Annotated in this window: 97 protein-coding genes and 4 tRNA genes (1 of these 101 only partly in view); 50 read left to right on the top strand and 51 right to left on the bottom strand. The window is 33.3% G+C overall.

The genetic code is table 11. The features are described 5' to 3' along the window. The 3 genes in view from lpxB to B3C18_RS21480 are tightly spaced (at most 45 nt apart) and all read left to right on the top strand, a layout consistent with a single transcriptional unit that may run on beyond the window. Positions 1 to 594, top strand: partial view of a lipid-A-disaccharide synthase gene (gene lpxB / locus B3C18_RS21490; protein ID WP_291151597.1) — the 3' portion only. The gene continues 522 nt to the left of window position 1, outside the view; the window shows 594 of its 1116 coding nt (coding positions 523-1116); its start codon lies off the left edge, out of view; its stop codon occupies positions 592 to 594. Between the two features lie 11 nt (positions 595 to 605). Then, on the top strand, positions 606 to 1091 hold the full coding sequence (locus B3C18_RS21485) for a C40 family peptidase (RefSeq protein ID WP_291151595.1): 486 nt from the start codon (positions 606 to 608) through the stop codon (positions 1089 to 1091). Positions 1092 to 1136: 45 nt separating this feature from the next. Further along, positions 1137 to 3173, top strand: a complete 2037-nt coding sequence (locus B3C18_RS21480) for a ComEC/Rec2 family competence protein (RefSeq protein ID WP_291151593.1) — start codon at positions 1137 to 1139, stop codon at positions 3171 to 3173. A gap of 6 nt (positions 3174 to 3179) precedes the next feature. On the opposite strand, the gene B3C18_RS21475 is transcribed toward B3C18_RS21480, so the two are convergent. The 6 genes from B3C18_RS21475 to B3C18_RS21450 form a co-directional block, all read right to left on the bottom strand. Beyond that, a complete protein-coding gene (locus B3C18_RS21475; RefSeq protein WP_291151591.1) occupies positions 3180 to 3629 on the bottom strand; it encodes a thioredoxin family protein in 450 nt (149 codons plus the stop codon). Positions 3630 to 3894: 265 nt separating this feature from the next. Beyond that, the gene (locus B3C18_RS21470; RefSeq protein ID WP_053470015.1) at positions 3895 to 4347 is read right to left on the bottom strand and encodes a hypothetical protein; all 453 of its coding nucleotides are present in this window, start codon (positions 4345 to 4347) and stop codon (positions 3895 to 3897) included. 228 nt (positions 4348 to 4575) lie between these two features. Further along, the gene (locus tag B3C18_RS21465; RefSeq protein ID WP_291151589.1) at positions 4576 to 5043 is read right to left on the bottom strand and encodes a thioredoxin family protein; all 468 of its coding nucleotides are present in this window, start codon (positions 5041 to 5043) and stop codon (positions 4576 to 4578) included. Positions 5044 to 5094: 51 nt separating this feature from the next. Continuing rightward, complete coding sequence (locus tag B3C18_RS21460) at positions 5095 to 6579, bottom strand: peptide MFS transporter (protein ID WP_291151587.1); 1485 nt, start codon at positions 6577 to 6579, stop codon at positions 5095 to 5097. 1 nt (position 6580) lies between these two features. Beyond that, positions 6581 to 8257 (bottom strand): peptide MFS transporter, encoded by a 1677-nt coding sequence (locus B3C18_RS21455; RefSeq protein ID WP_291151584.1) that lies wholly within the window; start codon positions 8255 to 8257, stop codon positions 6581 to 6583. Between the two features lie 35 nt (positions 8258 to 8292). Further along, positions 8293 to 10464 carry a S9 family peptidase gene (locus B3C18_RS21450; RefSeq protein ID WP_291151582.1) on the bottom strand — a complete coding sequence of 724 codons (2172 nt, stop codon included), beginning with the start codon at positions 10462 to 10464 and terminating at the stop codon, positions 8293 to 8295. Between the two features lie 180 nt (positions 10465 to 10644). Here B3C18_RS21450 and B3C18_RS21445 point away from each other — a divergent pair, with 180 nt between their 5' ends. After that, positions 10645 to 11961, top strand: coding sequence for a hydroxymethylglutaryl-CoA reductase, degradative (locus B3C18_RS21445; RefSeq protein WP_291151580.1), 1317 nt, complete (start codon positions 10645 to 10647; stop codon positions 11959 to 11961). A 99-nt stretch (positions 11962 to 12060) separates the two neighbouring features. Next, a complete protein-coding gene (locus B3C18_RS21440; RefSeq protein ID WP_291151578.1) occupies positions 12061 to 12975 on the top strand; it encodes a GYDIA family GHMP kinase in 915 nt (304 codons plus the stop codon). A gap of 21 nt (positions 12976 to 12996) precedes the next feature. Here the strand turns inward: B3C18_RS21440 and B3C18_RS21435 are convergent, their stop codons facing one another. The 7 genes from B3C18_RS21435 to B3C18_RS21405 form a co-directional block, all read right to left on the bottom strand. Next, the gene (locus tag B3C18_RS21435) at positions 12997 to 13431 is read right to left on the bottom strand and encodes a hypothetical protein (RefSeq protein ID WP_291151576.1); all 435 of its coding nucleotides are present in this window, start codon (positions 13429 to 13431) and stop codon (positions 12997 to 12999) included. A 288-nt stretch (positions 13432 to 13719) separates the two neighbouring features. Further along, a complete protein-coding gene (locus tag B3C18_RS21430) occupies positions 13720 to 15828 on the bottom strand; it encodes a peptidylprolyl isomerase (protein WP_291151574.1) in 2109 nt (702 codons plus the stop codon). 108 nt (positions 15829 to 15936) lie between these two features. After that, entirely contained in the window at positions 15937 to 17196 is a 1260-nt protein-coding gene (locus B3C18_RS21425; protein WP_291151571.1) for a hemolysin family protein, read from the bottom strand. Between the two features lie 2 nt (positions 17197 to 17198). Further along, on the bottom strand, positions 17199 to 17393 hold the full coding sequence (locus B3C18_RS21420) for a hypothetical protein (protein WP_291151569.1): 195 nt from the start codon (positions 17391 to 17393) through the stop codon (positions 17199 to 17201). A 3-nt stretch (positions 17394 to 17396) separates the two neighbouring features. Then, positions 17397 to 17957, bottom strand: coding sequence for an LPS export ABC transporter periplasmic protein LptC (gene lptC, locus B3C18_RS21415; RefSeq protein WP_073483481.1), 561 nt, complete (start codon positions 17955 to 17957; stop codon positions 17397 to 17399). Positions 17958 to 18009: 52 nt separating this feature from the next. Then, positions 18010 to 19236, bottom strand: coding sequence for a hypothetical protein (locus tag B3C18_RS21410; RefSeq protein ID WP_291151566.1), 1227 nt, complete (start codon positions 19234 to 19236; stop codon positions 18010 to 18012). Further along, a complete protein-coding gene (locus tag B3C18_RS21405; protein WP_291151564.1) occupies positions 19229 to 19963 on the bottom strand; it encodes a type III pantothenate kinase in 735 nt (244 codons plus the stop codon). Before B3C18_RS21405 ends, B3C18_RS21410 begins: the two co-directional genes overlap by 8 nt. 104 nt (positions 19964 to 20067) lie before the next feature. On the opposite strand from B3C18_RS21405, the gene B3C18_RS21400 reads away from it, so the two are divergent. From B3C18_RS21400 to B3C18_RS21390, 3 genes are all read left to right on the top strand, one after another. Then, a tRNA-Phe gene (locus B3C18_RS21400) sits at positions 20068 to 20143 on the top strand. 327 nt (positions 20144 to 20470) lie between these two features. Beyond that, positions 20471 to 21967, top strand: a complete 1497-nt coding sequence (locus B3C18_RS21395; RefSeq protein WP_291151561.1) for an MFS transporter — start codon at positions 20471 to 20473, stop codon at positions 21965 to 21967. A 12-nt stretch (positions 21968 to 21979) separates the two neighbouring features. Then, positions 21980 to 22207, top strand: coding sequence for a DUF6814 family protein (locus B3C18_RS21390; RefSeq protein ID WP_053470000.1), 228 nt, complete (start codon positions 21980 to 21982; stop codon positions 22205 to 22207). 116 nt (positions 22208 to 22323) lie between these two features. On the opposite strand, the gene B3C18_RS21385 is transcribed toward B3C18_RS21390, so the two are convergent. The 4 genes from B3C18_RS21385 to B3C18_RS21370 all read right to left on the bottom strand — a co-directional run bounded on the left by B3C18_RS21385 (position 22324) and on the right by B3C18_RS21370 (position 30640). Next, the gene (locus tag B3C18_RS21385; RefSeq protein WP_291151557.1) at positions 22324 to 25191 is read right to left on the bottom strand and encodes an alpha-amylase family glycosyl hydrolase; all 2868 of its coding nucleotides are present in this window, start codon (positions 25189 to 25191) and stop codon (positions 22324 to 22326) included. A gap of 67 nt (positions 25192 to 25258) precedes the next feature. After that, entirely contained in the window at positions 25259 to 26008 is a 750-nt protein-coding gene (locus B3C18_RS21380) for a SusE domain-containing protein (protein WP_291151554.1), read from the bottom strand. A gap of 24 nt (positions 26009 to 26032) precedes the next feature. Then, entirely contained in the window at positions 26033 to 27640 is a 1608-nt protein-coding gene (locus B3C18_RS21375; protein WP_291151551.1) for a RagB/SusD family nutrient uptake outer membrane protein, read from the bottom strand. 36 nt (positions 27641 to 27676) lie between these two features. After that, positions 27677 to 30640 carry a SusC/RagA family TonB-linked outer membrane protein gene (locus tag B3C18_RS21370; RefSeq protein ID WP_291151548.1) on the bottom strand — a complete coding sequence of 988 codons (2964 nt, stop codon included), beginning with the start codon at positions 30638 to 30640 and terminating at the stop codon, positions 27677 to 27679. A 235-nt stretch (positions 30641 to 30875) separates the two neighbouring features. Between B3C18_RS21370 and B3C18_RS21365 the strand changes: the two genes are divergently transcribed. From B3C18_RS21365 to B3C18_RS21315, 11 genes are all read left to right on the top strand, one after another. Continuing rightward, positions 30876 to 31907: a LacI family DNA-binding transcriptional regulator gene (locus B3C18_RS21365; RefSeq protein WP_053469995.1), complete on the top strand. Its 1032-nt coding sequence runs from the start codon at positions 30876 to 30878 to the stop codon at positions 31905 to 31907. A gap of 177 nt (positions 31908 to 32084) precedes the next feature. Then, a complete protein-coding gene (locus tag B3C18_RS21360) occupies positions 32085 to 33602 on the top strand; it encodes an MFS transporter (protein WP_291151543.1) in 1518 nt (505 codons plus the stop codon). Beyond that, positions 33595 to 34254, top strand: a complete 660-nt coding sequence (gene pgmB / locus B3C18_RS21355) for a beta-phosphoglucomutase (protein WP_291151540.1) — start codon at positions 33595 to 33597, stop codon at positions 34252 to 34254. Before B3C18_RS21360 ends, pgmB begins: the two co-directional genes overlap by 8 nt. A 45-nt stretch (positions 34255 to 34299) precedes the next feature. Then, entirely contained in the window at positions 34300 to 36603 is a 2304-nt protein-coding gene (locus B3C18_RS21350; RefSeq protein WP_291151537.1) for a glycoside hydrolase family 65 protein, read from the top strand. 28 nt (positions 36604 to 36631) lie between these two features. Then, a complete protein-coding gene (locus B3C18_RS21345) occupies positions 36632 to 38746 on the top strand; it encodes a glycoside hydrolase family 97 protein (protein WP_291151534.1) in 2115 nt (704 codons plus the stop codon). A gap of 174 nt (positions 38747 to 38920) precedes the next feature. Continuing rightward, positions 38921 to 40786, top strand: coding sequence for a glycoside hydrolase family 13 protein (locus B3C18_RS21340; protein WP_291151531.1), 1866 nt, complete (start codon positions 38921 to 38923; stop codon positions 40784 to 40786). A gap of 172 nt (positions 40787 to 40958) precedes the next feature. After that, on the top strand, positions 40959 to 42626 hold the full coding sequence (locus B3C18_RS21335; protein WP_291151528.1) for an alpha-amylase family glycosyl hydrolase: 1668 nt from the start codon (positions 40959 to 40961) through the stop codon (positions 42624 to 42626). Between the two features lie 162 nt (positions 42627 to 42788). Further along, the gene (locus B3C18_RS21330) at positions 42789 to 43466 is read left to right on the top strand and encodes a glycerophosphodiester phosphodiesterase (RefSeq protein ID WP_291151525.1); all 678 of its coding nucleotides are present in this window, start codon (positions 42789 to 42791) and stop codon (positions 43464 to 43466) included. 148 nt (positions 43467 to 43614) lie between these two features. Beyond that, the gene (locus tag B3C18_RS21325; RefSeq protein ID WP_291151522.1) at positions 43615 to 44823 is read left to right on the top strand and encodes an NAD(P)/FAD-dependent oxidoreductase; all 1209 of its coding nucleotides are present in this window, start codon (positions 43615 to 43617) and stop codon (positions 44821 to 44823) included. 5 nt (positions 44824 to 44828) lie between these two features. Next, the gene (locus B3C18_RS21320; protein ID WP_291151519.1) at positions 44829 to 45476 is read left to right on the top strand and encodes an HAD family hydrolase; all 648 of its coding nucleotides are present in this window, start codon (positions 44829 to 44831) and stop codon (positions 45474 to 45476) included. Positions 45477 to 45570: 94 nt separating this feature from the next. Further along, positions 45571 to 46290 carry a hypothetical protein gene (locus B3C18_RS21315; RefSeq protein ID WP_291151517.1) on the top strand — a complete coding sequence of 240 codons (720 nt, stop codon included), beginning with the start codon at positions 45571 to 45573 and terminating at the stop codon, positions 46288 to 46290. A 238-nt stretch (positions 46291 to 46528) separates the two neighbouring features. Here the strand turns inward: B3C18_RS21315 and B3C18_RS21310 are convergent, their stop codons facing one another. The 5 genes from B3C18_RS21310 to B3C18_RS21290 form a co-directional block, all read right to left on the bottom strand. Beyond that, a complete protein-coding gene (locus tag B3C18_RS21310) occupies positions 46529 to 48088 on the bottom strand; it encodes a RagB/SusD family nutrient uptake outer membrane protein (RefSeq protein ID WP_291151514.1) in 1560 nt (519 codons plus the stop codon). An 11-nt stretch (positions 48089 to 48099) separates the two neighbouring features. Beyond that, positions 48100 to 51141 (bottom strand): SusC/RagA family TonB-linked outer membrane protein, encoded by a 3042-nt coding sequence (locus tag B3C18_RS21305; protein WP_291151511.1) that lies wholly within the window; start codon positions 51139 to 51141, stop codon positions 48100 to 48102. A gap of 306 nt (positions 51142 to 51447) precedes the next feature. Further along, positions 51448 to 52305: an ROK family protein gene (locus B3C18_RS21300; RefSeq protein WP_291151508.1), complete on the bottom strand. Its 858-nt coding sequence runs from the start codon at positions 52303 to 52305 to the stop codon at positions 51448 to 51450. An 18-nt stretch (positions 52306 to 52323) separates the two neighbouring features. Beyond that, positions 52324 to 53583 carry an MFS transporter gene (locus B3C18_RS21295; protein WP_291151505.1) on the bottom strand — a complete coding sequence of 420 codons (1260 nt, stop codon included), beginning with the start codon at positions 53581 to 53583 and terminating at the stop codon, positions 52324 to 52326. A gap of 139 nt (positions 53584 to 53722) precedes the next feature. Then, positions 53723 to 56335, bottom strand: a complete 2613-nt coding sequence (locus tag B3C18_RS21290) for a glycosyl hydrolase 2 galactose-binding domain-containing protein (RefSeq protein ID WP_291151502.1) — start codon at positions 56333 to 56335, stop codon at positions 53723 to 53725. 385 nt (positions 56336 to 56720) lie between these two features. Here B3C18_RS21290 and B3C18_RS21285 point away from each other — a divergent pair, with 385 nt between their 5' ends. Beyond that, complete coding sequence (locus tag B3C18_RS21285) at positions 56721 to 57884, top strand: xylose operon transcription regulator XylR (RefSeq protein WP_291151499.1); 1164 nt, start codon at positions 56721 to 56723, stop codon at positions 57882 to 57884. A 16-nt stretch (positions 57885 to 57900) separates the two neighbouring features. Here the strand turns inward: B3C18_RS21285 and B3C18_RS21280 are convergent, their stop codons facing one another. Beyond that, a complete protein-coding gene (locus B3C18_RS21280) occupies positions 57901 to 58851 on the bottom strand; it encodes a tetratricopeptide repeat protein (protein ID WP_291151496.1) in 951 nt (316 codons plus the stop codon). A 60-nt stretch (positions 58852 to 58911) separates the two neighbouring features. Then, the gene (locus B3C18_RS21275; protein WP_291151493.1) at positions 58912 to 59388 is read right to left on the bottom strand and encodes a TspO/MBR family protein; all 477 of its coding nucleotides are present in this window, start codon (positions 59386 to 59388) and stop codon (positions 58912 to 58914) included. Positions 59389 to 59551: 163 nt separating this feature from the next. Between B3C18_RS21275 and B3C18_RS21270 the strand changes: the two genes are divergently transcribed. The 6 genes from B3C18_RS21270 to B3C18_RS21245 all read left to right on the top strand — a co-directional run bounded on the left by B3C18_RS21270 (position 59552) and on the right by B3C18_RS21245 (position 64863). Then, a complete protein-coding gene (locus tag B3C18_RS21270; protein ID WP_291151490.1) occupies positions 59552 to 60649 on the top strand; it encodes a diphosphomevalonate/mevalonate 3,5-bisphosphate decarboxylase family protein in 1098 nt (365 codons plus the stop codon). A 45-nt stretch (positions 60650 to 60694) separates the two neighbouring features. Next, positions 60695 to 60949, top strand: a complete 255-nt coding sequence (locus B3C18_RS21265) for a hypothetical protein (RefSeq protein WP_291151487.1) — start codon at positions 60695 to 60697, stop codon at positions 60947 to 60949. A gap of 50 nt (positions 60950 to 60999) precedes the next feature. Then, positions 61000 to 61938: a mevalonate kinase family protein gene (locus tag B3C18_RS21260; RefSeq protein ID WP_291151484.1), complete on the top strand. Its 939-nt coding sequence runs from the start codon at positions 61000 to 61002 to the stop codon at positions 61936 to 61938. 64 nt (positions 61939 to 62002) lie between these two features. Next, on the top strand, positions 62003 to 62593 hold the full coding sequence (locus tag B3C18_RS21255; RefSeq protein ID WP_291151480.1) for a DUF502 domain-containing protein: 591 nt from the start codon (positions 62003 to 62005) through the stop codon (positions 62591 to 62593). A gap of 61 nt (positions 62594 to 62654) precedes the next feature. Next, a complete protein-coding gene (locus tag B3C18_RS21250) occupies positions 62655 to 63611 on the top strand; it encodes a geranylgeranylglycerol-phosphate geranylgeranyltransferase (RefSeq protein WP_291151477.1) in 957 nt (318 codons plus the stop codon). 343 nt (positions 63612 to 63954) lie between these two features. After that, positions 63955 to 64863, top strand: a complete 909-nt coding sequence (locus tag B3C18_RS21245; RefSeq protein WP_291151474.1) for a pseudouridine synthase — start codon at positions 63955 to 63957, stop codon at positions 64861 to 64863. A gap of 73 nt (positions 64864 to 64936) precedes the next feature. On the opposite strand, the gene B3C18_RS21240 is transcribed toward B3C18_RS21245, so the two are convergent. Beyond that, complete coding sequence (locus tag B3C18_RS21240; protein WP_291151471.1) at positions 64937 to 65539, bottom strand: DUF937 domain-containing protein; 603 nt, start codon at positions 65537 to 65539, stop codon at positions 64937 to 64939. A 283-nt stretch (positions 65540 to 65822) separates the two neighbouring features. Next, on the bottom strand, positions 65823 to 66323 hold the full coding sequence (locus B3C18_RS21235) for a DUF456 domain-containing protein (protein ID WP_291151468.1): 501 nt from the start codon (positions 66321 to 66323) through the stop codon (positions 65823 to 65825). 194 nt (positions 66324 to 66517) lie between these two features. Between B3C18_RS21235 and B3C18_RS21230 the strand changes: the two genes are divergently transcribed. Together B3C18_RS21230 and B3C18_RS21225 are read left to right on the top strand one after the other, a co-directional pair. After that, on the top strand, positions 66518 to 66748 hold the full coding sequence (locus B3C18_RS21230; protein ID WP_291151465.1) for a hypothetical protein: 231 nt from the start codon (positions 66518 to 66520) through the stop codon (positions 66746 to 66748). Between the two features lie 48 nt (positions 66749 to 66796). Continuing rightward, positions 66797 to 67276 (top strand): hypothetical protein, encoded by a 480-nt coding sequence (locus B3C18_RS21225; RefSeq protein ID WP_291151462.1) that lies wholly within the window; start codon positions 66797 to 66799, stop codon positions 67274 to 67276. Between the two features lie 123 nt (positions 67277 to 67399). Here B3C18_RS21225 and B3C18_RS21220 read toward each other — a convergent pair whose 3' ends face one another. Together B3C18_RS21220 and B3C18_RS21215 are read right to left on the bottom strand one after the other, a co-directional pair. Then, entirely contained in the window at positions 67400 to 68503 is a 1104-nt protein-coding gene (locus B3C18_RS21220; protein WP_291151459.1) for a glycosyltransferase family 2 protein, read from the bottom strand. After that, positions 68500 to 69444 (bottom strand): lysylphosphatidylglycerol synthase domain-containing protein, encoded by a 945-nt coding sequence (locus B3C18_RS21215; RefSeq protein WP_291151458.1) that lies wholly within the window; start codon positions 69442 to 69444, stop codon positions 68500 to 68502. The genes B3C18_RS21220 and B3C18_RS21215 overlap by 4 nt, the downstream gene beginning before the upstream one ends. 138 nt (positions 69445 to 69582) lie before the next feature. Between B3C18_RS21215 and ruvC the strand changes: the two genes are divergently transcribed. From ruvC to B3C18_RS21170, 9 genes are all read left to right on the top strand, one after another. After that, positions 69583 to 70137 (top strand): crossover junction endodeoxyribonuclease RuvC, encoded by a 555-nt coding sequence (ruvC, locus tag B3C18_RS21210; protein WP_291151456.1) that lies wholly within the window; start codon positions 69583 to 69585, stop codon positions 70135 to 70137. Positions 70138 to 70176: 39 nt separating this feature from the next. After that, entirely contained in the window at positions 70177 to 71037 is an 861-nt protein-coding gene (locus tag B3C18_RS21205; protein WP_291151454.1) for a DUF6252 family protein, read from the top strand. A 70-nt stretch (positions 71038 to 71107) separates the two neighbouring features. Then, the gene (gene hemW / locus B3C18_RS21200) at positions 71108 to 72244 is read left to right on the top strand and encodes a radical SAM family heme chaperone HemW (protein ID WP_291151452.1); all 1137 of its coding nucleotides are present in this window, start codon (positions 71108 to 71110) and stop codon (positions 72242 to 72244) included. A gap of 110 nt (positions 72245 to 72354) precedes the next feature. Next, a complete protein-coding gene (locus B3C18_RS21195) occupies positions 72355 to 72732 on the top strand; it encodes a GxxExxY protein (RefSeq protein ID WP_291151450.1) in 378 nt (125 codons plus the stop codon). 51 nt (positions 72733 to 72783) lie between these two features. Beyond that, entirely contained in the window at positions 72784 to 73545 is a 762-nt protein-coding gene (locus B3C18_RS21190) for a cyclase family protein (protein ID WP_291151447.1), read from the top strand. 168 nt (positions 73546 to 73713) lie between these two features. After that, entirely contained in the window at positions 73714 to 74112 is a 399-nt protein-coding gene (locus B3C18_RS21185; protein WP_291151444.1) for a GNAT family N-acetyltransferase, read from the top strand. Next, positions 74112 to 74462, top strand: a complete 351-nt coding sequence (locus B3C18_RS21180; RefSeq protein ID WP_291151701.1) for a DUF4260 domain-containing protein — start codon at positions 74112 to 74114, stop codon at positions 74460 to 74462. The genes B3C18_RS21185 and B3C18_RS21180 overlap by 1 nt, the downstream gene beginning before the upstream one ends. Positions 74463 to 74470: 8 nt before the next feature. Then, positions 74471 to 74842, top strand: a complete 372-nt coding sequence (locus B3C18_RS21175; RefSeq protein ID WP_256636730.1) for an MmcQ/YjbR family DNA-binding protein — start codon at positions 74471 to 74473, stop codon at positions 74840 to 74842. Positions 74843 to 74901: 59 nt separating this feature from the next. Continuing rightward, the gene (locus B3C18_RS21170; RefSeq protein ID WP_291151437.1) at positions 74902 to 75609 is read left to right on the top strand and encodes a PH domain-containing protein; all 708 of its coding nucleotides are present in this window, start codon (positions 74902 to 74904) and stop codon (positions 75607 to 75609) included. Positions 75610 to 75751: 142 nt separating this feature from the next. Here B3C18_RS21170 and B3C18_RS21165 read toward each other — a convergent pair whose 3' ends face one another. Further along, a complete protein-coding gene (locus B3C18_RS21165; RefSeq protein ID WP_291151434.1) occupies positions 75752 to 76852 on the bottom strand; it encodes a DUF4407 domain-containing protein in 1101 nt (366 codons plus the stop codon). Between the two features lie 232 nt (positions 76853 to 77084). Between B3C18_RS21165 and B3C18_RS21160 the strand changes: the two genes are divergently transcribed. Further along, entirely contained in the window at positions 77085 to 79895 is a 2811-nt protein-coding gene (locus B3C18_RS21160) for a TonB-dependent receptor (RefSeq protein ID WP_291151430.1), read from the top strand. A 75-nt stretch (positions 79896 to 79970) separates the two neighbouring features. Further along, complete coding sequence (locus B3C18_RS21155) at positions 79971 to 81029, top strand: phytase (protein WP_291151426.1); 1059 nt, start codon at positions 79971 to 79973, stop codon at positions 81027 to 81029. Between the two features lie 210 nt (positions 81030 to 81239). Here the strand turns inward: B3C18_RS21155 and pckA are convergent, their stop codons facing one another. Continuing rightward, the gene (gene pckA / locus B3C18_RS21150) at positions 81240 to 82844 is read right to left on the bottom strand and encodes a phosphoenolpyruvate carboxykinase (ATP) (RefSeq protein WP_291151423.1); all 1605 of its coding nucleotides are present in this window, start codon (positions 82842 to 82844) and stop codon (positions 81240 to 81242) included. Between the two features lie 206 nt (positions 82845 to 83050). Beyond that, positions 83051 to 83437 carry a DUF423 domain-containing protein gene (locus B3C18_RS21145; RefSeq protein ID WP_291151420.1) on the bottom strand — a complete coding sequence of 129 codons (387 nt, stop codon included), beginning with the start codon at positions 83435 to 83437 and terminating at the stop codon, positions 83051 to 83053. A 186-nt stretch (positions 83438 to 83623) separates the two neighbouring features. Here B3C18_RS21145 and B3C18_RS21140 point away from each other — a divergent pair, with 186 nt between their 5' ends. Continuing rightward, positions 83624 to 84988: a saccharopine dehydrogenase family protein gene (locus B3C18_RS21140; protein ID WP_256636725.1), complete on the top strand. Its 1365-nt coding sequence runs from the start codon at positions 83624 to 83626 to the stop codon at positions 84986 to 84988. Between the two features lie 105 nt (positions 84989 to 85093). Here the strand turns inward: B3C18_RS21140 and B3C18_RS21135 are convergent, their stop codons facing one another. The 5 genes from B3C18_RS21135 to B3C18_RS21115 all read right to left on the bottom strand — a co-directional run bounded on the left by B3C18_RS21135 (position 85094) and on the right by B3C18_RS21115 (position 90978). Next, a complete protein-coding gene (locus B3C18_RS21135; protein WP_291151415.1) occupies positions 85094 to 86842 on the bottom strand; it encodes a M56 family metallopeptidase in 1749 nt (582 codons plus the stop codon). Positions 86843 to 86964: 122 nt separating this feature from the next. Beyond that, complete coding sequence (locus B3C18_RS21130) at positions 86965 to 88380, bottom strand: N-acetylmuramoyl-L-alanine amidase (protein WP_291151412.1); 1416 nt, start codon at positions 88378 to 88380, stop codon at positions 86965 to 86967. Next, a complete protein-coding gene (locus B3C18_RS21125) occupies positions 88377 to 88748 on the bottom strand; it encodes a BlaI/MecI/CopY family transcriptional regulator (protein WP_053469954.1) in 372 nt (123 codons plus the stop codon). The genes B3C18_RS21130 and B3C18_RS21125 overlap by 4 nt, the downstream gene beginning before the upstream one ends. A gap of 23 nt (positions 88749 to 88771) precedes the next feature. Then, complete coding sequence (locus B3C18_RS21120) at positions 88772 to 89194, bottom strand: hypothetical protein (RefSeq protein WP_291151409.1); 423 nt, start codon at positions 89192 to 89194, stop codon at positions 88772 to 88774. 395 nt (positions 89195 to 89589) lie between these two features. After that, positions 89590 to 90978 (bottom strand): dipeptidase, encoded by a 1389-nt coding sequence (locus B3C18_RS21115; RefSeq protein WP_053469953.1) that lies wholly within the window; start codon positions 90976 to 90978, stop codon positions 89590 to 89592. A 109-nt stretch (positions 90979 to 91087) separates the two neighbouring features. Here B3C18_RS21115 and B3C18_RS21110 point away from each other — a divergent pair. From B3C18_RS21110 to B3C18_RS21100, 3 genes are all read left to right on the top strand, one after another. After that, positions 91088 to 91169: transfer RNA gene (locus B3C18_RS21110), tRNA-Leu, on the top strand. Between the two features lie 85 nt (positions 91170 to 91254). Next, complete coding sequence (locus tag B3C18_RS21105; protein ID WP_291151404.1) at positions 91255 to 91731, top strand: hypothetical protein; 477 nt, start codon at positions 91255 to 91257, stop codon at positions 91729 to 91731. Positions 91732 to 91991: 260 nt separating this feature from the next. Further along, positions 91992 to 92744 (top strand): hypothetical protein, encoded by a 753-nt coding sequence (locus B3C18_RS21100; RefSeq protein WP_291151401.1) that lies wholly within the window; start codon positions 91992 to 91994, stop codon positions 92742 to 92744. Positions 92745 to 93111: 367 nt separating this feature from the next. Here B3C18_RS21100 and B3C18_RS21095 read toward each other — a convergent pair whose 3' ends face one another. After that, positions 93112 to 93345 (bottom strand): hypothetical protein, encoded by a 234-nt coding sequence (locus B3C18_RS21095; RefSeq protein WP_291151398.1) that lies wholly within the window; start codon positions 93343 to 93345, stop codon positions 93112 to 93114. Between the two features lie 135 nt (positions 93346 to 93480). On the opposite strand from B3C18_RS21095, the gene B3C18_RS21090 reads away from it, so the two are divergent. Then, a complete protein-coding gene (locus tag B3C18_RS21090) occupies positions 93481 to 93954 on the top strand; it encodes a YcxB family protein (protein ID WP_291151395.1) in 474 nt (157 codons plus the stop codon). 111 nt (positions 93955 to 94065) lie between these two features. Further along, positions 94066 to 94482 (top strand): hypothetical protein, encoded by a 417-nt coding sequence (locus tag B3C18_RS21085; protein WP_291151392.1) that lies wholly within the window; start codon positions 94066 to 94068, stop codon positions 94480 to 94482. Positions 94483 to 94553: 71 nt separating this feature from the next. On the opposite strand, the gene B3C18_RS21080 is transcribed toward B3C18_RS21085, so the two are convergent. The 12 genes from B3C18_RS21080 to B3C18_RS21025 form a co-directional block, all read right to left on the bottom strand. Continuing rightward, positions 94554 to 95219 carry an HAD family hydrolase gene (locus B3C18_RS21080; RefSeq protein WP_291151389.1) on the bottom strand — a complete coding sequence of 222 codons (666 nt, stop codon included), beginning with the start codon at positions 95217 to 95219 and terminating at the stop codon, positions 94554 to 94556. Positions 95220 to 95549: 330 nt separating this feature from the next. Next, positions 95550 to 97133 carry an MFS transporter gene (locus tag B3C18_RS21075; protein WP_291151386.1) on the bottom strand — a complete coding sequence of 528 codons (1584 nt, stop codon included), beginning with the start codon at positions 97131 to 97133 and terminating at the stop codon, positions 95550 to 95552. Between the two features lies 1 nt (position 97134). Then, complete coding sequence (locus B3C18_RS21070) at positions 97135 to 98184, bottom strand: HlyD family secretion protein (RefSeq protein ID WP_291151383.1); 1050 nt, start codon at positions 98182 to 98184, stop codon at positions 97135 to 97137. Positions 98185 to 98317: 133 nt separating this feature from the next. After that, positions 98318 to 99673: a TolC family protein gene (locus B3C18_RS21065; protein ID WP_291151380.1), complete on the bottom strand. Its 1356-nt coding sequence runs from the start codon at positions 99671 to 99673 to the stop codon at positions 98318 to 98320. Between the two features lie 264 nt (positions 99674 to 99937). Beyond that, positions 99938 to 100762, bottom strand: a complete 825-nt coding sequence (locus B3C18_RS21060; protein ID WP_291151377.1) for a helix-turn-helix transcriptional regulator — start codon at positions 100760 to 100762, stop codon at positions 99938 to 99940. Positions 100763 to 101018: 256 nt separating this feature from the next. Next, complete coding sequence (locus B3C18_RS21055; RefSeq protein WP_291151375.1) at positions 101019 to 101264, bottom strand: GIY-YIG nuclease family protein; 246 nt, start codon at positions 101262 to 101264, stop codon at positions 101019 to 101021. A gap of 62 nt (positions 101265 to 101326) precedes the next feature. Beyond that, a tRNA-Asp gene (locus B3C18_RS21050) sits at positions 101327 to 101400 on the bottom strand. Positions 101401 to 101825: 425 nt separating this feature from the next. Continuing rightward, a tRNA-Asp gene (locus B3C18_RS21045) sits at positions 101826 to 101899 on the bottom strand. Positions 101900 to 101985: 86 nt separating this feature from the next. Further along, positions 101986 to 102912, bottom strand: coding sequence for a DUF58 domain-containing protein (locus B3C18_RS21040; RefSeq protein WP_053469940.1), 927 nt, complete (start codon positions 102910 to 102912; stop codon positions 101986 to 101988). Beyond that, positions 102909 to 105482: a M1 family aminopeptidase gene (locus B3C18_RS21035; RefSeq protein WP_291151372.1), complete on the bottom strand. Its 2574-nt coding sequence runs from the start codon at positions 105480 to 105482 to the stop codon at positions 102909 to 102911. Before B3C18_RS21035 ends, B3C18_RS21040 begins: the two co-directional genes overlap by 4 nt. Positions 105483 to 105930: 448 nt before the next feature. Beyond that, positions 105931 to 106515: a hypothetical protein gene (locus B3C18_RS21030; protein ID WP_291151369.1), complete on the bottom strand. Its 585-nt coding sequence runs from the start codon at positions 106513 to 106515 to the stop codon at positions 105931 to 105933. 52 nt (positions 106516 to 106567) lie between these two features. Continuing rightward, entirely contained in the window at positions 106568 to 107113 is a 546-nt protein-coding gene (locus tag B3C18_RS21025; protein ID WP_291151366.1) for a hypothetical protein, read from the bottom strand. A 202-nt stretch (positions 107114 to 107315) separates the two neighbouring features. Between B3C18_RS21025 and B3C18_RS21020 the strand changes: the two genes are divergently transcribed. Further along, complete coding sequence (locus B3C18_RS21020; protein WP_291151363.1) at positions 107316 to 108020, top strand: LytR/AlgR family response regulator transcription factor; 705 nt, start codon at positions 107316 to 107318, stop codon at positions 108018 to 108020. Continuing rightward, positions 108021 to 110111, top strand: a complete 2091-nt coding sequence (locus B3C18_RS21015; RefSeq protein WP_291151360.1) for an ATP-binding protein — start codon at positions 108021 to 108023, stop codon at positions 110109 to 110111. It abuts the gene before it with no gap. Between the two features lie 134 nt (positions 110112 to 110245). Here the strand turns inward: B3C18_RS21015 and trxA are convergent, their stop codons facing one another. Further along, positions 110246 to 110563 (bottom strand): thioredoxin, encoded by a 318-nt coding sequence (gene trxA, locus B3C18_RS21010; RefSeq protein ID WP_008466289.1) that lies wholly within the window; start codon positions 110561 to 110563, stop codon positions 110246 to 110248. A 241-nt stretch (positions 110564 to 110804) separates the two neighbouring features. On the opposite strand from trxA, the gene B3C18_RS21005 reads away from it, so the two are divergent. Both B3C18_RS21005 and B3C18_RS21000 read left to right on the top strand, forming a co-directional pair. Then, positions 110805 to 113267 carry an AsmA family protein gene (locus tag B3C18_RS21005; protein WP_291151356.1) on the top strand — a complete coding sequence of 821 codons (2463 nt, stop codon included), beginning with the start codon at positions 110805 to 110807 and terminating at the stop codon, positions 113265 to 113267. 278 nt (positions 113268 to 113545) lie between these two features. Next, positions 113546 to 114316 (top strand): HNH endonuclease, encoded by a 771-nt coding sequence (locus tag B3C18_RS21000; protein ID WP_291151353.1) that lies wholly within the window; start codon positions 113546 to 113548, stop codon positions 114314 to 114316. Positions 114317 to 114424: 108 nt separating this feature from the next. On the opposite strand, the gene B3C18_RS20995 is transcribed toward B3C18_RS21000, so the two are convergent. Further along, complete coding sequence (locus tag B3C18_RS20995; protein WP_291151350.1) at positions 114425 to 114661, bottom strand: hypothetical protein; 237 nt, start codon at positions 114659 to 114661, stop codon at positions 114425 to 114427. Between the two features lie 342 nt (positions 114662 to 115003). On the opposite strand from B3C18_RS20995, the gene B3C18_RS20990 reads away from it, so the two are divergent. Continuing rightward, positions 115004 to 115318 carry an HPF/RaiA family ribosome-associated protein gene (locus B3C18_RS20990; protein WP_053469929.1) on the top strand — a complete coding sequence of 105 codons (315 nt, stop codon included), beginning with the start codon at positions 115004 to 115006 and terminating at the stop codon, positions 115316 to 115318. Positions 115319 to 115343 lie beyond the last annotated feature (25 nt).

The raw sequence follows: 115343 nt of genomic DNA, 5'->3' as shown, positions 1-115343 counted from the left end.
GAAACTGCTTTTAGAGAAGAGTATAAATTAGGCGAAAAACCAATTATTGCTGTTTTACCGGGAAGCCGTAAACAGGAAATTACCAAAATGCTAAGTGTTATGCTGAGCGTTGTAGATGATTTTCAGGATTATGAATTTGTTATTGCCGGAGCGCCAAGCCAGGATTATGAATTTTATCAGCAGTTTATTAAAAACAAAAATATTGCTTTTGTTTCGAATAAAACTTATGATTTGTTGCGTTCTTCAACTGCAGCGTTGGTTACCTCTGGAACCGCAACTTTAGAAACGGCTCTTTTAAAAGTTCCCGAAGTGGTTTGTTATAAAGGAAGTGCGATCTCGTATCAAATTGCCAAACGAATTATTACTTTAAAATATATTTCGCTTGTCAATTTAATTATGGATCAGGAAGTTGTAACGGAACTGATTCAAAGTGAATGTAATACAAAACGAATCAAAGAAGAACTGAACAAATTATTGGAGCCTTCTCACCGCGAAAAACTGCTGAAAAACTATGATATTTTAGAGCAAAAACTAGGCGGAGTTGGCGCAAGCAAAAAAACAGCTAAACTTATTGTTGCCGATTTAAAATCTTAACTATTTCTGTTTTGAAAAAAATACTCGTTTTCCTTCTTTTATCAATCGTATTGGTTTCTTGTAAATCGACTTCGACTGCTGTGAGCAAAAACGAACCGAAAAAAGAAAATAGATCTGTTGTAAAAAATTTAATTGAAACTGCGACTGATAATATTGGCGTTAAATACAAAGCGGGCGGAACTACAAAAAATGGTTTCGATTGTTCTGGCTTGGTTTACACCACTTTCGAATCTGAAAATATAAAACTGCCGAGAAGTTCTTTTGAACAGGCAAAAATTGGAAAAGTAATTCCCTTAAATGATGCGAAAAAAGGAGATTTGATTTTCTTTAAAACGAATAAAAGCAAGCAGATCAATCATGTTGGACTTATTACGGAAGTAAATTCAGATGAAATTAAATTTATACATTCTTCTACTTCAAAAGGTGTAATCATTTCTTCTACAAAAGAAGCTTATTACAAAAACTCGTTCGAACAAGTAAACCGCGTAATCGAATAAATAAAATATATTTATTTTCTTACAAATTTTTAATACTTTTAAGCCATGAAAGTATTAGATTTTCCTTTAGCTAAAATTACAATTAGCTTTCTTTTTGGCATTTTAGTTTCTTATTATTGTCTGCCTTCCTTTCAAATTTCATTTATTTCTCTTGGAATTTGTACTGCATTATTTTGCATTAGTTTTTTCCTTTCGAAGAAAAACAAAAAGACAAATCAATTCTTCGGAATCAGTAGTGCCCTTATTTCGTTTTGCACAGGAATCTACGTTTTGCTTATTCATACAGACACTTTTGATAAATCTAATTATACGCATTCTCAAACAGCTTTTGAAAAGCCTCAATTTATAACTTTTACATTACGGGAGAAACTTAAAAGCAACGATTACAACGATCGCTACATCGGTCTAATAAATGCCATTGACAACAAGATTTATTCAGGTAAAATTATTGTCAATATTCAAAAAGACAGTACTCAAAATTCCTTAATAATTGGAAATACAATTAAAGTCAAAACCGCTTTACAAAAAACAGCTTCAAGTAAAAATCCAAATCAATTTGACTATGCTAAATATTTAGCTGACAAACAGATTTATGCGCAGGTTTATTGCAAAAAATCAGAAATCAAAATCAGCCAAACCATCAAAAAAGATATTTGGTATTACTCCGGCCGACTGCACGCTACTATTCTAAAAAATTTGGAAAGTGCTCATTTTAACAAAGACGAAATGAATGTGGCACTTGCTCTTATTTTGGGACAACAGCAGGAAATTTCAGCTGATATTATAAAGGATTATCAGTATTCTGGAGCAACGCATGTTCTTTCGGTTTCAGGGCTGCATGTTGGCTTTATAATGCTTTTTATCATGTTTGTTTTAAAGCCAATTCCTAATACCCGAAAAGGTTCAGCCATTAAATTATTTTCTATTTTAATTTCGTTGGCAGGTTTTGCTGTTATATCGGGTTTATCTCCATCTGTTTTGCGTTCGGTTGTCATGTTTTCTTTTGTAGCCATTGGAAATCATCTTCGCCGAAGCGGAAATATTTATCATACTTTATTAGTTTCCATTTTATTGATATTACTTTTTGAGCCTTATTTCTTATTTGATGTTGGTTTTCAATTAAGTTATTTAGCGTTGTATTTTATAGTTTGGCTTCAGCCGATATTAAAGAAAATCTGGTCGCCAAAAAACAAAATCGTAATTTATATCTGGGATTCCTTAACGGTTTCATTTTCGGCACAAATTGGTACTCTACCTTTATGCCTTTATTATTTTCATCAATTTCCGGGATTGTTTTTTGTTACCAATATTATAATTCTTCCCGTTTTATCTTTTATCATGATTGCCGGAATAATTGTGATGCTTTTTGCAATCTTTAAAAGTCCGCCGGAAATTTTGGTTTACATTTTCGAAAAAAGCATTTTCATTTTAAACCAAATGATTCATTACGTCGCATCATTTGAATCATTTGTTATTCAGGATATCAGTTTTAATTTTTATTATTTGGTTACGCTTTACTTCGTAATAATTAGTGCAATAATCTGTTCAAAAAAACCTAGTTACACTAAACTCGCTTTTGTGTTTGTATCAGTAATTTTATTACAGCTTTCTTTCATTTATACTAAAAAAGAAACCGCAGATCAAAAAGAGCTAATTGTTTATAATGTCAAGAAGAACACCTTAATCTCAAAAAGATTTGGCAATAATATTACACTTTTTACGAGCGATACAACTAGAGACAAAAGCTCAAAAAACAATGCTTTCAATTCTTATTTAGTGGGCAATTTTAGTGTTTTAAATAAATCGCAGCGAATCGGGAATGTCTTGTTTTTTAATGGAAAAAAAATATCCATAATTGACAGCACCGGAATTTATGAAAATAAAAACCAGCCTGATATTGTGATTTTGACCCAATCTCCTAAAATAAATCTTGAAAGAGTTTTAACCGAATTACATCCTAAAATTATTATTGCGGACGGAACAAATGCCTACGCAATTCAAAAAATGTGGAAATTGAGCTGTGAGAAAAAAAATATCCCTTTTCATGCTACTGCCGAAAAGGGATTTTATAGATTAAACTAATCTTTTTTATTCTGGATTTAAAATCAAATTGGAGTCGGAAATAAAAGCTTTTACTCCATTTGAATTATAAGGAAGTCTCCCTAATAAATTAAAAGCAGTTTTACCATTTCTAATTGAACCGGTCGTATAACAAACCTCCGGAAGATTGGCAACGCCAAATGCATTTTTTAATTTAATGTTCTGCTCTTTGACTTCACTCGATACTGCGGCATCAGACAAATCGAGTTTTAATAAAATAACGTTCCTGCGGGACCATTTTTCAAATTCTAAAGTTTTAAAAACTTCATTTTGTAAATTCTCAGGAGCATTAGCAGCAGTAAAAAAAATCAATAGTGGTTTTCTTTCTTCATTACTTAAGGTAATGGCATCAACCACACTCGTTTTCCATTCTAAATTTTGCGATTCAGCAAAACATGTTATTAAAAAAAATAGCAGGATAAGTAGTTTTCGGGTCATAGTTTATTGGTTTTTGGCTGGTTAATAAAACTAAATTAACACAAAACCTATTGCCAACAATCTCCATTAAAACAAATAGTTACAAAAAAAGTGCATTAAAATGAATTTAATTATTTAAGATTCTTTATTTGAAAAAAATGAAAAATTTATGGTCTTAAAATATTAAATGTACAATTCACATTTTAACTTGTTTAAAAAAATATCCCTTTTCAACTATGTTGAAAAGGGATTCTACAAATTAAACTAAGAAACTTAATTTAAATTATTACTCACTCGGATGCAGAATATTATTTGATTCTGCAATCCATGCTTTTGCACCTCCCGGTTTGTATGCAATTTTACCAAGAGCGCTAAAAGTTGTTTTGTTTTTTCTTATCGAAGCCATTGCGTAGCATACTTGCGGTAAATCATCAACTCCAAAAGCATTTTTTAATTTAATGTTTTGTTCTTTATCTCCATCTGAAGCTGTAGCGTCTGATAAATCTAATTTTACAAGAATCACATTATCACGCGACCAAACTGCAAAGTCTGGGGTTTTAAATACTTCGTTCTGAAGATTTTCTGGTACACCTGAGGCAGTGAATAAAATTAACATGGGTTTTCTTTCTTCATTACTAATTGCAATTGCATCAGTCATGTTTGTTCGCCATGCAAGCGTTTGTGCGTGCATGAAAAATGAACCTAAAAAAAACAGTAGGATAAGTAATTTTTTAGTCATATTAGATATTGGTTTTGGTTAGTATAGCATGACGAAATTAACATAATATTTTAATTATCCAAATTATATTAAGCCAAAAATTACATTATATATTTTTTTCTTTATAAATAAATATTGAAATAATAATTCAGTCTTAACAAATGAAAATCTTTTCCTACTAAACAAAAAAACTCCTTACATTACTGTAAGGAGTTTTATATATAATCTTGATTTAAAAAATTAAGCTTTTTAAGACTTTTTAGGATGAACAATTCCGTCTGCAACTGTTAACCAAGCCGATGGACCTCCGGCAACATATCCTGTTCTACCAAGACCTGTAAAATTAACTTTTCCATCTTTTGTTTGTGCGCTTGTAAAAAATACAGTTGGAAATCCCTGGATTCCAAAAGCCTGCTGTAGTTCATTATTTTGATTTTTAAGCTCTGGCGTTTGAGGTACAGCTCTTGGATAATCCAATTCTACTAAAACAACATTATCTGCAGCCCATTTTTTAAATTCCGGAGTTTTTAAAACTTCATTTTGTAAACGAATACACCATCCGCACCAGTCGCTTCCTGTAAAGAACAACAACATCGGTTTTTGTTCCTTATTACTTACTGTGATTGCTTCTTTAACATCAGTATACCATTTTAGTTCCTGAGCCTGAGTTGCAAATGCTCCAACTATAAAAAAGGCTATTAGTAATATTCTTTTCATAACATGTTATTTTTTTGCAAATTTAAATAAAAAATGAATTGGAAAATCTATTTATTTTACTTCTTGCATTAACCTTCTAATTAACGGAGTCAAAACAATTAATGCAACACCCGCAATAAGAGAATACAATGCAAGTTGATAATATCCATCTGTATAAGCGATAAGCTTAGACATTAATGTTGTTCCTGTATTTGCATCAGACATTTCAGCTCCTAATTTTCCAGCAGCAAATTGTCCAAATGCGCTTGAAAGGAACCATAGTCCCATCATCATTCCAAATAATCGTTTAGGTGATAATTTCGTAATTACCGACATTCCGATTGGGCCAATACATAATTCTCCAAGAGTATATACAAGATATCCTAAAGCAAAGACATCCAGAGAACTTAATCCGTCTGCAGCTAGAAAAAATCTGGCACAGTAAAAAATAAAGAATCCTGCAGCCAGCAAAACAAATGACAAACCAAACTTAATAACAGTATTTGGTTCAATTCTTCGCTTGGCCATAAACATCCATAAAAACCCTAGCAATGGACTAAAAATAACAACATACAATGAGTTGATACTATTATTTACGACATTTGGATCAATATGAAAAAACAACATCTTGTTAGATAAATTATCTTTTGCGAACAAAGACAAAGATCCTCCTGATTGCTCAGAGATTGCCATAAACATAAAATATCCAAAAATAAATACAAATGCAGCTAAAAGTTTTCGCTGTTGCTTTCCATCCTTTAACATTATCAACTCATATGCAAAATATCCTAATGCAACTATTCCCATAGTGTACATAAAATACTCTGTAAAGTCAGAGTTGATAACCATTATATATACTAATGGAATAACAACAAAAGAACCAACATAAACCGCAATTTCGTATAAATTACGTTTTTTAGGCGCGTGATTTTCTAATGGAGAATTTCCAATTGGTGCTAAATGCTTTTTCGTTAAAAGAAAAGTAATTACACCAATAATCATAACAATTGCCGCAGAAAGAAAACAAAGGCTCCATGAATAGTTCTTTCCTAAGTAAATAGGAATTGCACCACCAAGCATTCCGCCAATATTAATTCCCGCGTAAAACAACCCGTAACCTGCATCACGGCGTCCATCATTTTCATGATACAACTCACCAACCATCGAAGAAACGTTTGGCTTAAAGAAACCTGTCCCGATAATAGAAAGTGTTATTCCGTAATAAAAGAAATCATGCGGAGAAGCTGCAATCAGCAAATTCCCCAAAATCATTACGATTCCTCCAAAAAGAAGTGATTTTTTAAATCCTAAAATTTTATCTGCAAAAATACCTCCAATAAAAGTAAATGCATAGACAAAAGCCTGAATGGCTCCGTATTGTAAATTTGCTTTTCCTTCAAGTAAACCTAATTGGTCAACCATAAAAAAAGCTAAAACTCCTCTCATTCCGTAGAAACAAAAACGTTCCCACATTTCAACTAAAAACAAGTACCACAATTGTTTTGGGTACTTGCCTTTAAAATTTTGAATTTCCTCTAAAGTGATTTTATGTTCCATACTATCTTACTCCGTGCATCATTTTTTTCAACAATGGAGTCAAAGCAAATAATACAATTGCCGCGATACCCGTAAGAACAACAAATACCATAAAGAACTCATATAGGTTGTGAATTTCAAATCCTGCGAAAATAGGATTGTGATCACTAATTTGATGTTTATCTAATAAAGCTAATTGCTCTGCAGTTGGTGTAATTTTTTTGTCAAGGACAGCTTGAAGATCAATTCCTAATTCTTTTGCTTTTGCAAATTTATCACCAGTTGCAGGAAGGATAGAACCTAAAGTCCCTCCTAATGCATAACCAGATGCGTTTGATAAGAAAAACACTCCGTACAATAATGAAGCAAAACGTTTTGGAGATAATTTACCAACTAGTGACAAACCAATTGGAGATAAACATAACTCTGCACACGTATTTAAGAAATATAATAAGATTAACCATTTTACAAGTAATAATCCTGAAGTTCCAATGAATGAAACCTGAGTCGCAATCATGAAGAAACTAATTGAAATAATTACTAATCCGGCTGCTAATTTTACTGGTGAAATTGGTTCTTTGTCTTTTGCTCTTAAAGTATCCCAAAGAATACTAAAAGGAACTGCCATTACAACTACAAAAAGTCCATTAAAAATTTGAACCATTGACGGCGGCATTAGGTAGCCAAAGAAATGTCTGTCGGTTTGATTATCTGCAATAAAGGTTAATGAAGAACCTGCCTGCTCAAATGCAGCCCAAAAGAAAATAATAAAGAACGAAACGATGTAAATTACAATAATTCTGTCTCTTTCAATTTTAGTTAAAGAAGTATCAGAAATAATTAATCCCGCCAAAGCTATACCGCTCGAATATATCAAGGTGTAAATTAAATTCTGACCTACAACATAATGAAAAAAGAATCCTAAAGCAACAAATCCAAGCCCCGCAATAACCAAGGCTTTACTAGAAAAATTAGCTTTTTGAGCTTCTCCCTCTTCAAAATCTTCTGCAACATTTTTAGAAGGCAAACCTCCTAATGGTCTTCCTTCCGGAGAAACCACATATTTATTTTTCAGGAAATAGAAAAGAATAGTTCCGATAAGCATTGCGCCAGAAGCCGCCATGAATCCCCATCTAAAAGCATGGATATCTCTAATTCCTCCAGCATCTTTTACGTCTCCTAATAAAGGACAAATAGATTGGCCTAAGAAAGCACCAATATTAATTCCCATGTAGAAAATAGTAAAAGCTGTATCCAGTTTAGTTTTTTCTTGTTTTGGATACAAACTTCCAACCATACTAGAAATGTTTGGTTTGAAGAATCCGTTACCAAAAACAATTACACCTAATCCGCAGTACATAATAGCTTTTGCCATTTCCAGATTAGACTCAAAAACACTACCACTGGTAAACAATAACATTTGACCAATTGCCATTAATAATCCACCTAAAAGGATACAATTTCTGTTTCCTAAAAAACGATCGGCAATAAAACCTCCTAACATTGGAGTTAAGTAACAAAGTCCAAGGAAACCTCCATAAATTAAAGACGCTTCTTCTTCCTTCATTAATAATGAATTCACAAGAAATAAAGTTAATAAAGCTCGCATTCCATAAAAATTGAATCTCTCCCACATCTCCGTCCCAAACAATACCCAAAGTCCTTTTGGATGCGCAGTTTTTACTTGAGTTTCTCCCATATTATTCACTATATTTAAGGTTAATATCTTTTAAATTATAAATTTTCTTTGATGAAATTAGTCATCTTATTGTAAAGCTGAATTCTCGTTTTTCCGCCATAAATACCGTGGTTTTTATCTGGATATATTTGAGATTCAAATTGCTTATTAGCCTGAATTAATGCTTCCATCATTTGCATTGAGTTTTGCACATGAACGTTGTCATCACCAGAACCGTGAATCAATAAAAACTTACCTTTTAATTTATCAACATGGTTTATAGGAGAGTTTTGATCGTATCCGCTTGCATTTTCCTCAGGCGTCTGCATGTATCTTTCTGTATAAACACTGTCATAAAATCTCCAGTTTGTAACCGGCGCAACAGCGATTGCCATTTTAAATACATCATTTCCTTGAAAAATACAGTTAGAAGACATAAAACCTCCATAACTCCATCCGAAAATTCCAATTCTTGAAGCATCAACATAAGGATACGCACCAATTACTTTTGCTGCATCAATTTGATCTTCAACTTCGTATTTCCCTAATTCTTTTTGTGTCACTTTTTTGAAATCAGCACCTTTAAAACCAGTTCCTCTTCCGTCAACACAAGCTACAATGTAACCTTGCTGAGTAAGAGATAAAAACCAGTAATCATCGCTGTTGTTCCAATCGTTGTTTACCTGCTGTGATCCCGGACCAGAATATTGGTACATAAAAACAGGGTATTTTTTAGATGGATCAAAATCTTTTGGTTTTAAAATCCATGCATTTAATTCGTTTCCTTTTGCTGTTTTTAAAACAAAGAATTCTTTTGCAGGAAGGTTATATGCTTTTAATTTATCAGCAAGAGCCTGATTGTTTTCTATAACCTGAATTTCTTTTCCTGTTTTTGCCTCGTTTAAAGTATATGTTGTAGGCACTAAATTACTTGAGAATGTTGTAATAAAATATTGGAAATTCGGGCTGAAAGTTGCCGCGCTTGTTCCCACTTTTGTAGTTAAACGGGTTTTATTTTTTCCGTCTAAACCAATTCTGTAAATATCTCTGTTGATAGAACCATTTTCTGTAGATTGGTAGAAAATAGTTTTTGTTTTTTCGTCGAAACCGTAGTAAGATACCACTTCCCAGTTTCCTTTTGTAACCTGATTTTTAAGTTTTCCGGTTTTATCATAAACATAAATATGATTGAAACCATCTTTTTCACTTGTCCAGATAAAACTGTTATCTTTTAAGAAAGTTAAATTATCTGTAACATCTACGTAAGCTTTATCTTTTTCATTCAAAACTACTTTTGCCGCAGCTGTTGTTCCGTCAATAAATAATAAATCAAGATTATCCTGGTGACGGTTTAAAACCTGTGCAGACAATGTATTATTATCGTTTGTCCATTGCATTCTTGCAATGTAGAAATCATTATAATTTCCTAAATTTACTTTTTTAGAAGCATTTCCTGCTGCATCATAAATGTGTAATGAAACTACAGAATTTTTTTCTCCGGCTTTAGGATATTTAAACGTTTCGATTGTTGGATATAAATCTTTTTTGAAGATTGACATTGAAAACTCAGGAACCTGGCTTTCGTCAAAACGAATGTAAGCTAGTTTTTTACTGTCTTTACTCCAGTCAAATGCGCGGACAAAAGCAAATTCTTCTTCATAAACCCAGTCCGTAATACCATTAATGACTGCGTTTTTCTTTCCGTCAGTAGTAACCGCTGTTGATTTTTTTGAAGCTACATCATAAACATATAAATTGTTTTCTTTAGCATAAGCAATCTTAGTTCCATCTGGAGAAAAAGTTGGCTCTTGAATTTGAAAATCAAAAAGTTTCGTTAGAGATTTTGAAGCGATATCGTATAAAAAATAATCTGCTGTAAAAGAGTGACGAAAGATTTGTTTTGAATTACAAGCAATTAAAATCTTTTTTTCTGAAGCATCGAAGATGTAGCTGTCAATTCCGTCTGAGAGTTCTTTGTGGTTTTTAGTATCAATAAGGTTCGATACTTTTTTTAGTGTTGCAAAATCATATAAATCAATTTGCATTGTCCGGCTTGCCTGATCAACATTTAGAACCGTATATTGATTTGTATTCTTTAAAGATTGCAATTCGTCCATTCCTTTTGCCCGAAATGCACCACCATAAATATTTTCGACCGTTATTTTTTGCTGCCCAAAAACCGACGCAACTATAAATAAAAGTACTACAGTAATTTTACTTGTATTCATTAGAATTATTTTAAATATAAAAAGAGCCCAATTTTAGTGAAAAAAATAAACATAATACACATTTTAAGTGTTAAATGTTAAAAAAAATAACGATTGCGTACTTCCATGTTTGAAATAGATTACAATCAAAACTCTTAAAATAGTATCTTTGCAGCAACATTATTATTTAATATATTGAGAATGAACAACGCTGTTGCCGGATTTTCGAAATTATCCAAAAAAGAAAAAATTAACTGGATTGCCAACGAATATTTTTCGGCTCCTGATGAAGCCTTGAGTATTATAAGAAATTACTGGAATTCAGATGAAAAGCTCCAACAGCTACATGATGAATTTATTGAGAATACAATCACCAATTTATATATTCCGCTTGGAGTTGCTCCTAATTTTTTAATCAACGGAAAGTATAAAACAATCCCAATGGCAATCGAAGAAAGTTCTGTTGTTGCCGCAGCATCAAAAGCCGCAAAATTCTGGACTACACGCGGAGGTTTTAAAGCCACGATAATTGATACTGAAAAAATTGGTCAGGTTCATTTTACTTTTAATGGTGATGCCGAAAAACTGCAATCCTTTTTTGAACAAATAAAACCTAAATTCTTTTCTGAAACGCAAAGCATCACTAAAAACATGCAGGAACGCGGCGGCGGAATTTTAGACATCCTCTTAAAGGATAAACGAAATTTATTAGAGAATTACTATCAGCTTCACGCCACTTTTGAAACGAAAGACAGCATGGGTGCGAATTTTATTAATTCGTGTTTAGAGCAATTTGCAACGACTTTAAAAGAAGAATTTCAAAGTTCTGATTTATTTTCTGAAGAAGATGCGCTGACTGTAATTATGAGTATTTTGTCTAATTATGTTCCGAATTGTCTTGTAAGAGCCGAAGTTTCCTGCCCAATTGAAGAATTAGCCGAAAAACATATTACAAATCCGCAGGAATTTGCAGAACGTTTTGTTCAGGCTGTTCAAATTGCTGAAGTAGAACCTTTTAGAGCCGTAACCCACAATAAAGGCATCATGAATGGTATTGATGCTGTAGTTTTAGCAACAGGAAATGATTTTAGAGCCGTAGAAGCCGGAGTTCATGCTTATGCTTCAAAAAACGGACAATACGCAAGTTTATCTCATGCGAAAATCGAAAACGGAATTTTTACTTTCTGGCTTGAAATTCCTCTAGCTTTAGGAACAGTTGGCGGATTAACTTCATTACATCCTCTGGTAAAATTATGTTTAGAAATACTTGAAAAACCTTCTGCAAGAGAATTAATGGAAATAACTGCGGTTGCCGGTTTAGCACAAAACTTTGCTGCACTGCGTTCTTTAACTACAACAGGAATTCAGGAAGGACACATGAAAATGCACCTAAATAATATCATAAATCAATTTGAAGCTACAGACGAAGAACGTCATTTAATTAAAGTACATTTTAAGAAAAACACAGTCTCGCACAGTGCTGTAGTTGAATTTATTGAAAGTTTAAGAAATAAATAAAAATTCCAAAAAAATTATAGTCTTTAAGTAAAATTACAAATTCAAAAGATAATTGGAATTTGGAGTTTAAAATATTGGATTTTTTTTTAAAACTGAAGTATGAAAACAACCTTTTATAGTAACGGAAAACTATTCATCTCTGGAGAATATTTAGTTTTAGATGGCGCAGATGCCTTTGCATTACCAACAAAATTTGGTCAAAATTTAGTTGTAGAAGATGGCGAAAACCAAATAATAGAATGGAAAAGTTACGACTATGATAACAAGCTTTGGTTTGAAACTACTATTTCATTTGAAGAAGTCATAAATAATATTGTTTCTGAAATTGAAACTGTAAAAACAACCTTAATTAATATACTTCACGAAGCCTACGTTTTAAATCCAGAATTTATTCAACAGTCAAAAGGATATAAAGTAACAACGAATCTTACTTTTCCAAGAAACTGGGGGCTAGGAACGTCATCTACTTTAATTAACAATATTGCCCAGTGGACTAATATTAATGCCTTTACGCTGCTTAGAAACAGTTTTGGAGGAAGCGGTTACGATATTGCCTGTGCACAAAACAACACTCCTATTTTATATAGAATAGAAAATAATTTTGTTGAGCCAGTTATTTTTAATCCGGAGTTTACAACAAATATTTTCTTTGTTTATCTTAATAAAAAACAAAACAGTAAAACTGCAATACATGCTTACAACAAGCACAAACAGCAAAATTTAGCTAAAAGTGTTATTGAAAACAATAAAATAACTCATGCCATTTTAAATGCTAAATCTCTAAAGGAATTTGCACATGCAGTCGAAAAACATGAGATCCATTTAAGTAATATCATGGAAATAAAAACGATCAAAGAAATCGCTTTTCCTGATTTTAATGGTACCGTTAAGAGTCTTGGTGCTTGGGGCGGCGATTTTGTAATGGTGATTTCTAAAGAAAATCCAAGAGAATATTTTGCATCAAAAGGTTATGACACAATACTAACGTATGACGAAATGATTTTACAAGAGTAATGGTTTGATCAAAGAAGTAAATTAAAAATTTACTTTCTGATCACTAACGTGTTCTGCTTCCAGACGCCGCACTTTTTCGTTTTCCTGTTCGTTCGATTCGATAAGTGTGTTGTGCAGACGTTCGGCCATTTTTTCTATACTATTCGTAATAGAATCATAAACCAATTCCATTCTGCGATGTTTTTCTTCTTTTACAGCTTTTAAAACATCTTCAACAAAAAGTTTATCGTACTTTTCAGCCACAGAATCGCGAGTATTAGTAAGCCTGATCACATAGTCGTTACTTAATATAGTAACTTTAAAATGCTGTTCTTCATTGCTCAAATAATACTTGCCTCCTAATTCATCAACATTGATGTCGGTACTGCTCACTTTTAGAAGTTCCGTAATTATTCCAAAAATATGATTTTCAATTTTGGAATAAACTTTAGGTTTTCTTCTCAGTAGATTAAACATAAACATTAAACGCCCCAATTTTTAAAGTATTTGTTTATCATTCTATTTCAGTTTTTATTTACAATTTGGCAAATAAAGTATACCTCGTTACAATAAAAATTCCGACAAATTAACTGTAATAATTTGAATATCACAAATTTTTTAAGTTATATTTCGATTATTCCCATATAGTTAAGAAAAACACATAAAGTATTTACTACAAAATAGTTATGAGAAAATATTAAAAAAAGAAAACCCGAAACATTCAATTGAACGTTTCGGGTTTTCTATATAATTTATTTTACTAAACTAGTAGTTGAATTGTAATCTGTTGTCTTCAATTTTAGCATTGTTTTTCAACGTTGGTAAAATTCTGCTTGCATCTGATGCGCTTTGAGCTTTTACTTTAGCAACATATTCAGCATGATTTGCAATTGCAGGAGCTTTTACTGTGCTAATGTTTTTCACTACATAAACTCCAGTGTTTCCTTCAATTGGAGCAGAGATTTTGTTTGCAGCTAATGCAAATGCATTTCCTACTACTTTTGGCTCTTGTCCAACTCCACCAGGTAAAACCGGGTTTTCAAGAGTTACGTTTGTCGCTTGTTGTACTGCTACACCAGCGCTTTTTGCAATAGCTTCGATAGTTGATCCTGTCAATTTACCTTTTAAGATTTCAGCTTTTTTCTTGTTTTTCAAGATTGGCTCAACGTAAGGTCTTGCCATAGTGACAGAAACTAAACCTGATTTGTTTTCACTTTTGTATTGAGCAATTACGTGCCCAACGTTAGCGATTTCAAAACGTTTTACATCTCCTGTATTAGTTTCTTTATCAAATGCCCATCTTACAATGTTTCTTTGGTTTCCTAATGGTCCAAATTGCTCATCCATAGCTCTTGCAGATATTGGAGCAGCAACTTTTAAACCTAATTCTTTAGCAGTAGCAGCAAAATCTTTGTCTGCAGCTTCCATTTCGAATTTAGTAGCTAATGTAAATACTTTATCAGAAGTAGCTTCAGAAGGCTCAATTTTTTGAGCGATTGTAGCTAAACGAATTCCGTCTTGTTTGTCAGTAATTTTGATAATGTGGAAACCTAGTGGAGTTTCTACTAAACCAACTTTTCCAATTCCATTACTGAATACAAAATCACTAAATGGTTTTAATGCTGGCGGCAATTGATTTTGACTAAAGTAACCAACATCACCTCCTTGTTGTGCAGATGCATCATCAGAGTTTGTAAAAGCAAGCATCATGAAACTATCAGGATTAGATTGAGCCTGAGCTAAAATTTCTTCCGCTTTAGCTTTTGCTTCTTCTTTAGTTCTTTTTTCTTTTGGATTTTGAGTTTGAGAACCTTCATAAGCAATTACGATTTGACTCGCTTTTGCATTAACTCCAGCTCTAAATCCTAAAGATTTAGAGATTGCATAATATTTTCCGTATACATAAGGACCATAAATTGCTCCAGCTGGCAAGCTGAATAATTTATCAGCATCTACAGCAGGTAAAGCATTTTTAGCAACATATGTAGAATCGTAAGGAACGTCAGAATTTGCGTTTACGAATTCAGCAATATTTGTTGCATTTCTAAAACCTGGTACAGAATCAGTTTGTTTTGTTACTTCGTTATATTTTGTACTACCTTTTAAAAGACCAGTAATTTTAGCTTTAATTTCAGCTTCGTCTTCTTTTGAAGGCTTGTCTTCAACTAAAACGTATTGAATTTCACGAGTATCTTCTGCTTTGAATTTTTTCTCGTTTTTCTTCATATAATCTACGATTTCTGAATCAGAAATTTTTACTTCACTATCTTTAATAGAAGAATATAAAGCTCCGGCGTAAGCAAAGTTTACTTTGTTAGCTTCCATTTCATACTTCAGCTTTCCTTCACTAGCAGTTGTATAAAGTCCAGATTTTATTAAAGTATTGTAAATTTGAAATTTTGCGTTTAATTCAGCATCTTTTTCTTTTGCAGTAATAAATTGAGCCGCATCAGGGTTTGTTTTGATATAGTCTTTAAACTTTGTAACATCAAACATTCCTGCCGCGTTTAAAAACATAGGAGCTTTTCCAATGTTTGGATCTGCTTTTAAAACTTCAATTAAGTGTTTTTCACCAACTCTCAATCCTAATTTATCAAACTGAGTTGATAATAACGCGATTGAAACTTCTCGATCCCAAACTCTGTTTGCAGCTTCAGTGGAAGTAATTCCTTGACCACTTTTTTCAATATCACTAACTTTAACTCTAAAGTCTTCAAATGAAATATCTTTTCCATCGATGCTTCCTACATCTTTTGAACTTTGACCAAATGTTCCTCTAGTAAATAAATCTTGTATTATAAATGCAAATAATGCAAGTGCAATAACACCTATCAATAGAGCTGAACGCTGTCTAATTTTTGCTAAAACTGCCATTTTAATTATCGTTAATTTTATATTCAGTTTGCGAAAATACAATTATCTAGTTAATAACAATACAACTAGCGTTTTATTTTACACAATTTTTTTTAATTCTTTAAAAATTCACTCTTTTATTGTCAATCTGACCAATTCAATTTTGTTGTTTGACGCCTGTTCTATCACGAAATGATACCTGTCAATAACAATCTTTTCGCCCTTTTGCGGAATTTCTTTGGTCGAATTTACAATAAATCCTCCTAATGTTCCGTAAGAATCTTCCTCAGGAATCATCAATTTATAGGTTTCGTTTAAATACTCTACATCTAATCGTGTCGAAAACAAATACTTACCCTCTCCTAATTCCTGTTCAATCAATTCTTCGTCTAAATCGTGTTCGTCTTCGATTTCTCCAAAAAGCTCTTCGACTATATCTTCTATGGTTATAATTCCCGAAGTTCCTCCGTATTCATCTAAAACTACAGCAACATTTTTTCGCTTTTTAATTAAAAGATCTAAAGCATCTTTAATTAAAATGGTTTGCGGTACAAATTCAACGGTCATTAAAACCGATTTTATAGTTTTTGGCTTTTTAAACAAATCAAATGAATGCACATATCCAACAATATCATCGAGAGAATTTTGACTTACAACGATCTTAGAATATCCTGTTTCAATAAAAAGTTCTTTTAGATCTGAAACGGTTTCAAATAAATCTATCGAAACAATTTCCGTACGCGGAGTCATAATATCGCGCGCCTTTACTCCGGAAAATTCTAACGCGTTCTGAAAAATCTGTATTTCTGAATCGACTTCGTCATCATCTTCAACAGAATTCATTTGTTCTGTAATATAATTACCAAGCTCAATTTTACTGAAATACAGCTGCACCTGATCGCCTTCTGTCTTGAAAAATTTCTTCAAAACAAAATCTGAAATCCAGATAAAAAAGGTTGAGATATAATAAAAGAGTCGGTAGAAAAGATAGGCCGGAACTGCAAAAAACTTAATTAATGAATTGGCATAAATTTGAAAAAATACCTTAGGAAAAAATTCAGCTGTGATTAAAACTATAAAAGTTGAAATTAAAGTCTGGACCAGGATTGTTGTTAAATAAGAGAATTGGAATCCTAGACCAATTATCCAATGAAGCACAACATCTCCCATATAAAATCCATAAACTACAAGTGCTACATTGTTCCCAATAAGCATTGAAGCAATAAATTTTGAAGGATTTTGAGTAAGTTTGGTTAAAATTTGAGATAGAAAATTATCTTGTTTTTTTTCAATTTCAAGATAAATTTTGTTTGAGGAAATAAAAGCTATTTCCATTCCTGAAAAAAAAGCTGATAGTATTAAACATAATATTATAATACTAATCTCCATGCTTACTGTTTTTTATTACGATCGTCAAATCTCTTGGTAAACCTTCTTCTAAAGAAAAACATAAAAATCGCCATTCCGGCAATTAGAAAGCTTAACGGATAATTTACATTTCCTTCGTTCAGCTTTGTTACACCATCGTAAATAAAGAAAACTGCAAATGCTATGTAAACGTATTGTGTATATTTTAAGTAACCCATAATTTATAATTTATCATCATTTGATTCAATTTCACCGCTTATTCGCTGTGAATTGATCACTTTAAAATCTTTGCTAAAATCAATTCCTTGTCCGTAAGAAACTCCTTTTGCATCTGTAAGCTTAAATTTTCTTTCGGTATAAAACCACTCATTTTTCTGGTCAAAATACAATTGTTCCGTTTCCAGAACCTGACCTTCTTCTGATGTAATTTTAACTTTTCCCTGCAAATCAATTATACCGGTCGTTTTGTATGAAACGGCATAATTTGATCGTATAAAAGTACGCTTTTGTTTTTTATCGTATAAAGTAACATCGAGTCCTTTAGGAAATTCGGTAAAAGGAAAGTCAAGATTAGAATAATCCAGCATTTTTGGACTTATCAAAACGCCTGTTATTCTTCCTGAATCTGTATATTTAATATTTACGGTATCAGCATCACTTCCTGGAACGAACTCTGAGAAGTTAATTTTCTGGACGTCTTTAAAATTACTTTCGCATCCAAAAAACAGTGTCACAGCAAAAACTGTGACAACGTTTATAATATATCTCTTTGGTAAATTCATCTGCCAAATGTAATAAATTGTGACGAGGTTAAAAAACCATGTAAGTTTAGGCTTAATTAAATTTACTCTTCACAAACCATCTGTCGTTAAACGAGAAGCCTACGCTGAAGTTCATATAATTTTCCTGAACTAATCCTGCAGAAGTTGTTCCTCTTTTTCCAAATTCGATTCCGAAGTTTACATTTGAAAAAGTTCCTGTTATTGGGAATCCTGCCCCTAATGACATTCCAACATCGTTAATTGATTCGTTGTTCACTACTAAACCCAATTTTTCATATTTCAAACCTGCTCTATAAGTAATTCTGCTAAAGTAACTAGCAAATGAACTGTAGTTTGGAATATAGTAACCTCCTACTGCATATTTGGTATACTTTTCATATCTAACATTTGGGCTTGTGTTGTAATAATTGGCAAGCTGTCCTGTTCCCTGAAAAGCAAGTGTAGTTCCTACTAACCATTTTCTTGCCTCTCCGATACCTGCCCCGAAAGTTAATTTATTTGGAAGTTTTAATTTGGTGTCTACCGGATCTGCAGTTACTGCATCCGGATCTCCATCAACCTCAATTAATCTTGTACTAACTGAATTTAATGTACTTCCAAAAGTATAGTTTAAACTAGTGTAAACATTTAACTTTTTTGTAATTTTAGTTTGATACATTGTACCAATATTAAAATTCACACCCGATAATTCAGATGTATTCGTTTCTCTGGTTGCATTTTGTACATCAGTCACAGCCTCAATTGTCGTCGTTGTGATCTTACCGAAGTTGTATTGCAAATCTGCTCCAATATTCCACTTTGGTGTAATTTTATATCCTAAACCAAAGAATACTCTGTTAACACCACCTTTTCCTTCAAGCTGGCTGCTAACTTCATTTGCACCGGTGTTAAAATCTGTAATTTTATAACCAACTGATGATAATGGAATCAAACCGAAACCAGCTCCAAATTTCCCCATAGGAATTCCTAATGCCAAATAATCGAAAGTTGATCTTTGTGCTTTTGAAGATTCTGTGCTGCTTTTGATAGTATTAGTTCCAAAAGTTCCTCCTACTGAAAAAGTAGTTTGACCCAGACTGGCATAACTTGCCGGATTTTCAATATTCAGGTGAATACTATCCTGTTCAACCGCAACTCCTGCCATGCTTCTGTTTTCAAGAGTTCCTTTAAATCTTGTATCTCCAATTCCGTAGAAAGAATATGGCGACGAAGTACCTTGCTGAGCAAATGAAACGAACGAGATAAGCAGACAAGCGCTTATTATAATTTTTTTAATCATTGTCGATTTTATATTGAAATGTTTGGTTCAAACTTTCCAGAAGGAAATTTGAATTGGCAAATATGGTATTTTTTAATCGTTTAGCCAAAAATTCTGCATCACCTCCCGTTAAAATTATTATAAAATTTGAAAAGTTCGACCGATATTCATCGATAAAACCGTCAATCTCATAGACGAACCCATTGACAACTCCCGAATGTATGGCTTGTGCAGTCGAGTTTCCTATATAGGAATCTGGCGCTTCTAAAGTCAGCAAAGGCAGTCTGGCTGTGAAATTATGCAAAGATTCGTAACGTAAACGAAGTCCCGGAGAAATCGCGCCGCCCAGATAATTATCATTTTCGTCGATAAAATCGTAGGTTATGCAAGTTCCGGCATCAATTACTAATCTATTTTGTTTCGGAAATTGTAAAGTCGCTCCGGCAGCCAAAATCATTCTGTCGATTCCTAACGTTTTTGGCGTTGCATATTTATTTGTGAAGGGAAAAATATCTTCATGGGTAAAAAAATGAATATTGAGTTGATTTTCGAAAGTTAAAAAAGACTGTTTTTCGACATTTCCTACTGAAGCAACAACCAAATCAGAGCAGTTTTGAAATTTTTCTAAAATTTTTGTAATTTTTTTTTCGAGTTCATTTTTCTCAAAAACAAAATTCTCAAGAACAGTACTTCCCTCAAAGACAGATGCTTTAATTCGAGTGTTTCCAACGTCAACCGCTAAAGTCATATTTATTTTTTTACCCTTGCGAAGATACGAATTGATTTTTTTAAAAAAATGTTTTGGATAAACGAAAAATGATTCTATCTTTGCACCCGCAATAAGCACCACACGGTACCTTAGCTCAGATGGTAGAGCAATGGACTGAAAATCCATGTGTCCCTGGTTCGATCCCTGGAGGTACCACCAAAACCCGAATAGCAATATTCGGGTTTTTTGTTTTTAATATTTTCCTAAAAAGTTTTCCCGCAAATTTAAGTTTAACCGCAAAGGCACAAAGGTTTACGCAAAGGTTCGCAAAATTTGTAAATAAAGCTTTGCGTTTTTTCTTTGTCCATTTTGCGGTTAAAGCACTTTATCTCCTCTCTTTGTAAACTTTTGATTACCAAAAAACAAAAAGTTAATAATTAAGGTAATTTTGTTAAAAAAGTATCAACTGAATAAAAAAATATCTGTTATATTCGTTAAATCGTATTTTACATTTTCATTTATTATTAAAAACACAGAGCGTTTTTTATGGGTAAAACTTCTACTAAAGGCATTTGGAAAGTAATTTCCGCCTCTTCTATGGGAACAATGATTGAATGGTATGATTTCTATATTTTTGGAAGTTTGGCCGTTGTAATTTCTACAAAATTTTTCCCGAGTGATAATCCCACCGCTGCGTTTTTATCGACTTTAGCCACTTTTGCTGCCGGATTTGTTGTTAGACCTTTTGGAGCTTTGTTCTTTGGAAGATTAGGCGATATTATCGGTAGAAAATATACTTTCATGGCTACTTTATTATTAATGGGAGGCTCTACTTTTTTAATAGGATGTATTCCGAGTTATGAAACGATTGGTTTTCTTGCGCCTTTATTAGTTTTGATTTTACGTTTATTGCAAGGTTTAGCTCTTGGCGGAGAATATGGCGGTGCGGCTACATATGTTGCAGAGCATGCTCCGGTTGGTCAAAAAGGATATTGGACTTCGTGGATTCAAACCACAGCAACCGTTGGGTTGTTTATTTCTTTAATGGTAATTCTGGCTACTAAAAATATACTTTCAAGCGAGGCTTTTGATTCCTGGGGATGGCGTGTTCCTTTTTGGGTTTCTATTGTTATGGTTGGCGTTTCTTATTTGATTCGAAAAAACATGGATGAATCGCCAGTTTTTGCAAAAGCGAAAAAAGAAGGAACTACAAGTACAAATCCGTTAAAGGAAAGTTTCGGTAATAGATATAATCTAAAATTTGTTTTGCTGGCTTTATTTGGAGCCACAATGGGACAAGGTGTTGTTTGGTACACCGGGCAGTTCTATGCCATGAGTTTTATGAAAACGGTTATGAATGTAGAATCTTCTCAAGTTGATAGTTTACTGGGAATTGCATTATTATTAGGTACTCCGTTTTTTATTGTTTTTGGATGGCTGAGTGATAAAGTGGGCCGAAAATATATTATGATGTCTGGGATGCTTCTTGCTATTTTGTTTTACAGACCTATATATAAGATGATGTACAACACGACTGATGTTAATTATAAAACCGAAATCGTAGAAAAAACAACACAAAGTACTGAAACAGTAAAAAATAATGATGTAATTACCACAGTTTCAAAAACCTATACTGACGGAACTACGTATATTGAAAAGAAGACAGATTTTGCTAATAAGAAGAAATCTCAAAGTAGTGTTATTATTAATATCAATTCTGGCGATGAATGGACGTTAATTTTTTTAGTTTTCATTCAGGTTATATTTGTTACAATGGTTTATGGGCCAATTGCTGCTTTTTTGGTTGAGATGTTTCCAACTAAAATCAGGTATACTTCAATGTCACTTCCTTATCATGTAGGGAATGGAATTTTTGGAGGTTTACTGCCGGCAATTTCCACTTATTTTGTAACACATGCAAAAGCAGCCGGAAAAAGTGATTTTTATCTTGACGGACTTTGGTATCCTATTATTATAGCTTCAATCTGCTTTGTGATTGGAATGATTTACATAGACAACAAAAACAAAATTAATCATCTTTAACATTTTATGAACATGGACAAAATCAAACAAACTTTAGGCGTTTTATGGGTTATTTTGGCAGTTGCAGCCGCTTATTTTTGCGTGTTTGAATTTGGCTTACCTAAATTATTATCAGACCAGCAAGATGATTTAGTTTTTGGAATCATTATTCTTTTTATTCTAACGCCTCTTATTGTTTTGGGCTTAGGGACTTTTGGTTATTTTGCCGTTATTGGAGAATACAACGATAAAAAGAAATAAACGAAAAACAATAAACAACTAAACCAGAAAAGGGCTGTCTATTTTTCAATAGAACAGCCCTTTCTCATTACTAACCAAACCAAATTTTTAATCTGTTAGAGATATATTTTCAGCGTTTATTTTTTGATAAACTTCATTACCTGAACCTTATTATTTTCATCTGAAGCTTTTACAACATACAATCCTGTTTGTAATTCGCTTACGCCAAATTGAAAATCAGCATTGCCATTTGAAGCAAAACTTTTTACTAATTGTCCGGAAATTGAATAAACCTGAACTTTTGTAAAAGCAGTATTTAAGGTAAAATAATTTGAAACCGGATTTGGATATAAACTCACTGAATTTCCTTTTTCAAAATCTTCAATAGCAAGATTTGCTGTTTTATTACCATAAATTCGGTATTCTCCTGCTGGTAAATTTATTGCAGCATTTGCATCTGTAACATTTATTGTTGTATTATCCATTAAATTGTACCAAGTTCCTGTATATGGAAAACCTGTTGCAACATTTTGTGCAGAAGTACCAAAATTGGCTAAAATCACAACATCTTTTAATTGTGTTGAAGCTAAACTTGCATTTGTAATTTTGATGTTTACTGTTGATGAATTAGCATTTGTTATTGTAGAAGTTCCTAAAAATACCGGCTCTACAGTTTTAAGTGTAATCATTTTTGCCCAATCGTTATAGATTTTATTACGATTTGAATCTCCTAACCAATTGTTTACCCATTGTGGCTGTGGTTTTGTATCTAATTTACAGTCTCCAGCTATTGTTCCTGAAGCATCGTTTACAGTTCCATCATTACAAGTGTAAATAGATTTCTCCCATCCTAATTCTCCAAAATGCCAAATCATTTTTGGTCCCGGAACTAGTAATGAAACCGCTCCAATTGCAGACATTCTTGACAAAGCGGTATTTAATGTTTTTACATTGTACGAACCATTGGAAGCTCCGTATTGTATATTTTTATACATCAGTCTTTCTTCATCATGACTTTCTGCATAACCCATTAAACGGTTTGCTGTAAAACCACGACTTGCACTTGACATTCTTGTAATATTACTTGTGTATCCCATTGACAATTCATTGTATTGATCTGTCATTTTTCCCCACATCATAATACCTTTACTTGGCGTTTCGGTAATTCTATAATTTGCCCATTGCTGCTCTTCAGTATCAGTTCCTAGATGCTCAAAAATGGTATAATGTGTTGGATCTAAACTCCATGAATAATCTGCATATTTCTTTAGAATATCAACTCTATCCTGCTGATAACCATTGGTACAAGATTCATCTGAAGCTGTACAAGCCTGTGTAAATCCTTTTGTTAAATCCCAACGGAAACCGTCAATTTTATATTCTTCAATCCATTGCTTGATAACACGATTAACATAATACTGTGTTTTAAGTGATTGATGATTAAAATCTTCTCCAACACTATACGTATGCTTCGCAACCATATTAAAATAAGGATTTTCAGCCGTTGGAGATCCAAAACCATCTCCATCAGGATCGTTCATCCACATTCTCACCATTGGATTTCTTCCAAAAGCGTGATTTAACGCAACGTCAAGAATAACTGCAATTCCGTTTTGGTGAAATAAATCGATTAACTCTTTTAGTTTATCAGATGATCCGTAAAATTTATCCAAAGCCATGTGAAATGAAGTATTATAACCCCAGCTTTCATTGCCTTCAAATTCCATTACGGGCATTAATTCGATCGCATTTATTTTAAGATTTTTAAAATAATCTATCCTATCTATTAAACTTTGATAATTTTTAGCAGCATCAAAATCACGAACCAAAACTTCATAAACAACCAATTTTTCTTTTGCCGGTTTTGTAAAGTTCGTTACTTGCCAGTTATAAGGAGTTTGCCCTGTTTTAAGAACTGTAACTTCAAATTGCTGTCCTGCTGGATACGCAGGAATATTTGGGTAAGAAGCTGCAGGAATTCCCGGATCATCATAAGGAGATAAAACCAAAGTCGAATACGGATCGGCAGTTTTTACCATTGCAGGTGAATTCGCTAGCGGTGTAGCATCAACAACCCAATATTGGTATGTATTATTTACCCCTGAAACCAAGCCAGTTAGTTCCAGCCAAAATTTACCAGAAGTTGGATCTTTTTTCATGGCATACGCCGAAGTTGGCTGCCAGTTATTGAAACTTCCTGCTACGTAAACAAAATCTTTTAAAGGTGCATCTAAAACCAAAGTTGCTTTTGTAGCATCTGCACTATTATAATTAATCCCGTCAACCAATCCTGCCGGCATCGCTGCTGAAACTGTGCTGGGATTTACTATAACAGAGAACTTTTTTACAATCGTAACGGCTCCTTGAGTTGCACTTAATTCATAGCTTTGATTGCCTGTAATATTAGTGTGAGAATACGAATAACTTGCTGTACTTGTATTTGTATTGATAACAGTTCCGTTTGCTTTTAAAGAATAGCTTGCGTTTCCGTTTGTATTTGTCGCTGTAATTGTAAAGTTAGAACCAGAAGCAATAATTGTTGCACTATTTTCAACTGGCGCAGTTAGATTTACCTGAAAAGATCCTACCTCAACTAAAATATCCTGAGACTTTTTATCGCCTGTTCCGTTTTTAGCTTTAATTAAAAAACCAATTTTTCCAATTCCGGTAGTGCTGTAATATGTAGTTGGAACAATTGTTTTTGTATAAGTATCTGTACCTGCATTATAAGTAAACTTGCTGGCATCGCTAGAAGCTTCCCAAGAACCATTATCAGGAGTACCTTTTTGTGTGGTGTCATTGGTATCAAAAGCCCATGCCCACATATAAAGAGAATGATCTGCAACTCCCCATGTAGCCTCATTAATACTGTTTCCATTAACTGTAATAGTTATAGAAGTAGTTTCTTCAAAAGCTGCAGGGCTAACAGAATAGGTAACCGTTTGTTGCTGTGCAAAAGAAAACACAGACAATAAAAAGAAAAATAAGAGTAAAGTTTTTTTCATAATAATTCGGTTAAATTAATTATTAAAAAAGGGCTATCTGGAGATAGCCCTTTTGTTTATCGAAATACTAATTTTTTGTGATAGTATACGTTTTAGCTGTAAAATCGATAACGATAGTGTAATTTCCTGCTACTGGAATAGGAATGTTAGCTCCTCCAGCATCTAAAGTTAAATCATTACCATCATCTCCATAATTAGTTGTCCATGCGTCATCTAATCTAAATTTAATTTCACCTACTACTAATGGTCCAACATAAGAATATTTTTTAGTAGATAAATCATAATCTAAATTAGTATCAGCATCCCAACCTCCTGGAGTTGCAGAACCAATAATACCCCAATTTGGCCAAGCTGGATAAGGTGTTACTGTGATTGTATAAAAATTAGAAACTTGGCTTAAAGAAGTACCAGATCCTACAGATGATTTAATACGAACATCTATTTGTGAAGCTACAAAAGGAGCAAACCCAGCATTCAAACAAGCTGAATTTAAATCTGCAACTGTAAAACTTTTAAATTTATCAGTTGTTGTTGCTACTACCACAGGACTTGCAAAACTAGTTCCTGCTTTTGCCATTTCTAAGCTATAAGTCACAATCGTCTGAGTTCCCTCATATTTTGCATCATCCCAAACAAAAGTTGTCGCTTCATTTGTAGCATTTGCATTTTGAAGAACAATACTAAAATCTGATTTTGGAGTTAATAATACTGGAGCAGTTGCTGCCTCGATTACTGGTCTGTCTTCTACATCGTCAGCATTACATGATACCGCTAGCACACCAACGAATGCGATTAAAATTTTATATATATTTTTCATTTTTATTATTTTTTATAAGGTTAGTTAGTATCCTGGATTTTGTTTTAAAGTTGGGTTTGCCTGAATTGTTTTTGTTGGAATAGGCATCAAATCTCTAAATGAATCTGTAGCTGATCCTCCTTGAGTTCCACCTTTCCATTGCCAGATTTTAGATCCTCCTGTAAATTTTCCAAAACGAATCAAATCGGTTCTTCTGTGACATTCCCAAAATAACTCTCTTGCTCTTTCATTTAAGATAAAATCAAGTGTCAAATCTGAAGCTGCAATTGTTCCTGCACCCGCTCTAGTTCTAATTTGATTAATATATCCTACTGACGTTGCAATGTTTCCTGCTGCTGCACCTCTAACTGTAGCTTCAGCATACATTAAATACACATCAGATAATCTATACATAGGAAAATCAGTATCAGGAATATCATTTCTTTGTGCTGCAGTCCCATCAGAGTTTACGTTAGTGTATTTAGTAGATGCATAACCATCTGTAAAAATATCAACTCTCGCAATGTCTAAATTTTGACCATTCGTATAAAAAGTACCTCTTTTATCTCCTGTTGCAGTAGCATCTGGAAAAAGAGAAACAAACTCTTTACGCACTCTAATTCCTGCCCAACCACCATTCATTCCTTGAGCAGCTGCATCCATACTTCCACCGATAGAAGCATGAAGAATGAAACTCATTCCACCACCTGTAGCTCTAATAGCATTTCCATCACTTACAACTGGAAAAATAAATTCACTTTGAGCACCATTTCTATTATTATCTGCAGAAAATAAATTTTTGTATGGGATATTAGCAAAAGAATATCCTGAGTTATCAATAATATCTTTACATACAGTAGCTGCTTCATTATTTCTATCAGTTCCCGTATATACTTTTGAATTTAAATAAATTTGCGCCAATAAAAATTTAGCTGCTGTTTTATCTACTCTTCCATATTCATTTGATTTAGAAGCAACTAAGCTATTATCTAAATCTTTTAATTCTGATTCTATAAATGCAAAAACTTCAGCTCTTGATCTTTGTTCTGGATAGAAAAATCCAACTGGATCATTTTCAGTAGTAATTGGCACATTTCCGAACAAATCCATTAAATTATAATATGAAAAAGCTCTCAAGAAACGAGCCTCAGCTCTGAATTTAGCAACTTCAGCTTTTAGATTACCATCAACACCTCTTGCACTTAACTTCTCATCTGTAGTTTGTCTCAAAAATTCATTTGCAACACTAATTTCATAAAATGCTCTTGAGAATGTCCCGTACAAAAATTCATTATTCGGTGACCATCCTTGTGTATTTAAAGAAGGTAAATTACCATCAGCCCATGCAATAATTGCTTCATCAGTAGGGAACTCTTGCGTTACAAAAAGCAAACGTAAGTAACTGCTAAAATCTCCTCCAATACCTGAAATATCTGGTGAACCATCTCCGTCATTTCCTCCTACATACAATCCCGCATATAATTTTGCTAATACCTGTTTGTATGAAGCTGGGTCTTTGTAAAAAGTCTCAGAAAGAAATTCATCATCATCTTTTGGCGTCACGTTTAAATCGTCAGTACACGAAATAAGCGTCATATTTAATCCTAAAATAAATAGGAAGAAATAAGATATATATTTAAATGATATTTTCATTTTGTTTATTTTTTAAATTTTATTTATCAGTTACTTTTAGAAATTAGCATTTACGCCAAATATAAAAGTTCGAGCTCTTGGATAAACATTGTTATCGATTCCATTAAATTTCTCTGGATCTAAACCATCGTATTTTGTAAGTACAAAAACATTCTGAACTCCAGCAGTAAATCTTAAAGAAGCAGCTTTTAATAAAGTTTTATCAAAAGTATATCCAAGAGTAACATTATCTAATTTTATAAAAGAAGCATCTTTTACAAAATAGTTTGATAAGTAATTGTTGTTAGTTACAAATCCTGTATTGTTATAATCAGAACTAATGTTTCCTAAGTCTGTTTGTCTTCTCAATCCAGCTAATAAATATCCTTTATCTGAACTTACGTTATCATAGATATAGTTTCCTAAACTTGCTCTCCAGTTCATTGCAAAATCAAACTTTTTGTAATTTAAAGTAGAGAACAATCCAAAAGTATAATCTGGTGCTGGCTTATGATATTTATAACGATCTCCATCATCAATTTTTCCATCCCCATTTCTATCAGCATAAGCTCCTTCAATAGGTTTTTTGTTAGCATCGTATAATTGTTCGTAAACAAAAAATGAATTTGGAGCATACCCAACTGAGTTTATCAAAATTTTATTACCAGAACCTCCAGCAATATTATCTCCAATAATATATCCTGTAAATCCAGGTACTGTAGTTCCTAAATCTGATATTTCCTGGTGAATGTAAGTTGTATTAAAAGCAACATTCCAAGTCAGGTTATCATTTTTAACGATATCAGAAGCAATACTAAATTCAACACCTTTCGTTTCAAGACTACCAATATTACTAAATCCTTGGTTTCTTAAATTTGCCCCATCAGGAACTAAAACATCTGCTAATAAATCACTTGATTTCTTATCAAAGTAGTTTACTGTACCTGTAATTCTATCATTAAAAAATCCAAAATCGATACCTACGTTTGTTTCCGCTAACTCTTCCCATTTGATATTTTTATTATATCCTTCTGGTCTTGCTGTCGCATAAACTGTGTTTCCGAAAATATATTGAGAATTGATAGTTCCTAAAGTTACTCTTGGTAAAAAGTCATATGCAGATGAAATGTCTTGTTGTCCAGTAGTACCATATCCTACTCTTAATTTTAAACTAGAAAGAGTTGAATTATCTTTTAAGAATGCTTCTTCAGCAACATTCCATGCAAAAGCTGCTCCTCCAAAGTTACCCCATCTGTTATCTTCAGAAAAACGAGAGGTTCCGTCTCTTCTGTAGTTTAATGTCAATAAATAACGACTGTCATAATTCAAAGTCAAACGTCCGAAATACGATTGTAAGTTAACATCTGCATCTGTGGTAACATCTTCTTTTGGAGTTGGTTGTCTAACTTCTCCAGACTCATATTTTTCTTTTTGAAATAACTGATAGTTATATCCAGCAGTAGCATCAATTTTAAATTTTCCTAAATCCTTAGTATAATTAAAGTAAGTATTTAAGTTTTTATTTTGAAGGTCATCTGTATATGAATTGTAGTTTCCTAAATTCACCCAGTTTCCATTACTGAAAGCATTTGGCTGGTATCCTAAAATACTTTGTGTACTTTGCTCATTATATCCATTACTATTAAACTTATCAATACCTGCTTCAGCAATGATTCTTAAATCTTCGAAGAAATGGAATTTATAGTCTAACCTAATATTTCCCCATTTTCTTGTTGAAGTAGCTCTTTTATCTTCTTGATTTAATCTTGCTACAGGATTTCTGGCTGGCAATAAAGGCACATTCCCATTTGCTTCCAACCATTCAAAATATCCTCCATAACGAGAACCAGCCTGATAAACAGATTGTGTAGGATCAAAAGCAAGAGCACTTCCAATAACACCACCTTCGTCTTGAAATTGATTTTTAGCGAATGCTAGATTTCCACTAATATCAATTTTTAAGTGATTATCAAACAAAACAGGATTTAACGATATCGATGTCGTAGTCCTTTCAAAAGAAGTGTTTCTTAGGATTCCAGGATTATCAACATTTCCAACAGATAAACGAACTGGTAATTTATCAAATAAAGCACCACTTACAGAGATATTATTGTTTGTTGTAAGTGCTGTATTAAAGATTTCATCTTGCCAATCTGTATTTGCTGTTCCTAATATTGCTTTTTGTTGTGGTGTCCCATTTGCATTAACAACAGCACGAAATTGATCTGCACTTAAAACATCTACTTTATTTGCAACAGTATTAACACCTACTTGTGAACTAAAATTAACTTTTACTCCACCTTTTGTTCCTTTTTTAGTAGTAATTACAATTACACCATTTGCAGCACGAGATCCGTAGATCGCAGCAGCAGAAGCATCTTTTAATACTGTAAAAGATTCAATATCATTAGGATCAATAGTTGATAAAATACTTGTAGCTCCACTTGGCACTGCATTACTTAAAGGCAAACCATCTAAAATAATCAATGGGTCATTTGAAGCACTTAAAGAAGATCCTCCACGAATTCTGATATCTGCTTTTGCTCCCGGAGCTCCACTTCCAGTTACATTAACACCCGAAATACGGCCGCTAATTAAACTTTCTGGAGTTACGTTAATACCTTTATTAAATTCTTTAGCAGAAATTTGAGATACAGAACCTGTTGCGTCTTTTTTCTTAACAGTACCGTAACCTACTTGTACTACAACTTCTTTAAGTTGGTTCGTATCTTCTTCTAAAGAAACATTTAGAGTTTTTTGTCCGGCGTAATCAATCGTTTGCGTTCTGTAGCCGATAAAAGAAACTACAATTTTGCTTCCATTTTTTACATTCGACAGCTGGTAATTACCATCAAATCCGGTTGATGCACCGCTTGGAGCACCTTGTACATTGACATTTACTCCTGGTATTGGCTGACCTGTTGCTTTATCAACAACAGTTCCATTTAGAGTGTTTTGAGCTAACACTGTAAACGGCAACAATAGGAATAAAAATAACAACTTTTTGTAAATTGTTTTCATACTTTTTGTTTAAATTAGTTTGAGTTTGTGATTGTTAGTTAAGTTTTTAATTTTACTTCGAATTTCAAAATTAGGAATTTATTAACACGGTCGACGAGAGGCATTTTTAATTGGTTTACGAAAACGTGGTAGTGTTGAAAACTTTCTATTTTTTGTAATCTTTTAAGTCAAAAATTGTCAATTATAAAAATTTCAGATACCTTTATTATTAATTAGATTTTTTTCAATTCACGCCATGAAACGCAAAATAACCTTAAAACAGATTGCAAAGGAACTTGATGTCTCTATTTCAACTGTCTCAAAATCACTCAGAAACAGCCTTGAAATTGGAGAAGAAACGCGCTTAAAAGTGCAGGCTTTTGCAAAGTTTTACAACTACAAGCCCAACAATATTGCCCTTAGTTTAAAAAACCGAAAAACCAAAAGTATTGGTATTATCATTCCGGAAATTGTACATTATTTTTTCTCTACCGTAATCAACGGAATTGAGCAGGTTGCGAACGAAAATGGATACAGCGTTGTGATTTGTTTATCTGATGATTCTTTTGATAAAGAAGTCCTGAATATGGAAATGTTGGCCAACGGAAGTATCGATGGTTTTATCATGTCTCTTTCTAAAGAAACCCAATTTAAAGGTGATTTTCACCACATTACCGAAGTTATCAATCAGGGAATGCCGGTTGTAATGTTCGACCGCGTGACCAACGATATTTTATGTGATAAAGTGATTATTGACGACAAAGCAGCCGCTTATGAAGCCGTTCAGAGTTTAATTGATAACGGCAGAAAAAAGATCGCTTTAGTAACAACTGTTGATTATGTAAGTGTTGGAAAACTAAGAACAGACGGTTACGAAAAAGCACTTTTAGACAACGGAATTCCTTTCAACGAAGATTTAATCATAAAAATTGAAGATGTAGATACATGCGAAATCACGATCAGTCAGCTTTTGCATGATCGAGCTTTCGATGCTGTTTTTGCTGTAAATGAGCTTTTTGCAGTGACAATTATCAAAACGGCATCTAAAATGGGACTTAAAGTTCCAGAAGATTTGGCTGTAATTGCTTTTACTGACGGAATTATCTCAAAATACTCCACTCCAAGTATCACAACCGTAAGTCAAAGTGGAGAAAAAATGGGAAATAAAGCAGCTAAAATGCTTATTGAAAGACTCGAAGCTGAACATGATGATGACGAAGAAGAAAACGAAAATTACACAACAGAAGTCATTGAGACACATTTAATAAAAAGAGAATCTACTGACTAAAATTCTTAAAATCAACACATTCTAAAGTCATAAAAAATATTTATGGCTTTTTTGTTAGCATATATCTAAAAATAATTTATACTTTTACGGCCGTCAAAGCTTTTACTTTTACTTCGAAAAAACAGTAAGTTTTGATAAGCAAAGCGCTTATCGTATAATTTTTCACAAATTACGATAATGGAAAAGCGTAAATTAAGTTTCTGGGAAATTTGGAACATGAGTTTCGGTTTCTTAGGAATACAGTTTGGTTTTGCACTGCAAAACGCAAATACTTCAAGAATTTTTGAAACCCTTGGTGCTAAAATAGATGATATTCCAATTTTGTGGATTGCTGCGCCTGTTTCAGGCTTGATAATTCAACCCGTTATTGGTTATTTCAGTGATAGAACCTGGACTCGTTTAGGCAGACGTCGCCCCTATTTTTTAATTGGAGCTATTTTGTCTTCGATCGCATTATTCGTTATGCCAAACTCTCCTACTTTGTGGATTGCGGCAGGAACTTTATGGATAATGGATGCTTCGATAAATGTTTCAATGGAACCTTTTCGTGCTTTTGTTGGCGATAATTTACCGGACGAGCAACGAGCTTTGGGTTTTGTTATGCAGAGTTTCTTTATTGGCACCGGAGCTGTTGTAGGTTCTATTTTACCTTATCTTTTCGCAAATTTATCTGATTTAAACAATGTTGCTCCTAAAGGAATTATTCCGGACACAGTAAAATGGTCGTTCTATATTGGTGGAATTATTTTTCTTCTTTCTGTTTTATGGACTGTTTTTAAAACAACCGAATATACTCCTGAAGAACTTTTAGCATTTGAAGCTAACAGCAAAAAAAACACAGAAGATATATCTAATTCTGAAATTGAATCAGGTGTTACGATTAAAAAACAATTGTTTTTAGGATTAATATTTGCTGCTATCGGAGGATTAATTTCATTTTTAATTTTCGAAAACAGCCTTGCAAAAGAGTTATATATTTTATTTATCGGATTGATTTTCATGGGTATTTTATTTGTAATTGCATCTCAATTACGAACTAAAAAAGTTCAGAATGGTTTTACTATAATCATGACCGATTTATTGAATATGCCGAAAACAATGCAAAAATTAGCATGGGTTCAGTTTTTCTCTTGGTTTGCGCTTTTCTCCATGTGGATTTATACAACTCAAGCTGTTACAACACATCTTTTTCATACAACCGATACAACTTCAAAAGTATACAATGATGCTGCCGACTGGGTTTCTGTTTTATTTACAGTTTATAACGGAGTAGCTGCAGCCGTAGCTTTCTTATTACCAGTTATTGCAAAAAAAGTAGGCATTAGAGCAACACATTTATTAGCCTTATGTGCTGGAGGTATTGGTTTAATTTCGATTTATTTTATTGGTGATAAACAAATGCTGATCCTGCCAATGTTAGGAGTTGGTATTGCATGGGCGAGTATTTTATCAATGCCTTATGCAATGCTTTCCGGAGCTTTACCTGCTGCAAAAATGGGTTATTACATGGGAGTTTTTAACTTTTTTGTCGTAATACCACAAATTGTAGCCGCTACAATCTTAGGATTTGTAATTAAACAATTCTTTCATAATGAACCTATTTACGCCTTAATAATTGGAGGTGTATCAATGATATTTGCCGGATTACTTACACTTAGAGTAAATAGCAGAACTAAAATTGAAATTCATGAATAATAAAAAAGCATTCATATTCGATCTTGATGGAGTGATCGTTGATACCGCTAAATACCACTTTTTAGCCTGGCAAAAAATTGCGCAATCTCTAAACATAAATTTTACGCATGAAGACAACGAACTTTTAAAAGGCGTGAGCCGGGTTCGTTCGTTGGATATTATACTTGGATTAGGAAATGTTGAAGCTTCTCAGGGAGACAAAGACAAATGGTTAATTCAAAAAAACGAAGATTACTTATCTTATTTAGTTGACATGGACGAAAACGAGATTCTTCCTGGAGTTTTTAAAATTCTAAAACTATTAAAAGATAAAAACCAAGGAATTGCATTAGGCTCTGCCAGTAAAAATGCAAGACCAATTTTAGAAAAAACAGGGATCATCTCTTACTTCGATGTTATTGTGGACGGAAATGACGTTACCAATGCAAAACCAGATCCTGAAGTTTTCTTAAAAGCGGCTCAATTATTAAACATTGATCCAAAAAATTCAATTGTATTTGAAGATTCTGTTGCCGGAATTCAGGCAGCAAATATTGCAGAAATGGTAAGTGTGGGAATTGGTGAGGAAACAATTTTGCATGAGGCTGATTTCATTTTTAAAGATTTCACTGTAATGGATGAAAACTTTATCGAATCATTAATCACAAAGTAAAATCAATCATAAATCAATCAATCACGAAAAACACTTTAAAAACAAATGAACCAAGATTATATAAAACCAGACAATTGGTCAATTATAGAAGAAGGATTTGATGCCGAGAGAGTAAAATCGTCTGAAAGTCTTTTTAGTATCGGGAACGGTGCTATGGGACAACGCGCCAATTTTGAAGAAACATATTCAGCAGAAACTTTTCAGGGAAGTTATATCGCTGGAATTTATTATCCGGACAAAACAAAAGTGGGATGGTGGAAAAACGGTTATCCAAAATATTTTGCCAAAGTACTTAACGCTCCAAACTGGATAGGAATTGACATTGAAATCAACGAAGAAAATCTTGATTTAAACACTTGTACCGAAGTTAGAAACTTTCGCAGAGAATTGAATATGAAAGAAGGATGGTACAATCGTTCTTTTGAAGCAATTCTAAAAAACGGAACTGAAATCGCTGTAAATGTTCGTCGTTTTCTTTCTTTAGATTTAGACGAAGCGGGAATCATTAAATACGATATTACACCTTTAAATAAAGATGCAAAAATCGTTTACAAACCTTATGTTGACGCAGGTGTAACCAATGAAGATGCCAACTGGGAAGAAAAATTCTGGGAACCGCTTGAAGTAAAAAAAGGAACAAACGAAGCTTTTGTAACCGCTCAAACGTTTAAAACGCATTTTAAAGTTACGACTTTTATGCACAATACGATTTTGGCAAACGGTGAAGATATTCATGTTTCACCATCAACAATCGATTCAACAACAGATAAAGTTCAGTACACTTACGGAACTATTATTGCAAAAGGACAAACCTCATCCATTCAAAAAATTGGTGGATATACTGTTTCTTTAAATCACGAAAACACTTTGGCTGCAGCCGAAAAAGTAATAAAATCGGCAGTAAATTCAGGATACGATGCTTTACTTCAAAATCAAGTTGAAGCTTGGGAAAAAATCTGGGAAATGTCAGATATTACAATTGAAGGCGATGTAAAAGCACAGCAAGGAATTCGTTTCAACATCTTCCAATTAAATCAAACGTATTCAGGAAAAGACAGCCGATTAAACATTGGTCCAAAAGGTTTTACCGGAGAAAAATACGGCGGATCAACTTATTGGGATACTGAGGCTTATTGTATTCCGTTTTACATGGCAACAAAAGATCAGCAGGTTGCAAGAAATTTATTGACTTACCGTTTCAATCAATTGGATAAAGCGATTGAAAATGCCAAAGATAATTTAGGTTTCAAAAACGGCGCTGCATTATATCCAATGGTTACTATGAACGGTGAAGAATGCCACAACGAATGGGAAATCACGCACGAAGAAATCCACAGAAATGGTGCGATTGCTTTTGCGATTTACAACTATTACCGTTACACCGGCGATTACTCTTATATTCCAGAAAAAGGTTTAGAAGTTTTAATTGGTATTGCACGTTTCTGGCACCAAAGAGCTTCTTTTTCAAAAGAGAAAAACCAATATGTAATTCTTGGAGTTACAGGGCCAAACGAATACGAAAACAACATCAACAATAATTTCTACACCAATTATATTGCAAAATGGTGTATTGATTTTGCGGCAGATCAAATCAATAAAGTTGCGTTAGAATATCCTGCAGATCACAAACGTGTTTTAGAAAAAGTAAATCTTTCTTCAAATGAAATTCACGAATGGAAAAAAGTGGCCAATGATATGTATTTCCCAACTTCGCAAGAGTTAGGAATATATTTGCAACAAGACGGTTTCTTAGATAAAGATTTAGTTCCCGTAAAAGATTTAGATCGTTCGCAGCGTCCAATAAACCAAAAATGGTCTTGGGATCGTGTTTTACGTTCTCCTTATATTAAGCAAGCCGACGTTTTACAATGTTTCTATTTCTTCGAAGATCATTTTTCAAGAGAAGAATTACAGCGTAATTTCGAATTTTATGAATCATTTACTGTTCATGAAAGTTCGCTTTCGCCTTGCGTACACTCTATCCAGGCTGCTGTTTTAGACAAAATGGATATGGCTTATACTTTCTATTTAAGAACTTCTCGTCTGGATTTGGACGATTATAATAAAGAAGTTGAAGAAGGCTGTCACATCACGTCAATGGCTGGAACCTGGATGAGTATTGTAGAGGGTTTTGGTGGAATGCGAGTAAAAAATAATCAATTGCATTTCTCTCCAAAAATTCCAAAAGAATGGAAAGGTTATTCTTTTAAAATTAATTTCAGAAACCAAATTTTAAAAGTAGCTGTAAATCATAACGAAACAACATTTACTGTAGACGGCGATCAAGATTTAACAATTGTGGTTAACGGAAATCCTGTAATTGCAAGTAAATTTGTACAAATAAATTAAATTACAATACACTTAAAAACTAAAAAACATGAAAAACTTATTTTTCGCAAGTTTAATTTTGTTTGCGTTTAGCACCGTTGCAAAAGCGCAGCAATTAAAATCACCCGAAGGCAAGTTCGTAATGGAATTTTCTCTTCAAAACGACGGAACTCCAACTTACAATTTAAAATACAAAAACAAAGAAGTTGTAAAAACCAGTAAATTAGGTCTTGAACTTAAAGATGACAAAAAATCTTTACTGAATGACTTTACGGTTGTTGACAGTAAAACTTCAACTTTTGATGAGACCTGGAAACCAGTTTGGGGAGAAGTAGACAACATTAGAAATCATTATAATGAATTGGCTGTAACTTTAAATCAAAAAGGAACAGACAGACAAATCGTAATTCGTTTCCGTTTATTTGATGACGGTTTAGGATTTAGATATGAATTCCCGGCACAAAAGAATCTTACTTATTTTGTAATTAAAGAAGAAAGATCTCAATTTGCTATGACTGGAGACCACACTGCTTTCTGGATTCCGGGAGATTATGATACACAGGAATACGATTATACAAAATCGAAATTATCTGAAATTAGAGGTTTATCACAAAAAGCATATACAGCAAACGTTTCTCAAAAATCTTTTTCACCAACAGGAGTTCAAACTTCTTTGATGTTAAAAACGAATGACGGAATCTACATCAACTTACACGAAGCGGCTTTGATCAACTATTCTTGTATGCACTTGAATTTAGATGATAAAAACATGATTTTCGAATCTTGGTTAACGCCAGATGCAAAAGGAGATAAAGGTTATATGCAGGCACCAAGTCATTCTCCTTGGAGAACAATTATGGTAAGCGATAATGCGACAGAAATCTTGTCTTCAAAAATGACTTTAAACTTAAACGATCCATCAAAAATTGATGATACTTCTTGGATTAAACCAGTAAAATACGTTGGTGTTTGGTGGGAAATGATTACAGGAAAAAGCTCTTGGTCATACACAAACGATTTCCCAACAGTACAATTGGGAGTTTCTGATTTCTCAAAAGCAAAACCAAGCGGAACGCACGGTGCAAACAATGCTAACGTAAAAAAATACATTGATTTTGCTGCTGCAAATGGTTTCGACGCTGTTTTAGTTGAAGGATGGAACGAAGGTTGGGAAGACTGGTTTGGACATTCAAAAGATTATGTTTTTGATTTCGTAACACCTTATCCTGATTTTGATGTAAAAGGTTTGCACGAATACGCAAAATCAAAAGGAATCAAAATTATCATGCACCATGAAACGTCAGGTTCAGTTCGTAACTACGAGCGTCACATGGACAAAGCATACCAATTCATGAAAGACAACGGATACGATGCTGTAAAAAGCGGTTACGTTGGAGATATTTTACCTCGCGGTGAAAATCATTACGATCAATGGATTGTAAACCATTATCAATACGCAATTGAAAAAGCGGCAGATTATAAAATTATGGTGAACGCTCACGAAGCAGTTCGTCCAACAGGAATCTGTAGAACATATCCTAACTTAATTGGAAACGAAGCAGCAAGAGGAACAGAATATCAAGCTTTTGGTGGTTCTAAACCAAATCACGTTACGGTTTTACCATTTACACGTTTAATTGGTGGACCAATGGATTACACTCCGGGAATCTTCGAAATGGATATCAGCAAAATGAATCCTGATAACAAATCGCATGTAAATAGCACATTGGCAAATCAATTGGCTTTATACGTTACCATGTACAGCCCATTACAGATGGCGGCTGATACTCCGGATAACTACAACCGTTTTCCAGATGCATTCCAATTTATTAAAGATGTGGCTGTAGATTGGTCTGAAAGCAAATATATTGAGGCTGAGCCGGGAGATTTCATTACAGTTGCCCGTAAAGCAAAAGGAACAAACAACTGGTTCATTGGAAACGTAAACGGAGAAACTCCGCGTACATCAAACATCGATTTCAGTTTCCTTGAAAAAGGAAAAAAATACACAGCAACAATTTATGCTGATGCAAAAGATGCGCATTACAAAACTAATCCGCAGGCTTACACAATTAAGAAAATTGCTGTAACAAGCAAATCAAAATTATCGCAGTTATCTGCTCCAGGCGGAGGATATGCAATAAGCGTTATTGAAACCAAATAACACCCTAAAAAGACAGGTAATTCTCCCCAAAATTGCTTGTCTTTTTTTTAATCTCTTATAGTTGTCCTGCAAGGTTTTGAAAACCTTGTAGGTCTTCTAAAAACTTTACTTTACTCCATTCATACCTACAAGGTTTTCAAAACGTTGCAGGAAATCGAACTAAAAAGAAAAACTATGAATAACCTAAAAAACAACCATTCGATTTATAAAATAATTCTGTTTGTTCTACTATTTTCCGCTTCCGCGAAAGCGCAAATCCAAAAAGTAGAACCGCCATTTTGGTACGCAGGAATGAAAAATCCGGAACTCCAGATTATGTTCTACGGAAAAAACATTGCACAATATGAAGCTTCTGTTTCAAACAATGTGGTGATTAAAAATGTAGAAAAAACAGAAAACCCAAACTACCTTTTCGTTACCATTGATACGCAGAACCTAAAAGCTTCAGAATTAGTTTTTTCTTTCAAAACCAAAAATAAAGTTGCTTTTACGCAGAAATATTCTCTTAAAGAAAGAAGAGCCAATTCTGCCGACAGAAAAAGTTACGATGCATCGGATTTGATTTATTTAATCATGCCAGATCGTTTTGCAAATGGAAATCCGAAAAACGATAGTAATGCTTCTTTAACTGAAAAAGGAAATCGTCAAGATCCAAGCGGACGTCACGGCGGCGATATCGAAGGAATCATCAAAAACTTAGATTATATTTCGTCTCTTGGTGCAACGACAATCTGGAGTACGCCTTTATGCGAAGACAACGACAAACAGCATTCGTATCATACTTACGGACAATCTGATGTTTATAAAATTGATCCACGTTACGGAACAAATGATGATTATGCTCGTTTATCGGCAGAAATGCACAAAAAGAACCTAAAACTGGTTATGGATTATGTTACGAATCACTGGGGAATTACGCACTGGATGATGAAAGATATTCCAACCAAAACTTGGTTCAATCAATTTGAAACTTTCACACAAACACACCACCGTCGTGAAGTAATTACAGATATTCACGCTTCAAAAATAGATCAGGAAGTTTGTGTTGACGGTTGGTTTGTACCTTCAATGCCGGACTTAAATCTAAGAAATCCTCTAGTAGCAAAATACTTAACTCAAAATGCCATTTGGTGGATTGAATTTGCTAATCTTGACGGATTTAGAGTTGATACTTATAATTATTCTGACCAAACTGCAATGGCAAATTGGGCAAAATCAATTACAAATGAATATCCTAATTTTAATATTGTGGGTGAAATCTGGATGCACAATCAGGCGAATTTAGCTTATTGGCAAAAAGACAGTAAAATTGGTGCGATTGAAAATTACAATTCAAACCTTCCAAGTGTAATGGATTTTACGCTTCAAAGTCAGATTACTTCTGCTTTTGGTGAAGATACACCAAACTGGGACAGCGGATTGATTAAATTCTACAACAATTTTGCAATGGATTTTTTATATCCAAACATCAATAACATTTTAGTTTTTGCTGAAAATCATGACACCGATCGTATAAACGATAAATTCAAATATGATTTACCAAAATACAAACTGGCAATGATTTTATTGGCTACAGTTCGTGGAATCCCACAAGTGTATTACGGTTCAGAAATTGGAATGGGCGGTGATAAAGGAAAAGGCGGAGATGCCGATATTCGTCAGGATTTCCCAGGCGGATGGGCTGACGACAAAAACAATGCTTTTACAAAAGAAGGAAGAACGGCAGAACAAGCGGCTTACTTTGATTTTACTTCAAAATTATTCACTTGGAGAAAAACAAACGAAGCGGTTCATTTCGGAAAAATGACGCACTATATTCCTGAAAACAATACTTATGTATATTTCAGATATACTGACAACAAAACGGTAATGGTAGTTTTCAATAACAATGCAAAAGAGCAAGTTGTAAAAACAAATCGTTTTAAAGAGAGCATCAAAAACTTTAAATCAGGAAAAGATGTTATCACAGGAAAAACATTCGATTTAACCTCTGAAATTACTTTAGAACCAAAATCAGCATTGGTTTTAGAATTGGAATAATTTTAAACACACAGCATATAACGTAGAGACGCACAGCAGTGCGTCTACGCAAAGTTTTTCCGCCACGAATTTCACAAATTTCCACGAATTAATAATCAGATTTAGATTTGTGAAAATTTGTGAAATTCGTGGCGGAACCTTTTATTATAAATCTTAGTTAAATTTAGAATAAATGAAAAAATACACTTTCCTTTTTTTATCTTTAGTATACTTAACAATGAGTTGTTCTGGCTCAAAATCAGTTACAATGAATAACGAAAATACTTCGAAAACACCTTTCGTTTGGGAAGGGGCAAATGTTTATTTTTTACTTACAGATCGTTTTTACAATGGAGATACTTCAAACGACATCAATTTTAACCGAACCAAAACTCCCGGAAAATTACGTGGATTTGAAGGTGGCGACATCATTGGAATTATCAAAAAAATCGAATCAGGATATTTTGAAAAATTAGGAATAAATGCCATTTGGCTTACGCCGATTGTAGAACAAATTCACGATGGCGTTGACGAAGGAACCGGGCTTAGTTATGGCTTTCACGGTTATTGGGCGAAAGACTGGACGGCTCTCGATCCAAACTTCGGAACTAAAGAAGATTTAGCCAAACTCGTAAAAAAAGCACACGAAAAAGGCATCAGAATAATTCTTGACGGCGTAATTAATCATACAGGACCCGTAACTCCCGAAGATCCCGTTTGGCCTTCTGACTGGGTAAGAACAGGCGTTGTCTGCGATTACAAATCATTTGAAAATACGACTATGTGTACTTTGGTAGAAAATCTTCCAGACGTAAAAACCGAAAGTACTCAAAATGTGGAATTACCTCCTTTTTTAATCGAAAAATGGAAAAAAGAAGGTCGTTATGAAAAAGAAATTGCTTCTCTTGATGAATTTTTCAAAAGAACTGGATATCCAAGAAGTCCAAAATATTACATCATAAAATGGCTTACCGATTATATCACAGAATTCGGAATTGATGGTTATCGCGCCGATACCGTAAAACATACCGAAGAAGGCGTTTGGGCTGATTTTAAAACACAATGTGATTACGCATTTGAAACCTGGAAAAAACATCATCCGCTTGAAGTTTTAGATCAGAATCCGTTTTATACAATTGCTGAGGTTTATGGTTACGGAATGAGCGGCGGACAGGATTATGATTTTGGAGATCGAAAAGTAAATTATTTCCAAAATGGTTTTAACAGCATGATCAATTTTGAGTTTAAATGGAATGCTGCTCAAAACGATTATGAAGGTTTATTTTCGAAATATTCGAATGCTTTGAACAATGATTTAAAGGGATATTCGGTTTTAAATTATATGTCTTCACATGACGACGGACAGCCTTTTGATGCCAACCGAGTAAAAGGCATCGAAACTGGAACAAAACTTTTGCTTTCCCCGGGAATGTCTCAGGTTTATTATGGCGATGAATCAAATCGTTCTTTAGTAATTGAAGGTACAAATGGCGATGCCACTTTACGTTCAAACATGAATTGGGACGATATTCAGAACAATCCTGAAACGCAGAAAACACTTTTACATTGGCAGAAATTAGGGCAATTTAGAAGAAATCATCCTGCAGTTGGAGCGGGTGTTCACAAACTGATTAATCCATGGCCTTATACATTTTCTAGAATCTACACAAAAGGTGTTTATACAGACAAGGTAGTTATGGGAGTAGATTTACCAAAAGGTAGAAAAGAACTTCCTGTTGGCGACGTTTTCCCAAACGGAACTAAATTAAAAGAAACATACTCCGATCAAAAAGTAGAAGTTATTGATGGAAAAGTAATAATCGACAGTGAATTTGATATTGTTTTACTGGAACTCATCTAACCGCAAAGAGCGCTAAGATTTTTTAGCCACGAATTCACGAATTATTTTTGATAATCTTTGAAAATAAAATTCGTGAATTCGTGGCTATTTAATTTTTAATAATTCCTTGCGAACCTTGCGTAAAACTTTGCGACCTTTGCGGTTAGAAAAAAACACTGCAAAATGCTCAAAATTGCACATCGAGGCGCCAAAGCCTACGAACCTGAAAATACACTTCAAGCTTTTCAAAAAGCCTTAGACCTAAATTCAGACGGAATTGAACTTGACGTTCACCTTAGCGCTGACGAACATATTATCGTAATTCACGACGAAACTATAGACAGAACCACTAATGGAAAAGGTTTTGTAAATGATTTTACTTTAGCTGAATTAAAATCGTTTCTGATTGATGGGAAAGACCAAATCCCAACTCTAAATGAAGTTTTTGATTTGGTCGACAAAAAATGCCTGATCAATATTGAATTAAAAGGTTTAGGAACTCCCAGTAAAATTGTATCGCTGATAGAAAAATATATTTTGGAGAAAAACTGGAATTACGATCATTTTATCGTTTCAAGTTTCGATTGGAATATGCTCCAAGAAACATCCAATTTAAATCCAAAAATTGCAATTGGTGTTTTAACAGAAGAAAATCTTGACACCGCTCTGGCTTTCGCCGAAAAAATAAAAGCAAAAGCCATTAATCCTGATTTTCAATTACTAAATGCAGAAAATGTAAAAGAAATACAGGGAAAAGGATTCTTAGTTTTGCCTTGGACAGTGAACTCCGAAAAAGACATCCAAAAAGTAAAAAGTTATAATGTAGACGGAATTATCTCTGATAATCCAGACAAAATATAAAAATGCATCACGAGAAACTTTGTCAAAGTTTAAAACTTTGACAAAGTTAATTTAGCGAATCTATAGATTTAAAAATCCTTTTAATCTGTATAATCTGTGGCAAAAAAATTAGTGCCAATTCGTGAAATTCGTGGCAACTCAAAAAAATATGATCAAAAATTTCGACATAATCATCGTTGGCGGAGGCGCTGCAGGTTTTTTTACAGCGATTAATATTGCAGAGAAAAATCCGAAACTAAAAATCGCTATTTTAGAAAGAGGAAAAGAAGTACTTTCTAAAGTCCGCATTTCTGGCGGCGGACGCTGCAATGTTACGCACGCTTGTTTTGAACCCAATGAATTGGTAAAATTTTATCCGCGAGGCGAAAAAGAACTTCGTGGTCCGTTTCATCAATTTTGTTCGGGAGACACAATTGAATGGTTCGAAAAACACGGCGTAGAATTAAAAATTGAAGAAGACGGCAGAATGTTTCCGGTTTCTAATTCTTCTCAAACTATTATAGATTGTTTCCTAAAAGCAACTGAAAAATTAGGTATAAAAGTACTGACGGGACAAAGTGTACAATCTATTTTCAAAAAAGAAAATCATTGGAAAATTGATACACAAAGCGATAATTATACTACCGAAAAATTAGTTATGGCAACGGGAAGCAATCCTAAAATCTGGGAAATGCTTCAAGAACACGGACACGCTGTTGTGAGCCCCGTTCCTTCCCTATTTACTTTCAACATCAAAGATTCTCGAATTAAAGAATTACCCGGCGTTGCGGCACAAGTTACCGTAAACGTAAAAGATACTAAACTAGAATCGACAGGGCCTTTGTTAATCACACATTGGGGAATGAGCGGTCCGGCGATTTTAAAACTTTCGGCTTGGGGAGCGCGAATTTTATTCGATAAAAATTATCAGTTTACCATTTTTGTTAATTGGTTAAATGATGTTGATACTGAAGACGCCGAAAAAATTCTAAAAGACTTAAAACAAGAACACGCCAAAAAAGCCGTTTCTAAAAAATCTCCTTTTGACTTTCCGAATCGTTTATGGGAAAGTTTAGTTTTGGCTTCGGGAATTGAAGTTGAAACCAAATGGGCCGATTTATCGAAAATTCAATTACAGAATTTAGTCTCTCAATTAACAAAAGCAGAATTTAAAGTCAACGGGAAAAGTACTTTCAAAGAAGAATTTGTAACCGCAGGCGGAATCGATTTAAAAGAAATTAACTTCAAAACAATGGAAAGTAAAATTCATCAAAACCTTTATTTTGCTGGCGAAATTGTCAATATCGATGCTATAACCGGAGGTTTTAATTTTCAGAATGCCTGGACAAGCGGGTTTATTTTAGCCAATAATATATAAATAGAATGAAATTTAAAGGAATTATTTTTGATTTAGACGGAACGTTAGTTGATTCATTGCACGATATTTCAGATGCGATGAATATCGTTCTTAAAGGTCTAAATTATCCAACTCATACTTACGATACCTATCAATATTTTATCGGGAGCGGTTTGCGAAATTTAGTTAGTAAAGCACTTCCTGCAGCTAATAATTCAGACGATCAAATTGAAATTTGTTTTGATTGTATGGTAAATGAATACCGAAAAATCTGCACGTTAAAAACAAAACCGTATGAGGGGATTTTAGAATTATTAGATAATTTGACTTCACAAAATATCAAACTGGCTGTTTTCTCGAACAAAGCCGATGAGCTGACTAAAAAAATAGCATCAGAAATATTTCCTGATTATTTTGATACTGCTGTTGGTTTAAGCACCGAAGCATTGAAAAAACCAAATCCGTTTGAAGCTGTTGAAATAAGCAAAAGCTGGAATTTGAAACCAGAAGAAATTCTTTTTGTAGGCGATTCTGATATCGATATGCAGACGGCAGTAAACGCTAATATGTTTCCGGTTGGTGTTTCTTGGGGCTACAGAACTGAAGAAGAATTGAAAACAAGTGGCGCAAAATTGGTTATCAACAATGCTTCAGAATTAATTGAAATATTATAAGAAATGAATTCTGTTTATTAACAAGAATTTACAGATTTCACAAGTTTTCATTAAGACAATTCTAATAATTTTACTTTCAACTAAATACCATTAGATGAAAGTAAAATTACTTACCACGATTTCTTTTTTCACTTACCAGCTCTCTATTTCTCAAACAGAAAAATTACTTCACGGAAAAGTTCTCGCTAATAAAACTCCTCTTAATAAAGTTGAAGTTATAAATAAAACAGCTAAAACCAGTACACGAACAAATGAGCTGGGAGAATTCTCTATTCTGGCAAAAGAACAAGACAGTTTACTTTTTTTCTCTAAAGATTATTTCTTTACACGGTTGAAACTTACATCTGAAAATTTAAAGAATAATAATCTTGTGGTTAATATGATTATTAAAGCCGAAGAGCTAAATGAAGTTGTAGTTACAGCAATAAAATTCCAAAAAGTAGAGTTCGATGCTGAAAAAGTAAATGATATAAACAATCGCAAAACGGCAAACGATCTTAGTCGTTACACTGGCGTAAATGATGGCAGAATAAGATATGCAGCAAAAATGAATATACCTTTAAGAGGCTCATATTCAAAAGAAAAACATGAAGTAGACGATCGTTTTAAAAAACATGCCACTGCATATTGTCCTCCAGATTTCTTCACTAAAAATTTAAACATTAGTGCTGATCAAAAAGAACTTTTCCTTGAGTTTTGCGATGCAGATCCAAAATCGAAAACCCTTTTAGAGCATCCGAATGTTTTGGCTACAATGGATTTTTTGTATACCAAAAATGAAGAATTTAAGAAATTGAAAACTGATGAAAAATAAAGTATAGCGTTTTCAGTCACAGTTTTCAGTCGCAGTATAAAACTGCGACTGATACTGAGAACTACTAACTAACAAATTACTCTACTCTTATTATGGTACTTTTCAGGTACAACACGAATTTCACGAATTGCCACGAATTAGGTTTGTGAAATTAATTTCACAAACCTATGTTATCCAATTAAAATTTGTGCAAATTCGTGAAGTTCGTGTTCACATGATAGCTTGTATTAAAATCCGTTTAATATCCCGGATTCTGTTTTAAATTCAAATTAAACAAAGCATCTGAAGGAAGACAATACAATAAATATTTCTCCTGAGAAGTATTCTTTTTCAATTCTCTTGGTCCAAGAAATTTTCCAAAACGAATCAAATCGTTTCGTCTCCAGCCTTCCCACCATAATTCTCTGCCCCTTTCAGCTAACAAGTTTTCTAATGTTGCAGTTGGCGCAGGAACTCCTGTTCTAACCGCAATTTTGTCCATAATATCCTGAGCTGAACCGTTTCCTGACGCTGCGCCACCTCTAAGAATTGCTTCGGCTTCCATCAATAATGCATCTGCATAACGCATTAAAATAAAGTCATTTTCAGGATTGTCTAAATTATTAATATCCGGTTGGTATTTTTGAGTTCTAATTCCGGCCGTTTCAATCGTTGGTCCTGAAAGAATCAGCGTTACTTCTTTCGTAAAGAATAAAGGATTCCCGTTTCTATCTTTTAACGGAATTGTTCCTCCAGGCGTAACTTCACCAGTAACCTCATCTGTAGTTTCGGGTGCATACATTTGTCCGTATTGAAATCCGATTGGGTTTCCAAAATGTGCAATAATTTCAGGAGTTGAATGTTGGCGACGATCATCGGCAGCATTAAAACGGTCATAATATTCGCCTACAGTACAAAAACCGTTGTAACCATCTGGTGTTTGGTTATAATGCATTCCGTATCTCCAGTAATCTCCAAGAGCACCACCATCTCCCAAAACATTTTTTGAAGAGAATAAAATCTCTGGCGAATTGTTATTCTCCGGCACAAAATTATCCCAATACGAATCGGCTAAACTACTTTTTATGGCTTCAACATGCGTAATAACTTTATTCATATTTGCGGCTTCAAAAGTATATGGTCCGGCAGGATTTGCAGCTTTGAAAACAGCAAGGTTCAAGTAAATTTTAGCTAATAAAAAATGTCCTGCATCTTCATTTACAATACTTGCATCTCCGGCAACACGTGCGGGTAAATTTGGTAAAATAGCTTCTAATTCTGCACGTACAAAATCTGTAGCCTCAGCTCTTGTCCAAACTTTAGGATCACTTGTTAATGGAGTTCGCGGTTCTCTATATGGTGTTTGTCCGTACAAATCCAAAACATTATAATAATAGAATGCTCTTAAAAAACGTGCCTGAACAATCTCTGACGGATCTTTAGAATTTTCGATAATGGTATTACAATCGTACACACTTGCCAATAAACTATTCCATGCATTTCTGATCTCGACATTATCCGGCGTCCAGCTTAGCGCATGAAATTGTCTCCACGTACCGTTATCATCCCAGTCTCCTCCTCTTGTTGGTCCCACTAATGCATCTGTAGACATTTCGTTTAACGTATGCATTTGTTCCTGAACCTGAAAATTTCTTAAACCCTGATAAGCAGTTCTCAATAAAGCTGCTGTGTTTACAGGTTCATTTTCTCCTCCGGTAGGAATTCCGTCTAAAATTTCTTCATTCAAATTCGTACAGCTAACACTTAAAACCAGTGTACTTACGAAAAAAATACTTTTTATAATATTGATAGTTTTCATAGTTTTTAAAATTAGAATGTTACGTTAAGTCCAAAAGCAATACCTTTTGATCTTGGGTAAGCCAGATAATCCATACCTGCAGAAGGAACTCCGTTAACTTGTTTATTAATATCTACTTCAGGATCAAATCCGGTGTAATTTGTAAACAATAACAGGTTTGAACCGTTTGCATAAACACGTACATTTTTGCATTTTATTCTTTCAACTAAAGGTCCTGTAAACGTATATCCAAACGTTAATTCTCCCATTCTTAAGAAATCTCCTTTTTGCAAAAATTTAGTCGAAGGCGAGTTTGGATCTCCTTGCGCTTGTTCAGAATATGCTGCTTTTTCAGTAACATTTCGACCTCCTAAAAAGGCTCCTTTAAAGAAGTATGCATTTTGAGTATTATCATAAATATAATTTCCTGCAACTCCGTAGAATGAAACTACTGCATCAAATCCTTTGTATTTAAATGTTGATGAAAAACCATAGTTTATTTTTGGCAATGGTTGTTTGTTCAATAATTGCTTAGAAGCATCTCCAAGTCCTGCTGGCTCTCCTGCGGCATTGGTATAAATCGAATTTCCGCTGGCGTCATATCCTTTAAAATCATATAAATAATACGAATAAAGCGGTTTATTATTCGTGATTACTTGCGTATAAGCACCGTCTAATCCTTGTCCGTTTAAACCTCCGGTTCCAACAGTTCCGCTAAAGTTTTTCATTTCGTTTTTAAGGAATGAAGCATTTGCGCCAATTTCCCAAGAGATATTTTCGGTTTCAATTATTTTATAATCCAAACTAACTTCAAGTCCCTGATTGATTAAGTTTCCTGGTAAGTTTTTGTTACGTGGCGTATTTGGTCCCGGTTGCGTTGAAGCTTGTGGAACCGGAAAAATTAAATCTTTTGTATCTCTGTAGAAATAATCTACTGTTCCTGTTAATCTGTATTTAAGCAAAGTAAAATCAGTTCCAATTCCCCATGATTCTGTCGTTTCCCATTTTAGATTATCATTGGCATTAGTATCAATATTTAAGTTTCCGTTATTACCGTAGCTCGCTCTTCCTATGGCTGAGTTTGGAGCAAATTCCTGATTTCCTGTAATTCCCCAGTTTGCTCTGATTTTTAAATTATTAAGTAATCCGTCTTTATCCTGAAACAAGTTATCAGCAAAACCTATAGACGGAAATGTTCCGTATTTGTTATTCGCACCTAATTTTGTAGATCCGTCTGTACGAACTGTTGCAGTAATTACATATTGTTTGAAAAAAGTAGCATCGGCTCTGGCATAAAAAGATTGCAATTCTGAAGCATTTTTAAAAGAACTGCTTCTAAATTCATTTTGAAGTCCGCCTTCGATATTATCAATTAAATTAGTTTGTGCTAAATCATATCCTTTCCCCGAAGTTACAAAACCACTTGCCAGATAATAGTAATAAGAATATCCAACTAAGGCATTCAGGTTAAAATTATCGCTGAATTTATTGGTATAGTTTATATTATTTTCGAATGTTTTATTGAAGTTATTAAGTCCCTGAATAGATGCTGTTCCGTATTTTGTAACTGCAGGATCTGATCCCGGAACTGTTCCAAAAAATGCCTCGCCCTGTATTTGCATTGTTGGCAAAATCTGGCTTTTTCTCGTAGATGCCGAAGTTTCTATTCCAAATAAGAAATTATATTTAAAATGACTTCCTAAATTAAGAACAGCATTTATGCTTCCTAATAATTTACTTGTATTCGTATAATCTTTATAAGAATTCAGCAATTGTACCGGATTTAAATACGTTTCGCTTACTACATTATAATGTCCGTCAGCGTTGTAAATTGGTCGTGTTGGATTCCAGTATAATGCAGATCCAATAACGTTTCCAATATAACTGGCATTATTTGTTATCAAAGTAGTTTCATCATTTATACCTGCGTAAAGCAATTTTGTATCTACTTTTAATACTTTATCAAAGAAATTATTGGAGTTAAAAAACGAAATTGTGTATTTGTCTAATCCTGTATTTTTTACAATTCCTTTGTTATTACTGGTAGAAAAAGAAACTCTGGTGCTCGAATTTTCGCTTGACGAATTAAAAGACAAACTATTGTTTACTGCTAATCCATTTTGTAAAACGGCATCTTCCCAATTGTAATTTCTTCCTCCATAATCCTGATTATTAATTGCCGGAGTTCCTGCAACAGGATCTGCAGGTATAGAAGGTACGCCAGCAGCTTTGCTTGCCGCAACAAACTGATCCGCATTCATTACATTAAAATTTCCTGCTTTTCTGCTAAATTGTGTTGAGGTGCTAAAGTTGAATTCCGGAACATTTGATTTTCCTTTTTTAGTCGTAATAACGATTACACCATTTGCTCCACGCGCACCATAAATTGCTGTTGACGAAGCATCTTTAAGAACAGAAATAGATTCGATATCGGCTTCGTTTATAAAATTCAAAGGATTTTTTGCCGAAGACGTTCCCAATAAATCAGCTCCTTCTGCAGAAACATCGCCTCCGCTTAACGGAACGCCATCTACCACAATCAAAGGTCCGTTTCCAGAACGAACGGAAGAAGATCCACGAACACGAATTGTAACTGCCGAACCTGGTTCTCCGCTGCTTTGTGTAATTTGAACTCCGGCTACTTTTCCTCTTAACAATAAAGCTGGCGAAGTATTAGAAACTCCGTCAAAATCTTTGGAAGAAATTACATCTACGGCTCCCGTTAAATCTTTCTTTTTTGAGGTTCCGTAACCCACGACTACAACTTCGTTTAGTTCGCTTCGGTCTTCAGCCATTGTTACATTTAGCTTGGTTTTACCGTCAACGTTTACTTCTTGATTTTTAAGACCTATATAGCTAAAAACTAAAACGGCTCCTTTGCCAACATTTTTAATCGTAAATCTTCCGTCAAAATCAGTTTGAGCCTCATTTTTACTTCCTTTTACTATAATCGAAACGCCGGGAAGCGGGCCGTTAGAATCTGAAACCAGCCCTGACACATCTTGCGAATACATCAAACTGGTACATAGCATGGTTATGATAACCATTAAGCCTTTTTGTAGACTATTTTTCATCGTAATATCTTTTTGGTTAATAATTTTGGTTTTTGTTTAGTTATTTTTTTAATAGATTTAATTTTTAAAATGTTTATTAAATATGCTAATCAAGAGTTGAGAGCCTGCAATTTGTGCTGTTAGGCACTAAATATTGGTAGCAATTAAGTTCGTAATGTGTTGGCGTGCCGTAGGTACGCAACAAAACGATAACTATTGCGTACCTACGGCACGCTAAATTTATTCCTGTCCCTGTTTTCTACCAATATTTAGTGCCTAAAGGCACATCACAACTCTTGATTCGCATTAAATAGTTTTTGGCAGGCACTAAGCTGTTTCGAGGTTAAAATTGTAAACTAATGCTGCGGCACCTAATACAGCACTATTTTTAAGTTCTGATTTTTCGATTTTAAGTTTTTTGAGTTCAACAGGAAACATAAAATCCTGAAGTCCCTGCCAAACGGCATCTATAAAAAACTCATAAGCGTTACTAATAGATCCTCCCAGAATTATGGTTTCAGGATCGTAAGCGTATAAAACTATTTTTACAACCTCAGAGAGATTTTTTCCATAATCTTTAAAAATTTCTAAAGCTTCGGGATCTCCTTTTTTGGCTTTCAAATACAGTTCTTCTCCATCTAATCCGCGGGAAATAAAAAATTCACTCGCACAATATTGTTCTATAATTCCATCTTTATACGAGATGCTTCCTATTTCTCCGGCACCTGTATTTACGCCTTGATATAATTTATTTTCGATAATGATTCCGCTGCCAAGACCGGTTCCTATAGTTACTCCAACAAAATTTGCAGAGTCAATTCCTTTTCCGAAGAAATTTTCGCCAAGCGCAAAACAATTCGAATCATTATTGACATATACAGGAATTTTAAAATGATCCTCGAGTATTTTTTTTACATGAACTTCTTTCCACGACGGTATTGCAACAACATCATATACAATTCCTTCTTTCCAGTCTACAACGCTTGGCACTCCAATACCAATACCTTCGCAACCGGGTTGATAAACTTGTTCTATGGCTTTTATTAATCTGTCCAAAACTACTTTTTCAGATTCTTTGGCGGGTGTATCTAATATGCATTCGGAAATTATTTCTTTTCCTAAAATTAGGCTAGAGTGGATTTTTGTCCCTCCCATGTCAACGCCTATAATCTTTCTTTCCGACATCTTTACTACTTTATATAATTATTGATTTTCTTTTGTTTTCTTTAAATTTATTGTGGCATTATTTACTAATGGTTTAGCCCAAAAACCAATGCTTAAGATGTATCCAAGTGTGACATACAAAGTCGTCATTGCGTATTTCAGTCCAATTATATCTCCCAGTTTTCCAATGATTAATGACATAACTGCTCCGCCAACAATGCCAGTACATAAAATCCCTGAGAAAGCGCCATGATTGTTTTTAAGAGAATTTAAAGCCAATGAAAAAACGACGGACCACATTACCGAAAGTGCAAAACCGGAAAGTGGAAATGCATAAAGTGAAATTTTGGCTGAGCCAAATAATGCAAGCGTAAGACATATAATTGCTCCGGCTGCAAATAAAATAAGCACTTTACGGCTGTCCAGAAATTTCAACAAAACCAAACCCAGAAGACATCCAGCAGTCAAAAGTCCCCAGAAATAAGCGACAGCTTCGGCACCAACTGTTTGGGGCGAATAACCATGATAATCACTTAGAAATTTTGACATCCAATTGGCAATTCCTTGTTCTGTGCCTACATATGCAAAAGTTCCGAAGAAGAATAAAAGCACGGTTTTGTTTCGAAGTAAATCTTTGTAAACGCTCCATGTTCCGGCTTTTTCGGTTTCTTCTAATTCAAATTTTGGAAACTTAAAAAGCAAAATAATCAGAACCATTGCAAGTGCTGTTATGGCAAAAATCCAATATAAGGAAACCCAATTCAGATTTGCGGGAACCAGCTTTGATAAGATTTCCAGAAACTCATTTGAATTTGTTTGGTCATGTTTGATGTTGGTAACCAAATAACTATAAACAAGCGGACTTAAAAAAGAAGCTAATCCAAAGAATAATTGTGCCATTACAGAATTGAAAGCAAAATGCTCTTCTCCGCCCGAAACTCTCAATAATGGATTAATTGCAACTTGCAAAGCCGCCATTCCAATCCCAATTAAAAACAAAGAAACAAGCGCCATCGAATAGTACGGAAACAACCCGAATAATAGCGAACCTAATGCAGCTATCAGAAATGAAAATGCCATTACTTTTTTCACTCTGTATTTTTCGAGCAAAACTCCCGCTGAGGTTGACATTACGCCATAAGCCGCAAAAAACGAGAACGGAAGAAACCCAACCATACCAAGCGATAAATGGTAACTATTGATAATATCCGGAATTAAAGGCCCCATAATGTTAGTCAAAAAAGAAATAACAAAAAAGGTCAGAAACACCAATCCCACTGTTAATTTACTCGTTTTCATTTGTTTGTTTATTTATTAAAAATTTAGATTTGGACATGAGTTTTCCTCTTGAAAAAGAAATCTGTTTTTTTGAGATCTCTAATTCGTGTACTTTCTAATAGCGCTAATTCGGCTATTTATATAAATGATCCTGATGTTTTTAATCTACATTCCAGCCTTTGTATTTAAAAACAGGTTTTTCGCCTTTTAAAGCAGCAACCGGAAAAGTAACCTTGATTGTTCTGCTTTCTTTTGGTACTAATGAGATATAATTGTCGTCCCATAAAACCGGAACTATTGATTTTCCTGAAACATCTCCGGCAATGTTCAACTCAATTAAAAACGCGATAGCATCTGATGGATTTTTGAGTTTTATGGTAACCTCATATTTATCGTTTTCCTTTTTAATCGTATGTTGTGCTTCGATTTTTACTTTTGGCAATTTGTCCAAATCTTTAAAATCAGCATGTTCCATTAATGGCGTATGTATCCAATCTGATTTTTTAAAATCAAACACATCTTTTTTAGTCGATAACCAATAAAAATTGTCTGCGATTGATTTTCCTTTTTCGTCTAACAAGTTCATTTTCAGAAAATATATTTTAGAATACGCTTTATCATCCGGTAAATCAAAAGCCTTAACCGAAGCATTTCCTTCAGCAGAAACTGTTTCTTCTTTTTCGAAAATTACTTTTCCATTAAAATCATATATTTTTAATTGAGCTTTCAGATTTTTAGTTTTCTCAGGATTTAGATTGCTTACATAAACGGCGTTATCTCCATAATTGTAGGCAATGTTTACAGGGCGCGCACCTAATCTTGCGCCATAAAAAGCAGCATTTGGCAATAAATTATAATCCCAGAATTGCCAGATTAATTTTGGCCAAGGTGAGTTAAACATCCATTGAACAATTCCTGTCGTGTTGCTTCTGTTTATGGCAAAAGCTTCATACATGGAACGCATAGATTCTAAATTTGACGCCTGACTTTTAAAAGTAAAATCTTCAACATTATTCTGAATTCCGTATCTGTTGTTGAACGCACTTGTGTAACGATCAAGCGTTTGAAATTCATTTCGCCCACAGTGAAAATCCCAAGTCGAATTTATTGGCCATAATTTATCTTCGGGAATCATACTTTTTACCACTTCAAGCGAAGGAACTTGCGGACCCGGACCTGTTTCTGTATTAAATCCAAAAGCTCCGCCATTTTCTGTATCCAAAAACCAATAATTTGGAGAAACATATTCATAAGGGCCGTTCATTTTCACTCCCGTTTTTCCGGAAATAGAACTATCCATTCCTTTGCAAGACATTAAAAGTGGCCTTGAAGGATCAACTTCCTCAAAAAGAATATTATATTTTGCTTCCAATTCCGGACGCGGTAATTTGTCACTTCCCATTACCCAAACAAAAATACTTGGGTGATTTCTTAACCAATTCACGTGATCACGTGTATAATTTATAATAAGATTCATGTCTTCAGGAGTTTTAATCGACATGAAATCATCTTCCGGTTTGTCCAAATAACCTTTCCATTCCCATTGACAGCTCCATCCTACCATCATCAAAAGTCCCATTTCATCCGCCATTTCATAGATTCTCTCGCTATTTCCCCAAAAACCTTCCATCCTAACCGTATTCATGTTAGTCTGTTTTACATATTCTAATTGCGCTTTTACTTTTTCTTCGGTATCATTCAGGAACATTCCGTCAACCCAACCGCCACCTTTAATTAGAACTTCAACACCATTTAATTTGTAACCTCTATAACCTTTTGCAGTCAAATAATCCTGGACTTCGCGGATTCCGAAATTTGTAGATTTTGAAAACGAAACTTTATTATTGATTTCTATAGACATTGTTAGATTATACAAATTTGGTTTTCCTAATTCATACGTCCACCACAAACGAGGATTCTTTATTTTTAACTGTTTAAATTCCGAAGAATTGAAAATAATCACTCTTTTTTCTAAAGGTTGAAGTTTAATTTTCTTTTCGAAATTGATGTTTTCGATTTTCCCTTTTATAACTGTTTCTACAACTTCATTTGTATTATTTACAGCTTCCACAGAAATTTCTAAATCAGCACTTTTAAAACCTTTTTTATCAATTTTTGAAGTCACAAAGATGTTATTCAAACTCGTTTTATCCGAAATTTTAAGTTTTACAGGTCTCCAAAGTCCCAATTCACGATCCGGAGCCATAGGTGCCCAATCCACAAAACCAATAGAAGGTTCATGTGTTTTTTGATTAAAAACTTCAACTGCCAAAACATTCTTTCCCTTTTTCACATGCTTTGAAATGTTTAAATCAAATATTCTAAAGCCTCCAAATAAACTATCGGCAGAAGCTATTTGTTTACCATTTAACCAAACATTTGCACGATAATTAATTCCTTCAAATATTAATTCTGTGTTTTTTGAAGCATCTTCAATAACAAATTCGTTTCTATACCACCACGGAACTCTAAATCTTGTCGTGTCAACTTTACTGATATTCTCGCCCATAAAAATATCCGAATACTCATTATTGGCAATTAAAGACGCCATTACAGTTGCCGGAACGGAAGTTTTGTACCATTTTGAAATATCAAAATTTGCCTGAGAAATTTTATCTCCAGTCGTATTTATTTTTGCTGATGATTCTATATTCCATCCTTCTTTTAGTTGCTGTTCAAATTTTACATTTTGAGCACTTACAGTAATTAAACTGCACATAGCCCATAAAAGGAATGAAATCATTTTACCATTAGGATAATTTATATTCTTCATAATTGTTCTTTTAATCTAATCGAGAGATTAAGGTATTGGTTAACAAAATTTAAGATTTAAAACGTTTTAAATCTTCTGGTTATATAATAAAATTCATCATTTTTTTACTACAAAGCTTCAAATGGTACATTTTACCAAAAGCAGTAAAAAAAATTAAATGCTTTAAAAAAGAGTTGAAAAAACTAATAATTAAAACGTTTTTATGTTTTTTATTAAAAACCACGAAACAAAAATAGACTTGTATTTTAATTGATAATGGTATATTTGCGATAATTAATCTTCATTTTGCGAATATTTACAATTCCAGAATTTAAAGTGTATTATAAGTTGTTTCCAGATTTTATTTTAATGTAAAGCGTTCAATTCCAAATTAATATCAAATAAAATGATACCGAAAGTATTGCTATTAGTTAACTTTTCTGAAGAATATGGACGAGGGCTTTTAAACGGAATTGCGAAGTATTCCCGACTATTTGGTCCGTTTAACTTTTGTAGAATTCCAATTGTAAGCGGAAATAAAAAGGAATTAAAAAACGCGATTTCGTGGGCAAAAACCTGGGGTGCAAATGGAATTATTGCCCAAATTGAAAATGAACAAGTATTCGAAAAACTACTTTCATTAGACATTCCAATTATTGCGCAAGACACAAATGAACGTTTTGTTGGAATCCCGAATATTACCGGACTTTATAAAGAAACGGGACAAATGGCGGCTTCTTACTTTATCGAAAAAGGGTTTAAAAACTTTGGATTTTATGGTTTCGATAATATTGTTTGGTCGCGTGAAAGATGTGAAGGTTTTTGCGAAAAAGCAGCAGAATTCAATTTTAATGTTCATATCTACCAACATCAAAAAGAAGAAACTCCGCCGTTGTGGAGTTATAAAGAATCGCAATTGGCAGATTGGCTTAAGGCGTTACCAAAGCCTATCGCCATTATGACTTGCGATGATAATCAGGGACAACATGTTACTGAAGCTTGCAAAGCGGTTGGAATTAATGTTCCTGAACAAGTTTCTGTACTTGGCGTCGACAACGATTTGAGTATTTGCAATCTATCTGATCCGCCTTTATCGAGTATTTCTTTAAATACTGAAAAAGCAGGTTTTGAAACTGCCCAGCTTCTTGATAAAATGATGACGAATAAAAATGGTGTTTATAACGATATTCAGGTCGAACATTTACAGATAATTACTCGAAGATCAACTGATTTTCTGGCTGTAAATGACAAAGAAATAAGCAAAGCGCTGCATTTTATCTATTACAATTATAAAGAAAGAATATCTGTAGACGATGTTGTAAATGCAACGGCATTATCCCGAAGAGTTCTGGAAAAAAGATTTCAATTGGTTTTAAAACGAAGTATTCTTGACGAAATCAACACACTCCGAATCAAACAAGTCAAACAGCTTTTAATCGAAACGGAATTATCTATTACTGAAATTTCAGATGTTTGCGGATATACTGATATTAAAAATCTTTCGAGATATTTCAGCCGACATGAAGGCATTAATCCTTTAGAATTTCGAAAATTAAAACAATCTAATTAGAAGTTTAAAAACTTAATTATCTAATCTTTAATATTTTTTTCAAATTCTTCCTTTGAAAATAAATAACAATTAAACCAATCAATAAAATCCCCCCAATTATGGATAGAACAATCCAAATAGTTTCGATTTGATTAAGATAATTAACAATTCCTCCCTTATTTTTTTCCTGGTTTTCTTTTTTGATATTATATACTTTGCCTTGAAAGTAAGAAGTCAGCCTCCTATTAATTAATTCATCTTGAAAACCATATTCTTTGGCAAGATTATAAATTCTTGTAGCGTTTTCATTTTCTCCAATTATCTTTACGGCATTCCCAAGTTCAAAAAGTAAAACAGAAATAATTTTATCTTTAGGCTTTATAAAACTTATTCGCTCATTAACCTGATAATAAATAGACTGAGCTAATTTCTCTAATTCTTTTTTAGATAAATCGGTTTTTGGAAATGCATCCTTCCCAAAACTCTCATTTATCAAAAACTCTCCGGTAACATTTTCTATCTTCTTAACTTTGGCTTCCAATATCCTTAAATGTAACCATTCAGATCCTTTGTGAGATTTTGGATTGATCTCTATAGATTTTTCAATCCATTGATATGCCTTTTCATTTTCCCCCATCAACTCATACAGCGTTCCCAAATTAGAAGCCGTTGAATATCGGTTAGGTTTTATTTTTTCAATATCTAAATATAATTTTAAAGCCTCCTGATATTTCCCTTGAACGATTAAAAGATATCCTTTGTCAGACAGATAATCTATATCATTCGTTTTTTTATATAATTTATCAAGTTCAATTATTAATTCAGGAAATTCTTTAGTGAAAAAATTATGACCATGCGGAACAAGCCCTCTAAAGTCAATATAAACCTGAACCCCATTTTTCAAAACCTTAGTATCTCCATTTAAGCAAGCAAAACCCTTAAACGAAATTAAAATCAACACAATAACAAAAGCCTTGAATTTATTCATAAAGTAAAACGTATCAATTAAACCTGAAACTAAAAAAACTTAAAACGTGAAACAAAAATTTTACTTATTCAACCACCAAATACTAGCATTTAAAACCGCTGCAAATGCAACCCACGCTAAATACGGGATCAACAAATAACCTGAGATTTTATTGATTTTGGTGAATTTTAAATACGTTTCGTAAATCATCAGCCATAAAAGAACAATTTCAATTAATGCCAAAAGCGGGTTTTTTAATCCGAAGAATAAATAAGACCAAATCGCATTAAGCGTTAATTGAATTAAAAAGAAAAGAAGTGCTGTTTTTACCTTTTCGGTTTGTTCTTTTATTTTATCCCAAACAAGTGCTGCTGCAATTGCCATAAAAATATAAAGTGTAGTCCAAACCGGCATAAAAATCCAATTCGGCGGATTAAAAACTGGTTTCGCAATTGTTGGATACCAGCTTTCTACACTTGGTCTTGTTACCATACTTGCAGAATATCCTACTGCTAAACAAATAATTAAAGCTATTATGATTTTTACGGTCTTGTTCATTTTATCAAATTTTGTATCCAAAAATAGTCAAAAGAAAATTTAAACCATATAAGTTATATAAGTTCATTTTAGCAAAACCCGCTTATAAGATCTTACATAACTTATATGGTGAAAAAATTATCTATTATGGTGAAAAAACTATCTTTGCCAAAATTTATATTTCATGTTTACAGCAGCTGATTTTATTCCAAATCCATATACTTCAACAATCGAAAACGGAAACTTTGAATGGAGCGCTCCCAGCAATATTGCATTAGTTAAATATTGGGGAAAAAAAGACAATCAGATTCCGGCAAATCCTTCGGTAAGTTTTACTTTGAATAATTGTAAAACGATTACGAAATTAGGGTTTGAAAAACGAGACGCTTCGACTTCGCTCAGCGTGACAAATTTTTCTTTTGATTTGCTTTTTGAAGGAAAACCGAAAGAAGATTTCAAACCTAAAATTCAGAAGTTTTTAGAACGAGTTGAAGTTTATCTGCCATTTTTAAAAGACTATCATTTTACGATTGATACACAAAATACATTCCCGCATAGTTCAGGAATTGCATCTTCGGCTTCTGGAATGGCTGCTTTGGCAATGAATTTTATGAGTTTGGAGAAATTACTGAATCCGGAAATGACAGATGAATACTTTTATCAAAAAGCTTCCTTTTTAGCGCGTTTAGGTTCAGGAAGTGCCTGCCGAAGTGTAAAAGGAAATGTTGTGGTTTGGGGAAATCAGGCCAATATTGAAGGAAGCACTGATTTATTTGGGGTTGAATTTCCGTACACGATTCACGAGAATTTCAAGAATTATCAGGATACTATTTTATTGGTTGACAAAGGTGAAAAACAAGTTTCTAGCACCGTTGGGCACGATTTAATGCACAATCATCCTTATGCCGAAAGACGTTTTGCTCAGGCACATGAAAATCTGGATAAATTAATTGCCATTTTTGAAAACGGAAATTTAGGTGAATTCATTAAAGTTGTCGAAAGTGAAGCATTGACTTTACATGCCATGATGATGACTTCGATGCCGTATTTTATTTTAATGAAACCAAACACATTAGAAATCATAAATGCAATCTGGAAATTTAGACAAGAAACTCAGATTCCGGTTTGTTTTACGCTTGATGCCGGTGCAAATGTGCATGTTCTTTATCCCGAAAACGTTAGCGAAAAAGTATTACAATTTATTCAGGACAAATTAGTTGTGTTTTGTCAGAATCGTCAGTATATTTGCGACAAAATTGGAGACGGAGCAATTGCATTATAATTTTGCTTATCTTTATATTTATAATACATATTTTTAAGTCAGAACATGAATACTGCAACTATAAAACTTTACGATTTATTTAGAAAAGAACTTAATCTTGATGAGAGTAAGGCTAAGGAATTTGTTGAAGCAATTGACAGAACTATTAGCGAAGAAATTAGACAAGATAAAAACGAAATAGCGACTAAAGATTTTGTAAAGAAAGAAATTGTAGATGCAAAAAATGATATGATTAAATGGTTTGTTGGTCTGTTTTTTGCTTTGGCCATGATGATTATTGGATTATACATAAAAGGCTAAAAATCACCAGACAAGACCCAAATAAAATAAAAAAAGACATAAAATAAATCATGAAAGGACCTTTATTTTACTCAAAAATATTACTCTTTGGAGAATACGGAATTATCCGCGACTCTAAAGGACTTTCTATTCCTTATAATTTTTACAATGGCGCGTTGAAGAAGTCTGAAGAACCTTCGGCAGAAGCAATTGCATCAAACAAAAGCTTACAAAGTTTTGCAGCTTATCTTGAAGTTTTGCAGACAGAACAGCCGGAATTGGTTACTTTCGATTTAGCAGCTCTTAAAAATGATGTCGAAACTGGAATGTATTTCGATTCAAGTATTCCACAAGGATACGGAGTTGGAAGCAGCGGTGCACTTGTGGCGGCTATTTATGACAAATATGCTACAAACAAAATCACAGTTTTAGAGAATTTAACCCGTGAAAAACTATTACAGTTAAAAAATATATTTTCTCAAATGGAGAGTTTTTTCCACGGAAAAAGTTCTGGTTTAGATCCGTTAAACAGTTATTTGAGTATCCCGATTTTAATTAATTCTAAAGATAATATTGAAGCAACCGGAATTCCGACTCAGAGTTTTGACGGAAAAGGTGCTGTGTTTTTATTAGACTCTGGAATTGTTGGAGAAACTGCTCCAATGGTTAGCATTTTTATGGAAAACCTAAAAGATAAAGGTTTCCGTGCCATGCTTAAAAACCAATTCGTAAAATACACTGACGCTTGTGTAGAAAACTTTTTACATGGCGACATGAAGTCTTTGTTTACTAACACTAAAAAGCTTTCAAAAGTTGTTTTAAACAATTTCAAACCAATGATTCCGGAACAATTTCACGGAATCTGGCAAAATGGAATTGACACAAACGATTATTACCTAAAACTTTGCGGTTCTGGAGGCGGCGGTTATATTCTTGGTTTTACTGAAGATCTTGAACGCGCAAAAGCCTCATTAAAAGATTATAAGTTAGAAGTAGTTTATCAGTTTTAACTCTTAAAAGCCGAAATTATTTGATTAGATTTTCATAAGTATTCATCCTAAAAAGTTATTTATTATGAAAAGCATTTTAAAAATAATTAGAGCAACTTTTTTAGGAGGAATTCTGTTTTTGGCACCTTTGGTTGTACTGCTTATTATTCTTGAAAAAGGATACGGTATCATTCAAAAAGTCACGCTTCCGCTTGTAAATTTCCTACCGAGAGTACATGTTTTAGGAATTGCACTTCAGGAACTTGTTGGCACTATAATCTTAATTCTTATTTGTTTTACAGCGGGTTTACTGGCCAGAACTGCCGGAGCAAAAAAGCTCATTCATAAATTAGAGAATGGCGTTTTAAGTTTTGTTCCCGGATATTCATTTATGAAAAGCATGAATGAAAATATTATGGGACTTGAATCGAAAGAAGATTTAAAAGTTATTTTAGTTCCTACAGATGCCGGCTGGCAATTTGCCTTTTTAATAGAACAAATAAATGAAAACAACTTTACTGTTTTTATTCCAGATGCACCAAATCCGTGGAGTGGTTCGGTTTGTTTTGTAGAAAAAAAAGACATTAAAGAAATTGATATGACACAAAAAGAAGCTTTGGCCTGCATTCGAAAACTAGGTTTTGGCTCTAAAGAATTGTTAAAAAACAAACTCTAAATTTCAGGTTTCAAAAATATCCTTTAACTTCCCTTAATCTAATCCAACACCACAATAATTTATGTTAAGCAGACAGCACAAACTTTTAGTTATGAAAATTGTTAGTTTGTTTTCTGTGGTACGCGGCTACAATATTCCTATTATTGTTCTAGCCCAATATTTATCGGCGATTTTTATTTTGGCTCCAGAAAAAAGAGCGTTGGATATATTGCTGGATTTTTATTTGTTTTTGATTGTATTTGCTTCGGCGATTACGATTGCTTCGGGTTATATTATCAATAATTTTTACGACAGTCAGAAAGATTTAATTAATCGTCCTAACAAATCAATGCTGGATCGATTGGTGAGTCAGAAAACAAAACTGACGGTTTATTTCAGTTTAAATTTCCTGGCAGTTTTAATGGCTTCGATTGTTTCCTGGCGTGCTTTTTTATTCTTTTCGGCTTATATTTTCCTGATTTGGTTTTACTCTCATAAAATTAAGAAATATCCAATTGTTGGAAATTTGACTGCAGCATTTATGGCTGTAATTCCGTTTTTTGCAATTTTATTGTATTTCTATAATTCGATTTCTTTTGAAGAAATTGAGAATCACAGAAGTCATTTTGCGGTAATTTCGGCACACGCGATGTTTTTGTTTTTATTGCTTTTGATTCGGGAAATGATAAAGGATTTGGAGAATTTGAAAGGTGATTTGGCCAATGATTATCATACTATTCCAATTACATACAACGAAAAGGTTTCTAAACAAATTATTACGGTTTTGACGTTTTTAACGGTAATTCCGGTTTATATTTTGGTGAATGTTTATGATGTTGGTTATATGGATATTTACTTTTATGTGTGTTTTATGGTTTTGCTTTTTTTCCTTGTTTATTTATGGAGATCCAATTCTAAAGAGCAATTTTTATTACTGCATAATGTCTTGAAGTTTTTGATTGTTTCGGGAGTTTTTTGCATTGTTTTGATTAATCCGAGTGTTTTATGGCACGGACGTGAATTGATTTCTACATTTTAGGTTGGCCCGCTGATTTTACAGGTTTAACGGGTTTTCGCTGGTTATTTTAATTTTTGCCGATTTTTCTTTTGTCCTCTTTGTGCTGGCTTTGAGTGGCTTTGTGTAATAACTAAATGTTTAAAAAAAGCCTATTGTTTAAATTCTAGCCCCGATTGCAGTGGAAATCCTTTTATTTTTTTCTTTAAAAAATAAAAGATTGGAACGAAAAGCGGGAACCAATGCCTCAAAAAAAGCCAATTGTGCTGCTTCAAATCATCTTAAAATCGAATGCTATCAATCTAAGAACATTGAACTTAAGATTTATTAGCAGGAAAAAACTATCTTTGCACAAATTACAGAATTTATGAACAATAAGGAAGGCAATAATAAAAGAGGCGGATCTAGACCAAATAGCTCAAGATCAAACTCAAGCAAGCCAAAACCTCCTATGGCTAAGCGTGCGCAAGGGCCTAAAAAAGCGAAACCTGAAGTTACAGCAGCGAAGGAAGCAGCAGCTGAAAAAATTAAAAAACAAAATCAGCCGGCAAAGAGACAAAAGGCTTCTGACGAAATTCGTTTGAACAAATATATCTCAAATTCTGGGGTTTGTTCTCGTCGTGATGCGGATATATATATTCAGTCTGGAAACGTGAAAGTAAATGGCGTTCCGGTTACTGAAATGGGTTATTTAGTAAAATTGAATGATGTTGTAAACTTTGATGGGGTTACTTTGACTCCAGAAAAGAAAGAATATATCTTATTAAACAAGCCTAAAAACTTTACTACTGCACTTGATGAAGGTCAGGAATACCGTAACGTTCTGGAACTAGTACGTGGTTCTACCAATTCAAAAATTGCTGCGGTGGGAAGAATGGACAAAAATACAACTGGATTGTTATTGTTCACTAACGATACTGACATGATTCGTAAGTTTACTTTACCGAATCAAAAATCTTCTAAAATTTATCAGGTTTCTTTAGATAAGAATTTGAAATTTGAGGATTTAGAAAAAATCAGTAAAGGCTTAGTTCTTGACGGACACCGTGTGTTTGTTGAAGAAGTTAGCTATATTGAAAAAGAAGCGAAAAGTGAAGTTGGCCTTAAACTAAAATCATCGAATGTAAAAGTGGTTCGTGCTATTTTCGAACACTTTAATTATGATGTTTTACGTATTGACCGCGTTGCTTTTGCTGGCTTAACTAAGAAGAATCTTCCTAGAGGAAACTGGCGCTTTTTGACAGATCAGGAAATTATTAATTTGAAAAATTCATAGAAACTAAACTTTCAAATTAAATATCAAATACATTAGAATCCTGTTTTACTTTGTAAAATGGGATTTTTTTTATTCAGAAACTGAAAAAGTTATGTCCGAAAAGTGTAAAGATTGATCTTCCGATGTTTTGATTTTTGTCTTCAACAGTTTCGTAACATGAAAATCCTAAGATGATTTTGATTCCTGGCTGAATGCTGTTTAAGATGTCTCTTTTTTGTTCTTCTAACAGTAATTTTAAACTGTCTAGTAATTGGATATTATTTTTAAGATAAGAGACTACAAGTAGTGCAGAGAAGTTAAGTATTTCGCGGGCCGTTTCGCTTTTGATTCCGACTTCGTTTGAAATCATTTCAGAAATTCTGCCTTTTTTATTGGCGAAAATTTCTTTTAGGAGTGGATTTCCTTCTAAACGATAACAGTCGTCGACTGATAAAATTCTGCCTGAAGTAAAATCGACTTCCTGGTAAAATCCGGAATTATCTTCAATTAGTGAGACAACTTCTTTATAAAACCCTGATTCTTCAGCCTTATTGTAGAGACCCATTAAAACTGTACCAATCGAAACATCAATTCCCTTTATCAGGAGTGCATCATTTTCAAAATAAAATTTATTTAGTTTTGAAACAACGTTAGAAGAAATAAAACGTCTAAGCTCAATTTGTAGGTTTGGGGTCATACTCATAACTTATTAGATAATAATTTATACTCATTCAAAATAATCGATAAAGTGGGGCTTTTTATCGTTTATCAGGATAAAAATATAAAATATTTTAACATATCCAAAAAATAAGTGGAGAATTTACACGTTAGATTGTTAGCGCCTTAACAAAAAAAACGCTCAATACCAGTAAATATAACGCTTTCGTAATCAAAGCAAACTGAAATATTTTCTTAAAAAATTTCAAATTTTTCTTAAAAAAAATAAAAAATAAGAAAAAAGCTAATTATTTGTTACATAATTAAAACAATATGTTTCGATATTCCCATGTGGTGTGTAAAAAAATTCCGAGGTATATGATGCAGAATAAGAAATTTATAAAACTCGACGCAAGGAAGCCAAGAAGGGAACCTGTCGCGGCCTTAATCGCACGTTTATGATTTGTTGAGTCGTAAATTAATTCGCCAACTAATGCTCCAACAAATGGCCCAATTATAACTCCAAAAGGTATTGGGGCAAGAATTCCAACTATTAATCCAATGTTTGTTCCCCAAACTCCGTAGGAACTTCCGCCAAACTTTTTGGTGCCTTTTGCCGGAATTATATAATCTAAAACTGTGATAATTATTGTGAGTACAAGTGTCATTCCTAAAAGCCAGTAATTATTTTCGACTGCTTTTGTTAAATTCAACAGCAATAAGCCAACCCAACAACTTGTAAGACCAGGCAAAACAGGTAAAAAACTACCTAAAATACCTATAATCATGCATACAAAACCTAACGTTAATAATAGTAAATCCATATATTTTTGTAATTTTGCACCTACAAAACTTTATAAAATTAAACATGCGCACTTTTTTGCAATTTATTCTTTTGTTGTCTTTGATTTTTTCAATCAATACGACATGCGCGCAAACCAAAAAACTTTCCATCGACGATCAATTACTGCAAGACAGTATTTATAAAAGCAACAAGAAGAAGATATTAAACTTTTCTATGAAAGAATTTGATACTCTTTTCTTTGAATTTTTTACTCATAAAAATGATCCGGATATTCTTTTAACCAAAACCGAATTTTACAATTATACGGTTCAAATTGCGACCTTTTCTGATCGCCTTGCAAAATTATATCCTGATCAAAAGGAGGTTGCTGCACAAAACAAAGAACATTGGCTTTCAGAAAGGTATGAAGATTATTTAGAATACAAAGGTTCTCAAAAAAAATAATCGTATTTTTATACTTCAGTTTATTTTATCCAATTCAACATCAAAGCCTTGAAGCATTTTTCTATTTTTATTCTTTTACTATTTTTTAATTCTTGTCAATATTTTGAGAAGAAGGTTCCCTCTGAGAAAGAATTACTGCAAAAGGAATTAAAATCTATAAATTGGAAAGAGGTTGACGAATATCCTACTGTTGCTGAATGCGAAACAATCAATGATAAAAAGGAGCGTCAAAAGTGTTTTTTTGATGTAATGTCTCAGCTTATTCAGCAAAAACTAAACGTTGATAGTTTATCTATTTTATATCCTGATCTTGATACTATACAGGTAAAAGTGACTGTTTTTCCTAATTCGAAAATGAAATTCGAGCCTGAATTTCAAAAAGATTCTGTTGCTTACGACACTATTAGAATTGACAGCATTCTTCATGCGCGTTTAGTTGATTTCCCTAAAGTAAATCCGGCTATAAAACGCGGTCTTCCTGTAAAAACACAGTTTACGCTGCCTGTAATTATTAAAGCTAAAGAATAGCTTTTTTTTTCACCATATAAGTGATATAAGTTCATTTAAAAACTTGGTGCAAAATTTTGAGCAAGCAAAAACACCTCGATTTGATTTTAGCTTAAATCACTTATATAACTTATATGGTTTAAACTATTTTACAAAGCGTCGATCTTTCCATTCGTACGAACCAAATAAACTATATAAGGCTACTGTTGAGCTGAAAAACGGATACAATAAACTACTCAATAAAAGGCTTTTTATTCTGGTTTTAGTCAAAAATTGATTGGTTTTATAAAGCAGAATAAAATCGATTGTGAACTTTAAAAAAGCAAATAAAACGAAGAATGGATAATGCCAGATTCTTAAAACAAATAAGAAAAACGCGATCACAAAACTCAAATTTCCGAAGAAAACAATTATTCCTAAAAACTTTCCAAACGTACTTTTATAGGAACTTGTTTTTGCCGCCCAGCGAACTCTTTGGTAAAATAAAGATTTGCAGGTTTCGGTTGGTTTTGTAATTACGATTGCTTCTTGGGCTTTTAAATAATGAACTTCGTTTGGGAATTTTTCAATGGCTTTTTGCAGTAAAAAAACATCGTCTCCGCTGGCAATTTTATCATTTCCATCAAAACCTTTTAAGTTTTCAAACAATGATTTTGTGTAAGCAAAATTTGCTCCGTTGCACATAAAACCTTTGCCTAAACCAAAACTGCCAATTGTTGCGCCTTGTAGACTGGTTAAATCTAATTGCTGAAAATGATGCAGAAATAAATTTTCGCATTCATACGAAACCGCACCGGCAAGCATTGAAACTTTATTTTCCTGAATATAATTATCGAAAGTCAAAAGCCAGTTTTCCGGAACAATACAATCGGCATCTGTTGTAATTACCCAATTGGTTTTTACATGCTGCATTGCAGTTGTAATGGCGTCTTTTTTTGGCGAATTTGAATTCCTAACATTATCAACTATCGTAATTTGGAATTTGGAATTTAAAACTTGGAATTTCTCTTTAGAGCTATCATCAACTAAAATTACTTCAAATAAATCTGTGGGATAATTTAGGTTTGAAAAGCTTTTTAAAAGTTTTGGAAGATTCTTTTCCTCATTTCGAAATGGAACTATAATTGTAAAACTTGTCTTTGGAGTTAAACCTTTATTTTGATAGTTTTTCACTTTGAAAAAACCCTGAATAAGTGAACCGATACTTATTATATAAAGGATCAATATTTCAAATAAACCGAAAATCATGCTGCGCTTTTGGTTTTAAAATTCAGGACAAAATAACTTCCTAAAACAACTGGCAAAACCACATTTAGAAACCACATTAAGGTGCTTATAAAAACTACAATCCATTCGTTTACGCCCAGAATTCCGAAGAAATAAATGGCTACACTTCCTTTTACTGCAAAGTCTAAAAACTGAAAGGTTGGCAAAGATGAAGCTAAAAAATAGACAGATGTAACTGCCGCCATTAAAGTTAAATAGGGCAAATCAACATCAAAAGCTAAAAACAAAAAGTAATATTGATGTGAGAAAACTAAATATCTTAAAACTCCTAAAAGAATATTTTTTTGATGAATAGGTTTCGGAATTTCATTGATTTTATGAATTAGTTTTTCAATTGAATAACCTTTAATTTTAATTTTTTTCAGAGAAAATAAAATAATCAAAATCACAATAAATCCTCCAAACAAAATCGCAACTGTTTTTGATGTAATAACATTGTATTTTGCATTGAAATACATCAATCCAAATATTCCGAAAATAACGGTCAAAATCATCTGGATTCCGTTACAAATTAAGTTTAGGAAAACTACTTTTTTAGCATCGTTTTTTGGATAATACAACGCTTTACCGGCGTACTCTCCTACTCCGTTTGGTGTAAAAATTCCGGCCGTTAAAGCTGCTAAAACCTGCTTTGTAGCTTCATAACCTGAGATTTGATGAATTACTTTGGCAAGATTCTGCCATTTTAAAATTTCAAAATAACGATTCAAAACGCTCAAAAGCAATATAAACGAAATCCCTAAAACTGATTGATTTTTTTGAAACAAAACAATGAATTTCTGCCAGTCAAGTTTGTCGTTATTTGCCAGCTGATCGTAAATAAAATAAAATGCACCGCCTACAATCAAAAGTTTGACTAGAAGAACAAGGAATTGCTTAGCTTTGTGAGGAATTGAAATCATGCCGCAAAAGTAAGCAAAAGTATTGCGAAAATGCTATTTCACAAAGATTCACGAAGAAATCACAAAGACACACAGAGATATAAAAACTTTGTGAATCTCTGCGGCAACTTAGCGAGACTTTGTGTAACCCAACAAATAATGACAAAAGAACGCATCATATTAGGTATTGACCCCGGAACCACAATTATGGGTTTTGGATTGATAAGAGTCATCAATAAAAAAATGGAATTTTTGCAGTTAAACGAATTGCAATTGTCCAAATACGACAATCATTACCAAAAACTAAAAATCATTTTTGAAAGAACCATTGAATTAATCGAAACGCACCATCCAGATGAAATTGCGATTGAAGCACCTTTCTTTGGTAAAAACGTACAATCGATGTTGAAATTAGGACGCGCACAAGGTGTTGCGATGGCCGCGGGACTTTCAAGAGATATTCCGATTACGGAATACGAACCAAAAAAGATAAAAATGGCAATTACCGGAAACGGAAATGCCAGTAAAGAACAAGTTGCAAAAATGTTACAGCAACTTTTAGGTTTAAAAGAATTACCTAAAAATCTGGATTCAACCGATGGTTTGGCGGCTGCGGTTTGTCATTTCTTTAATTCAGGGAAAATTGTGGCTGGAAAAAGTTATACTGGCTGGGATGCTTTTGTAAAACAAAATGAGGATAAGGTTCGAAAATAATTATATTTGTTATAATTAATCCAAAACCCAAATTTTCCAATGACAAAATTTAAAGTTATTGTGTTCGTTTTATTTACGGCGTTTATTTCCTCATGTTCTTCTAATGACAGTAATGATGACGAAAATTCATCCGCTGAAGCTTATTTTAACTTTACATATGACGGTAAAGTACAAACCGCAAAAACATGGGAAGCCCAAAAACAAGGTGATTTCATAGAAGTTTTGGGAACATCTCAAGAAGGAATGGCAATTGGTTTTAAATTTAATATTTATGGAAATTTGTACCAAGCTACTACAAATCCTACATCAGTAACCAGTCAGATTCCTTGGCTGGTAGCTTCTGAAAATTTTACTTCTAATACTTTTACCTTTACTTTAGAAAATCTAAATACCACAGACAAGACAGTTCAGGTTAAATTTTCCGGAAAAGTATATGAAAACGGCTATGATTACGAATCAGATTTTGTTAACGTAAGCGGTTCGTTTAAAGTTCCTTATAAAGACATTACTCCAGAAATTGAAGGACTTGGTACTTTTGCTAAAATTGATGGAAAAGACTGGCATGGTTTAGCATTTGAAGGTACAATTGAAAATCAGGAGACAAAAATAATTTATGCACAGAATGACGGCGAGTATACCATTGGTATTGCATTTCCTGATTATGAAGCAAAAACAGGAACTTATAATTTTACAAGCAATAATACTTACCGAATTTCTTTTCAAAAATACGATGTAGCAACTCACGAAGACGTTACTTATGATGTTTCCGGAACCGTTACTTTTACAACCCTGAATGATTATTTAGCAGCAGGAACTTTTAGTTTAACCGCAACACATCCGGTGACTAAAGCAAAAATTGTCATTTCGAATGGTACCTTTAAAGAAAGTGCAGAATTCTAATAAAACATAATTTATCATTAATTAATATTGATAATTGAAGAGCAAGATTTACCTTGCTCTTTTTTTTATTATGTCAGGTATCTACATCCATATTCCATTTTGCAAGCAGGCTTGCCATTATTGCGACTTTCATTTTTCTACTTCAATGAAAAAGAAAGACGAAATGGTTTTGGCTTTAGCCAAAGAAATTATTGTGCGCAAAAACGAATTCACAAATGAAATTGTAGAAACTATTTATTTTGGCGGTGGAACTCCTTCTGTATTATCAAATGACGAAATCAACTTTTTAATTGCAGAAGTTTATAAAAATTATAATGTTTCAGAAAATCCAGAAATTACATTGGAAGCCAATCCCGATGATTTATCTGCCGAACGAATTTTAGAATTATCTAAAAGTCCGATAAATAGATTAAGTATTGGGATTCAGTCTTTTTATGAAGAAGATTTGAAGATGATGAATCGCGCTCATAATTCGGCGGAAGCCAAAAAATGTTTAGAAGAAGCGACAAAGTATTTTGATAATATTTCGCTCGATTTAATTTACGGAATTCCGGGAATGAGCGACGAAATGTGGAAACAAAATATCGAAACGGCTTTGAGTTTTGGTATTCCGCATATTTCGAGTTATGCTTTGACGGTTGAACCGAAAACGGCTTTGAGCAAATTAATTCAAACTGGAAAAATTGCGGAACCGCAAGACGAAGCAGCTTCGAATCATTTTATGATTTTGGTTGAAACGCTTCAAAAAAATGGATTTATCCATTACGAATTATCCAATTTTGGAAAAGAGAATTATTTCTCCAAAAACAATTCGGCTTATTGGTTAGGCAAAAAATATATCGGAATCGGACCTTCTGCACATAGTTATGACGGCATAAAAAGAGGCTGGAATATTGCAAATAATTCATTGTATTTAAAAGCAATTCAGAATGATGAACTTCCTATTGAAACAGAAATCCTGACTATTTCAGATCGTTATAATGAATATATTATGACGGGGTTACGAACGATTTGGGGCGTTTCTCTAGAAAGAATTGAAAAGGAATTTGGTTTGGAATATTTGAATTATCTGGAAAAACAATCTCAGAAATTTTTAAACGACGATTTGCTTTCAATCGAAAATAACATCCTAAAACCAACTCTAAAAGGAAAATTTTTAACCGATGGAATTGCTTCAGATTTATTTTATTTAGATTCTGAAGTTTAACCGCAAGGTTCGCTAAGGTTTACGCAAAGAACGCTATTCATTTTTTTTGTAAGAATAAAATTATATTTTAAAATTTTCAAATGCTATATTTGAGCTTTAATATTGATTTTATGACAGAAAATGATTTATCCCGAATTGTATTTAATTCTGCTTTAAAAGTTCACCAGACTTTAGGTCCAGGACTTTTGGAAAGTGCTTACGAAGAATGTCTATTTTTTGAATTAAGAAAACTTGGTTTATCAGTTGAAAAACAAAAAGCTTTACCTTTAATATATGAAGAAGTAAAACTAGATGTTGGTTATCGATTAGATATTTTAGTAGAAAATAAACTAATTTTGGAAATAAAAGCAGTCGATTGTTTAAATGAAGTTCATTTTGCTCAACTATTGACTTACTTAAAACTAACAAATTGCAAACTAGGGTTATTAATAAATTTTAATGTTGCATTATTAAAACATGGAGTTAAAAGAATAGCAAACAATCTTTAATAAAATCCTTGCGCCCTTTGCGTAAACCTTAGCGAACCTTGCGGTTAAATTATGATAGCAAAAATCAACAATTTCGAAATCGACTTATCAAAACCTATTGATATCTCTATTCCATTAACAAATACAGATGAAAACCCTATTGCCTGGTATATCGCAAAACCGGTTATTGAACCAGTGGTTTTTGGCGATTGGATTGGGAAAGTTTCGGAAGGAAAATCATCTACGAATTTTAATAATATTTTCTTCAATCCGCATGGGCATGGAACGCATACAGAGTGTCTAGGACATATCACAAATGATTTTTACAGCATTAATCAATCGCTTAAACAGTTTTTCTTTTTTGCTAAGTTGATTACGGTTGAGCCAGAGGAAATTGGAGATGATTTTGTGATTACGAAAGAATTAATCGAAAAAGCGTTGAGCGCTTCGACTTCGCTCAGCATGACAGCATTAGTAATTCGAACGCTTCCAAATCAAAAGGAAAAAAAATCAAGGAAATATTCGAATACAAATCCGCCTTATTTGTCTGAAGAAGCTGCGGTTTTTATCCGCGAAAGCGAAATTCAGCATTTATTGATCGACTTGCCAAGCGTTGATAAAGAACATGACGAAGGCAAATTATTAGCCCATAAAGCGTTTTGGAATGTAAAAGACACGCACAATCTAAATTCTGATGCACGATTGAATGCAACAATTACTGAAATGATTTATGTTCCAGACGAAATTGAAGATGGAAATTATATACTAAATCTTCAAATCGCTTCGTTTGAAAATGACGCAAGTCCGAGCAAACCAATTTTATATAAAATTTAAAAGTTTGCCACGAATTTCACAAATTTTCACGAATTAATCCTGCTTTTTTGCCACAGATTAAAGGATTAAAAATGATTAAATCTGTGTAAATCTTTTTAATCTGTGGCAAAATAAAAAAAAGAAATTCGTGAAAATTCGTGAAATTCGTGGCAAAAAAACAGATAAACTATGATTAGTGTTTCAACAGATAAAACCAAACTCGACGTTCCGTTTATACAAAAATTTTTAAAAGATATTTATTGGGCTGCGGGACGAACTATTGAGGAAGTGCAAACAACAATTGATGCTTCGATTTGTTTTGGAATTTATTTAAATGACAAACAAATTGGCTTTGCGCGCGTGATTACCGATTATGTAGTTTTTGCATATTTAATGGATGTTTTTATTACAGAAGAACATCGCGGAAAAGGATATTCGTCGATTTTAATTGAAACGATGATGAATGAACCTCAACTTAAAGATGTGAAAATTTGGAGATTGGCGACAAGTGACGCTCACTTTTTATACGAGAAATTTGGATTTACAAAACTGAATCATCCTGAAAAAATGATGGAAAAAATAGTATGATGAAAACAATTATTAAACTCGAAGAAACGGCTTTATTTATTCTGGGAATATTTCTTTTTAACCGTTTAAGTTACGATTGGTGGTGGTTTTTAGTTTTAATATTGGTTCCAGATTTATCGATGATTGGATATGTTTTTGGCAACAAAACAGGTGCTTTTTTCTATAACCTCTTTCATCATAAAGGTATTGCGCTTTTAATTTATGCTTTAGGATATTATTTAAGTATTGAAAGCGTTCAATTAGCCGGAATTATTTTATTTTCACATTCAGCGATGGATCGTGTTTTTGGTTACGGATTAAAATATGAAAAGGGTTTTAAATACACACATTTAGGTGAAATTGGTAAATAATAAATGATATGAATTTAGAAACGTTTTACGAATATTGTCTTTCGAAAAAAGGTGTGAGCGAGCATTTTCCTTTTGATGAAGATACTTTGGTTTTTAAAGTGGGCGGCAAAATGTTTGCTTTATCTTCCTTATCACAATGGGAAAAAAATGAAGCTTCGGTCAATTTAAAATGTGATCCAGACCGCGCACAGGAACTCAGAGCTGAATATGATGAGATAAAACCGGGATTTCATATGAGTAAAGTGCATTGGAATACGGTTGCATTAAACGGAAATCTTCCAGATAAATTCGTCAAAGAATTGATAGATCATTCGTATGAATTGGTTTTCAAAAGTTTGACAAAGAAAATTCAGAATGAAATTATCGAATTAGAAAATTAGGCATTACATTTGCACGGTAAGAAAAAAAACTTAGCAACTTAGTTACAACTTATACAACAATGAAAGAACAATTTAAAAAATTCCTAAACGAAGAACAAGATCCAAAAGCGATTGAAAAAATCACTTCAAAACTCAACGATTTATTGATGAAAGGCGAAGAAGTTGGATACATCGCAGTGCAAAAAAAACCTGCAATTACTGTTTTTCCTGATAGTATTGTATTAACAAACAAACGTATCATTATCTGTAAACCTAAAAATTTAGGTCTTTCTATGGATTTTACAGATTATACTTGGGATGATATTGCAAGTACTTTTGTAAAAGAAAATATCTTAGGTTCTGAATTTTCATTTGGTACAAAAACAGATTTAGCTGTTTCTATTGATTATATTCCGAAAATTCAGGCTAGAAAAATTTATACTTACGCTAAAGAACAATTGGATTTATTGAAAAATCCGGTTTCTGCAGGAGCGCCAGTTCAGGAAGTTGCTGAACCTGTTTTTGAAGAGGAAACAGAAGAAGTTGAAGAAGTTGAAACGGAAGAAGTAACAAACTTTGCTGAAATTTTACCAGCAGCGCCAGTATATACTGAAACTTTTGAACCAATTCAGCCAGCGCAGCCTTCAACCGGAGATCGCAAATTAAGCGAATTATCGAAAGAAGAACTTTTTGATAAATTACAGAATTATAAAAAACTTCTTGACAATGGTTTAATCATGCAGGGAGAATATGATGCTTACAAAAAAGAAATTTTAAGTTATATGTAAATTTCTAACCGCAAAGGTCGCAAGGATTTACGCTAAGCACGCAATGAAATCATAAAAAAAACCATCAGACAAACTGATGGTTTTTCTTTTATAAACTTTGCGAACCTTGCGTAAATCCTTGCGACCTTTGCGGTTAAATAAACTAAAGTGTAGCCTTTTGTTTGTCTAAAAAGTTGTGTGACTGCAACTCTAATAACTCTTTTGCATTTTTTCGCTGTAAATCATACAAGCCTTTATCTTCTGCAATATCAGCGTATACTCGATCATGCATTTCTGCACTTGTTTTCATTAATAATTCACGTTGGTATTTGTTTTGTTCCAAAGTAGCTTTCATCGCTGTTTCGGCTTCTTCTTGTTTAAAGTCGAATTCTCCTTTTGGAGCTAATAATTTGGCAATAATTGGAGACGTTTCGATTGCCAAAAATAACAACATTATAAAAAATGACGGAAGCCACGGTAGTTTGTTTAAAGCATTTATACGCGCCATTAATCCGTCGAAACCTTCAATAATTGGCTGGGTCTGCGAAACTTTTTTATCTAAATCGGCTTGAAGTTGTTTTCCAGCTTTTTCTTTTTCGGCAATTTTAGCTTCGTTTGTCTTTTTCAGGGTTTCAAATTCTTTTAAAGATGCATCGTGTTTTTCGCGTTTTTCTTTATAAACTGGGCCTTTTCCTAGTTTTTTAGTTCCGGCAGTTCCTTCCGCTTCTGTAATGTAAGTCGAATAAAGAGCGTTTACTTCTTTTTCTTTCTTTACAATATCTGCTTTTAAAGCTGCAATCTCAGCCTTATTTTTATCTAAATCGGTTTTGAAATACGTTCCAATTTGCTTTTTATTGGCTAATTCCATTTCGTTTTTCTCTTTCAATAAAATAGTATTGATTTCTTTTTCGAAAATTTTAATTTCCAATGGTTTCGAAATTACAATAGCAATAATAATCGCAAGTAGAATACGCGGAGTCGCCTGCAGAAATTCATCCATAAAGCGGTCTCTCTTTTTAATTGTAGAAACGATAAATCGGTCTAAATTAAAAATCAATAAACTCCATACAAACCCAAAAATTAAAGCGGGATAAATAGAATCAAAAACGGTGAAAAGCGCATAAGCACTGGCTAAAAACGCCATTACAGCGGTAAAGAATACGGTGGCACCAATACCAACATATTTGGTTTGTTCGCCTTCTGAACATCCTTCTAATAAATCTCGGTCGGCACCGGAACAAAGGATAAAAAATTGTTTTAACATGATTGATGATTTTTGATTGTGATTGATAGGGCAAATTTAGCGCCAAATTTTTAATTACGCTCAAAATATCGATTTGTTTTTAACTGCAAATCAATTATTTGAGACTTAAATGTTAGTTAAACATTAATAAGAATAAGGAATAACTGACTAATCATAACACTATGTTAATTTTTTTAAAGGGTTTTAGTAATACAAAGAGTATAGTTTCGCAATGAATCAAACTAAACACACAATGAAAAAAATCAATTTATTACTAATGTTCTTATTTTTAGCCGTTTCGGGTTATGCGCAAAAAGCGATAATTTCCGGAAAAGTGCTGGATGCAGACGACAAACTTCCGCTGCCGGGAGCGATGGTCCAGATTGTTGGAGAAAACAAATACACGATTTCTGACTACAACGGCCGTTTTGAATTATTAAATATTAATGTTGGAACTTATAAAGTTGAAGTAAAATATATTGGATATACTTCTATAACTCATGAAATTACTGTTGAACAAGGCAAAAACAATGTTTTAGATTTTGCGCTTAAAACTTCTGGAACTGAGTTGAGTGAAGTTGTAGTTGGAGATATCTTAAAAGGTCAGGCAAAAGCGCTGAATCAGCAAAAAAACAATAAAAACATCGGAAACGTAATTTCGTCAGATCAAATGGGGCGTTTCCCGGATGCTAACGTTGGAGACGCTTTAAAACGTGTTCCGGGTATTACAATGCAAAATGATCAGGGTGAAGCTCGTAATATTATTATTAGAGGTTTGGCTCCGTCTTTAAACTCGGTTACTTTAAATGGTGACCGTATTCCTTCTGCAGAAGGAGATAACAGAAACGTGCAAATGGATTTAATTCCATCTGATATGATTTCGACTATTGAAGTAAACAAAACGTTGACTTCAGATATGGATGCTGACGCTATTGGAGGTTCTGTAAACTTAATCACAAGAGCAACTCCAAATGGCGAAAGAATTTCTGCAACGCTTGCGGGAGGTTATTTACCAATTCGCGAACACGCAAGTTACACGGCAGGTTTTGTATACGGAAATCGTTTTTTCGATAATAAATTAGGTGCTGTTTTTAGCGGTTCTTATAATAATGTTGATTACGGATCTGATAACGTAGAAAACGAATGGGTAAAAGATGATTTTGGAAATGAATATTTACAAGCTTCAGAAATTAGAAAATATAATGTACAGCGTATTCGCCGCAGCGGTTCTGTTGCTTTAGATTATAAATTTGACGAAAACAATACCATTTTTGCCAATGCTATTTACAACTGGAGAGACGATAGAGAAAACCGTTTTAGAACGACTTACGATGATATCGAGCCTATTTATAATGGTGAACAAATTACAGGATTTGAAGGTCGTGTAAAACGTGAAACTAAAGGTGGTATTGACAACAGCCGTAACAAAAGCAGAAGATTAGAAGATCAAAGAGTTCAAAATTATTCTATTCGCGGAGAGCATTTAATCAACTCAAAACTAGATTTAGACTGGTCTGCCAATTATGCAAAAGCGAGAGAATACCGTCCGGGAGAACGTTATATCGAATACCGTCAGACAGGTTTAGAAATGACTGAAAATTTTTCTGATTTAAAATTCCCATTGGTTACAACAACTGGTGAGGCTTTAGATCAATTTGAATTTGATTCGGTTTCTGAAAATACAGATGAAACAAGTGAGAGCGAATTTGGTGCAAAAGTTAACATCCGTTTTCCTTTTACTATTATTCCAGCTCAAAAAGGAAGATTGAGAACGGGTCTTAGACTTCGTTTGAAAGAGAAAGAAAGAAACAATACTTTCTTTACGTATGAGCCAATTAATGACGGAATGGATTTATTATCTGAAATTTCGACAACTACTTTTGATGGCAAAAATTTCAATCCGGGAACTAAATACATACCAGGAACTTTTGCTTCGGCAAATTTCTTAGGAAATCTTGATTTAAACAATGCGGCTTTATTTGATAAAGAATCAGATCCTTCAGAATTTTTAGCGGTGAACTATAATGCAAAAGAAAGTATTTATGCTGCGTATGTAAGATGGGATCAGGATTTTAACGATAAACTTTCGATGGTTTTAGGTTTCCGTTTAGAGAATACTCATATTGATTATACAGGAAACAGAGTTTTGGATGAAGAAGAATTAGAGAGCAAAATCAATACGACAAACTCTTACACGAATTTAATGCCGAGCATTTCATTTCAATATAATGCTACAAAAGATTTAGTTTTAAGAGCTGCTGCAACTACAGCTTTGGCAAGACCAAACTATTATGCATTAGCTCCTTATGTAAACAATATCGCTTCAGATAAAGAAATTACAGCCGGAAATCCAGATCTTGACGCAACATACTCATACAATTATGATTTCATGGCCGAGAATTATTTCAAATCGGTTGGTTTAATTTCCGGAGGTGTTTTCTACAAAAGATTAAATGATTTCATTTACAATTACAGTGATAATGAATACGACAGTGTAAAATTTGCCAATGATTTCCCTAATCAGACAAACCCAATTCCGGTTGGCGAAAACTGGTCATTTTTACAATCAAGAAATGGTGACACAGTAGATGTTTACGGATTTGAAGTTGCTTTTCAACGTCAGTTAGATTTCCTTCCGGGGAAATTCTTAAAAGGTTTTGCTGTTTATTTAAACTATACGTATACAAAATCTAAAGCAAAAGGGATTTCCGATGAGGATGGAAACGAAAGAAAGGATATCAGCCTTCCGGGAACAACGCCGCACATGTTTAACGGATCTTTATCTTGGGAAAACAAACGTTTTTCTGCGAGAATTTCAACCAACTTTACCTCTGATTATTTAGATGAATTAGGTTCAGAATCGTACAAAGACAGTTATTATGACAAACAGTTTTTCCTAGATGCTAATGCTGCTTTCAAAATTACGCCAAAACTTCGTCTTTTTGCCGAAGCGAATAACTTAACGAATCAGCCTTTACGTTACTATCAAGGAATTGAAACACATACGAAACAAGTAGAATATTACCAGGCTCGTTACAATTTCGGATTGAAATTAGACTTGTAATAATCCATATATAAATTTCTTAAATTAGACAGGACTTTACCGTTCTGTCTAATTTCATTTAAAATAAAATACCTAATGAAAAACAAATCTATACTTGCTTTTTTATTTTTAAGCCTTTCATTTACAGCTTGTAAAGACGATAAATTAGCCCCAATTCAACCCAATGCGGTAAAACCAACAACGGTTACTGAAGCTTTGCCTCACGATACAGATGATCCTTCCATATGGATTAACCCAGCCGATGCAACAAAAAGTATTATTGTGGGAACGGATAAAGATACAGACGGTGGTTTGTATGCTTTTGATTTGAATGGAAAAATCCTTAAAAAATCAATTGTTTTACAACGTCCAAACAATGTTGATATCGCTTACGGATTAATCATCGACGGAAAAAAAGTAGATATTGCGGTTACTACAGAACGTGAAACCAACAAAATAAGAATTTTCAGTTTACCTGATTTAGAACCAATTGACAATGGTGGAATTCCGGTTTTTGAAGGTGATGCCGAAAGAGATCCGATGGGAGTTTCTTTATATACACGTCCAAGCGATCAAAAGATTTTTGCTATTGTGGGAAGAAAAACGGGTCCAACAGGCAGTTATTTATGGCAGTATGAACTTTCTGGAAACGGAAAATTTGCTGCTGCAAAAGTGGTTCGCAAATTCGGAACTTACAGCGGTAAAAAAGAAATTGAAGCCATTGCTGTTGATAACGAATTAGGTTTTGTTTACTATTGCGACGAACAAGTTGGAATTAGAAAGTACAAAGCTGATCCTGCATTAAACGATAATAAAGAATTGGCTTTCTTTGGTCAAAAAGACTTTAAAGCTGATCACGAGGGAATTGCGATTTACAAAGCAACCGATTCTACAGGATATATTTTAGTTTCAAATCAGCAGGCAAATTCTTTTATGGTTTATGCTAGAGAAGGTTCAAAAGGAAATCCAAACAAACATACTTTATTGGTAGAAGTTCCAACGTCAACAATTGAATGCGACGGTGCCGATGTTACAAGCGTAAACTTAGGTCCAAAATACAAAAACGGACTTTTCATAGCCATGAGCAACGGAATGACATTTCATTATTATGCGTGGGATTTGATCCAGAAGCGTATTGATGAAGCTAAAAAATAGTTCTTTTTGTTTCAGGTTTCAAGTTTCAAGTTTTATCGAGACTTAAATCCGGTGTCAGGCTGAGCGAAGTCGAAGTGCTTTGCGAGGGCTTCGACTTCGCTCAGCCTGACAAGTGTTTCGTTCAACCTGAAACTTGAAACTTAAAACCTGAAACAAAAAAAAGCCGTTCATAACTGAACAGCTTTTTTCATTTGAATTAAATAATTCCTCTTATTCTGTAATCGGTGCGCCTGCTAAGATTTCAGCATTGGCAAACTCTTCAAATTTGGCAAAATTAGCTTTGAATTTCTGAGCTAATTCTAATGCTTTTTTATCGTATAAATCTTTGTCTTCCCAAGTATTTCTAGGATTTAAAATTTCCTCTGGAACGTTAGGGCAAGATTGTGGTTTTGCAATTCCAAATACTGCGTGATTTTTGTATTCTACATTATCCAGTTCACCGTTTAATGCAGCTGTAATCATAGCGCGAGTATATTTAAGTTTCATACGGTTTCCTGTTCCGTATGCACCACCTGTCCAACCTGTGTTGATTAACCAAACTTTTACATCTGCATCTTTCATTTTTTTACTTAACATTTCAGCATATTTTGTTGGATGCAAAGGCATAAAAGGCGCTCCAAAACAAGCAGAGAAATTTGGCTGTGGTTCTGTAACTCCAGCCTCAGTTCCGGCAACTTTTGCTGTATATCCGGAAATAAAATGGTAAGCAGCCTGCCCGGGAGTTAATCTTGAAATTGGAGGCAGAATTCCGAAAGAATCTGCTGTAAGGAAAAATATATTTTTTGGGTTATGACCAATAGAACCCGGCTGAATATTGTCAATATGTGTTATTGGGTAACTTACACGAGTGTTTTGAGTGATCGAAACATCATCATAATCTACTTCTTTAGTTCCCGTTTTGAAAACTACATTTTCTAAAAGCGCACCTTTTTTGATTGCTCTGTAAATGTCTGGTTCGTTTTCTTCTGTTAAGTTGATCACTTTTGCGTAGCATCCGCCTTCAAAATTGAAAACTGTATTTTCGCCAGTCCATCCGTGTTCATCGTCTCCAATTAATTTACGTTCCGGATCTGCAGATAAAGTTGTTTTTCCTGTCCCGGATAATCCGAAGAAAATTGCTGTATCTCCATTTTTACCAACATTGGCGCTGCAATGCATTGGTAATGTATTTTCAAAAACCGGTAAAATGAAGTTTAAAGCAGAGAAAATTCCTTTTTTCATTTCTCCTGTATAACCAGTTCCGCCAATTAAAGCTACTTTTTTAGTAAAATCTAAAATAGCAAAGTTAGACTGACGTGTTCCGTCTACAGCAGGATCTGCCATAAAACTTGGAGCACAAACTACAGTCCATTCTGGAGTAAAGTTTGCCAATTCAGACTCTTCTGGTCTTAAGAACATATTATAGCAAAACAAATTTGACCAGGCTGTTTCGGTTACAACGCGAACGTTTAGTCTGTAATTTGGATCTGAACACACGTAAGCATCGCGAACAAAAACCTCTTTGTCTGATAAAAACTTGGTTACCTTATTATATAATTTCTCAAAAGCTTCTGGTGAAAACGGAATATTTACATTTCCCCACCATACTTTATCTTCTGTAATGCTGTCTTTTACAATAAAACGATCTTGTGGAGAACGTCCTGTAAATTCACCTGTATTAATTGCCAAAGCACCTGTAGAGGCCTCAACACCTTGTCCTGACTGCACAGTTATTGCATGCAGTTCATCTGCTGATAACTGGTAACGAACCGTTGCATTTTCTATTCCTAATTCTTTTAACGAAATCGATTGCGCGAAAAGTGTGTTATTGTCCATAAATTTAATGTTGTGTTGTATGTTATTTTTTGGTGCAACAAAATATAATTTTACTTCTTCTTAAACGTAAAGTCCAAGTTTGCAAATTGTTATATTTTTTATCAAAGGAGATAAAAAGCAATAAAAATTCACATAAGTAACGTTATATGTTAATTATGAGACAAAATTAAAGATTAATTTTTACACAGAATTTTTTTTTCTGGATTTTATGATTTTTTCTTCAAAATAGTAAGAAATAATACCGCCCAACCAATAATTAATAAGAATCCGCCCAAAGGTGTTGCGAATACGATAATCTTAGAATCAAAAACTGTAAGACTTTTAGTAGCTAATAAATAAATAGATCCGCTAAAGAGAACAACACCTGCAACAATCAAATTATAGATTGCTTTTAAGGTTTTTTCAGTGATGTCTTTTCGGGTTGAAAGAAAAAGTAAAAAGAGAGCGTGGTACATTTGGTAACGAACACCAACTTCAAAAGTGTTTAACTCATCGACACCCAGATATTTCTTAAGTAAATGGGCTCCAAAAGCACCAAAAATAATGGCTAACATTCCTATAAAGGCTCCCGTTAAAACTATTCTTCTTTTCATATTTTCCAGACTTTTAATTTCAAACAAAAATACTTCATCCTATTCAATATTCATTTTAGTTTTTAAAATATTTCAGCTCTAAAAATGACTTTTTTGTTCGATTTACGAATTAAATAATTATCATTTTTCAAATTATATTTGTTATATTTATAACATTTTAATATGTTTGTGTTAAATATTAGAGTTATGAGAAGCGTTTTAATAATTGGAGCCGGCAGATCAGCATCTTCGCTGATTCGTTACTTACTTGCAAAATCAGAAACCGAAAACCTGCATCTTGTTGTTGCCGATTTGTCTTTGGCTTTAGCCGAGAAAAAAACACAGAAACATCCAAACGCAACTCCAATTGCTTTAGATATTTTTAATACTGAAGAAAGACGTGCTGCAATTGAAAAAGCTTCGATTGTAATTTCAATGCTTCCGGCACATTTACATATCGAAATCGCAAAAGACTGTCTTCAGTTTAAAAAACATCTTGTAACGGCATCTTATATAAGTGATGCCATGCAGGCTCTTGATGAAGAAGCGAAAAAGAACAACCTGATTTTCATGAACGAAATTGGTCTTGATCCCGGAATCGACCATATGAGCGCCATGAAAGTTATTGATGAAATCACTTCAAAAGGCGGTAAAATGCTTTTGTTTGAATCGTTTTGCGGCGGTTTAGTCGCTCCAGAGTCTGATAATAATTTATGGAATTATAAATTTACCTGGGCGCCTAGAAATGTGGTTTTGGCCGGACAAGGCGGAGCCGCAAAATTTATTCAGGAAGGTACTTATAAATATATTCCGTACAGCGCATTATTTCGCCGGACAGAATTTCTTGAAGTGGAAGGCTACGGAAAATTTGAGGCTTATTCTAACCGTGATTCGCTTAAATACAGATCAATTTACGGACTTGATGATGTCCTGACTTTATATAGAGGAACAATTCGAAGAGTTGGTTTTTCAAAAGCATGGAATATGTTCGTGCAACTCGGAATGACAGATGACAGTTATGTGATCGAAGATTCTGAAAACATGAGTTATCGTCAATTTATGAATTCGTTTCTGCCTTATCACCCAACAGATTCTGTTGAAATTAAAACCCGTTTTATTCTTAAAATCGATCAGGATGATATTATGTGGGATAAACTTTTAGAATTGGATTTATTCAACCCAAACAAAAAAGTAAATCTGCCAAATGCAACTCCGGCTCAAATTTTAGAAAAAATCTTAACCGACAGCTGGGCTCTTGAACCAGATGATAAAGATATGATCGTGATGTATCATAAATTTGGTTATGAACTAAACGGCGAGAAAAAACAAATCGATTCAAAAATGGTTTGTATTGGCGACGATCAAACGTATACAGCAATGGCAAAAACAGTCGGCCTTCCAGTTGCAATGGCAACTTTGCTGATTTTAAACGGAAAAATCACAACTCCAGGCGTTCAGCTTCCGATAAAAAAAGAAGTTTACGAACCAATATTAAAGGAATTAGAAGAGTACGGCGTTATTTTTAACGAACAAGGAGTACCTTATTTTGGATACAATCCGGATTTATTTTAATCCAGATCTCACTTTTTATTTTTAGAATTTTTTTTAGTTTATTTTTCCGCTTCCAGAAATCTGGAAGCGGATTTTTTATTTACAGAAAACGATTTTATATACTTTTTAATTTCCAAAAATAGTTGGTGCAAAATCCATTCTCGGATAGGATGCATTTATTACCTTATATTTTTTTGGTTCTTCATTATTTTGAATTGTTACAGGCAAAGTGTACAATACACGGACTGGCTTTCCATTTTCAGAGCCGGGCGTCCATGTTGGTGAAAGTTTTAAAACGCGAATTACCTCATCGCCTATTCCATAACCTAAATCTTTCACTATTTTAAATTCTGAAAGCGAGCCGTCTTTTTCTACCATAAATTCTATGTAAACTTTTCCTTGAATTTTGTTTGCTGTCGCTTCCGCAGATGTTTTGAAATTCTTCCCTACAAATTTGTAGAACTCCAATATACCGCCTGGAAATTCAGGTTGTCTATCTACATCGTTAACCGTTGCTCTAATTTCTTTTTCCTGCTTTTTTTGAATTTCTTTTTTACGCGTGTCTTCACTGGCCATAATTGTTATGGTTCCAGCATCTAATACTTGATTATCACCATACGCTTTATTATAACCTTCGTCGGTATACAATGTCACTTGAAACCTTTGCGGAAACTTCTTGCTTCTGGCATTTTTATGCACAAAACTATTAAAGTAAGAAACAAAATTGCTTGCCTTATATTCATTTAAATCTGAATTAGGAACATGTTTTCCATCAATCCAAACAGCATAATTTTCACTCTTTTTGAAACCTTCATATTCCTTTAAATCAGGAGATTTTTTAGCAAGAGATGGCAGAGGCGGAACCAGCTTTTTCTCTTGCTCCGTTAATTCGGAGTACTTCTTTTCAACAAAAACTTTACTGCTTTTACTTTTAAAGACAAAAGCAGTATTTGCGTAGTATTTATCGAAAGACGAAGCATTCTGTGTTCTTTGATTTTTTATATCCGTTTGTGTTTCTTGAGCAATCGTTTCCACACATAAAAGAAAAACTAAACCAATGACAACCGGTAAGGCAGCAATTTTTTTTAGAAACGCTATGTTTTTTGATGTTCTTTTTTTCATCATAATTAATCGTTTTTTTGTTACTAAATAATTCAAATTACTGGCCAGGTAAATCGTTTGACTTCCACTTGCTTTATTTAAAAGCAGATTCTGATAAAATGGAACATCCTTATAAGTTTTCACAATTTCCTGATCGGCAAGAAATTCATGATTAAGTTGTATTGCTTTTTTATAAAATAAAAATATAGGATTGAACCAAAAAATAGTCTTCAAAAACTCCACAAACAAAATATCTAATGTGTGTTTTTGAGTGACATGAACTAATTCATGCGAGTATAATTCGGCTTCGATATTTTGGGTTTTAAAATCATCCGCATTAATAAAAATATAATTCAGGAAAGTATGCGGCAGAATTTTTTCTTCTACCAAAACCAATTTTGAATTTTTAAAATCTACTGAGGGATTACTGTTTATTTTTGATCTAAAATTTTTAATATTTCTTCCAAATCTTAGCATCAATATCAAAGTCACTAATACGTAGAAACTCAACAAAAAAATCAATTTATAATTGGTTTCTTCAACAACATTTTGCATCTGAATTAATGGCTGATTAACAACAATATGACTTGCAGAACTTATCGGAATTTTTTTGATTATTTCAAATGAAATAAAAGGAATAATTAATGAAATTAAGATTGAGAAAAGCAAATAAAATCTATTAAACTGATGCATCTTCTCTCTTTCTAATACCAAATGATAAAAGACAAGAAAGACACTTAAAGCCACGGTTGATTTTATAAGAAAGTCTGTCATTTTTTCTTTTTTTAAGTTTAAAACCCATTCATTAACTGATCTTTAAATATTTTATATGCTAATGCTGCGATTAAAATATTAATTGCCTAATTCAATATTCACAGAAGTGTCTTAACACACGTTTATATTTTTATGAACTCAATGATTTTATTAGCAATTTCATTTTGTCCGTTTTCGCTAATCAGATAAGTTCTGTCATTTTCATTTGTCAAATAGCCAATTTCTACTAATAATGCAGGGCATTTTGAGTTTTTAAGCACATAGTAGTTTGCATCTTTAACCTCACCTTTGGCAAGTTTTCCATTTGAAATTTTATCAACTAAATTTTCAGCCCTTTCCTTTGATTCTTCATAAAAACCATTTTGTTTTGAAACATATGCATTTACTCCATTTTCATTCAAATTTTCTGAACTATTTACATGTAAAGAAATTACCAAACTTGGGTTTATTTTGTTTATTTTCGATACTCTTTCGCTTAATTGAATAAAACTGTCATCTTTTCTAAGCAAAATAATTTCAATTTCATCTTTACCATTCAATACCTTTATTTTATTGGCAATATTTTCTACAATTTTCTTTTCTTGCTCGGCGCCTATTTGCGCTCCAATATCTTCTCCTCCATGTCCGGCATCAATTACTATAGTTTTTTTGCTGCTCAATGGCAATGGTTTAAAAGCTAATATCAAAAAGATTGTTAAAAGGCCAAAAACAGCTAAAGACTGCATCATTAGAGCTTTTGTTTTTGAAGTGATTTTTGTCATCATAATAAGTCGTTTTTTTGTTGATAAAAAATTTAAATTACTAGTCAAATAAATGGGTTTGGAAATGTTGAATTTGTTGAGCAAAAGGTTCTGATATAAATAAACATTATGATGTGCTGCTATTACATTTTCATCTGCCAAAAACTCATGATTAAGTTGAATGGCTTTTTTGTAAAAAATAAAGATAGGATTGAACCAAAATAACGTTTTCAAAACTTCTATAAAAATCACATCAAGAGTATGTTTTTGCTTTACATGGGCAATTTCATGCGTAAACAATTCTTGTTCTATTAGTCCATTTTCAAAATCATTTTGATTCATGTAAATGGAATTCCAAAACGAATAAGGCAATGTTTTCTCTGAGAGTAAAACCATTCTTATGTTTTGATACACAATGATTTTAGACACTTTAGCCTTAGATGTGATTTTATAAATATTTTGAACAAACCGATAACTTAGTATTAAAGTAATTAAGCCATAAGTTATCCATAATAGGAAAAGCCAGTAATTGGTTTGTTCATCTGTGTTTATATTTATCAATTCTGTTTGAATTGGAAGATGGTCTGTATTAGTCGAAAACGGAATTGCATTATTGTACACAATAGGAATATCTTGTTGAATTTCAAAAGACATAAAAGGAATCGCTATTGAAAACAATAAACTGACTAATAAAAAGTACCTGTTGAAGCGAAACATTCTTTCTTTTTGCAAGAACAAATGGTATACAACCAAAAGAATGCTTAAGCTAACTGTCGATTTTATTAGAAAGTCTGTCATTTTTTCTTTTTTTGAATTTCTGAATCTATTATTTTCCTAAGATCTTCTAATTCCGAAGCCGATAAATTGGTTTCAGTCGTAAAAAAAGAAGCAAATTGTGAAGCCGAATTATTAAAAAAATTGCTTATTAAACCGTTTACGTGTTTTGAAAAATAATCGGTTTTCTTTACCAGCGGATAATATTCTCTCGAATTTCCAAATTCATTGTAAGCAACAAATTTTTTGTCGATCATTCGTTTTAAAAGCGTTGCAACGGTTGTTGTTGCCGGTTTTGGTTTTGGATACGCTTCAAGTAAATCTTTCATAAAAGCCTTTTCAAGCTTCCAAAGATGTTCCATTAATTGTTCTTCTGAGTTTGATAATTGCATTTTTTTAAGGTTCTAAGTTTTTATTATTCTATATTTTGTTCTGAAATCAATTCACCTTTCTCGTAGTTTTTGATTCCTTTTAACTTTCCTTTATCCGAATAGAATTTCCATTTTCCAAAATAAAACCAATGTGTTTCAGTTAAATTAATTTCTAGTTTAGTTTTTCCTTTTGATTCTAGTTTTCCGTTTTCGTAGTAAGTTTTTACAATACAAATTCCATTTTTATACTTCTCTGTTTTGTAAATTTTTCCATTAATATAAGTTTTCCACTTTTTTATCGGCTGATCACTTTTATAGAATTCATACGATTTATAATTCGTTCCGTCTTGCGAATAATTATCTATCCAAACACCCTCTTTTTTCTTGTCAATTTTCTGATTAATTGGTTTGCTTTTACAACTCAAAAGCATTAGTCCGCAAAAGAACAAGAAGAAAAGATTTTTCATATTCATTTTTAACTCTACAAATATAGATAATGTTCTACAAATGTAGAGTTAAAATTTTAATACGCAAGTTTTTATAAGAAAAATTTCTTTTAAGTCACATAAAAACAAAGCTTTAAGGACATTTTTTTTTAATTGCCTCCAGCTTTAGCTGGAGGTGTAAAAAGAAAAACAAAAGAAAAGGCTTTAGCCAAATTTGTACTTCATTTATATAAACAACACTTATAATTTGGCTAAAGCCAATACCAATTTCTTCTCAAAACCTCCAGTTAAAGCTGGAGGTAATTGAAACAATCTTTGTCCCTTTGAATCTTTCCAAAAAAAAATCCGCTCATTTCTGAACGGATTCTATATCTAAAAAAATCTTAGTGTCTTAGCGCCTTCGCGGCAAAAACACCTTATTTACTCAATTCCACAAAATACTTATAAAACAACGGAATAGTCTCAATTCCCTTCAAGTAATTAAAGATTCCAAAATGTTCATTTGGTGAGTGAATAGCATCGCTGTCCAAACCAAATCCCATTAAAATCGTTTTGCTTTTTAATTCTTTTTCAAACAAAGCCACAATTGGAATACTTCCTCCAGAACGAACCGGAATTGCCGGAACTCCAAATGTTTCAGTATACGCTTTATTTGCCGCCTGATAACCAATACTGTCAATTGGCGTAACATAACCTTGTCCGCCGTGGTGAGGCGTTACTTTTACTGTAACTCCAGCCGGAGCAATACTTGTGAAATGTTTTGTGAAAAGTTCTGTAATCTCAACCCAATCCTGATTTGGAACCAAACGCATTGAAATTTTAGCAAAAGCTTTACTCGCAATAACCGTTTTGGCACCTTCACCAGTATAACCGCCCCAAATTCCGTTTACGTCTAAAGTCGGACGAATTGAGTTGCGCTCGTTTGTTACATAACCTTTTTCGCCGTAAACATCATTTAAGTTTAAAGCATTTTTATATTTTTCTAAACTAAAAGGCGCTTTTGCCATTTCAGCTCTTTCTTCTGCAGATAATTCCTGAACTTTATCATAGAATCCCGGAATCGTAATATGATTGTCTTCGTCGTGAAGAGAAGCGATCATTTTTGCCAAAATATTAATTGGGTTCGCCACAGCACCTCCGTATAAACCAGAATGCAAATCGCGGTTTGGACCTGTAACTTCAACCTCAACATAACTCAAACCTCTTAAACCTGTAGTGATTGACGGTTGTTGGTTAGAAATCATTCCCGTATCAGAAATCAAAATAACGTCGTTTTTCAGTTTTTCCTGATTGCGTTCTACGAACCAGGCTAAACTTGCCGAACCAACTTCTTCTTCACCTTCGATCATGAATTTTACGTTACAAGGCAAATTATTAGTTTGTACCATATATTCAAGTGCTTTTACGTGCATGTACATCTGACCTTTATCGTCACATGCTCCACGCGCGAAGATTGCGCCTTCAGGATGAATATCTGTAGTTTTTATAACGGGTTCAAAAGGTGGTGAAGTCCATAATTCTAATGGATCTGGCGGTTGAACATCGTAGTGTCCGTAAACTAAAACTGTTGGAAGATTTGGGTCGATTATTTTTTCTCCATAAATAATTGGATAACCCGGAGTATCGCAAACTTCAACTAAATCGCAGCCTGCTTTTGATAAACTTTCTTTTACAGCCTCTGCTGTATCAATAACATCTTGTGAATATGCAGTGTCGGCACTTACCGACGGAATCTTTAATAATTCGATCAATTCATTGATAAACCGATCTTTATGTTGTTGAACGTAGGACTTAATATTTTCCATTTAAATAATTTTTATAGAAACCCAAAAGTACAAAAAAGAGAATTAATATTTTTTTTGAAATTTTTCTTTGAATATTCGAAAGTATGCTTATCTTTGCACCCACAATTACGCGGATATGGTGAAATTGGTAGACATGCCAGACTTAGGATCTGGTGCCGCAAGGCGTGTAGGTTCGAGTCCTATTATCCGCACTAAAAAAGCTTCTGAAGATATTCAGGAGCTTTTTTGTTTTTGGTATATATTTGATTTACAAACTCTAAAACTCATAATAACCTTATGAAAATCAATGACCTAAATTTAGATTATTATTCAGATTTTATAGGCGAAAAAGAAATCAGATTTTATACTAATTCTAAAAATATTCCTTTTCAAAGAAATATTCAAAAAAATTCAGACGGAATTTCTATTGAATATCAATTAGATCAAGGAGAAAATGGAATTTACTTTTTTAGTTTGTGGGAAGGATATTTTAATTCTTTAATATCTGAATTAGATGTTATTCCAATTTCTCCCGATTTACCCGAATTTATTACAAACTGGATTAAAAGTATTGGCTGGAGTTGGGAAGACGTTACAGATATAATTTTCGAAAATGATATAGATTGGTTAATTGAGAAAATCTCATTAGTCAATGAAAAAGTATTTAAAAACTCAACAGATCTAGTTTGGGATTTTAAATGCATAACAGATTTAATAATCTTCTTAGAGTTCGTAAAAGAAAATGATATGGAGTTACGAATTTCTTTAGAATAATTAATTCGACTTTCACTAAAAGAACAAAGCAACCCCATATTTGTCATTCCGAGGAACGAGGAATCTCCACGAGTAGCTCTACAAAGATTGTCGATTATGATTGCGAAAATGGATTAAAATCCATCCCTACAATATAATTTGTTCCTACGGAACGCTATATAAAATTCCGAAGAAATGATTTACTTTATAATAATAACAAAATCTAGTTTGTCATTCTTTTTTAATTTAGATTAGCCGAACAAAAGCGGAACTAAATAATTATGGGAAAACACCTTTCAAGTTTTTTTAACAGCTGGGGAAAACCAATACTTTTTTGGTTTATTTCTATTATACTTCTAATAGTTGCTGATATTATTGAAAGCCATATTTTTAAAAACATTTGTTTTGCAATTTTCGGATTTAGTTTATTATTCCTATTGATTTCAGTATTTTGTCAATTATCAAAAAGGAAATGGCTCAAAAGTATTATAACCTTATTTTTATTTGGCGGAACAATTTATATAATTATAATTTCCATTGTTACTACATTTATTATTGAACAAGAAAAGCCTGATAATTGGGCAGAAAACTTAAAAATTCCAAAGGACATACAAATTAGTAATCCTGTCGACATGAAATCCATAAATCAAGACGAGAAAAAACCAGACAGCGTTACAAATAAAATTGTTGAAAAAATAGAATTTCAACTATATAATTCATTGCAACCCGGACTTTATGAATATGATTTTTGGATTGGAAAAATAGAAAGCGGTACAATTTATTTAAAAGCTTTTGAGGTTACTCAAAACACAGCACTTTCTGATGATAGTCTATTCGAAACAACCCATATTAGCGTTTACAATCCTACAGAGAATATACAGAAATACGGCACAAGTAATCATTTTACAATTTACGAAGGCGATTGGGGACAACCTTACGCAGCAAGATTTGAAGTTTGGTTTAAACCTGACAATGGTAAAAAAGAACGAAAATTGTTTTCTAAAAATTACAAAATCGAAGGATGGATGCAATAATCTATTTTAAATTCTTCTAAAATTCGTATGCCTTATAGATTCTAAATTTATTCAGGCTTTCGCCGAAACCAAAAAATAACCCCAATATTGTCATTCCGAGGAACGAAGGAATCGCACTCGCAGATCGACAAAGATTGACGCTTTTCTTTGCGGAGTTTCTAGTGAGATTCCTTCGTTCCTCGGAATGACAAAAATGACGATTATGATTGCGAAAATGGATTGAAATCCATCCCTACAATATAATTTGTTCCTACGGAACGCTATATAAAGTTCCGAAGGAATGATTTATTTTGTAGCAAGGGATTTCAATCCCTTGAAGACAAAGTAACCGCAAAGATTATCATTTAGAGAAACGACAACCCATTCTTCATTCAACATCCAAATAAGGATCAAGAACTTCTGCCAATTTATTCAGCCAATAAAAATTATCATCAATGTTGTTTAATGCAGATTCCAGAGTTTCGCAACCTCGCATTGAGCATAACGAAAGAGCATAATTTACTTGGCGTATTGTTTTTGCTAAATCTTTTGGGTCAATCGTATTAATAAAAAAATCTTTTAATCTGGTTTCGACTTCTTTCGAATGGTTATTTACACTCATAATTTTTGAATTTAAAATATCACAAAAATCATCCGAATTTTATCTCATTTGGACTCATATATGCGTCCAACTTTAATTATTTTTTTCATATACAAAATCTATTTTTACTTTTACAGCAAATCCAAAAAGCTACCAATGATCAAAACCAAAAAATTTCAACTTACTAAAAAAGAATACTTCTCGTTTATTATTAGGATTTTATTAAAAAAGCGATGGTGGCTATATTCTTTTATTTTGTTTCTTTCTATTTCAATTCTATTTAAGGATGACAAAAATTCCTCTGATATTTTTATGATTGTTTTTGGTTTTCTCTTTCCATCAATTACATTTCTTCAATATTGGCTATTTGCAAATTCAAAAGAAAACAAAATTATTTTTAAGGAAAGACAACACGAAGTTTTTTCGGATAAAATCGTTTCTCGCATGGGAGAAATCTCTGAAGGCACAATTGATATGCAGAATTTTATAAAAGTTTTTGAATTGAAAGATCTTTATCTTTTATATATTTCAAAAGGTCAATGTTTATACTTTCCAAAACGAATTTTTGAAACTCCGGAAGATGAAAATTGGTTTAGAAATGAAGTGTTTTTGAAGATTAAAAATAAATAGATTTCGGCTAAAGCCTTTCCCTTTCAAACATAAAAAAACCTCCAGCTAAAGCAGGAGGCAATTTATTTATTGTTAGATTTGTTAGTAAACCAAAAACCCTTCGTGTTGAAAATGCAAATACTAAATCAAAGAAAAACCAGGCTTTTTATTATAGCATTAGTGAGTATAATTACCTTAAGTAGCTTCATAAACTTTAGAAGCGTTCATGTAAAATTCTACAATAAAACCGGAGAAAATATTGATTCATTAGTAATCGCAGGATCTTTGATTGGTGATTTAAAAAATGACAATTCAACAGAACATATTGATTTCAAAACATTTCTTTTTGACGGAAATAATCCATACGAACAAATTAGCGGAATCATAAATAACAAAAAAGTAACCCAGTTTAATTACAGTTGGTGCGGTACCGAAAGAAACAGAAGATCAAAAGGTTCTTATGTTTTTGATTTAAAAAAACAAACCGATGAAAAAGGTAATATTTCTTTGTATCTAGTAGAACATAATAAAGAACTGTTTTTAAAATAAATTTGCCAAAAACCTTTGTCAAAGTTTAAAACTTTGACAAAGGTCTATCTTACAGTTTTGGAATTTGGAATTTATTTATTGGAATTTAATAATTCCAGAATCTTATCCACATTAATTTCGCTATAATCATTAATATAAAAATCACATACAGGAAGTTGTTCTTTTGTATGCGTACTCAAAACGCCCACGACTTTCATTCCAGCATTTAATCCCGCTGTAATCCCCGAAAAAGAATCTTCAAAGACCACACAATCAGACGGAGAAACACCAACACGCTCTGCCGATTTTAGATATACTTCGGGATTTGGTTTATGAAACGTAACGTCCTCGCTGGACATCATCGAATCCATTTTGTCGGTGATTCTTAAGGCGTTTGCAATCAAATCCAAATTCGCACGCGGCGCCGATGTTGCAACGGCTGTTTTAAATCCGCGGGATTTTAATTCGCTTAAAAAATCTAAATAATGCGGAATCGTATCGACTTTGTCTTTATAAATTTCACGGAACATTCCTTCTTTTTCGTCTTCGAGTTTTAAAAGTTCTTCTCCCGCAATTGGGCGTTTGAAGAAATGTGTCATGATATAACTATTATGTTTTCCGTACATATGTTCTTCAAATTCTTCATTGGTATAAGGAACATTATATTTATCGAAAAATGCCTCAAAAGCCTTCACATGATGCGGATTGGTGTGTGAAATAACACCATCCATATCAAAAATTACACATTGCTGTTTCATTTTATTTTTTTGTTTTTTAACGATTGCAAGATAGGGTAATATAGCGGTATTCCACAGAGATTCGCAGAGGTTTTTCGCGGAGATTCGCTAAGAGTTTTTTTTTGAATCTCGCAAAGTCGCAGAGTCGCAAAGTTTTTATTTTAAAGCCACAGATTAAGAGGATTTAAAAGGATTTTTTTTCACGCAGATTCTGCAGATTTTAGCAGATTTAATTTTAATTATATCTGCGTTTATTTGCTTAAATCTTTTTAAACTTTGCGACTCTGCGACTTTGCGAGATTAAATTCACTCCACTTTGGAATTTGGAATTTAAAAATTGGAATTTGCATTTTAGCCGATCCAAATTTTACTTTTAACCAAAGTCATCGTTTGTCTCAAATGCTGATTACACGCAATCAGAATAATCAAAACCATCAAACCATATCCTACAATTGTATAAATCTCCATATCGGCCAATAAAGTTGCTTGTTTCGCAACTGTTCCGAAGACTTTTTTTAAGGCTAAAGTATTCGCATTATCTGCAGAATATCCTTTTGCTATAAAACTTTGCGCTGTTGAAGCAATAGTTTGCTGCGCTTCGGGATTTTCGCCCGTTACGAATTGGTTTAGTTTTAAAAAGTGCTTTTTGTTTAAAAATACGGTCGCATTCTGCATGACGCAAAAACCAATTGTACTTCCCCAAAAACGACCAGAAACCCCCACAATTCCCGAAGAAACCGCCATATTTGCCGGAACCGAAGACGTGGTAAACAGAATTAACGGAACAAATAAAAACCCCACTCCGATTCCCTGCAAAACATATGGAATAATAATATCAGACAAAGCAACATCGGGCACGAAAAGAAACGTAAACCAAAAATGAAATAACGCAATCAGCGAAAAACCAATTATAAAAATGATTTTAGTAGAAACAGATTTCATCAGGAAAAAAGCGGCTAAAATCAACCCAATTACATTTCCTAGTCCGTTTATGTATTGTACGCCCGCAACACGCGATGGATCCCAATTCCAAATAGAAAACATCGCCGAATGACAAAGACTCAGCGTTGCTCTGCTGATGTAAAAAAGGAAAAACAATAAAAATCCGATTCGCAGATTAGCGTATTTAAAAACTTCAAAATCAAAAGTGGGTCTTTTTACCAAAAGTTCTTTAAAGATGAATAATCCGCCTGTAATCAAGGCGATCATTAACGTTAAAACCATTTGAGAAGAATCGAACCAATATTTTTTCTCGGCATAAACAAAAGAGTAAGCACCGCAAAGAATTGCAGTTAAAACCAAAAAATAACTCATCCAGTCGATTTGATACAACGGGATTTTCTTTGTGATTCGGTGCCCACGAAAAGTAACTAAGATTAAAAAGACATTCAAAACCTGCAAGCCGCCCGAAACATACAGCATGTATTTCCAATCGTAATGATCCAGAAACCAAACCGCAATATTCATAATAAAAGGCGTTGACAATAAAAGCGAACCGTAATAAAACGAGAAACCAATTATAATGGCATTTTTAGAATTAAACTGCTCGATCAATAACTGCCTGATTGTAATTACCGGAAGCGCCATCAGGATTCCCTCGGCAATTCGCAGCATTAAAAAAAGATAAAAATTGGTAATATACGCCGATGAAATGATCGTAATCCCAATTAAGGAATAAACAGCCATCAGGTAATTTTTTGCAGGGAAAAAACTCGAAAATCGGCTTTCTATCAAAATCGTTGCGAGCAAAGTTCCGTATGTAACACACATTGCAAACTGCAAATCTTCGGGCTCAATGTCCAGAAAACTTGCCGCATAGGTTACGTTTGAAGTATAAACTCCCAATAAAATCATGGAATGCAACAAACAGACAAACAAAATAATAATGATCGCCCATCTCGGAACCCAGGATTTAAAAATACTTTTATCTTCCATTTTAGTGCGCTGCGATCACAGTGATATTCATTCCCGCTCTTAAAAAATCGGTTTGTTTGTCGTTGTCTTTTAACTGAATTCGAACCGGAATTCTTTGTTCTATTTTCACGAAGTTTCCAGTTGCATTATCTGGAGGAAGCAGTGAAAATCTTGCACCACTCGCTGGAGATAAAGAAGCAATTGTACCAATAAACGTTTTGTCGCTTACAGCATCTGCTTTTATTTCAACATCTTGTCCAACGGTTAAATATTGCAATTGTGTTTCTTTAAAATTGGCTGTAATCCATTTTTCTTTACTTACAATCGAAAGCAGAGATTGCCCTTCTTTTACCAACTGTCCTGGCTGTAATGTTCGTTTTCCAACCCAGCCGTCGTAAGGCGCTGTAATGATCGTATACGAAAGAAATAATGCCGCATTATCTGCCACAGCTTGTTTTGATGCAATATTGGTTTGCGTTGTCGGCACATTTGCTTCGGCAACAGAAGTACTTAAAGTCGCGGAATGGATTCTATTTTTCATTTCCTGAAAATGCGCTTGTGCCGATTCGTAATCTGCCTTTACTTTTTCTAATTGCTGAGAAGTTGCCGCTTCATCTTTTACCAAAGCTTTATATCTTTCGTATTCTAGTTTTGTTTTCCAAAGATTCGATTTTGCACCATCTAACTGCGATTCGTTAATTGCCGTTGCACTTGCTGTTGTAACTGCATTTCTTTGCGCCACAACGCTATTTTGCTGCGCGTTTTGAACATCGGCAAGCGCGACATTCAATTTCGATTTATATTCACGATTGTCAATTACAACCAAAGTATCGCCTTTATGCACAAACTGATTTTCGTTAAAACGAACTTCCTGCACATAACCCGTAATTCTCGACATAATTGGCGTAACATATTGTTCCACCTGCGCATCATTGGTTTCTTCGTGGTTTCTGTTGAAAACATAAAACCAAATTCCTAAAATAACCCCGCTTACAACAAGCGCACACGCAATAACTGTTATTAGTATATGAAACGTTCTGTTTCGTCTAGTTTCATTTTTTATCTTAACCATAAAATCTATATCTTTAATTATTTTCCCCCGGATTAAAATCCGGCGCTACAATATGAATCGTTCCTTCGGAACTGAAAATCTATATTCTTTACTCTATTCTCTTGTCTCTTGCTTCTTTCTTCTAAATCAAAATCTAACTCTGAGGCATAATTCCCGCCGTATGAAGCAATTCATAATGTTTTAAAACTGCATCCAATCGTGTAGAAATTTTGTTATATTTCGCCTGAAGCAAAGCATTATCAGCATCAACCATTTCGGTAATTAAAACCAATTGATTTAAGTATTTCAGCTTTACGATTCGGTAATTTTCACTGGCCAAATCCAAAGCTTTATCAACAACTACAAACTTTTCAAGGATTTCCTGATATTGTGTATGTTCTTTGTACAGTTTGTCCTGAATATCCTCTTTTATGATTTCCAACTGCATTTTTTGCCATTCGATTTTAGTATTGGCCTGATCTACTTTGGTTTTGTTTTTATACAAAGCCGAAATATCAAAACTCGCCTCAATTCCCACTTGACCTAAAGTGTACAAATACGGATTTGGCGGAAAAAATTTGTAGTTTGGATAATAAAAACCATAATTCCCGAAGAAATTTACTGTTGGCAGATAATTTCCTTTTACCAATTGCAATTCTGTTTTTTTGATGTTTAATTCCTGACTTGCCATACGCATTTCTTCATTTTGCAAAGCCTTAGTCATATAAAAATCATACGGATCCAAGCCGTTCATTTCGTCTAAATTAGACGTTGTGTCGATTGCGATTTCTTCATTTTCTGGAATTTGAATTAAAGTTTTCAGATCGTGAAGCGCAATTTTTATGTTTTTGGAGTTTGTTAGCGCATTTAGTTCACGATCCGAAAGCTGTAATTCGGCACGAATAACCTCGTTTTTAGTAACTGTTCCGTGTTTTTGAAGCGACTGCACTTCTTTCAATCGGCTTTTTTCTTCTTTAATGTTTTCTTCAAAAATCTTCTGAAGTTCCATCATTTTATAAATAGACAGATAGTTTGCTACCACTTCGAGCTCGATATCATTTTCGGTCTTTTCGGTTTTTATTTTAGCAATTTCACTTTCCTGATTGGCAATTTTGATGGCATTATTAATCTTATTACCCGCATAAATTGGCATTTTAAAAGTCGAATTCACCTGATAAATTTCAGGAATTGCCTTTGTAACTTCTTTTCCATTTAAGAAACCGCTTCCTTTAAATTCCGTTATATTGGTAATTCTGGAATACTCGCCGTTTAATTCGATGTCTGGCAGGCGGAGTTCTTTACTTTCTTTGATGTTTTGCTCCGAGAGCGTGATCTCCAATTGAGATCTAAGGATTTTTTTGTTGTTTTCTTTTGCCAGTTTCAAAGCTTCTTTTAATGAAACCGAACGAGCTTCCTGCGCTTGTAAGCCATTGAATGTTAATACAATTAAGAATAACAGCAGGGTTCTGGAAAAACAATCGTCTGTAGAATTTGTTGTTTTAAGGAACATGATAATAATTTATACTGCAAAGTTCCTTCATTTTTCTGTTGACTGATAATTCTAAAAAGTCAATAACATATTCATTTCGGACAAATGTTAAAATTGCATTTTCGAAAACGTTATATTAAAGCACTGAAAAACAATTTATTACAAAATAAATTTGGTTTAAGATGTTTTTCATGCAGATTTAAAAGGATTTAAGAAAATGTGCGCAGATTTTATTCTTTTTTAGCTTGTCTCACTAATTATTCGCAAAATCTGCGTGAAATAAAACTATTTACTTCTTTCTAAAATCTCTTCACCATTTAAGTAATCGGAAGGTCTTTGTCCTAGAATTTTAAAGAATGTGTTACTGAAAGTAGGAACACTATTGTAACCAACTTCAAGAGCTACCTCTTTTACCGAAAGTTTTCTTTCTAATAAAAGTTCGATTGCTTTTAAGATTCTGCGAATGGTATAATATTGAATGAAAGACATTTTAAGATCTTTTTGAAACAAGCGATACAAAGAGCGTTCGCTGTAACCAAATTCATGCGCAACATCGGCAAACAAAATCGTTTCTCCGAGATTGTTTTCGATGTAACGCAGAATTTTTCCGAGTCGTTTGTCTTTTGGCTGTGGTAATTCTAAAGGTAAATTATTCGTGCAAATTTGAGGAAGAATTGCTTTTATCGCTTTGGCAATGGTAAAGTTTGGAGTTCCTTTTTTAAGATGTCCATTCCATCGATTGGTAAAAAGCATCATTTGCAACAGTAAATTATTGACTGGGTAAATTCCTTCTACTTTATAAAAGTCGTCTTCGTCTTTCTCAACCGGAAAATAGAGATTCCGCATCATCACATGTTCTGACTTTGGCTCGATACTGTGCTCTAATCCAGCCGGAATCCAAATAAAATGTCTTGCTGGCAGAAAGTAAGATTTCGTTTCGGTTGTCACAAAAACTACATCACCTTCTGCATATAGCATTTGCGCTTTTTCGTGTTTGTGTATCGGAACAAACAATTCTCCCATTATATCATGATGACAATAAATGCTTTTTTTATCGGCATCTACTTTCTTGATATAATATTTGTCTACTTTAAAAGTTGATTGTTCCATTATTGCGATTTCTTATTATAAAGATAAGAAAGAAATTTAACCGCAAAGACGCAAGGTAAAAGCACAAAGTTCGCAAAGCTAAAAAAGACCTTTGCGAACTTTGCGTAAATCTTAGCGCCTTTGCAGTTAAATACAAAAAACAAAAAAGCCTTTCCGTTAAGAAAGGCTTCTTTTTAAAAGCGGTCTGGACGGGACTCGAACCCGTCTCGTCCTTAGACGAGATGACAGGCATGTATTCTAACCAGCTCTACCTTTCTTATTTATGATCTTGAATTAAAGCTTCAAGTGATTTTCTATTTAATTTTTTCAATCTCAATTCTTCAATCAAAGCTTCTTTTTTAGTTTCAAATGACCTAGAATAAACTAAATCCCATGGTCCTTTATTAGAAGTATATTTACTTCTATTTTCATTATGATATAATAATCTTTGGGGAACATTTTCACTAAAACCTTTGTAATAAACATCAAAAGTTTTAGAGTAAATAATATAAACGTAGAACATAAAGAAACTTTAATTATAAAAAAAAATGCCTTTCCGTTAAGAAAGACATTTTTAAATTTAAGCGGTCTGGACGGGACTCGAACCCGCGACCCCATGCGTGACAGGCATGTATTCTAACCAACTGAACTACCAAACCCACTGCTTTATTGTGAGTGCAAAAATACAACAGAAGTTGGATTCTGCAAGGGTTTTTAGGAATAAAAATTGAAATATTTTTAATCCATTAAATTCCAATATCTTAAAATTCCAAATTCCAAGTCTGAAACTTAAAAAACGTGTCATTTAACCGCAAAGAGCACAAAGTTAAAAGCGCAAAGGTCGCAAAGCTTAATTAAACTTTGCGACCTTTGCGTAAATCTTAGCGTTCTTTGCGGTTAAAAAACAAAAAATCAAAAGTGTCTTAAATCAAAAAAGCCATCCACAAAAGTGGAAAGCTTTTCATTGGTCTAACTACTAAACCAGCTACGAGTTACAAAGTCGTAGCAAAACAACACAACTAATCTTAGATACCGTATTTGGGCAAAAAAGCCTTTCTGTTAAGAAAGGCTTCTCCCAATATTGCGGTCTGGACGGGACTCGAACCCGCGACCCCATGCGTGACAGGCATGTATTCTAACCAACTGAACTACCAAACCTCTGCGTTATTGCGGTTGCAAAGATAGTACAGAATTTCATTTCTGCAAGTGTTTTGATAAAAAAAATGAAATAAATTTTCAAATTCTTAGCCAAAGTTTTGTTTTTCAACTAAATATGTAGTCAATATTTTTTCAAAATTGTCACCCACATTTACCGGAACGTACTTAATTTGGTTCTTCGCACAGGTTAAAGCCAGATTTTTAAAGTAGGCTTCTACCCTTTTTTCATATTCAACTTTAACATTATCCGCAAAAATCGAAACTTCTTCTCCTGATTCTAAGTCAATAAACTTTCTTGGTGCGTTATCAAAATCAAATTTCAATTCGGTTTCATTATCAACTACATGAAACAAAACTACTTTATGTTTGTTGTGTTTTAAATGCTGTAAAGCGTTAAAAAGCTTTTCGTCATCTTCGGCCTGAAACATATCTGTAAACAAAATAATCATCGAGCGACGGTGCATTTTCTCTGCAATTTGATGCAGATATGTAATGGTATCGGTCGTTTTTTTGACTTTTGGCTGTACTAATAAATCTTCCAGTTTGTTCAAAAGCATTCTGTGGTGACGATCGCTTCCTTTTTCGGGAGCGTAATATTCGTATTTATCGGAGAAAACGCTTAAACCAACGGCATCACGCTGTTTCTTTAAAATATTCATTAAAACTGCCGAAGCCAAAACTGCAAAACCAATCTTCTTTTCATAAAAAGGCTGATTCGATTTTAGTTCGGGATAATGCATTGACGACGAATTATCGACAATAAGATGGCAGCGTAAATTAGTTTCTTCCTCAAATCGTTTCGTATACAAACGATCTGTTTTAGCAAATAATTTCCAATCGATATGTTTGGTGCTTTCGCCTGCGTTATAAACTTTATGTTCGGCAAATTCTGCTGAAAATCCATGAAACGGACTTTTATGCATTCCTGATATAAAACCTTCAACAACCTGATTTGCCAGCATTTCGAGATGCTGAAAACTTGAAACTTTCTCTATTTCCGATTCGATTTTCATTCGGTTTCTTTTTTAATATTTTGTGCTTTGTAAAGCAAATCTGTCGCCTGAAATAATTTCCTTTTTAAAATAGGACTAAAATTAGGGTTTTCTTTTAAGAATCGCTGTACTTCATCAAAAGCAAATTTAGACGAATATTTTCCAACTGTATCTTCAAGCCAGTCTTTCGGAAAGAAAATATCTCCGGTACGCTGGATTTCATCGACCAAATCTAATGAAAATCTGATATACTTTTTAGCACTTTCCTGACGAAGCGGATGATGAATGTTACTCAAACCAATCTCAACCCATGCTTCTTTTTCACGGTTTTTTTCGTCTTTTAAAGATTCCATAAAAGCATTTCGAACCGATTCGTCTTTTGATAATGACGGAAGCAGGAATTCAAAACGTTTTTGTTTATCAGGATTTGTAATCGTTGTTCTGGTTTTTTCTAAAATTTCATCTGCTTTTTCATGTTTAAATATTGCCAGGTTCATCGCCATATTGGTAAAATCGTCTTCGTTTAATTTTAAACCCGGAATTACGATTTCTTTATTCCATATCTGGTACAATTTGGCTTTCGCCGAAGAGGAATAACCGGTTGAACTAAACAAACTAAATAAAGTCTTTTTTACATTGGCAGATGAATTGGTCTTCAAACGTGAGTATAATGTATAACTCAATAAAGTCTGAACTCTTTCTTGTTCTTTTTGGGTTAAAAATCTCCAGTAAATCGTATTCAGATTATTTGATAGAATTCGCAAAACCAATTCATTTTCTTCAAATTGAATTCCTTTAAAAAAACAATTAAAAGCTTCATCTGGAGAAATATTCCCAATCAGCATATTTTCATACAAATTACTGTAGGCAGAAGCTCTTGCAACCTCATCCTTCAACATTGCAATATAATCTAAATTATTACCGTCAAGCGGAAAAACGCCGTATCCAAAACCATTATAATTGTATATAATCGTGTTTGGTTTTTCAAGTCCTGCTGCTTCTTTTAGAACAATGTTTTTGTCTTTAATGTTTACGTTTAAAACTTTCACATTATCATCATAACCTAAACCAATTTGAAAAACCTGAGGCCAGATATTATTAGATTTATCTTCGGCGTTTTGCTGAATTTCGAATTTTTTAATTTGGTTTTTAGAGTCGTATTCTATTTTATCCGTAAAAATGGCCCTGCCTGATTTATTAACCCAAACTTCGCTCCATTTTTTCATGTCAAGCGGTGTTTCAGCATCAAGGATTTCTACGAGATTATTCCAGTCGGCGTTATCGTTGGCATATTTTTTAATGTATTTCTCGATTCCTTTTTGAAAAGCTGCTGCTCCCATTGAAGCTTCTAACTGACGCATCATAATTGGCGCTTTATTGTAAATAATAGCTCCGTAAAGCGAACCTGCATCTTTTAAATTTTCCAAATGCTGTTTTATCGGATGTGTCCCCAAAGATCGGTCTTCCGCGAAAGCGTTACCATAATGTGCTGTAAAAAACTGCAGATTATGATTGACTTTTGGAAAAATTGGATTCATGATTTTATCGGCCATAAAATTGGCAAAAACTTCTTTCATCCAAACATCGTCGAACCATTTCATGGTTACTAAATCTCCAAACCACATATGCGAAGTTTCGTGCGCGATAAGTTTTGCACGGTTTAATTTCTCGCTGTCCGTTGCGCTGTTGTCCAGAAATAAAGTCGATTCCCGGTATTGAATCGCGCCAACATGTTCCATTCCGCCGTATTGAAAAACGGGAATTGCAGCAAAATCTAACTTTTGAAACGGGAATTTATAATTGGTATATTTTTCTAAAAAGTCCAAAGATTGTTGATGAAGCTCAAAAATAGTATCGGTACTGTTTTTTATCTTTTCAGGGTTATTTTCACGATACAACATCGTCATTTCTAAACCTGGTTTTTGTGTAACGCTTTTGAATTTTCCGGCAACGAAAGAAAACAAATAAGTACTCATTTTATCTGATTCTCCAAAATTGTAGGTGATGAAATCGCCTTTTTCGATTTTCTCTTTTACATCGGCTCCAGCCAAAACCAACCAATCTTTTGGAACAGAAACACTCAGTTTATAAGTCGCTTTTATATCCGGCTGATCAAAACACGGGAATAATGTACTTGCACGATCGGGAACTAAAAGTGTATAAAGAAATTCGTCGTTTCGGTTTAAAGATAAATTGCCTGCGATGAAGGAAATTGAAATGGTGTTTTTCCCTAAAATTAAGTCCTTGGATGAAATTACAATATGTCCGTTTTCATAAACAATTGCAGTGCTTTTTCCGTTTACGGCAACTGTTTTTATGTTTGAAGTTTTCTCTTTAAAATCTAAAAGTAAAGGCTGGCTTAAATCAGATAAATTCAAATTTATATTTAAATGAGAATTAATATTGTCCTCTTTCTGATTCGGAATTTCAAAAGACAATTCGTATTGAATAGCTGAAATCTGTTTTTTACGAAATTGAGCCAATTGTTCTGAAACTCCATTTTCTAAAAATGTACTTTCTTTTTCTTTTAATTGAGCAAAACCAATTTGAATCAACATAACAAAACAAAGAAAGCTGTACAGATTTTTCATTTTTTAGAGATATAAGATTCGTTAAAAATAAAAAAAGTTTGCCACGAATTGCACGAATTTTCACAAATTATAGCATTTGACTGAAATGGTTAGAGTCAATTGTATAACGTTAGACCCGACAGGTTTTAAAAACCTGTCGGGTCTAAAATCGAATCGTGTCAAACTTTTTCTTCAACCTTAATCTCTATTTTTAGTTGAAACAAATAAGAAGCTGCAGCATAACACCAAAAAAAAGAATGTGTCCATTTTTATTCGTTTAAATTTATTGTTTAGTACCAAATGGGAAATGAAATACGTAAATCTTTTATATTGCTATTCCATTTTATTTTCTCTCTACAATATCAAAATATTATAGTGTGTTTTCTAACTTCAGTTTAATGGAAAAAAAGGTTTGACAAGTGCCAAACCTTTTTCCAAACTTACTAATTCTAACTATCCAAAAATAAAACTATTCAGTTTGTTGAAATTCAAAACTTAAATCTCCTGCATTGTAATCTGCAGAAACAGTGGTTGGGAAAGTTTGTGCTTTTCCACCTATCCATCTGTATTCGTTAAATGTGATATTTCCGGCAACAATTGGATAAGTAACATTGCTTAAGTCTTCTTTAGTCTTTTTGTACCAGTCGTTTGAATTCATGGTTATCATATATTTTTTGTCTTTTTCAAGACCTAAAACACTGATTTCTTTTGTAACCTTAAGATCTGCTGTTTCAACATTTATAGTTTCAGAACGTAAAACAGCTTTTGATGCATAGTCCCAAATTGTTACACGTAATGTTGGGTTTGCTTCCGGCAATTTTAAGGTAATTGCTTTAAGGTTTCCTTTTACAGTTGGTGTAAAAACCAATCCAAATTCATAATCTCCAGCGTTTATAAAATTGGTTACTTTAGAAAATCCTGTTTTAGTATAATAAACCGCTAATGGGTTTTCTGTTTCAAATGCTGGCGTGTTATCTTTATCGTCGTCACTGCTGCACGAAGTAATAGAAATTGTAACTAATAAAAGGGTAAAAATGGTTGTTAAAGTTTTCATATATCTTTATTGATTGGTTCTTATTTGGTTTATTAAATTAATTTTTGAGCGCTTACGGCTGAATGTTGAAACGTGCACAAACTTCTTCGTAGCTCATTTTCGAATAATCTTCTTTTGCAGCTTTACTTGTTGCAGCGGCAGCACCTCCGGGAATTAAAATATATCTCCAGTTAAGACTTGTTGGCAAACCTACCGTTCCTCCTTGATCATGTCTAAATCTGAATAATTTGATTTTTTGCACAGTAGAAATAGCCGTAATTGTATTAACAAATCCGCCTGCTGTAGATGTATATGGCACTGTGTAAGTACCCGTTCCAAAAGACACATAAACCAATATGGTTCCTTTTGAAAGAATATCTGATGATAATTGTGGTGCAGCAATACTAGTTGACAATCCAGAGGTTCCATCTATTGTTTCTGCTACCGCTGTAGGTGCCGTTAACCATGCGCTGTAAATAACATTTGCTGATCCGGCTGGTCCTGTTGCTCCAACAGCACCATCAACTCCGTTAACTCCATCTGTTCCGTCATCGCTGCTGCATGAAATTGTAAAAATTGCTAATAAAAAAATTGAAAAAAGGGTTTTAGAAAATTTCATAATAATTTTAGTTTTAAATTGGTCAAATCGTTCTTATTTAATTCAATAACATTATTTTTGTAAAACTCAGAGGGCTGTCAGGGATAGTTATTTTCAGCTTTCGAATGAATTACAAGGCAAATTTGCACGATTAAAACCGCGGTAAAAACAGTCAATAGACAAACAACATTTTAAATAGACAGACGACATAAAATAGGTTTGAATGATGAAAAAATACTCTTGTATTATTGTTGATGACGACGAAATTGACAGGCTGACGGTGTTGTCTTTTGCTAAAAAATTCCCGATTCTGGATATTTTAGGTGTTTTTGATTCTGCCGAAGATGCGCTTCCGTTTATTGAAGAAAAAAAAGTTGATATCTTATTTCTGGATATTGATATGCCCGATTTAAACGGTATTGAATTCCGGAAACAAGCTTTAGAGATTCCGGTTTGTGTTTTTATTACCGCGCATCCTGAACATGCTGTCGAAAGTTTTCAAATCGAAACTCTGGATTTTATTGTAAAGCCTTTAAAACTGGATCGCTTTACGCAAACTGTAAGCCGAATTGAAGAGTTTATGGAAATTAAACTAAAAGCTTCTCTTTTTGAAGCCAGCATTGGCGGCGATACCATTTATATAAAAGAAGGTCACGATCAGACTAAAGTTAAGCTTCATGAAATTTTGTATCTTGAAGCCTTGAAAGATTATACTTTAATTATTACCGATAAAAAAAGGCATTGTGTTTTATCGAGTATTGGAAATTTATTGAAAGAAGATCATTTTCAATCTTTTATTAGAATTCATAGAAGTTATGCCGTTCAGAAACAGTTTATTCAAAAGATGAATTCGACGGAAATCATTTTAAACAATAATGTTGTAATTCCGGTTGGGAGAAGTTACAAAGAAAACTTAAACCTGATTTAGATGAAAAAAGTCGGATTTTTGTTTTTGTTCTTTATCAGTATTTCTGTTTTGGCACAACAAGAGCCGAATTTGTCCCGATATAAAACTACAGACGAAAAACTAAAAATCTGGCTGAAATATTCTACAGAACTTTTAGATAAAGAAGATTATTCGAAAGTAATAATTGCTGCCCAAAAAGGAATTGAGCTTTCTAAAAACAATCCTGCCTACATAAGCCGGTTTTATCTCTATATTGGAACTGCTTATGAATTCAGCAATAACCAATATCAAAAGGCTTTGGTTAATTATGAGCAATCTTTGAAATATGCCCAAATAGGAAATCATCTAAAAAATAAAACTTCGGCTTTAATGCGGCTCAATTATATTTATTATTCGCTGAATGATACTTTAAAAAGAAAAGACTTAATTGTTTATATCAAACAAGTTCTCGACACTACAAAAAACACTTATACGCAGGCTGTTCTTAACGGAAGTTTAGGCGAATATTATCTCGATTATGCTCAATATGAAAACTTTATTAAATATCAGCTAAAAGCGATAACCTATAAAAAACTGCTTAAAAAGAGCGTTCCAAATATTGAAAATATTGGCGTTTCGTACAGTCAGATTGCAAGCGCATACATCAAAATGAAACAATTTGATAAAGCAATTGAATATTTAAACGAAGCAAAACCTTATATAAAAACTTCTCCGTATGTAAGCGCGTTTTCATGCAATTATTATATGCAGTGTTTTGCTGCGCAGAAAAAACCTGACAGCGTTTTGAAGTATTACAAGTTAATTTATACGTATCCAACTGTAAAGGATTCTTTGTTTCTTAATTTGAGTTTTGCAAACCAAAGTATGTCTAAATTTTATGCTGATAAAGGCCAAATAAATACAGCTTACAATTATGCAAAAAAAGCCGTTATGTTTGGACAAAAATCTACAGATGAAGAAATTCTAATGGAAGCCAACACCATTATGGGAAGGGTTTTATATGATAAGAAAGACTATAAAAGTGCGATTGAAACATTGAAAAAAGCATCGGTAAATGCCTTAATTTATGACAAAGAATTCTTTGTTACTATAAATAAAAAACTCTCTCAAAGTTATGCTGCGCTGGGGCTTTGGGAAGAAGCGTTTCATTATAACGAAATCTACAGCAAGTACAATGACGAAATGATGCACGAATCGGCGAAACAAAGTATTGCAAATGCCGAAGCCCGCTATCAAAATAAAACCAAACAGCAGAAAATCAACAATCTTTCGACTGAAAACACGATTAAAAACATCCAGATTGATGAAGCTAAAAAGCAGCGTATTTATTTAATTTCAGGATTAGCATTGGTTGCAATTATCGGGTTATTATTATTCAACCAAAATCAAAATAGAAAAAAGACCAATCAGAAATTACAGGTTTTAAATCAGGAATTGGATGAAGCCAATAAAATAAAAGCGAGATTTTTTAGTATTTTAAATCATGATTTAAGAAGTCCTGTTTCTAATTTGATTCATTTTTTACATCTTCAAAAAGAAAATCCTGAATTGATTGATGAAGAAACGGCTGCGAGAATGCAGACTAAAGTAATTTCGGGAGCCGAAAATTTATTAATCTCAATGGAAGATATTTTGCTTTGGAGTAAAGGCCAGATGGAAAACTTCAAACCTCATTTTAAAGAAACTTCTGTTGCAATTATTTTTAAAGAAATACAGCAGCATTTTTCGAGCAATGAGAACATTTCAATTTTATTTGAAAATCCAGAAAATGTTATTCTTACTACAGACGAAAATTACCTGAAAACCATTATCAGAAACTTAACCGGAAACGCCATAAAAGCGCTTGACAAAAGAGAAAATCAAAAAATAATTTGGAAAGCGTGGCAGGAAAACAATCAAATTTTTCTTTCTATAACCGATAACGGCGCGGGCGGAAATCAGGAAAAATTTAAAGCTCTTTATGATGATTCAGAAGTTATCGGAATCAAATCTGGATTAGGATTGCATTTAATTCGGGATCTCGCAACGGCAATTAATTGCAAAATCGAAGTCTCTTCAAAACCAGATTTCGGAACAACTTTTACTATTGCTTTTAAACACATAGAAACATAGTTTAAGTTTTGCCACAGATTAAAAGGATTAAAATGATTTTTAAATCTGTGGAAATCTTTTAATCTGTGGCAAAAAATAAAATAAAAAAGGCCTGAAAAAATCAGGCCTTTTTTATATAAATCATAATCTTACGATTACAACAAAGCGTCTAAGCTGTCAGCGTAGGCTTGTTTCGGAGCAACTCCTACTTGTTTTCCTACTACTTCACCATTTTGAAACACCAAAACGGTTGGTATGTTACGCACACCATATTTAGCAGCAAATTCCTGGTTAGCATCTACATCTACTTTACCAACCACAACTTTACCTGCATATTCTTCGCTTAATTGGTCAATGATTGGACCAACCATTCTACAAGGACCGCACCATGCTGCCCAAAAATCTACCATTACTGGTTTATCTGATTTTAAAACTACTTCGTCAAAAGTAGCATCTGTTATTGCTAATGCCATAATTATTTTTCTTTAAAGTTATTCTCAGCTTTGGTCTCGGGAGACTTTTTAAATACTTTCAAAACTGAGGTACAAAGTTAAAAATTAAAAACAAATCATACACCATTCCCAAATTAGTTTTGATTATAAATGTATCGGCAATTATTATAACATTCACATGTGCTTTATTTACAAGCTATAACTATCCTAAACAAAGTCATTTTTTATACTTATCTTTATTTGTCCGTAAAATCCACACAAAATGAAGGAAACTTTACACAAAATAAAAACATTTTTCCAGTCGGTTCATTTTAAAAAATATGCCAAACGCTTTGGTATTTTTATTCTGATACTAATTGGATTGCTTTTATTGGCCTGTGGAGGATTATCTGTTTATTTCAATCAGAACAAAACCGAAATTATTGCTAAAATCAATACCAAAATTAATGAAAACATAAACGGAAAGTTTCATATTGGCGATTTTCAGTATAAGTTTCTAACCGGTTTCCCAAATTTTACGCTGGCCCTAAAAGATGTCGAACTCAAAGACAATAAATGGAATACGCACCATCATACTTTACTGAAAGCACAGGAAATTGAAGCACGTTTAAACGTTTGGAGTTTATTGCGAAAAGAAGTCAATATTCATAAAATCCTAATTAACGACGCCGATATTTATATTTATAAAACCAAAGACGGCTATACAAATTCCAATATTTTTAAAGCGAAAAAGAAGAAATCTGCGGAAAATAAATCAAAACCCGAAACTACAATTGACGAAATCGACTTAAGCGATGTTCATGTTATTATCGATAATCAGCTTGGAAATAAATTGTTTGATTTTGATGTTCACAGCTTAAAATCAAAAGTTGATTATGACGGAGACGACTGGAACACCGATTTATTTTTAGATACTCAAATAAACAGTTTAGCTTTTAATACGGTTCACGGAAGTTTTGCCAAACAAAAAGAACTTAAAGGAACTTTGTCTGTTACGTATCAAGCCAACAAACAAAAAATCGATGTTTCGACTAAAAACTTAAAAATTGGTTCTGATTCATTTGATATTGTGGCTTATTTCAACGTTGGTAAAAGCAACTCCCTTTTCGGAATCAACATTAATACGCGTATTTTATGGAGTAATGCTTCTCATTTATTATCCGGAAATATTAGTTCGAAACTGAATCGGTTTGATTTGAAAAAACCAATTGATGTAAACTGTGACTTAAAAGGCGACTTAAATGTTCACGACGATCCTAAAATTGTGGTTCAGGCTGTAGCCAAAAACAACGAACTCACTATTCCTGACGGACGAATTGACAAATGTAATTTCAGAGGAATTTTTACCAATAATTTCAAACCAAAAGATGGATTTAACGATCCAAATTCGGCTGTAATTTTAACCCGATTTTCGGGAGAATATGAAAATATTCCGCTTTCAATTCCGCAAGTTGTAATTAGCAATCTCGAAAAACCCATCGCAACCGGAATCGTAAGTTCTGATTTTGATATCGAAAGACTCAACGAAGTAAGCAACGAAAAATGGATTCATTTTGAAGAAGGTCACGCCAAAGCCAATTTGAAATTTCAGTTTGATATTGTCGACTTGTATATCAATAAACCAAGATTTATAGGGAATGTCGATGTCGATAACGCTTCGTTTCATTATATCCCGAAAAATGTACATGCGGTAAAAACCAACATTCATCTAGATTTTACCGAGAAAGCTTTACTCATCAAACAAATTGCTTACAAACACAAAAAGAATACGATTTTTGTAGAAGGAAAAATCGATAATTTCCTGAACCTATATTACGATGCACCCGAAAAAATGATCGTAAACTGGAAAATTTATTGCCCAAATATTGATCTTAAACAATTTCTTGGTGTTTTGGCTTCTTCTCAAAAAAAGAAAACCGCACTTAAAAACAATAAAAGAACCACGATTTCAAATCATCTGCGAACTGTAATCGAAAAATGTGTTGTAGTTATTGATATTAAAGCAGATAAAATCAATTACAATAAACTAACCGCAACAAATACAACAGCAACAATCTCAATGCTGGATTCTAAATTGGTTATAAAAAATGGTTCACTTCAAACTTCTGGCGGAAGCATTACTTTTAACAGCGAACTTTTACCAAACGGAAAAAATTATGCTTTCAATTCAAACGCACAGGTAAACCGGGTTGATATTGCCAATTTTTTGAGATCGTTTAACAACTTCGGAATCAAATCTTTTAATCCAAATAACATTAAAGGAAGATTGACAAGCACCGCAAACGTAAGCGGGTTTATTAATAGCCGCGGCGAATTAATTACCAACTCCATGCACGGAAAACTGAATTTCACCGTCAATCAAGGCGCATTGCTCAACTTTGAACCGATTGTAAAAGTGGGCAAGTTTGCTTTTCCGTTTCGTGATGTCAAGAATATAACTTTCAGCGATTTATCCGGAAACCTCAACATGCGTGGGGAACAAATCGACGTAAATAATTTAACCATAAGTTCAAGCGTCCTAAACATCGATGTTGACGGAATTTATTCTTTCGGCCGAGGAACCAATCTCGCCCTGACAATCCCACTAAGAAATTCTAAAAACGACGCCAAACTCGCCAGCAAAGCCGAACGCGACGCGGTTCGTGAACGTGGTATTGTGCTTCATTTGCTTGCTGTTGATGATGGCGGGAAAATGAAGATTAAGTGGGGGAAGAAGGAGAAGTAAGCAAAAATTATCTCCACAGTTTTGTCATTCCGAGGAACGAAGGAATCGCACTAGAAATTCTACAAGATTTCTACATTTTTTAAAATTTATAAGGAGCTATTTCCTGCTGTCTACTATATCTTTTATGGCGAACCCCGCCACAAAAGGATGCCGTTCCCATCAGGGCTAATACAGTCTTTTTTATAAGAAAAATTTATTCAAATTATTTAAACTTGGAAAGTTAATAATCAAGTTGAAAACTATTTAAGAATGAGGTCAATTGTACGCAGGTCAATTGTATGCACGAACCTACTTTTATAGACTATGAATATCAAGGAAAAATTCGGATTCAAAGTCAAAGAACTTCGAGAACAAAAAGGATACTCAATCGAGTATTTAGCAAATATTATATCGAACAAAATATACCGATATATAAAATTGACATATTTAGAGAAGAAGATGAATATTATGAAGACTTAAATCAATTGATTAATTCTTCATCTATACCCGGAAATCATGCTATGTATGATGGCACATTAGGTTTTATTAAAACCCAAATGATTAATTTAGAGAATTTAGAAACAATTATTCCTGAAGAAACTAAAGAAGTTATAAAAAAAGAGCAGGATAGATACAATTATTCTGAAATAGAAGAAACTAAAGGATCAAATTTATTTAACTCTGTTAGTTTTAGAGATTTTGTTTTATTAAGTTATCAAAATAAATGTGCAATAACTAATGTAGCTATTTTTCATGACAAATTAATAAATCTTGAGGCAGCTCACATAATGCCAAAATCTCATTCAGGATCATTTCTTCCTTGTAATGGGATCGCTCTATCAAGAGATATGCATTGGGCATTTGATAAAGGAATGTTTGCTATAAGTGAAAAATATGAAATTATTGTACACGATGATGTTAAAAATACAATATTAAATAATTATCACGGCCAAAAAATTAATTTACCTGTGGAAGATTTTTTTAAACCAGAAAAGGCTTTCTTACATTATCATAGAGAAAAAATATTTGGTCTATTTAAGTATTCAGGCGTTATTCGCTCATCACAATAATCAGTTAACAATTATATCATCAATTCATTAAAAATATCTCTTAATCTAATTACAAAAAAACGTTATAAAAATAAAAAAGCCACTTCATCAGTGGCTTTTTATGTTTTCTTAATTTTCAACCTCAAAATAAGGATTCAAAATCTCGGCTAATTCATTCAGCCAATAATAACCTTTTTCGAGATTTGTTTTCTCTGTTTGAAAGGTTTCGCAATCCCGAATTATACTTAAAGCAATTAAATAATTAATTTGACGAATCGCTTTTGCCAGACTTTCTGGATCAACAGTTTTGTTCAAGAAATCTGCTAAACGAATTTCGGTTTCTTTGGAAAGGGTGTTTGTACTCATAGTCTGAAAATTTAAGGAATATAAACCCGTCTGGGTTAGCTGTCCTACGCCTTTCAGAGCGTTGCAGTTGTTTCCAATACCGCCAGCGTACCACACGGGCAAGAAGTTTTTTCATGTTCATAGTCTGAAAGTTTTAGGACTGCAAAGATATTAAAAAACCCGAGCGAATTATGTGGTTTTCTTACAATTTAGTTTACTTGTTGTTGTGGCATTTCTAGTGCGATTCTTCTTTCTTCAGAATAAAAAATTAACACTAAAAATATCATAATGTTTTATTAACTCTCTTGGCTTTTCGGTCTAAAAAAAATAGCTTTGAGAAACAAACATTAAATATAAACCGTTATGAAGATTCAAATCAATACCGACAAAAACATCGAAGGACACCAAAGATTAGAAAAATATTTCTCTGAGGAATTAGAAAAAGGTTTAGCGCGTTTTGAAGATAAAATCACACGCATTGAAGTGCATTTTGGAGATGAAAATGGAGAGAAATTCAGCTTAAATGATAAAAAATGTGTTCTTGAAGTTCGTACAGCAAAACTACAGCCAATCACTGTAACCGAACATGCCGAAACTCTTGAAAAAGCTTTTAACGGTGCTTTGAGCAAAGCAAAAAAAACACTTACTACAACTTTCGAAAAACTGAAAGCGCACTAAATTTCAAAATACATAAAAAAAAGAC

The organism is Flavobacterium sp. UBA7680, assembly GCF_002482975.1.
Classification (GTDB): Bacteria; Bacteroidota; Bacteroidia; order Flavobacteriales; family Flavobacteriaceae; genus Flavobacterium.
Note: the sequence above shows the minus strand (reverse complement) of the source record. Positions and strands in the feature narration are given on the sequence as shown.

Coding starts and splice junctions, on each gene's coding strand:
- B3C18_RS21430 (WP_291151574.1), bottom strand. CDS start 15,828: ATGGCAGTTTTAGCAAAAATTAGACAGCGTTCAGCTCTATTGATAGGT.
- B3C18_RS21105 (WP_291151404.1), top strand. CDS start 91,255: ATGAAAATCAATGACCTAAATTTAGATTATTATTCAGATTTTATAGGC.
- B3C18_RS21155 (WP_291151426.1), top strand. CDS start 79,971: ATGAAAAACAAATCTATACTTGCTTTTTTATTTTTAAGCCTTTCATTT.
- B3C18_RS21440 (WP_291151578.1), top strand. CDS start 12,061: ATGAAAACAACCTTTTATAGTAACGGAAAACTATTCATCTCTGGAGAA.
- B3C18_RS21410 (WP_291151566.1), bottom strand. CDS start 19,236: ATGATTAAAAAAATTATAATAAGCGCTTGTCTGCTTATCTCGTTCGTT.
- B3C18_RS21295 (WP_291151505.1), bottom strand. CDS start 53,583: ATGAAAACGAGTAAATTAACAGTGGGATTGGTGTTTCTGACCTTTTTT.
- B3C18_RS21475 (WP_291151591.1), bottom strand. CDS start 3,629: ATGACCCGAAAACTACTTATCCTGCTATTTTTTTTAATAACATGTTTT.
- B3C18_RS21245 (WP_291151474.1), top strand. CDS start 63,955: ATGAACAATAAGGAAGGCAATAATAAAAGAGGCGGATCTAGACCAAAT.
- B3C18_RS21000 (WP_291151353.1), top strand. CDS start 113,546: ATGCACGAACCTACTTTTATAGACTATGAATATCAAGGAAAAATTCGG.
- B3C18_RS21180 (WP_291151701.1), top strand. CDS start 74,112: ATGAAAACAATTATTAAACTCGAAGAAACGGCTTTATTTATTCTGGGA.
- B3C18_RS21375 (WP_291151551.1), bottom strand. CDS start 27,640: ATGAAAATATCATTTAAATATATATCTTATTTCTTCCTATTTATTTTA.
- B3C18_RS21385 (WP_291151557.1), bottom strand. CDS start 25,191: ATGAAAAAAACTTTACTCTTATTTTTCTTTTTATTGTCTGTGTTTTCT.
- B3C18_RS21165 (WP_291151434.1), bottom strand. CDS start 76,852: ATGTTAAAACAATTTTTTATCCTTTGTTCCGGTGCCGACCGAGATTTA.
- B3C18_RS21185 (WP_291151444.1), top strand. CDS start 73,714: ATGATTAGTGTTTCAACAGATAAAACCAAACTCGACGTTCCGTTTATA.
- B3C18_RS21040 (WP_053469940.1), bottom strand. CDS start 102,912: ATGAAAATCGAATCGGAAATAGAGAAAGTTTCAAGTTTTCAGCATCTC.
- B3C18_RS21035 (WP_291151372.1), bottom strand. CDS start 105,482: ATGAAAAATCTGTACAGCTTTCTTTGTTTTGTTATGTTGATTCAAATT.
- B3C18_RS21215 (WP_291151458.1), bottom strand. CDS start 69,444: ATGATTTCAATTCCTCACAAAGCTAAGCAATTCCTTGTTCTTCTAGTC.
- B3C18_RS21065 (WP_291151380.1), bottom strand. CDS start 99,673: ATGTTCCTTAAAACAACAAATTCTACAGACGATTGTTTTTCCAGAACC.
- B3C18_RS21220 (WP_291151459.1), bottom strand. CDS start 68,503: ATGATTTTCGGTTTATTTGAAATATTGATCCTTTATATAATAAGTATC.
- B3C18_RS21290 (WP_291151502.1), bottom strand. CDS start 56,335: ATGAAGAATATAAATTATCCTAATGGTAAAATGATTTCATTCCTTTTA.
- B3C18_RS21380 (WP_291151554.1), bottom strand. CDS start 26,008: ATGAAAAATATATATAAAATTTTAATCGCATTCGTTGGTGTGCTAGCG.
- B3C18_RS21055 (WP_291151375.1), bottom strand. CDS start 101,264: ATGTTCTACGTTTATATTATTTACTCTAAAACTTTTGATGTTTATTAC.
- B3C18_RS21095 (WP_291151398.1), bottom strand. CDS start 93,345: ATGAGTGTAAATAACCATTCGAAAGAAGTCGAAACCAGATTAAAAGAT.
- trxA (WP_008466289.1), bottom strand. CDS start 110,563: ATGGCATTAGCAATAACAGATGCTACTTTTGACGAAGTAGTTTTAAAA.
- B3C18_RS20990 (WP_053469929.1), top strand. CDS start 115,004: ATGAAGATTCAAATCAATACCGACAAAAACATCGAAGGACACCAAAGA.
- B3C18_RS21235 (WP_291151468.1), bottom strand. CDS start 66,323: ATGGATTTACTATTATTAACGTTAGGTTTTGTATGCATGATTATAGGT.
- B3C18_RS21030 (WP_291151369.1), bottom strand. CDS start 106,515: ATGAAAACTTTAACAACCATTTTTACCCTTTTATTAGTTACAATTTCT.
- B3C18_RS21470 (WP_053470015.1), bottom strand. CDS start 4,347: ATGACTAAAAAATTACTTATCCTACTGTTTTTTTTAGGTTCATTTTTC.
- B3C18_RS21360 (WP_291151543.1), top strand. CDS start 32,085: ATGGAAAAGCGTAAATTAAGTTTCTGGGAAATTTGGAACATGAGTTTC.
- B3C18_RS21480 (WP_291151593.1), top strand. CDS start 1,137: ATGAAAGTATTAGATTTTCCTTTAGCTAAAATTACAATTAGCTTTCTT.
- B3C18_RS21460 (WP_291151587.1), bottom strand. CDS start 6,579: ATGGAACATAAAATCACTTTAGAGGAAATTCAAAATTTTAAAGGCAAG.
- B3C18_RS21270 (WP_291151490.1), top strand. CDS start 59,552: ATGTTTACAGCAGCTGATTTTATTCCAAATCCATATACTTCAACAATC.
- B3C18_RS21070 (WP_291151383.1), bottom strand. CDS start 98,184: ATGGTTAAGATAAAAAATGAAACTAGACGAAACAGAACGTTTCATATA.
- hemW (WP_291151452.1), top strand. CDS start 71,108: ATGTCAGGTATCTACATCCATATTCCATTTTGCAAGCAGGCTTGCCAT.
- B3C18_RS21075 (WP_291151386.1), bottom strand. CDS start 97,133: ATGGAAGATAAAAGTATTTTTAAATCCTGGGTTCCGAGATGGGCGATC.
- B3C18_RS21175 (WP_256636730.1), top strand. CDS start 74,471: ATGAATTTAGAAACGTTTTACGAATATTGTCTTTCGAAAAAAGGTGTG.
- B3C18_RS21395 (WP_291151561.1), top strand. CDS start 20,471: ATGGGTAAAACTTCTACTAAAGGCATTTGGAAAGTAATTTCCGCCTCT.
- B3C18_RS21450 (WP_291151582.1), bottom strand. CDS start 10,464: ATGAATACAAGTAAAATTACTGTAGTACTTTTATTTATAGTTGCGTCG.
- B3C18_RS21080 (WP_291151389.1), bottom strand. CDS start 95,219: ATGAAACAGCAATGTGTAATTTTTGATATGGATGGTGTTATTTCACAC.
- B3C18_RS21120 (WP_291151409.1), bottom strand. CDS start 89,194: ATGAAAAATCTTTTCTTCTTGTTCTTTTGCGGACTAATGCTTTTGAGT.
- B3C18_RS21145 (WP_291151420.1), bottom strand. CDS start 83,437: ATGAAAAGAAGAATAGTTTTAACGGGAGCCTTTATAGGAATGTTAGCC.
- ruvC (WP_291151456.1), top strand. CDS start 69,583: ATGACAAAAGAACGCATCATATTAGGTATTGACCCCGGAACCACAATT.
- B3C18_RS21315 (WP_291151517.1), top strand. CDS start 45,571: ATGAAAGTAAAATTACTTACCACGATTTCTTTTTTCACTTACCAGCTC.
- B3C18_RS21445 (WP_291151580.1), top strand. CDS start 10,645: ATGAACAACGCTGTTGCCGGATTTTCGAAATTATCCAAAAAAGAAAAA.
- B3C18_RS21020 (WP_291151363.1), top strand. CDS start 107,316: ATGATGAAAAAATACTCTTGTATTATTGTTGATGACGACGAAATTGAC.
- B3C18_RS21435 (WP_291151576.1), bottom strand. CDS start 13,431: ATGTTTAATCTACTGAGAAGAAAACCTAAAGTTTATTCCAAAATTGAA.
- B3C18_RS21025 (WP_291151366.1), bottom strand. CDS start 107,113: ATGAAATTTTCTAAAACCCTTTTTTCAATTTTTTTATTAGCAATTTTT.
- B3C18_RS21425 (WP_291151571.1), bottom strand. CDS start 17,196: ATGGAGATTAGTATTATAATATTATGTTTAATACTATCAGCTTTTTTT.
- B3C18_RS21230 (WP_291151465.1), top strand. CDS start 66,518: ATGAAAGAATTTGATACTCTTTTCTTTGAATTTTTTACTCATAAAAAT.
- B3C18_RS21370 (WP_291151548.1), bottom strand. CDS start 30,640: ATGAAAACAATTTACAAAAAGTTGTTATTTTTATTCCTATTGTTGCCG.
- B3C18_RS21125 (WP_053469954.1), bottom strand. CDS start 88,748: ATGCAATTATCAAACTCAGAAGAACAATTAATGGAACATCTTTGGAAG.
- B3C18_RS21300 (WP_291151508.1), bottom strand. CDS start 52,305: ATGTCGGAAAGAAAGATTATAGGCGTTGACATGGGAGGGACAAAAATC.
- B3C18_RS21345 (WP_291151534.1), top strand. CDS start 36,632: ATGAAAAACTTATTTTTCGCAAGTTTAATTTTGTTTGCGTTTAGCACC.
- B3C18_RS21190 (WP_291151447.1), top strand. CDS start 72,784: ATGATAGCAAAAATCAACAATTTCGAAATCGACTTATCAAAACCTATT.
- B3C18_RS21100 (WP_291151401.1), top strand. CDS start 91,992: ATGGGAAAACACCTTTCAAGTTTTTTTAACAGCTGGGGAAAACCAATA.
- B3C18_RS21310 (WP_291151514.1), bottom strand. CDS start 48,088: ATGAAAACTATCAATATTATAAAAAGTATTTTTTTCGTAAGTACACTG.
- B3C18_RS21140 (WP_256636725.1), top strand. CDS start 83,624: ATGAGAAGCGTTTTAATAATTGGAGCCGGCAGATCAGCATCTTCGCTG.
- B3C18_RS21285 (WP_291151499.1), top strand. CDS start 56,721: ATGATACCGAAAGTATTGCTATTAGTTAACTTTTCTGAAGAATATGGA.
- B3C18_RS21365 (WP_053469995.1), top strand. CDS start 30,876: ATGAAACGCAAAATAACCTTAAAACAGATTGCAAAGGAACTTGATGTC.
- B3C18_RS21265 (WP_291151487.1), top strand. CDS start 60,695: ATGAATACTGCAACTATAAAACTTTACGATTTATTTAGAAAAGAACTT.
- B3C18_RS21005 (WP_291151356.1), top strand. CDS start 110,805: ATGAAGGAAACTTTACACAAAATAAAAACATTTTTCCAGTCGGTTCAT.
- B3C18_RS21465 (WP_291151589.1), bottom strand. CDS start 5,043: ATGAAAAGAATATTACTAATAGCCTTTTTTATAGTTGGAGCATTTGCA.
- pckA (WP_291151423.1), bottom strand. CDS start 82,844: ATGGACAATAACACACTTTTCGCGCAATCGATTTCGTTAAAAGAATTA.
- B3C18_RS21420 (WP_291151569.1), bottom strand. CDS start 17,393: ATGGGTTACTTAAAATATACACAATACGTTTACATAGCATTTGCAGTT.
- B3C18_RS21330 (WP_291151525.1), top strand. CDS start 42,789: ATGCTCAAAATTGCACATCGAGGCGCCAAAGCCTACGAACCTGAAAAT.
- B3C18_RS21240 (WP_291151471.1), bottom strand. CDS start 65,539: ATGACCCCAAACCTACAAATTGAGCTTAGACGTTTTATTTCTTCTAAC.
- B3C18_RS21195 (WP_291151450.1), top strand. CDS start 72,355: ATGACAGAAAATGATTTATCCCGAATTGTATTTAATTCTGCTTTAAAA.
- B3C18_RS21130 (WP_291151412.1), bottom strand. CDS start 88,380: ATGACAGACTTTCTAATAAAATCGACAGTTAGCTTAAGCATTCTTTTG.
- B3C18_RS21250 (WP_291151477.1), top strand. CDS start 62,655: ATGTTAAGCAGACAGCACAAACTTTTAGTTATGAAAATTGTTAGTTTG.
- B3C18_RS21320 (WP_291151519.1), top strand. CDS start 44,829: ATGAAATTTAAAGGAATTATTTTTGATTTAGACGGAACGTTAGTTGAT.
- B3C18_RS21280 (WP_291151496.1), bottom strand. CDS start 58,851: ATGAATAAATTCAAGGCTTTTGTTATTGTGTTGATTTTAATTTCGTTT.
- B3C18_RS21260 (WP_291151484.1), top strand. CDS start 61,000: ATGAAAGGACCTTTATTTTACTCAAAAATATTACTCTTTGGAGAATAC.
- B3C18_RS21350 (WP_291151537.1), top strand. CDS start 34,300: ATGAACCAAGATTATATAAAACCAGACAATTGGTCAATTATAGAAGAA.
- B3C18_RS21340 (WP_291151531.1), top strand. CDS start 38,921: ATGAATAACCTAAAAAACAACCATTCGATTTATAAAATAATTCTGTTT.
- B3C18_RS21405 (WP_291151564.1), bottom strand. CDS start 19,963: ATGACTTTAGCGGTTGACGTTGGAAACACTCGAATTAAAGCATCTGTC.
- B3C18_RS21090 (WP_291151395.1), top strand. CDS start 93,481: ATGATCAAAACCAAAAAATTTCAACTTACTAAAAAAGAATACTTCTCG.
- B3C18_RS21305 (WP_291151511.1), bottom strand. CDS start 51,141: ATGAAAAATAGTCTACAAAAAGGCTTAATGGTTATCATAACCATGCTA.
- B3C18_RS21085 (WP_291151392.1), top strand. CDS start 94,066: ATGCAAATACTAAATCAAAGAAAAACCAGGCTTTTTATTATAGCATTA.
- pgmB (WP_291151540.1), top strand. CDS start 33,595: ATGAATAATAAAAAAGCATTCATATTCGATCTTGATGGAGTGATCGTT.
- lptC (WP_073483481.1), bottom strand. CDS start 17,957: ATGAATTTACCAAAGAGATATATTATAAACGTTGTCACAGTTTTTGCT.
- B3C18_RS21390 (WP_053470000.1), top strand. CDS start 21,980: ATGGACAAAATCAAACAAACTTTAGGCGTTTTATGGGTTATTTTGGCA.
- B3C18_RS21170 (WP_291151437.1), top strand. CDS start 74,902: ATGAAAGAACAATTTAAAAAATTCCTAAACGAAGAACAAGATCCAAAA.
- B3C18_RS21115 (WP_053469953.1), bottom strand. CDS start 90,978: ATGGAAAATATTAAGTCCTACGTTCAACAACATAAAGATCGGTTTATC.
- B3C18_RS21135 (WP_291151415.1), bottom strand. CDS start 86,842: ATGACAGACTTTCTTATAAAATCAACCGTGGCTTTAAGTGTCTTTCTT.
- B3C18_RS21455 (WP_291151584.1), bottom strand. CDS start 8,257: ATGGGAGAAACTCAAGTAAAAACTGCGCATCCAAAAGGACTTTGGGTA.
- B3C18_RS21275 (WP_291151493.1), bottom strand. CDS start 59,388: ATGAACAAGACCGTAAAAATCATAATAGCTTTAATTATTTGTTTAGCA.
- B3C18_RS21325 (WP_291151522.1), top strand. CDS start 43,615: ATGATCAAAAATTTCGACATAATCATCGTTGGCGGAGGCGCTGCAGGT.
- B3C18_RS21160 (WP_291151430.1), top strand. CDS start 77,085: ATGAAAAAAATCAATTTATTACTAATGTTCTTATTTTTAGCCGTTTCG.
- B3C18_RS21335 (WP_291151528.1), top strand. CDS start 40,959: ATGAAAAAATACACTTTCCTTTTTTTATCTTTAGTATACTTAACAATG.
- B3C18_RS21015 (WP_291151360.1), top strand. CDS start 108,021: ATGAAAAAAGTCGGATTTTTGTTTTTGTTCTTTATCAGTATTTCTGTT.
- B3C18_RS21205 (WP_291151454.1), top strand. CDS start 70,177: ATGACAAAATTTAAAGTTATTGTGTTCGTTTTATTTACGGCGTTTATT.
- B3C18_RS21060 (WP_291151377.1), bottom strand. CDS start 100,762: ATGGAACAATCAACTTTTAAAGTAGACAAATATTATATCAAGAAAGTA.
- B3C18_RS20995 (WP_291151350.1), bottom strand. CDS start 114,661: ATGAGTACAAACACCCTTTCCAAAGAAACCGAAATTCGTTTAGCAGAT.
- B3C18_RS21255 (WP_291151480.1), top strand. CDS start 62,003: ATGAAAAGCATTTTAAAAATAATTAGAGCAACTTTTTTAGGAGGAATT.